This is a genomic window from Micromonospora sp. NPDC049203 (assembly GCF_043197215.1).
In the GTDB taxonomy this organism is placed as follows: domain Bacteria; phylum Actinomycetota; class Actinomycetes; order Mycobacteriales; family Micromonosporaceae; genus Micromonospora.
On the sequence record NZ_JBICSV010000010.1, the window covers coordinates 57092 to 171146 of the forward strand.

The 114055-nt window shown below is 72.3% G+C and carries 102 protein-coding genes (2 of these 102 cut by a window edge); 54 read left to right on the forward strand and 48 right to left on the reverse strand.

Going from position 1 to position 114055, the window contains the following annotated elements:
- A protein-coding gene (locus tag ACGFIA_RS23845) for an FUSC family protein (protein ID WP_357472741.1) crosses the window boundary here: on the reverse strand, positions 1-487 show its 5' portion. 326 nt of this gene lie to the left of the window's left edge; 487 of the gene's 813 nt are visible here — the first part of the coding sequence; its start codon is at positions 485-487; its stop codon lies beyond the left edge, outside the window.
- 116 nt (positions 488-603) lie between these two features.
- Between ACGFIA_RS23845 and ACGFIA_RS23850 the strand changes: the two genes are divergently transcribed.
- From ACGFIA_RS23850 to ACGFIA_RS23890, 9 genes are all read left to right on the forward strand, one after another.
- On the forward strand, positions 604-984 hold the full coding sequence (locus tag ACGFIA_RS23850; protein ID WP_357384592.1) for a YccF domain-containing protein: 381 nt from the start codon (positions 604-606) through the stop codon (positions 982-984).
- Between the two features lie 342 nt (positions 985-1326).
- The gene (locus tag ACGFIA_RS23855) at positions 1327-2049 is read left to right on the forward strand and encodes an FkbM family methyltransferase (RefSeq protein ID WP_357472835.1); all 723 of its coding nucleotides are present in this window, start codon (positions 1327-1329) and stop codon (positions 2047-2049) included.
- Positions 2050-2277: 228 nt separating this feature from the next.
- Positions 2278-3348 carry a LacI family DNA-binding transcriptional regulator gene (locus ACGFIA_RS23860; protein WP_357384591.1) on the forward strand — a complete coding sequence of 357 codons (1071 nt, stop codon included), beginning with the start codon at positions 2278-2280 and terminating at the stop codon, positions 3346-3348.
- Between the two features lie 116 nt (positions 3349-3464).
- Complete coding sequence (locus ACGFIA_RS23865) at positions 3465-5141, forward strand: ABC transporter substrate-binding protein (RefSeq protein WP_357384590.1); 1677 nt, start codon at positions 3465-3467, stop codon at positions 5139-5141.
- Between the two features lie 87 nt (positions 5142-5228).
- The gene (locus ACGFIA_RS23870; RefSeq protein ID WP_357384588.1) at positions 5229-6335 is read left to right on the forward strand and encodes an ABC transporter ATP-binding protein; all 1107 of its coding nucleotides are present in this window, start codon (positions 5229-5231) and stop codon (positions 6333-6335) included.
- Positions 6332-7309 (forward strand): ABC transporter permease, encoded by a 978-nt coding sequence (locus tag ACGFIA_RS23875; RefSeq protein WP_357384586.1) that lies wholly within the window; start codon positions 6332-6334, stop codon positions 7307-7309. Before ACGFIA_RS23870 ends, ACGFIA_RS23875 begins: the two co-directional genes overlap by 4 nt.
- 3 nt (positions 7310-7312) lie before the next feature.
- Complete coding sequence (locus tag ACGFIA_RS23880) at positions 7313-8377, forward strand: ABC transporter permease (RefSeq protein WP_357384584.1); 1065 nt, start codon at positions 7313-7315, stop codon at positions 8375-8377.
- Complete coding sequence (locus ACGFIA_RS23885; RefSeq protein WP_357472744.1) at positions 8374-9381, forward strand: ABC transporter ATP-binding protein; 1008 nt, start codon at positions 8374-8376, stop codon at positions 9379-9381. Before ACGFIA_RS23880 ends, ACGFIA_RS23885 begins: the two co-directional genes overlap by 4 nt.
- A gap of 39 nt (positions 9382-9420) precedes the next feature.
- Positions 9421-10833 carry a GH1 family beta-glucosidase gene (locus ACGFIA_RS23890; RefSeq protein WP_357384580.1) on the forward strand — a complete coding sequence of 471 codons (1413 nt, stop codon included), beginning with the start codon at positions 9421-9423 and terminating at the stop codon, positions 10831-10833.
- Positions 10834-10865: 32 nt separating this feature from the next.
- Here the strand turns inward: ACGFIA_RS23890 and ACGFIA_RS23895 are convergent, their stop codons facing one another.
- Positions 10866-12110 carry an ROK family transcriptional regulator gene (locus ACGFIA_RS23895; protein WP_357384578.1) on the reverse strand — a complete coding sequence of 415 codons (1245 nt, stop codon included), beginning with the start codon at positions 12108-12110 and terminating at the stop codon, positions 10866-10868.
- A 142-nt stretch (positions 12111-12252) separates the two neighbouring features.
- Here ACGFIA_RS23895 and ACGFIA_RS23900 point away from each other — a divergent pair, with 142 nt between their 5' ends.
- Positions 12253-13626: a glycosyl hydrolase family 18 protein gene (locus tag ACGFIA_RS23900; RefSeq protein WP_357479192.1), complete on the forward strand. Its 1374-nt coding sequence runs from the start codon at positions 12253-12255 to the stop codon at positions 13624-13626.
- Between the two features lie 45 nt (positions 13627-13671).
- On the opposite strand, the gene ACGFIA_RS23905 is transcribed toward ACGFIA_RS23900, so the two are convergent.
- The gene (locus tag ACGFIA_RS23905; protein ID WP_357472753.1) at positions 13672-15150 is read right to left on the reverse strand and encodes a M1 family metallopeptidase; all 1479 of its coding nucleotides are present in this window, start codon (positions 15148-15150) and stop codon (positions 13672-13674) included.
- 82 nt (positions 15151-15232) lie between these two features.
- On the opposite strand from ACGFIA_RS23905, the gene sthA reads away from it, so the two are divergent.
- Positions 15233-16636 (forward strand): Si-specific NAD(P)(+) transhydrogenase, encoded by a 1404-nt coding sequence (gene sthA, locus ACGFIA_RS23910; protein ID WP_357384572.1) that lies wholly within the window; start codon positions 15233-15235, stop codon positions 16634-16636.
- A 9-nt stretch (positions 16637-16645) separates the two neighbouring features.
- Here the strand turns inward: sthA and ACGFIA_RS23915 are convergent, their stop codons facing one another.
- From ACGFIA_RS23915 to ACGFIA_RS23940, 6 genes are read right to left on the reverse strand one after another with little or no spacing between them, the layout of a single operon-like run.
- Complete coding sequence (locus ACGFIA_RS23915; protein WP_393262141.1) at positions 16646-18433, reverse strand: gamma-glutamyltransferase family protein; 1788 nt, start codon at positions 18431-18433, stop codon at positions 16646-16648.
- 10 nt (positions 18434-18443) lie between these two features.
- Positions 18444-19478: an oligopeptide/dipeptide ABC transporter ATP-binding protein gene (locus ACGFIA_RS23920; protein ID WP_357479198.1), complete on the reverse strand. Its 1035-nt coding sequence runs from the start codon at positions 19476-19478 to the stop codon at positions 18444-18446.
- Complete coding sequence (locus ACGFIA_RS23925) at positions 19475-20452, reverse strand: ABC transporter ATP-binding protein (protein ID WP_357384656.1); 978 nt, start codon at positions 20450-20452, stop codon at positions 19475-19477. Before ACGFIA_RS23925 ends, ACGFIA_RS23920 begins: the two co-directional genes overlap by 4 nt.
- 35 nt (positions 20453-20487) lie before the next feature.
- The gene (locus ACGFIA_RS23930) at positions 20488-21369 is read right to left on the reverse strand and encodes an ABC transporter permease (protein WP_357384566.1); all 882 of its coding nucleotides are present in this window, start codon (positions 21367-21369) and stop codon (positions 20488-20490) included.
- The gene (locus ACGFIA_RS23935; RefSeq protein WP_357384564.1) at positions 21366-22310 is read right to left on the reverse strand and encodes an ABC transporter permease; all 945 of its coding nucleotides are present in this window, start codon (positions 22308-22310) and stop codon (positions 21366-21368) included. The genes ACGFIA_RS23930 and ACGFIA_RS23935 overlap by 4 nt, the downstream gene beginning before the upstream one ends.
- On the reverse strand, positions 22310-23848 hold the full coding sequence (locus ACGFIA_RS23940; RefSeq protein ID WP_357384562.1) for an ABC transporter substrate-binding protein: 1539 nt from the start codon (positions 23846-23848) through the stop codon (positions 22310-22312). The genes ACGFIA_RS23935 and ACGFIA_RS23940 overlap by 1 nt, the downstream gene beginning before the upstream one ends.
- Positions 23849-24026: 178 nt before the next feature.
- On the opposite strand from ACGFIA_RS23940, the gene ACGFIA_RS23945 reads away from it, so the two are divergent.
- Positions 24027-25655 carry an acyl-CoA dehydrogenase family protein gene (locus ACGFIA_RS23945; protein WP_357384560.1) on the forward strand — a complete coding sequence of 543 codons (1629 nt, stop codon included), beginning with the start codon at positions 24027-24029 and terminating at the stop codon, positions 25653-25655.
- 66 nt (positions 25656-25721) lie between these two features.
- Here the strand turns inward: ACGFIA_RS23945 and ACGFIA_RS23950 are convergent, their stop codons facing one another.
- Positions 25722-26276 (reverse strand): GNAT family protein, encoded by a 555-nt coding sequence (locus ACGFIA_RS23950; protein WP_357384558.1) that lies wholly within the window; start codon positions 26274-26276, stop codon positions 25722-25724.
- A 34-nt stretch (positions 26277-26310) separates the two neighbouring features.
- Here ACGFIA_RS23950 and ACGFIA_RS23955 point away from each other — a divergent pair, with 34 nt between their 5' ends.
- Complete coding sequence (locus ACGFIA_RS23955; protein WP_357479201.1) at positions 26311-27519, forward strand: MalY/PatB family protein; 1209 nt, start codon at positions 26311-26313, stop codon at positions 27517-27519.
- A 30-nt stretch (positions 27520-27549) separates the two neighbouring features.
- Here the strand turns inward: ACGFIA_RS23955 and ACGFIA_RS23960 are convergent, their stop codons facing one another.
- Positions 27550-28128, reverse strand: a complete 579-nt coding sequence (locus ACGFIA_RS23960; protein WP_357384554.1) for a DinB family protein — start codon at positions 28126-28128, stop codon at positions 27550-27552.
- Between the two features lie 87 nt (positions 28129-28215).
- Here ACGFIA_RS23960 and ACGFIA_RS23965 point away from each other — a divergent pair, with 87 nt between their 5' ends.
- Positions 28216-29223, forward strand: coding sequence for a helix-turn-helix transcriptional regulator (locus ACGFIA_RS23965; RefSeq protein ID WP_393262147.1), 1008 nt, complete (start codon positions 28216-28218; stop codon positions 29221-29223).
- A gap of 16 nt (positions 29224-29239) precedes the next feature.
- Here ACGFIA_RS23965 and ACGFIA_RS23970 read toward each other — a convergent pair whose 3' ends face one another.
- Entirely contained in the window at positions 29240-29551 is a 312-nt protein-coding gene (locus ACGFIA_RS23970; RefSeq protein ID WP_357384550.1) for an NIPSNAP family protein, read from the reverse strand.
- Between the two features lie 44 nt (positions 29552-29595).
- Positions 29596-30387: a TetR/AcrR family transcriptional regulator gene (locus ACGFIA_RS23975; RefSeq protein ID WP_357384548.1), complete on the reverse strand. Its 792-nt coding sequence runs from the start codon at positions 30385-30387 to the stop codon at positions 29596-29598.
- Positions 30388-30611: 224 nt separating this feature from the next.
- Here ACGFIA_RS23975 and helR point away from each other — a divergent pair, with 224 nt between their 5' ends.
- Entirely contained in the window at positions 30612-32783 is a 2172-nt protein-coding gene (gene helR, locus ACGFIA_RS23980; RefSeq protein WP_393262151.1) for an RNA polymerase recycling motor ATPase HelR, read from the forward strand.
- A 40-nt stretch (positions 32784-32823) separates the two neighbouring features.
- On the opposite strand, the gene ACGFIA_RS23985 is transcribed toward helR, so the two are convergent.
- The 4 genes from ACGFIA_RS23985 to ACGFIA_RS24000 all read right to left on the reverse strand — a co-directional run bounded on the left by ACGFIA_RS23985 (position 32824) and on the right by ACGFIA_RS24000 (position 36430).
- Positions 32824-33633 (reverse strand): ABC transporter permease, encoded by an 810-nt coding sequence (locus ACGFIA_RS23985; protein WP_357384544.1) that lies wholly within the window; start codon positions 33631-33633, stop codon positions 32824-32826.
- Positions 33630-34598 (reverse strand): ATP-binding cassette domain-containing protein, encoded by a 969-nt coding sequence (locus ACGFIA_RS23990; protein WP_393262155.1) that lies wholly within the window; start codon positions 34596-34598, stop codon positions 33630-33632. Before ACGFIA_RS23990 ends, ACGFIA_RS23985 begins: the two co-directional genes overlap by 4 nt.
- 66 nt (positions 34599-34664) lie before the next feature.
- Positions 34665-35312, reverse strand: coding sequence for a response regulator (locus tag ACGFIA_RS23995; RefSeq protein WP_393262159.1), 648 nt, complete (start codon positions 35310-35312; stop codon positions 34665-34667).
- The gene (locus ACGFIA_RS24000; RefSeq protein ID WP_357500403.1) at positions 35312-36430 is read right to left on the reverse strand and encodes a histidine kinase; all 1119 of its coding nucleotides are present in this window, start codon (positions 36428-36430) and stop codon (positions 35312-35314) included. The genes ACGFIA_RS23995 and ACGFIA_RS24000 overlap by 1 nt, the downstream gene beginning before the upstream one ends.
- Before the next feature lie 118 nt (positions 36431-36548).
- On the opposite strand from ACGFIA_RS24000, the gene ACGFIA_RS24005 reads away from it, so the two are divergent.
- A complete protein-coding gene (locus ACGFIA_RS24005) occupies positions 36549-37379 on the forward strand; it encodes an ABC transporter ATP-binding protein (protein ID WP_357479214.1) in 831 nt (276 codons plus the stop codon).
- Positions 37376-38347 carry an ABC transporter permease subunit gene (locus ACGFIA_RS24010; RefSeq protein WP_393262162.1) on the forward strand — a complete coding sequence of 324 codons (972 nt, stop codon included), beginning with the start codon at positions 37376-37378 and terminating at the stop codon, positions 38345-38347. The genes ACGFIA_RS24005 and ACGFIA_RS24010 overlap by 4 nt, the downstream gene beginning before the upstream one ends.
- 58 nt (positions 38348-38405) lie before the next feature.
- Here the strand turns inward: ACGFIA_RS24010 and ACGFIA_RS24015 are convergent, their stop codons facing one another.
- The gene (locus ACGFIA_RS24015) at positions 38406-39278 is read right to left on the reverse strand and encodes an alpha/beta fold hydrolase (protein WP_393262165.1); all 873 of its coding nucleotides are present in this window, start codon (positions 39276-39278) and stop codon (positions 38406-38408) included.
- 93 nt (positions 39279-39371) lie between these two features.
- On the opposite strand from ACGFIA_RS24015, the gene ACGFIA_RS24020 reads away from it, so the two are divergent.
- Positions 39372-41321 carry a BTAD domain-containing putative transcriptional regulator gene (locus ACGFIA_RS24020; protein WP_393262167.1) on the forward strand — a complete coding sequence of 650 codons (1950 nt, stop codon included), beginning with the start codon at positions 39372-39374 and terminating at the stop codon, positions 41319-41321.
- 9 nt (positions 41322-41330) lie between these two features.
- Here ACGFIA_RS24020 and ACGFIA_RS24025 read toward each other — a convergent pair whose 3' ends face one another.
- A complete protein-coding gene (locus ACGFIA_RS24025) occupies positions 41331-41603 on the reverse strand; it encodes a hypothetical protein (RefSeq protein ID WP_393262170.1) in 273 nt (90 codons plus the stop codon).
- 74 nt (positions 41604-41677) lie between these two features.
- Complete coding sequence (locus ACGFIA_RS24030) at positions 41678-42601, reverse strand: hypothetical protein (protein ID WP_393262173.1); 924 nt, start codon at positions 42599-42601, stop codon at positions 41678-41680.
- A 177-nt stretch (positions 42602-42778) separates the two neighbouring features.
- Between ACGFIA_RS24030 and ACGFIA_RS24035 the strand changes: the two genes are divergently transcribed.
- The 6 genes from ACGFIA_RS24035 (at position 42779) to ACGFIA_RS24060 (ending at position 47113) form a co-directional block, all read left to right on the forward strand.
- Complete coding sequence (locus tag ACGFIA_RS24035) at positions 42779-44170, forward strand: pyridoxal phosphate-dependent decarboxylase family protein (protein WP_393262176.1); 1392 nt, start codon at positions 42779-42781, stop codon at positions 44168-44170.
- A 5-nt stretch (positions 44171-44175) separates the two neighbouring features.
- On the forward strand, positions 44176-44811 hold the full coding sequence (locus ACGFIA_RS24040; RefSeq protein ID WP_393262179.1) for a hypothetical protein: 636 nt from the start codon (positions 44176-44178) through the stop codon (positions 44809-44811).
- 83 nt (positions 44812-44894) lie between these two features.
- Positions 44895-45293, forward strand: coding sequence for a YbaB/EbfC family nucleoid-associated protein (locus ACGFIA_RS24045; RefSeq protein WP_393262182.1), 399 nt, complete (start codon positions 44895-44897; stop codon positions 45291-45293).
- Positions 45280-45600 carry a type VII secretion target gene (locus ACGFIA_RS24050; protein ID WP_393262185.1) on the forward strand — a complete coding sequence of 107 codons (321 nt, stop codon included), beginning with the start codon at positions 45280-45282 and terminating at the stop codon, positions 45598-45600. Before ACGFIA_RS24045 ends, ACGFIA_RS24050 begins: the two co-directional genes overlap by 14 nt.
- Positions 45597-46793, forward strand: a complete 1197-nt coding sequence (locus ACGFIA_RS24055) for a WXG100 family type VII secretion target (protein WP_393262188.1) — start codon at positions 45597-45599, stop codon at positions 46791-46793. The genes ACGFIA_RS24050 and ACGFIA_RS24055 overlap by 4 nt, the downstream gene beginning before the upstream one ends.
- On the forward strand, positions 46793-47113 hold the full coding sequence (locus ACGFIA_RS24060) for a hypothetical protein (protein ID WP_393262191.1): 321 nt from the start codon (positions 46793-46795) through the stop codon (positions 47111-47113). The genes ACGFIA_RS24055 and ACGFIA_RS24060 overlap by 1 nt, the downstream gene beginning before the upstream one ends.
- 64 nt (positions 47114-47177) lie before the next feature.
- Here ACGFIA_RS24060 and ACGFIA_RS24065 read toward each other — a convergent pair whose 3' ends face one another.
- A complete protein-coding gene (locus tag ACGFIA_RS24065; protein ID WP_393262194.1) occupies positions 47178-47492 on the reverse strand; it encodes a hypothetical protein in 315 nt (104 codons plus the stop codon).
- Positions 47493-47696: 204 nt separating this feature from the next.
- On the opposite strand from ACGFIA_RS24065, the gene ACGFIA_RS24070 reads away from it, so the two are divergent.
- Genes ACGFIA_RS24070 through ACGFIA_RS24080 form a run of 3 tightly spaced genes read left to right on the forward strand, consistent with a single transcriptional unit; the run spans position 47697 to position 50343 of the window.
- The gene (locus tag ACGFIA_RS24070; protein ID WP_393262197.1) at positions 47697-48533 is read left to right on the forward strand and encodes a CPBP family intramembrane glutamic endopeptidase; all 837 of its coding nucleotides are present in this window, start codon (positions 47697-47699) and stop codon (positions 48531-48533) included.
- Positions 48533-49687, forward strand: a complete 1155-nt coding sequence (locus ACGFIA_RS24075) for a sensor histidine kinase (RefSeq protein WP_393262200.1) — start codon at positions 48533-48535, stop codon at positions 49685-49687. The genes ACGFIA_RS24070 and ACGFIA_RS24075 overlap by 1 nt, the downstream gene beginning before the upstream one ends.
- Positions 49684-50343, forward strand: a complete 660-nt coding sequence (locus ACGFIA_RS24080) for a response regulator (RefSeq protein ID WP_393262203.1) — start codon at positions 49684-49686, stop codon at positions 50341-50343. Before ACGFIA_RS24075 ends, ACGFIA_RS24080 begins: the two co-directional genes overlap by 4 nt.
- 30 nt (positions 50344-50373) lie before the next feature.
- Here the strand turns inward: ACGFIA_RS24080 and ACGFIA_RS24085 are convergent, their stop codons facing one another.
- The 4 genes from ACGFIA_RS24085 to ACGFIA_RS24100 all read right to left on the reverse strand — a co-directional run bounded on the left by ACGFIA_RS24085 (position 50374) and on the right by ACGFIA_RS24100 (position 62480).
- Positions 50374-51597 carry a protein kinase gene (locus ACGFIA_RS24085; protein WP_393262205.1) on the reverse strand — a complete coding sequence of 408 codons (1224 nt, stop codon included), beginning with the start codon at positions 51595-51597 and terminating at the stop codon, positions 50374-50376.
- 53 nt (positions 51598-51650) lie between these two features.
- The gene (locus ACGFIA_RS24090) at positions 51651-53819 is read right to left on the reverse strand and encodes a UvrD-helicase domain-containing protein (RefSeq protein WP_393262208.1); all 2169 of its coding nucleotides are present in this window, start codon (positions 53817-53819) and stop codon (positions 51651-51653) included.
- A complete protein-coding gene (locus ACGFIA_RS24095) occupies positions 53819-60244 on the reverse strand; it encodes a DEAD/DEAH box helicase (protein WP_393262211.1) in 6426 nt (2141 codons plus the stop codon). The genes ACGFIA_RS24090 and ACGFIA_RS24095 overlap by 1 nt, the downstream gene beginning before the upstream one ends.
- A 163-nt stretch (positions 60245-60407) precedes the next feature.
- Positions 60408-62480: a DUF262 domain-containing protein gene (locus ACGFIA_RS24100; RefSeq protein ID WP_393262214.1), complete on the reverse strand. Its 2073-nt coding sequence runs from the start codon at positions 62478-62480 to the stop codon at positions 60408-60410.
- A gap of 377 nt (positions 62481-62857) precedes the next feature.
- On the opposite strand from ACGFIA_RS24100, the gene ACGFIA_RS24105 reads away from it, so the two are divergent.
- The 4 genes from ACGFIA_RS24105 (at position 62858) to ACGFIA_RS24120 (ending at position 66444) form a co-directional block, all read left to right on the forward strand.
- The gene (locus ACGFIA_RS24105) at positions 62858-64270 is read left to right on the forward strand and encodes a hypothetical protein (protein WP_281577916.1); all 1413 of its coding nucleotides are present in this window, start codon (positions 62858-62860) and stop codon (positions 64268-64270) included.
- Between the two features lie 322 nt (positions 64271-64592).
- Positions 64593-65495, forward strand: a complete 903-nt coding sequence (locus ACGFIA_RS24110; RefSeq protein WP_393262218.1) for a hypothetical protein — start codon at positions 64593-64595, stop codon at positions 65493-65495.
- A gap of 263 nt (positions 65496-65758) precedes the next feature.
- Entirely contained in the window at positions 65759-65920 is a 162-nt protein-coding gene (locus ACGFIA_RS24115) for a hypothetical protein (protein ID WP_281577918.1), read from the forward strand.
- Positions 65917-66444 carry a hypothetical protein gene (locus tag ACGFIA_RS24120; protein WP_393262221.1) on the forward strand — a complete coding sequence of 176 codons (528 nt, stop codon included), beginning with the start codon at positions 65917-65919 and terminating at the stop codon, positions 66442-66444. The genes ACGFIA_RS24115 and ACGFIA_RS24120 overlap by 4 nt, the downstream gene beginning before the upstream one ends.
- 18 nt (positions 66445-66462) lie before the next feature.
- Here the strand turns inward: ACGFIA_RS24120 and ACGFIA_RS24125 are convergent, their stop codons facing one another.
- The 3 genes from ACGFIA_RS24125 to ACGFIA_RS24135 all read right to left on the reverse strand — a co-directional run bounded on the left by ACGFIA_RS24125 (position 66463) and on the right by ACGFIA_RS24135 (position 68044).
- Positions 66463-67053, reverse strand: a complete 591-nt coding sequence (locus tag ACGFIA_RS24125) for a hypothetical protein (RefSeq protein WP_281577920.1) — start codon at positions 67051-67053, stop codon at positions 66463-66465.
- Positions 67054-67508: 455 nt separating this feature from the next.
- A complete protein-coding gene (locus ACGFIA_RS24130; RefSeq protein ID WP_281577921.1) occupies positions 67509-67760 on the reverse strand; it encodes a hypothetical protein in 252 nt (83 codons plus the stop codon).
- Positions 67757-68044, reverse strand: coding sequence for a DivIVA domain-containing protein (locus tag ACGFIA_RS24135; protein WP_281577922.1), 288 nt, complete (start codon positions 68042-68044; stop codon positions 67757-67759). The genes ACGFIA_RS24130 and ACGFIA_RS24135 overlap by 4 nt, the downstream gene beginning before the upstream one ends.
- Before the next feature lie 482 nt (positions 68045-68526).
- Here ACGFIA_RS24135 and ACGFIA_RS24140 point away from each other — a divergent pair, with 482 nt between their 5' ends.
- Both ACGFIA_RS24140 and ACGFIA_RS24145 read left to right on the forward strand, forming a co-directional pair.
- Positions 68527-69408 (forward strand): helix-turn-helix transcriptional regulator, encoded by an 882-nt coding sequence (locus tag ACGFIA_RS24140; RefSeq protein ID WP_281577923.1) that lies wholly within the window; start codon positions 68527-68529, stop codon positions 69406-69408.
- Positions 69401-69595, forward strand: a complete 195-nt coding sequence (locus tag ACGFIA_RS24145) for a DUF397 domain-containing protein (protein ID WP_281577924.1) — start codon at positions 69401-69403, stop codon at positions 69593-69595. Before ACGFIA_RS24140 ends, ACGFIA_RS24145 begins: the two co-directional genes overlap by 8 nt.
- 291 nt (positions 69596-69886) lie before the next feature.
- Here the strand turns inward: ACGFIA_RS24145 and ACGFIA_RS24150 are convergent, their stop codons facing one another.
- The 5 genes from ACGFIA_RS24150 to ACGFIA_RS24170 form a co-directional block, all read right to left on the reverse strand.
- Entirely contained in the window at positions 69887-70099 is a 213-nt protein-coding gene (locus ACGFIA_RS24150) for a hypothetical protein (protein WP_281577925.1), read from the reverse strand.
- Positions 70100-70128: 29 nt separating this feature from the next.
- A complete protein-coding gene (locus tag ACGFIA_RS24155; protein WP_393262226.1) occupies positions 70129-75036 on the reverse strand; it encodes a class I SAM-dependent DNA methyltransferase in 4908 nt (1635 codons plus the stop codon).
- Positions 75033-77834 (reverse strand): helicase-related protein, encoded by a 2802-nt coding sequence (locus ACGFIA_RS24160; protein ID WP_393262229.1) that lies wholly within the window; start codon positions 77832-77834, stop codon positions 75033-75035. The genes ACGFIA_RS24155 and ACGFIA_RS24160 overlap by 4 nt, the downstream gene beginning before the upstream one ends.
- Positions 77835-77847: 13 nt before the next feature.
- Entirely contained in the window at positions 77848-78915 is a 1068-nt protein-coding gene (locus ACGFIA_RS24165) for a serine/threonine-protein kinase (RefSeq protein ID WP_393262231.1), read from the reverse strand.
- A 93-nt stretch (positions 78916-79008) separates the two neighbouring features.
- On the reverse strand, positions 79009-80940 hold the full coding sequence (locus tag ACGFIA_RS24170; RefSeq protein ID WP_393262233.1) for an N-6 DNA methylase: 1932 nt from the start codon (positions 80938-80940) through the stop codon (positions 79009-79011).
- 99 nt (positions 80941-81039) lie between these two features.
- On the opposite strand from ACGFIA_RS24170, the gene ACGFIA_RS24175 reads away from it, so the two are divergent.
- The 3 genes from ACGFIA_RS24175 (at position 81040) to ACGFIA_RS24185 (ending at position 83362) form a co-directional block, all read left to right on the forward strand.
- Positions 81040-81612, forward strand: coding sequence for a DUF4352 domain-containing protein (locus ACGFIA_RS24175; protein WP_393262236.1), 573 nt, complete (start codon positions 81040-81042; stop codon positions 81610-81612).
- 62 nt (positions 81613-81674) lie between these two features.
- Positions 81675-82511, forward strand: coding sequence for a hypothetical protein (locus tag ACGFIA_RS24180; protein WP_357384499.1), 837 nt, complete (start codon positions 81675-81677; stop codon positions 82509-82511).
- Positions 82512-82543: 32 nt separating this feature from the next.
- The gene (locus ACGFIA_RS24185; RefSeq protein ID WP_357384497.1) at positions 82544-83362 is read left to right on the forward strand and encodes an RNase H family protein; all 819 of its coding nucleotides are present in this window, start codon (positions 82544-82546) and stop codon (positions 83360-83362) included.
- A 17-nt stretch (positions 83363-83379) separates the two neighbouring features.
- Here the strand turns inward: ACGFIA_RS24185 and ACGFIA_RS24190 are convergent, their stop codons facing one another.
- Positions 83380-83847 carry a hypothetical protein gene (locus ACGFIA_RS24190; RefSeq protein ID WP_393262239.1) on the reverse strand — a complete coding sequence of 156 codons (468 nt, stop codon included), beginning with the start codon at positions 83845-83847 and terminating at the stop codon, positions 83380-83382.
- A gap of 79 nt (positions 83848-83926) precedes the next feature.
- Here ACGFIA_RS24190 and ACGFIA_RS24195 point away from each other — a divergent pair, with 79 nt between their 5' ends.
- Together ACGFIA_RS24195 and ACGFIA_RS24200 are read left to right on the forward strand one after the other, a co-directional pair.
- Positions 83927-84658: a methyltransferase domain-containing protein gene (locus ACGFIA_RS24195; RefSeq protein WP_357479248.1), complete on the forward strand. Its 732-nt coding sequence runs from the start codon at positions 83927-83929 to the stop codon at positions 84656-84658.
- Between the two features lie 39 nt (positions 84659-84697).
- On the forward strand, positions 84698-85588 hold the full coding sequence (locus tag ACGFIA_RS24200) for an arginase family protein (RefSeq protein WP_357479250.1): 891 nt from the start codon (positions 84698-84700) through the stop codon (positions 85586-85588).
- Positions 85589-85660: 72 nt separating this feature from the next.
- On the opposite strand, the gene ACGFIA_RS24205 is transcribed toward ACGFIA_RS24200, so the two are convergent.
- Together ACGFIA_RS24205 and ACGFIA_RS24210 are read right to left on the reverse strand one after the other, a co-directional pair.
- Positions 85661-86170 carry a pyridoxamine 5'-phosphate oxidase family protein gene (locus tag ACGFIA_RS24205; RefSeq protein ID WP_357479253.1) on the reverse strand — a complete coding sequence of 170 codons (510 nt, stop codon included), beginning with the start codon at positions 86168-86170 and terminating at the stop codon, positions 85661-85663.
- Between the two features lie 39 nt (positions 86171-86209).
- Positions 86210-87229 carry a LacI family DNA-binding transcriptional regulator gene (locus tag ACGFIA_RS24210; RefSeq protein ID WP_393262243.1) on the reverse strand — a complete coding sequence of 340 codons (1020 nt, stop codon included), beginning with the start codon at positions 87227-87229 and terminating at the stop codon, positions 86210-86212.
- Between the two features lie 102 nt (positions 87230-87331).
- Here ACGFIA_RS24210 and ACGFIA_RS24215 point away from each other — a divergent pair, with 102 nt between their 5' ends.
- The 9 genes from ACGFIA_RS24215 (at position 87332) to ACGFIA_RS24255 (ending at position 96008) form a co-directional block, all read left to right on the forward strand.
- Positions 87332-88483, forward strand: a complete 1152-nt coding sequence (locus ACGFIA_RS24215) for a Gfo/Idh/MocA family oxidoreductase (protein ID WP_357473525.1) — start codon at positions 87332-87334, stop codon at positions 88481-88483.
- Positions 88480-89643 (forward strand): dihydrodipicolinate synthase family protein, encoded by a 1164-nt coding sequence (locus tag ACGFIA_RS24220; protein ID WP_393262246.1) that lies wholly within the window; start codon positions 88480-88482, stop codon positions 89641-89643. The genes ACGFIA_RS24215 and ACGFIA_RS24220 overlap by 4 nt, the downstream gene beginning before the upstream one ends.
- Positions 89640-90479, forward strand: a complete 840-nt coding sequence (locus ACGFIA_RS24225) for a sugar phosphate isomerase/epimerase family protein (protein ID WP_357384481.1) — start codon at positions 89640-89642, stop codon at positions 90477-90479. Before ACGFIA_RS24220 ends, ACGFIA_RS24225 begins: the two co-directional genes overlap by 4 nt.
- A 73-nt stretch (positions 90480-90552) precedes the next feature.
- Positions 90553-91719: an SGNH/GDSL hydrolase family protein gene (locus tag ACGFIA_RS24230; RefSeq protein ID WP_357384479.1), complete on the forward strand. Its 1167-nt coding sequence runs from the start codon at positions 90553-90555 to the stop codon at positions 91717-91719.
- Between the two features lie 82 nt (positions 91720-91801).
- Positions 91802-92368 (forward strand): RNA polymerase sigma factor, encoded by a 567-nt coding sequence (locus tag ACGFIA_RS24235; protein ID WP_357384477.1) that lies wholly within the window; start codon positions 91802-91804, stop codon positions 92366-92368.
- On the forward strand, positions 92365-93171 hold the full coding sequence (locus ACGFIA_RS24240; RefSeq protein WP_357384475.1) for a zf-HC2 domain-containing protein: 807 nt from the start codon (positions 92365-92367) through the stop codon (positions 93169-93171). Before ACGFIA_RS24235 ends, ACGFIA_RS24240 begins: the two co-directional genes overlap by 4 nt.
- A gap of 79 nt (positions 93172-93250) precedes the next feature.
- Positions 93251-94048: an ABC transporter ATP-binding protein gene (locus ACGFIA_RS24245; RefSeq protein ID WP_357384473.1), complete on the forward strand. Its 798-nt coding sequence runs from the start codon at positions 93251-93253 to the stop codon at positions 94046-94048.
- Complete coding sequence (locus ACGFIA_RS24250; protein ID WP_357384471.1) at positions 94045-95397, forward strand: hypothetical protein; 1353 nt, start codon at positions 94045-94047, stop codon at positions 95395-95397. The genes ACGFIA_RS24245 and ACGFIA_RS24250 overlap by 4 nt, the downstream gene beginning before the upstream one ends.
- On the forward strand, positions 95394-96008 hold the full coding sequence (locus tag ACGFIA_RS24255) for a hypothetical protein (RefSeq protein WP_357384469.1): 615 nt from the start codon (positions 95394-95396) through the stop codon (positions 96006-96008). Before ACGFIA_RS24250 ends, ACGFIA_RS24255 begins: the two co-directional genes overlap by 4 nt.
- Positions 96009-96062: 54 nt before the next feature.
- Here ACGFIA_RS24255 and ACGFIA_RS24260 read toward each other — a convergent pair whose 3' ends face one another.
- The 3 genes from ACGFIA_RS24260 to ACGFIA_RS24270 are packed head-to-tail and all read right to left on the reverse strand — an operon-like array spanning position 96063 to position 99478.
- On the reverse strand, positions 96063-98024 hold the full coding sequence (locus tag ACGFIA_RS24260) for a beta-propeller domain-containing protein (protein WP_357473512.1): 1962 nt from the start codon (positions 98022-98024) through the stop codon (positions 96063-96065).
- 45 nt (positions 98025-98069) lie between these two features.
- Entirely contained in the window at positions 98070-98366 is a 297-nt protein-coding gene (locus ACGFIA_RS24265; RefSeq protein ID WP_357384465.1) for a MoaD/ThiS family protein, read from the reverse strand.
- On the reverse strand, positions 98363-99478 hold the full coding sequence (locus ACGFIA_RS24270) for an exo-alpha-sialidase (protein WP_357384463.1): 1116 nt from the start codon (positions 99476-99478) through the stop codon (positions 98363-98365). Before ACGFIA_RS24270 ends, ACGFIA_RS24265 begins: the two co-directional genes overlap by 4 nt.
- 166 nt (positions 99479-99644) lie before the next feature.
- On the opposite strand from ACGFIA_RS24270, the gene ACGFIA_RS24275 reads away from it, so the two are divergent.
- A complete protein-coding gene (locus ACGFIA_RS24275) occupies positions 99645-100055 on the forward strand; it encodes an MmcQ/YjbR family DNA-binding protein (protein ID WP_357384461.1) in 411 nt (136 codons plus the stop codon).
- 1 nt (position 100056) lies between these two features.
- Here the strand turns inward: ACGFIA_RS24275 and ACGFIA_RS24280 are convergent, their stop codons facing one another.
- Positions 100057-100593, reverse strand: coding sequence for a GNAT family N-acetyltransferase (locus ACGFIA_RS24280; RefSeq protein WP_357384459.1), 537 nt, complete (start codon positions 100591-100593; stop codon positions 100057-100059).
- A 108-nt stretch (positions 100594-100701) separates the two neighbouring features.
- On the opposite strand from ACGFIA_RS24280, the gene ACGFIA_RS24285 reads away from it, so the two are divergent.
- Together ACGFIA_RS24285 and ACGFIA_RS24290 are read left to right on the forward strand one after the other, a co-directional pair.
- On the forward strand, positions 100702-101580 hold the full coding sequence (locus ACGFIA_RS24285) for an alpha/beta hydrolase (RefSeq protein ID WP_357384457.1): 879 nt from the start codon (positions 100702-100704) through the stop codon (positions 101578-101580).
- Positions 101581-101679: 99 nt separating this feature from the next.
- Complete coding sequence (locus ACGFIA_RS24290; protein ID WP_357384455.1) at positions 101680-102096, forward strand: ASCH domain-containing protein; 417 nt, start codon at positions 101680-101682, stop codon at positions 102094-102096.
- 22 nt (positions 102097-102118) lie between these two features.
- Here ACGFIA_RS24290 and ACGFIA_RS24295 read toward each other — a convergent pair whose 3' ends face one another.
- Positions 102119-103246 (reverse strand): CoA transferase, encoded by a 1128-nt coding sequence (locus tag ACGFIA_RS24295; RefSeq protein WP_357479259.1) that lies wholly within the window; start codon positions 103244-103246, stop codon positions 102119-102121.
- Positions 103247-103362: 116 nt separating this feature from the next.
- Between ACGFIA_RS24295 and ACGFIA_RS24300 the strand changes: the two genes are divergently transcribed.
- Together ACGFIA_RS24300 and ACGFIA_RS24305 are read left to right on the forward strand one after the other, a co-directional pair.
- Positions 103363-104769: an acyl-CoA synthetase gene (locus ACGFIA_RS24300; RefSeq protein ID WP_393262255.1), complete on the forward strand. Its 1407-nt coding sequence runs from the start codon at positions 103363-103365 to the stop codon at positions 104767-104769.
- 49 nt (positions 104770-104818) lie between these two features.
- Positions 104819-105556 carry a zf-HC2 domain-containing protein gene (locus ACGFIA_RS24305; protein ID WP_357384449.1) on the forward strand — a complete coding sequence of 246 codons (738 nt, stop codon included), beginning with the start codon at positions 104819-104821 and terminating at the stop codon, positions 105554-105556.
- A 61-nt stretch (positions 105557-105617) separates the two neighbouring features.
- On the opposite strand, the gene ACGFIA_RS24310 is transcribed toward ACGFIA_RS24305, so the two are convergent.
- A complete protein-coding gene (locus ACGFIA_RS24310) occupies positions 105618-106184 on the reverse strand; it encodes a sigma-70 family RNA polymerase sigma factor (RefSeq protein ID WP_357384447.1) in 567 nt (188 codons plus the stop codon).
- Positions 106185-106337: 153 nt separating this feature from the next.
- A complete protein-coding gene (locus ACGFIA_RS24315; protein WP_357384445.1) occupies positions 106338-106811 on the reverse strand; it encodes a molybdenum cofactor biosysynthesis protein in 474 nt (157 codons plus the stop codon).
- Positions 106812-106901: 90 nt separating this feature from the next.
- Here ACGFIA_RS24315 and ACGFIA_RS24320 point away from each other — a divergent pair, with 90 nt between their 5' ends.
- Complete coding sequence (locus ACGFIA_RS24320; RefSeq protein WP_393262259.1) at positions 106902-108101, forward strand: hypothetical protein; 1200 nt, start codon at positions 106902-106904, stop codon at positions 108099-108101.
- A gap of 204 nt (positions 108102-108305) precedes the next feature.
- Here the strand turns inward: ACGFIA_RS24320 and ACGFIA_RS24325 are convergent, their stop codons facing one another.
- The 5 genes from ACGFIA_RS24325 to ACGFIA_RS24345 form a co-directional block, all read right to left on the reverse strand.
- Complete coding sequence (locus ACGFIA_RS24325; RefSeq protein ID WP_357384441.1) at positions 108306-109379, reverse strand: PIN domain-containing protein; 1074 nt, start codon at positions 109377-109379, stop codon at positions 108306-108308.
- A gap of 35 nt (positions 109380-109414) precedes the next feature.
- Positions 109415-109639 carry a hypothetical protein gene (locus tag ACGFIA_RS24330; RefSeq protein ID WP_357384439.1) on the reverse strand — a complete coding sequence of 75 codons (225 nt, stop codon included), beginning with the start codon at positions 109637-109639 and terminating at the stop codon, positions 109415-109417.
- A 122-nt stretch (positions 109640-109761) separates the two neighbouring features.
- Positions 109762-111351: a DHA2 family efflux MFS transporter permease subunit gene (locus ACGFIA_RS24335; protein ID WP_357384437.1), complete on the reverse strand. Its 1590-nt coding sequence runs from the start codon at positions 111349-111351 to the stop codon at positions 109762-109764.
- Positions 111352-111657: 306 nt separating this feature from the next.
- Complete coding sequence (locus ACGFIA_RS24340; RefSeq protein ID WP_393262263.1) at positions 111658-112299, reverse strand: DUF305 domain-containing protein; 642 nt, start codon at positions 112297-112299, stop codon at positions 111658-111660.
- A complete protein-coding gene (locus ACGFIA_RS24345; RefSeq protein WP_357384433.1) occupies positions 112284-113033 on the reverse strand; it encodes a lytic polysaccharide monooxygenase in 750 nt (249 codons plus the stop codon). The genes ACGFIA_RS24340 and ACGFIA_RS24345 overlap by 16 nt, the downstream gene beginning before the upstream one ends.
- Positions 113034-113276: 243 nt before the next feature.
- On the opposite strand from ACGFIA_RS24345, the gene ACGFIA_RS24350 reads away from it, so the two are divergent.
- Positions 113277-114055 carry the 5' portion of a cellulose binding domain-containing protein gene (locus ACGFIA_RS24350; protein ID WP_393262266.1) on the forward strand. The gene runs 1279 nt beyond the window's last position, so 779 of the gene's 2058 nt are visible here — the first part of the coding sequence; it begins with the start codon at positions 113277-113279; its stop codon lies off the right edge, out of view.

Below are 114055 nucleotides of genomic sequence, written 5' to 3' on the forward strand. Positions count from 1 at the left end.
ACAGCAGCAGCGCCACCACCACCGCCACCCCGCCGCCCACCAGCGCGTTCGCCGTACGCGGCACGGCCAGGTCGGGTGCGTTGGGCTCCACGGTGCCGAGCAGCACAGCGGTGCTGCCGGCCTGCACCATCACGGCGCCACTGCCCCTGATCACCACCGCGAGCGAGATGGCGAGGGCGACCACCAGGCCGGTCTGCACCGGACCCGCACCGATCAGCTTGATGATCAGGTCGCCGACCAGCACACCGACGATCACCCCGCCGAGCAGCTCGGCGGGGCGGCGGATCCGGTTGCCGATCGCCGCGGCGATGGTGCCCACAGCTGCCGCCGGTGCGAACAGCGGCTGCGGGTTCTTCAGCAGCGTGCTTGCCACGTACCAGGCCAAGCCGGCGGCCAGGCCGGCCTGCAGCGCCACGATGAAGTACCGGCGCAGCCGCTCGTACGCCTCCCGGAACTCCCGCCGTGCCGCTGGAGCGACGGGGGTCACGGCACCGCCCGCCCGGGCGCCACGGGCACGCCGACTCGGGCTCGATCACGTCCTCCTCTACCCGGCGCTCGCGCCGGTATTCCCGGGCCCTTGCGGACGCGAGGGATCATGGAGTGGTGATCCGCTTTCTGCTGAACCTGCTGTGGCTCGTCTTCGGTGGCGGTTTCGTCCTGGCCCTGGGCTACGGCGTGGCCGCGCTGATCTGCTTCCTCCTGGTCGTCACCATCCCGTTCGGCGTCGCCTCGCTGCGGCTCGCCCTGTACTCGCTGTGGCCGTTCGGCCGCACGATCGTGCCCAAGCCCGGCGCCGGCCTCCCCTCCGGCCTGGCCAACGTGCTCTGGGTGGTGCTGGCCGGCTGGTGGCTGGCCCTGTCGCACATCCTCGCGGGCATCGCGCTCTGCGTGACGATCATCGGCATCCCGTTCGGGGTGGCGAACTTCAAGCTGGTTCCGGCGGCGCTGTGGCCGCTCGGCCAGGAGGTCGTCGAAACCCCGTAACGGCTTCCCGGCGCCAGCGAACGAGGGCGGCTCCTAATGGGCGGGATCCGCGTTCCGGTCACCGTGATCGCAGGAGATCTTGGTACGAGAGGGCCCCCATGCGGGCAGCCCCCATGCGGGCAGCCCCCATGCGGGCCGCTTCGTACCAAGATCTCCCAGGCATTGTCATCGCGGGCTCGCATGACGCGCTCAGCGGGCGTGGCACGCCACAACTTCTACTGCATCCTAGGAGGATGGGGTGCTTGCCTCAAGGATACGAATGACGCTCGCGGGGCGGGCTCGCTGGCTAGCGTCGGAGGGGTGCGGGACGGGGTGGTCGAGGCGCTCAGGGCGGACCCGGCGATGGCCGGCCTGCGCCGGTCGCTGGACTTCTACCACGGGGATCCGAAACGCGACGCCGCCCTGGACGCGTTCTACGCCCCGCTGGTCCGCGCCGGTGACCTGGCCTTCGACGTCGGCGCGCACGTGGGCGACCGGCTGGGCAGCTTCCGCCGCCTCGGCGCGACGGTGGTGGCGGTCGAGCCGCAGCCGCTGTGCGCCCGGGCGCTGCGCGAGATCTACGCGGGCGACGGTGCGGTGACAGTGGTGGAGGCGGCCTGCGGGCGTACCGCCGATGCGGTGCGGCTGCACGTGAACTCGGCAAACCCGACCGTCTCCACCGCCTCCCCCGGGTTCGTGCGTGCCGCCGTCGGGGCACCCGGGTGGGCGGACGAGACCTGGGACGCGCAGATCGAGGTGCCGGGGACGACCCTGGACACGCTCGTGGCCGCGTACGGCGTGCCGGCGTTCGTCAAGATCGACGTGGAGGGCTTCGAGGACGCCGTGCTGGCCGGACTGAGCCGGCCGGTCCCGGCGTTGTCGTTCGAGTTCACCACCATCGCCCGCGAGTTGGCCGCGCGCTGCCTGGACCGGCTCACCGCGCTCGGCTTCACCGGTTTCACAGTGGCGCTCGGGGACGAGATGCGGTTCGCGCTGCCGGGCTGGCGCCCCGCGGCCGAGGTGGCCGCGTACCTGCGCGCGCTGCCGGACGAGGCCAACTCCGGCGACGTGTACGCGCGCGCCTGAGCATCCATTTCGGACGACGGCGCGCCCGACGACGAGGCATCGACCCTGCTCATCACCGTGATCGGCAGACCCCCAGCCCGGGCGCTTTTTTCAAGGCTCGAACTTAGTAATACATCGTTATCCATCTGTGATTGACGTGACCGACGCCACTTGGGTTGACTGCCACGGAACCGCTTCCGCAACCGGTTCCGAAACACCCCGCACATCCCTGCGACCCAGGAGCGTCACGTGCCGATCACCATCGCCGACGTGGCCACCCGCGCCGGGGTGAGCAAGACGACGGTCTCCCGGGTCCTCAACGGCAAGGGTGAGGTCCACGTGCGCACCGCCGACCGGGTCCGCGCCGTGATCAGCGACCTCGGGTACGTGCCCAGCGCCCGCGCGGTCGGGCTGGCCCGGGGGCGTACCCGGGTGGTCGGCATGCTGGTGCCGGCGCTGACCTGGCCCTGGATGAGCGAGGTGCTCCAGGGCGCGGCCGACGTGGTCGAGGCGGCCGGCTACGGCATGCTGCTGTTCACCTGCACCCACGGCGACGAGTCGATGCGCCGGTTCGCCTCCCAGGTGTCGGCCAAGTCGTTCGACGGCCTGCTCGTGGTCGAGCCCGAGGGCACGCTGGACTACATCACCGGACTGCACCGCCGCGGCCTGCCGGTGATCCTCATCGACGACCGGGGCCACCAGCCGGGCTTCCCGTCGGTGCGGACCACGAACGAGGCAGGGGCGCGGGCCGCCGCGACGCACCTGTTGGCGCTCGGGCGACGACGGCCGCTCGTCGTCACCGGCCTGCGCCGGTTCGGCTGCACCCGGGAGCGGCTCGCCGGGTTCGCCGGCGCGTACGCCGAAGCCGGCCTGGAGATCGAGCCGGAACGGGTGGTGGAGGGCGACTTCACCGTCGAGTGCGGGCGCGCGGCGGTGCGGCGGCTGCTCGCCGACGGCGTACCGTTCGACGCCGTCTTCGCCCACAACGACCTGTCGGCCGCCGGGGCGTTGCAGGCGCTGCGCAACGCCGGACGGCGCGTCCCGCAGGACGTGGCGGTGGTCGGCTTCGACGACCTCCCGCTGGCCGGGCACACCCACCCGCCGCTGAGCTCCGTGCGCCAACCCCTGCGGGAGATGGGTACGGCCGCCGCCCGGCTGCTCATCGGCCACCTCGCCGGCACCCCGCTACCTGACACCCCGACCGTCATCCCCACCGGCTTCACCGCCCGCGACTCCACCGGCGTGAGCGGGAACGCGAGCGACCCGACCACACAGGACCCGGCGGACACACGGGAGCCGACGGGCGCCCGCGTCACCTGACCCACCCCGCGTACCCGGCGACCGTGCCGGCGGGTCCGCCCGCCGGTGGCACCACCGCACACCCTCCATCCACCACATCCCGCCCGAGGAATGCGGGATTACCGAGGGAGACCTCCATGAGAAGACGGCAACTCCTCGCCCTCGCGCTGGCCGGCGCGATGGTCACCGGCGCCGCCGCCTGCGGCGACAGCCCGAACGCGAACAAGAAGAACGGCCAGGCCGCGACGGTGCTGAACGTCGGCATGCCCAACGGCCCGCAGGCGGAGAACAACAACCCGTTCCTCACCACCTCGGCCGCCGCGTCGCTGGGCTACCGGTGGCAGATCTACGAGCCGCTGATGATGTGGAACCCGGTCAAGCCGGCCGAGCCGTTCAAGCCGTGGCTGGCCACCAAGGCCGAGTGGTCGTCGGACTACAAGACGGTCAAGGTGACCATCCGGGAGAACGCCACCTGGTCGGACGGGCAGAAGGTCACCGCCGAGGACGTCGCGTTCACCTACAACCTGGTGAAGAAGTTCCCGGCCCTCAACGACCAGGGTGTGCCGTACACCGACGCCGTGGCCAGCGGCAACGAGGTCACCATCTCGATGTCCAGCCCGCAGTTCGTCAACCAGCAGAAGGTGCTGTGGCGGGTGCCGATCGTGCCCAAGCACCTGTGGGAGAAGATCGCCGACCCGGCCACCGACCCGGTGAAGCAGCCGGTCGGCAGCGGCCCGTACACGCTGAAGTCGTTCACCCCGGCGACCACGACGCTCTCCGTACGCGACAGCGGCTACTGGCAGGACCCGCCGAAGGTCAAGGAGCTGCGGTACACGTCCTACACGGACAACAGCGCGCAGACCACCGCGCTGGCGAACGGCGAGTCGGAGTGGAGCTTCGTCTTCATCCCGAACTACCAGACCGTGTTCGTGGCCAAGGACCAGAAGAACCACAAGATGTGGGCGCCGCCGGTGCTGGGCATCCACGGCCTCTACCTGAACACCACGAAGAAGCCGTTCGACGACCCGACGCTGCGCAAGGCGATGAACATGGTCGTCGACCGGGCGGACATCTTCACCACCGCCGAGGCCGGCTACTTCCACCCCGAGGTCAAGAGCGTGACCGGTCTGCCCAGCCCGGCCGGTGACTCGTTCATCGCGCCCGAGTACAAGGGCCAGGAGCACAAGGTCGACGTCGAGGGTGCCAAGGCGCTGCTCACCGGCGCGGGCTACAAGCTGGACGGCAACACGCTCAAGGACAAGAGCGGCAAGGCCGTCACGATCCGGCTGACCGACCCGGCCGGCTGGTCCGACTACCAGACCAGCCTGGAGATCGTGAAGGGCAACCTGGCGAAGATCGGCATCGCGGCGACGATCGACAAGGCCAACCAGGACGCCTGGTTCCGCAACGTCGAGCAGGGCAACTTCGAGGCCACGTTCCGGTGGACCGAGTCCGGCGCCACGCCGTACGACATCTACCGGACCGTCATGGACGGCCGTGTGCTCAAGCCGGTCGGCACCGCCTCCCCGGCGGGCAACTTCGGCCGGTTCCAGAGCAAGGATGCCACCGACGCGCTGGTGTCGTACGCCAACGCCACCGACGACGCCACCCGTACCACCGCGCTGGCGACCCTGCAGAAGATCTTCGTCGAGCAGGTGCCGATGATCCCGGTCGGCGCGGACAACATCGGCGGCGCGTACAGCACGAAGAACTGGACCGGCTGGCCGGACGACTCGAACCCGTACGGCGCGCTCCAGCCCACCCAGCCCAACGCGGTCGACGTGGTGCTGCACCTCAAGCCGGCCGCCGGCTGACCCGGTGCCGCCGGTCCGGCCACGATCGCGCGGCCGGGCCGGCGGCGCCCACCCCTCGCTACCGGCAACCCCAGACAGGAATGCGGCATGACGTTGACCGAGAGCGCACCGGCGCCGACCGACGAGGTGGTGCTGGAGGCCGTCGGCCTGACCAAGCACTTCCCCGTCCGCCGGCGGCTGCGTGACCTCCTCTCCCGCACCCCGGCGGTGGTGCACGCCGTCGACGACGTATCGATCGCGTTGCGCCGGGGACGGGTGACAGCGCTGGTCGGCGAGTCCGGCTCCGGCAAGTCCACTGTCGCCCGGCTGCTGGCCCAGCTCTATCCGCGCACCGGCGGCGACATCCGGCTGCACGGCGAATCGACCCGGGTACGCGGCGGGCGACGGTTCCGGGCGTACGTACGCCGGGTGCAGCTGATCCTCCAGGACCCGTTCGCCTCGCTGAACCCGGTGCACACGGTCCGCTACCACCTGACCCGGTCGCTGCGCGTCCACGGCAACGCCGGTACCGGGCCGGACGGGCTGGAGAAGGCGCTGGCCGACCTGCTGACCCGGGTCGCGCTCACCCCGCCGGAGCGCTACCTCGACGCGTTCCCGCACGAGCTGTCCGGCGGGCAGCGCCAGCGCGTCGCGATCGCGCGGGCGCTCGGCGCCGACCCCGAGGTGCTGCTCGCCGACGAGCCGGTGTCCATGCTCGACGTGTCGATCCGCCTCGGCGTGCTCAACCTCCTCCAGGACCTCAAGGACCGGCTCGACCTGGCCATCCTCTACATCACCCACGACATCGCCTCGGCCCGCTACTTCGCCGACGAGACGATCGTCATGTACGCCGGGCGGATGGTCGAGGGCGGCGACAGCGAGACTGTCACCCAGCGGCCGGCCCACCCGTACACCCGGTTGCTCATCGAATCGGCGCCGGACCCGGAGCGGATCACCGGCGCGGGCGGCGACGGCGCGGCGGCGGGCGAGCGGGGCCACGGCGAGCCGCCCAGCCTGATCCGCCCGCCGGCCGGCTGCCGTTTCCACCCGCGCTGCCCGGCGGCGATGCCGCGCTGCGCCACCGACCTGCCATCGCCGATCCCGGTCGACGACGCGCCCGGCCACTGGGCCGCCTGCTGGCTGTACGACGCGGACACGGTGGCGGCCGCGCGGGCCAACGGCGTGACGGCGGCGGGAACGGAGGCGGCCCGGTGAGGTTCCTGCTGCAACGGGTGGCCTTCTACCTGTTCACCGCCTGGGCGGCGATCACGCTCAACTTCTTCATCCCGCGGATGGTCCCGGGCGACCCGGTGCAGTCGCTGATCTCCCGCAACCAGGGCCGGATCAGCGCCGACGCGGTCGCGTCGCTGCGGGTGCTGTTCGGGCTGGACTCCGACAGTTCGCTGTGGGAGCAGTACGTCGCCTACTGGGGGCAGCTCCTGCGCGGCGACCTCGGGCTGTCGTTCACGTTCTTCCCCGCCCCGGTGTCGCAGGTGATCGGCGACAGCCTGCCGTGGACGGTCGGCCTGGTCGGCGTCACCACGATCGTCAGCTTCCTGCTCGGCACCGCGCTCGGCGTCGGCGCCGGCTGGCGGCGCGGCTCGTGGATCGACGGGCTGCTGCCGGCCACCACGTTCCTGTCCTCGATCCCGTACTTCTGGCTCGGACTGGTCGCGATCGCCCTGTTCGCCGGTCCGGGTAGCTTCTTCCCCTCCTCGGGCGGCTACGAGCCGGGGCTGGTGCCCGCGTTCGACGCGTACTTCGTGCCGAGCGCGATCCAGCACAGCATCCTGCCGGCGGCGACCATCCTGGTGTCGTCGATGAGCGGCTGGATCCTCAGCATGCGCAACATGATGGTGACCGTCGCCAGCGAGGACTACATCACCGTGGCGCACGCCAAGGGGCTGTCCGAGCGCCGGGTGGCGCTCAGCTACGCCGCCCGCAACGCGCTGCTGCCGAACGTGTCCGGGTTCGCGCTGTCGCTCGGTTTCATCGTCGGCGGCACGCTGCTCGTGGAGATCGTCTTCTCGTACCCCGGCCTGGGGTTCCAGCTCTTCCAGGCCGTCGGCGCGAAGGACTACCCGCTCATGCAGGGCATCTTCCTGATCATCACGATCTCGGTGCTGGTGGCGAACCTGCTCGCCGACGTGGCGTACCTGCTCCTCGACCCACGGACCCGAAAGAGCTGAACGATGACACTCTCCCCGTCCAGCATCGAGCAGGTCATCCCCGGCCAGGGCGCGATGGCGCAGCCCGCGGCCCGGGCCCGCCGCCGCCGGTTCCGCTTCGTCGCCAACGGCAAGGCCGCGACCGGCCTCGCCGTCCTCGGGGTGTACGTGCTCCTGGCGGTGATCGGGCCGTGGATAGCGCCGTACGACCCGGACGCGCGCAGCGCCGACGTGCTCCAGGCGCCCTCGGCCCGGCACTGGTTCGGCACCACCCACCTCGGGCAGGACATCTTCAGTCAGATCCTGGTCGGCGCGCGCAGCGTGATGGTGGTGGGCCTGACCGCCGGCGTGCTCGCCACGATCCTGTCGATCCTGATCGGCGTGACCGCCGGCTACCTGGGCGGCGCCGCCGACGAGGGCCTGTCGGCGGTGTCGAACGTGTTCCTGGTGATCCCGGCGCTGCCGCTGATCATCATCGTCACGTCCCTCGTCGACCAGGCGAGCGACATGCTCGTGGCGCTCATCATCGGCCTCACGTCGTGGGCGTGGGGCGCCCGGGTGCTGCGCGCCCAGACGCTGTCGTTGCGCCGCCGTGACTACGTGGAGGCCGCGCGCGCCACCGGCGAACGGACCTGGCGGATCATCGGGTTCGAGATCCTGCCCAACCTGACCGCGATCATCGCCTCCGGCTTCGTCGGCACCGTCATCTTCGCGGTGATGTCGGAGATCACCCTGGCGTTCATCGGCGTCTCGTCGATGACGTCGTGGAACTGGGGCACGATCCTGTTCTGGGCCCAGGGACAGCAGGCCCTGGCGCAGGGCGCCTGGTGGTGGTTCGTGCCGGCCGGGCTGGCCATCGCGCTGCTCGGCACCGCCCTCGCGCTGATCAACTTCGGCATCGACGAGTTCGTCAGCCCGCGGCTGCGCACCGGCGGCCGCACCCGGATCCGTACCGCCGACGGTCGGGCCGTCCGCATGCGGGTCGGGTTCACCCCGGTGCTCGCGCCGGTCACCGCCACGGTGCCGATGCGGGCGCGGGGCACCGACGGGCCGCCCGCCGACGCCGACGAGAGAGGGACGCGCGCATGAGCGACCAGGTGCTGGAGATCCGCAGGCTGTGCGTCGACTACGGCGTCGGCGCGGAAGCGGTCCGCGCGGTCCGCGACGTCGACCTGACGCTGCACCGCGGCGAGGTGCTCGGCCTGGCCGGAGAGAGCGGCAGCGGCAAGTCCACGCTCGCCTACGGGCTGACCCGGCTGCTGCCCCCGCCCGGCGTGGTCAGCGGCGGTCAGGTGATCTACCACCCGGCGGACGGCCCGCCCGTCGACGTGCTCACGCTCAGCCCGGCGCAGCTGCGCGAGTTCCGCTGGGCGGAGGCGTCGATCGTGTTCCAGGGCGCGATGAACTCGCTGAACCCGGTGCACAAGGTCTCCACCCAGCTGCTCGACGTGATCCGGGCGCACGACCCCAAGAGCACGGCGACGGGCCGGCTCGCCCGGGCGAAGGAGCTGCTGCGCCTGGTCGGCATCTCCGCCGACCGGCTGGACAGCTACCCGCACCAGCTCTCCGGCGGCATGCGGCAACGCGTCATGATCGCGATGGCGCTGGCGCTGGAGCCGCAGGTGGTCATCATGGACGAGCCGACCACCGCGCTGGACGTGGTGATGCAGCGGCAGATCCTCGGCCAGCTCGCCGAGCTGCGCGACCGCCTCGGCTTCGCGGTGCTGTTCATCACCCACGACCTGTCGCTGCTGGTCGAGTTCTCCGACCGGATCGCGATCATGTACGGCGGCCGGATCGTCGAGGAGGCGCCCGCCGCACGGCTGTACCGGGAGCCGCTGCATCCGTACACCGAGGGGTTGCTGCACTCGTTCCCGGCGCTGCACGGGCCGCGCCGCGAGCTGACCGGCATCCCCGGCTCCCCGCCGGACCTGCGCGCCATGCCGTCCGGCTGCGCGTTCCACCCCCGCTGCCCGAAGGCGTTCGACGGGTGCGACGAGCAGGTGCCGGTGCTCGGCGCGCCGCGCGTCGACGACCCGGCGCGGGCCGTCGCGTGCCGGCTGCACCCGGCAGTCGCGCCCGTGTCCCGCTGACCCGCCCGACACCACCACCCGCTACCCGCGAGGAGAACCATGGACACCGACCTCACCCGCCCGTCGCCGGCCGCCGGTACGGACCCGATCGACACGCTGCCGCCGACCTTCCGGTGGGGGGTGGCGACGTCGTCGTACCAGATCGAGGGCGCGGTGGCCGAAGACGGCCGGACGCCGTCCATCTGGGACACCTTCTGCCGGGTGCCCGGCGCGGTGGCGAACGGCGACCACGGCGACGTGGCCTGCGACCACTACCACCGGATGCCGCAGGACGTCGCGCTCATCGCCGACCTGGGGCTGGACACGTACCGGTTCTCGGTGGCCTGGCCCCGGGTGCAGCCGGGCGGGCGCGGTCCGGCCAACGTGGCCGGGCTCGCCTTCTACGACCGGCTGGTGGACGAGCTGCTCGGCCGCGACGTCGAGCCGTGGGTGACGCTCTACCACTGGGACCTGCCGCAGGAGCTGGAGGACGCGGGCGGCTGGCCGAACCGGGACACCGCCCACCGGTTCGCCGACTACGCGGAGCTGGTCTTCGCCGCGCTCGGCGACCGGGTCCGCACCTGGACCACGCTGAACGAGCCGTGGTGCTCGGCCATGCTCGGGTACGCCTACGGCGACCACGCCCCGGGCCGGCGGAACCTGGGCGACGGTATCGCCGCGGCGCACCACCTGCTGCTCGGGCACGGGCTGGCGACGCGGCGGCTGCGCGAGGCGGCCCGGTCCCCGATCGAGCTGGGCCTGACGCTCAACCTGGCCACCGCCGACCCGGCCACCGACAGCGCCGCCGACCGGGACGCGGCGCGGGCCGCCGACGGGCTGGGCAACCGGCTCTACCTCGACCCGGTGCTGCGCGGGGCGTACCCGCAGGACGTGATCGCCGACCTGGCCGCCGAGGGGGTGGAGATTCCGGTCCAGGACGGCGACCTGGACGTCATCGCCACCCCGATCGACGTGCTGGGGGTCAACTACTACTTCGGGCAGCTGCACTCCGGCGTGGACGAGCGGGGCCGGGACCGCGACGACGACGGCAGGCCGGTACGCCGGGTGGTCCGCCGTGACCTGCCGCGTACCGCGATGGACTGGGAGATCGTGCCGGAGTCCTTCACCGACCTGCTGGTGCGGCTGCACCGCGACTACCCGGGCGTGCCCATGGTGATCACCGAGAACGGCGCCGCGTTCGACGACGAGCCGGACGCTGACGGGTTCGTCGCCGACGACGACCGGGTCGGCTACCTCACCGAGCACCTGCGGGCGGTGGCCCGGGCCCGGGCGGCCGGCGCCGACGTGCGCGGCTACTTCGCCTGGTCGCTGCTGGACAACTTCGAATGGGCGTACGGCTACGACAAGCGGTTCGGCATCGTCCGGGTCGACTACGACACCCAGCGCCGCACCCCCAAGCGCAGCGCGCTCTGGTACCGCGACACCGTCCGGCGGGTACGCGGGCAGCGCTGACGTCGTCCGGCGTGGGGGCAGGGCCGGTCAGGTCAGTGACGGCGGCCCGGCCCCCACGCCGGGCCCGGGCGGGCGGCCGGGTCGCGGGGCACGCCGCCGTCGCGCAGCAGCCGGGTCATCGGCAGGGTGGCCGCGCCCATCGCGACCGCGTCCGGGCCGAGCCGGCACAGCTCGATCGAGGTCTGCGCGTACGGCTGGCGCAGCGCGTGCCGCGCGGTGGCCTCGCGGATGGCGGGCAGGTGCCGCTCGCCCAGGGCCAGTCCGGCCCAGCCGCCGAGCACCACCCGCTCCGGGTTGAACAGGTTCACCAGGTTCGCCACCCCCGCGCCCAGGTAGCCGACCGTCTCGTCGATCACCGTCGCGGCGGTGCGGCCGGTGGAGCGCAGCAGCTCGCCGAAGGCGGTCTCCTCGTCCGCGCCCGGCGCCGGGCGGCCCCGGTTGGCCTGGCGGAACCGGTCCAGCACCGCCTCCGCCCCGACGTACGCCTCCAGGCAGCCGAGGTTGCCGCAGCGGCAGCGGCGGCCCCCGTACACGATGGTGGTGTGGCCCCACTCCCCGGCGCTGCTGTGCGCGCCGCGGTAGCCGACGCCGTCGGCGACCACGCTCGCGCCGACGCCGGAGCCGACCAGGGCGACCACCGCGTGCCGGACGCCGCGGCCTGCGCCGAACCACATCTCGGCCTGGCCGAGCGTCTTCGCGCCGTTGTCCACGTGCACCGGCACGTCGGTGCCGGCGCGCAGCATCGCGCCGAGCGGCACGCCGTCCCAGCCGAGCGTCTGGGCGTGCACCACGGCGTCGGCGGCGCGCTCGACGGTGCCGGCGACGGCGACGCCGAAGCCGAGCACCGCGGCCGGGTCGACGCCGGCCTGCTCGGTGACGGCCGCGAGGCCGTGCCGCAGGTGCCCGGCGACCCGCTCGGGGTCCGGGTCGGCGGCGTCGATCGGGTACTCGGCCTTGGCCAGCGCGGTCATGCTCAGGTCGAACAGCTCCACCTGGACGCGGGTCTCGCCGACGTCGGCGCCGACCAGGTAGCCGTAGCCGGGCGCGACGCGCAGCAGGACGCGGGGACGGCCGCCGTCGGACTCGACCGAGCCGGCCTCCTCGACCAGGCCCTCGTTGATCATCTCGCCGACCAGGTTGCTGACGCTGGCCAGGCTGAGCGCTGTGGACTGGCCCAGCTCGTGCCGGCTGAGCGGGCCGTCCAGCCAGATCCGGGTGAGCAGGACCGAGCGGTTGGCCCGGCGCATGTCGCGCACCGTGGTGCGTCTGGCGTCCACGTCCGCCGCCGTCCTTCCCGGCCGCCCGAGGGCGGCTTTCGTTCCTGCTTCACGCCCTGAGCGGGGTGGTGACAGGGTACGCCGCATTTACACTTAACAAAGTTAACTGATAACCTCCGGCGCATCGATGAGGAGGTATGTCATGCGACTTCGACGTGGGATGACCGCTCTGCTCGGTGGCGTCGCGCTGCTCGCCGCCACCGCCGCCGCCCTGCCCGCCACCGCCGCCACACCGACCGGCGCCGTGGGCGCGCTCGTCGCGTGTGACGCGCCGGTCTGGGCCGAGGGCGTCACCTGGACCGCCGGCAGCCGGGCCACCTATGCCGGCCGGCTCTACCAGGCGCTCGTCACGCACACCCCGCCGGCCGGCGCGGGCTGGACCCCGGCCGCCGTACCGGCGCTCTGGACCGACCTCGGCGCCTGCACCGGTGGCACGCCGTCGCCGAGCCCCACCACCCGGCCGCCATCGCCCACGCCCTCCGCCTCTCCGTCCGCCTCCCCCACCCGGCCGCCATCGCCCACGCCGACCGTGTCGTCCAGCCCGACCACGCCCGGCGGGGACACCTGTGCGTTGCGGTCCCGGCCGTCCGGGAAGGTGCTCCAGGGCTACTGGGAGAACTGGGACGGTGCCGCCAACGGCGTACACCCCGGGCTCGGGTGGATCCCGGTCACCGACTCCCGGATCACCGGGCACGGCTACAACGTGGTGACCGCCGCGTTCCCGGTCATCCGCGCCGACGGCACCGTGCTCTGGGAGGACGGCATGGACGCCGGCGTCAAGGTGCCCACCCCGGCGCAGGTGTGCCAGGCCAAGGCCGCCGGGCTCACCGTGCTGCTGTCCATCGGCGGCGCCACCGCCGGCATCGACCTCAGCTCCAGCGCTGTCGCCGACCGGTTCGTCGCCACAGTCGTGCCGATCCTCAAACGGCACAACTTCGACGGCATCGACATCGACATCGAGACCGGCCTGACCGGCAGCGGCAACATCAACCAGCTCTCCCCCTCGCAGGCCAACCTGATCCGGATCATCGACGGGGTGCTGGCCCAGATGCCGGCCGGCTTCGGGCTCACCATGGCGCCGGAGACCGCGTACGTCACCGGCGGCAGCGTCACCTACGGCTCGATCTGGGGCGCGTACCTGCCGATCGTCAAGAAGTACGCCGACAACGGGCGGCTGTGGTGGCTGAACATGCAGTACTACAACGGCTCGATGTACGGCTGCGCCGGTGACTCGTACCCGGCCGGCACGGTGGCCGGTTTCGTCGCGCAGACCAACTGCCTCGACGCCGGCCTGGTCATCCAGGGCACCACCGTCCGCGTCCCGCTGGACCGGCAGGTCCCCGGGCTGCCCGCGCAGGTCGGCGCCGGCGGCGGCTACATGAGCCCGGCGCTGGTGGCCCAGGCGTGGAACACCTACCAGGGGCGGCTGAAGGGCCTGATGACCTGGTCGGTCAACTGGGACGGGTCGAAGGGCTGGACGTTCGGCGACAACGTCCGCGCGTTGCAGGGCCGCTGAGACGCGGCGCGGGGCCCCGCCGGACGGGTGGGGCCCCGCGATGCGTCAGCCGATCTTCTTCGGGGTCATCTTCTTCGGGGTGGTCGGGGAGTCCAGCCAGGCGTTGATCAGCGCGGTGAAGTCCCGGCCGGTCTGCTTGTTGACGAAGGCGATGAACGAGGCCCGGTCCTGCGGCGTGTTGCGCTGCTCCTGGACCCAGGCGCGGGCCAGCGCGAAGAACGCCTTGTCGCCGAGCGTCCGGTGGATCTCGCGCAGCATCGCCGCCGGGCACAGGTAGACGTTCCCCTCGGCGAACCGCTTCGGGTCGGGCCGGCCGGGCGGGCCCAGCTTCTTGCGCAGGGCGGCGTCACCCTCGCGCAGGTACCGGTCCAGGCTGGCCTCGCTGAGCTTCATCCTCTCCTTGGTGTGCAGGTCCTGGATGTACGTCGCCCAGCCCTCGTTCAGCCACAGGTCCCGCCAGGTGGTGGGCGTGACCGAGTTGCCGAACCACTGGTGGGCGTACTCGTGCATCAGGTCGCTGCCCCAGCGGTCCCGGCGGGCCGCGGTGTTCTCGATCTTCCGGCCCATCGTGATCATCTGCTGGGTCTCCATGCCCGACGCCGAGTCCACCACCACGACGCCGCCGGAGGGGAACGGGTACGGGCCGAACTTCTTCTCCAGCCAGGTCAGGTACTGCGGGGACTTCTTCAGGTACGGCAGCAGCTTGTCGTCGGTGCCCTTGCGGTACCAGTAGGTCAGCGGCACTCCGCGCGGCCCCGCCACGGTCAGCTTCTGGTACCTCCCCACCGCGAGCGTGGTCAGGTAGGTCGCGACCGGGTCGGTGCTGCGGTAGCTGAACGTGGTGCCGGACTGACCGGCGGGCGTGCCGCCGGCGATCGCGGACCAGCCCGCCGGCACTGTCACCCGGATGTCGTAGAGGGCCTCGTCAGAGGGCTGGTCGTTCGCCGGGTACCAGGTGAACGCCCCGAACGGCTCCTGCATGGTCCAGAGGCCGCCCTCTTTGCTGACGGTGAGACCCAGGGCTTCGGTGTCCTTGCGGTGCGACGGCATCGGGGTCGTCTTCGGCCGGCCGTGGTAGGTGACCACCAGGGTCACCGGCTTGTCCGCCGCCACCGGGGCGGAGACGGTCAGCTTCTCCTTGGCCACCGCGCCGGGAACCGTCGCGCCGTCCAGCGTGACGCTGTCGAGCTGGTAGGGCATGAAGTCGAGGACCAGGTCCGGCGCGTCCTTCACCGGCCGGATCCGCAGCGTGGCGGTGCCGGTGAGGGTGGTGGTCGACGGCGCCCACTCCAGCGCGAGGTCGTAGTGCAGGACGTCCAGCGCGTCGGTGCCCCGGGCCGGATAGACCGGGTCGGCGACCGGCGTCGACCGCCCCGCCTGCCAGGCGGCGTAGTCGACGGCGGGCGCGGTCGGGCTCGGCGGGGTGGAGGCGGAGGGGGTCGCGGCCGGGGCGGCGGGAGCGGTGGTGCACCCGGCGACGAGCAGCGGTCCGAGGATCATGATCAGGGTTATGGGGCGGCGCACCAGCGCACCCTACGGCAGTAATCGATCTTCGTGGGGGCGTCCCGGCTGGCACAGGTTGCGAGACCCTGCGAGGCTGGCGCTCGTGTATGACTACGACCTGCTGGTGCTGGGCTCCGGACCGAGTGGACAGAAGGCGGCGATCGCCGCGGCGAAGCTGGGCCGCCGGGTGGCGATCGTGGACCGCCGCGACATGCTCGGCGGAGTGTGCATAAACACCGGCACCGTGCCCTCCAAGACGTTGCGTGAGGCGGTCCTCTACCTGACCGGGCTGAGCCAGCGCGACCTCTACGGCAGCAGCTACCGGGTCAAGGAGGAGATCACCGTCGCCGACCTGGCCGCCCGCACCCAGCACGTGATCACCCGGCAGACCGACGTCATCCGCAACCAGCTGGCCCGCAACAAGATCTCGCTGATCACCGGCACCGGCCGGTTCGCCGACGCCCACTCCGTCTGGGTGGACGCCGGCTCCGGCCGGGAGACCCGGGTCAGCTTCGACAAGGCCGTCATCGCCGCCGGCACCCGCCCGGCCCGCCCGGACAGCGTCGACTTCGACGACCGCACGATCGTCGACTCCGACGGCGTCATCAACCTTCAGGCCGTCCCGGGCAGCATGGTCGTGGTCGGGGCCGGGGTGATCGGCATGGAGTACGCGTCCCTGTTCGCCGCGCTCGGCACCAAGGTGACGGTGGTCGAGCGACGCCCCCGGATGCTCGACTTCTGCGACGAGGAGATCGTCGAGTCCCTGAAGTACCACCTGCGGGACCTGTCGGTGACCTTCCGCTTCGGTGAGGAGGTGGCCTCCGTGGAGAAGCACCGCAGCGCCGCGCTCTGCGTCCTGCGCAGCGGCAAGAAGATCGTCGCGGACACGGTGATGTACTCGGCCGGGCGGCAGGGGCAGACCGACGACCTCGCGCTGGAGGCGGCCGGGCTCACCGCCGACCACCGGGGCCGGATCACCGTGGACGCCGACTACCGCACCGCCGTCGACAACATCTACGCCGTCGGCGACGTGATCGGCTTCCCCGCGCTGGCGTCCACCTCGATGGAACAGGGCCGGCTGGCCGCCCAGCACGCCTGCGGCGAACCGGCGCGCGGCATGTCGGACCTGCAACCGATCGGCATCTACACGATTCCGGAGATCAGCTTCGTCGGGAAGACCGAGGAGGAACTGACCGAGGCGTCAGTACCGTTCGAGGTGGGCATCGCCCGCTACCGGGAACTGGCCCGGGGGCAGATCGTCGGCGACTCCTACGGGATGCTGAAGCTGCTCGTCTCACCCGAGGACGGGCGGCTGCTCGGGGTGCACGTCTTCGGCACCGGTGCCACCGAGATCGTCCACATCGGGCAGGCCGTGATGGGCTGCGGCGGCACCGTCGACTACCTGCTGGACGCCGTCTTCAACTACCCGACGCTGGCCGAGGCGTACAAGGTGGCCGCCCTGGACGCCGCCAACAAGATCCGCAACATCACCCGCATCGACACCTGACCGGGAGGGTCAGCGGCCTGCGGCGTAGCCCTGGGCGCCTCGGGGGTTCGCCGCGGCGGAGAGCACTCCGGTGCGCGGGTCGCGTGTCACGGCGCACATGCGGCCCAGGCTCCACGGGCCGGACAGGCGCACGGTGTGGCCCCTGGCGCGCAGGCCCGCCAGCACATCCGCGTCGATCCGGTCCTCCAGCACCAGCACGCCCGGCTCGACCTCGCGCGGATAGAACGACGCGGGCAGGCTCGTGGTGTGCCACATCGGGGCGTCGATCGCCTCCTGCAACTCCTGCCCGCCGGCCAGGTGCCGCAGCAGGAACAGCAGCTGCCACTGGTCCTGCTGGTCGCCACCGGGCGTCCCGCACGCCATCACCGGCTCGCCGTCGCGGAGCACGAGCGTCGGGCTGAGCGTGGTACGCGGACGCCGGCCCGGCCGCAGCGTCGAGGCGAGCCCCTCCTCCAGCCAGCACATCTGCAACCGGCTGCCGAGCGGGAACCCCAGCTCCGGGATGGCGGGTGAGCTCTGCAGCCAGCCGCCGCTGGGCGTCGCGGAGATGATGTTGCCCCACCGGTCCACCACGTCGACGTGGCAGGTGTCGCCGCGGGTCACGCCGTCCGCCCGTACCGTGGGTTCGCCGGTGCTCGGATCCCGCGGGACGGCCCCGCGACCCGCGTCGGTGCGCAGGTGGGACGGGAGCCGGGGCGGCTCACCCGCCGGGCTGCCGGGACGCAGCGTCGTGTCCGCGCTGTCGCCGATCAGCGCGGCCCGCGAGCGGGCGTAGTCGGCCGACAGCAGCGCGGAACCCGGCACGGCGGTGTCGCCGTACCACGCCTCCCGGTCGGCGAACGCGAGCTTCAGCGCCTCGGCCTGCGCGTGGATGCCCTCCAGGCTCGACGGGTCGTGGACGGCCGGGTCGTCGAGCGCGTCCAGAATGGAGAGCGTCTGGAGCAGCACCGGACCCTGGCCCCAGAAGCCGGTCTTGGCGATCGTGTGCCCGTGCCAGTCCAGCGTGACCGGCGCCTCCCAGGTGGCCGACCATCCGGCCAGGTCGTCGCCGGTGACCAGCCCGGCGTGCGCGCGCCCGCTGGAGTCGCGAAACGGCAGCCGGCTGAACGCGTCGATCGCCTCGGCGACGAAACCCTCCCGCCAGGCGCGCCGGGCCGCCTCGATCTGCGCCTCCCGGTCCGCACCGGCGGCCCGTCCCGCGTCGACGAGGCGGCGCAGCGTGTCCGCGTACGCCGGGTTGGTGACCATCTCCCCCGGCGCGGGCGGGCGGCCGTCGCGGAGCCAGAGACGCGCGGAGGTCGGCCAGTGGCCGGTGAACAGCGACCGGACCCGCGCGACGGTCTGCCCGGCCGCGCCGACGAGCGGGTGGCCGGCGGCGGCGTAGCCGATCGCCGGTTCCAGCACCTCGGCGAGCGTGCGGGTGCCGTGGTCACGCAGCAGCAACAGCCAGGCGTCGACGGCGCCCGGCACCACGGCGGCGAGCGGTCCGGCACCGGGGACGAGGTCCAGGCCGAGCGACCGGAAGTGCGCGCCGGTGGCGGCGGCCGGAGCCGGGCCCTGGCCGCACAGCACCCGCGGTGTGGGGTCGGTCGCGGTGGCGAGGATCGCCGGCACCTCACCGGCCGGGCCGTTGAGGTGCGGCTCCACGACGTGCAGCACGAAACCGGCGGCCACCGCGGCGTCGAAGGCGTTGCCGCCGCGTTCCAGCACACCCATCGCCGACTGGCTGGCCAGCCAGTGCGTGGAGGAGACCATGCCGAACGTGCCGCGCAGCGTCGGCCGGGTGGTGAACGCCATGGGCGCGAGCCTACGACGTGCCGGCGTCGGCGCGCGTCGTCGCGCCGTCCTCCCCCAGGCCGCCGTCGCGCTCGCCGTCGAGCGGGAACAGGCACGCCGCGTGGTGACCCGGGCCCACCTCGGCCGGCACCGGGTCGGTCTCGGCGCACGCGGGGCGGGCCTGCGGGCAGCGGGTACGGAAGCGGCAACCGCTGGGCGGGTCCACCGGGCTGGGGATGTCGCCGGTGAGCACGATGCGGCGGCGCTCCCGCTCGACGCGGGGGTCGGCCACCGGCACCGCCGACAGCAGCGCCGCCGTGTAGGGGTGCGCCGGGTGCTGGTAGATCCGCTCGGGCGGGCCGGTCTCGACGATGCGGCCCAGGTACATCACCGCGATCCGGTCGCTCATGTGCTCGACGGCGGCCAGGTCGTGCGCGATGAACAGGTAGGTCAGCCCGAGGTCGCGTTGCAGGTGCCGGAGCAGGTTCATGATCTGCGCCTGGACGCTCAGGTCGAGCGAGGCGATCGGCTCGTCCAGGACGATCAGGTCCGGTTCCCCGGCCAGCGCGCGGGCCACGCCGACCCGCTGGCGCTGGCCGCCGGACAGCTCGTGCGGGTACCGGCCGGCGGTGTCGGCGCGCAGGCCGACCAGGTCCAGCAGCTCCGCGACCCGGGCCTTGCGGGCGGCGGCGGACCTGGCGAGCCGGTGCACGAACAGCGGCTCGGCGATGCTGTCGCCGACCGTGCGGCGCGGGTCCAGCGACGCCTGCGGGTCCTGGAAGACCATCGCCACGTGGCGGCGCGTCGCGCGCAGGCGCCGGCGGGACCAGCGGGTCACGTCCTCGCCCGCCACCCGGACCCGGCCGGCGGTCGGGTCGACCAGCCGCAGCAGCGCCAGACCTGCAGTGGACTTGCCGCTTCCCGACTCGCCGACCAGCCCGAGCGTCTCCCCTCGGCGTACGGCGAGGCTGACGCCGTCCACCGCGCGGACCGTTCCCGCCGGGGTCGGGAAGTGCACCTTCAGGTCGTCCAGCTCGGCCACCACGTCCGGGGTGTCGGCGTTCATCCGGTCTCTCCACTGTAGAAGGTGCGGACCGTGTGCCCCTCGCCGACCGGGGTCAGCGGGGGAAGTTCGTGCTCGCAGCGGGGATCGGCACGGACCGGGCAGCGCGGCCAGAACGCGCAGCCGGGCGGCAGGTCCAGCGGGCTCGGCGGCGAACCGGGGATGGCGACCAGGTCCTCGCCGCGCCGCGACGGGTCCGGCCGGGCCGCCAGCAGCGCCCGGGTGTACGGGTGGGTGGGCGTGTCGAACACCGCGTCGACGGGGCCCTGCTCGACGATCCGTCCCCCGTACATGACCGCCACGGTGTCGGCGATGCCCGCCACCACGCCCAGGTCGTGGGTGACCCAGACGACCGCGGTGCCGAGCCGGGCCTGGAGGTCGGCGACCAGTTCGATGATCTGCGCCTGCGTGGTGACGTCCAGCGCCGTGGTCGGCTCGTCGGCGATCAGCAGATCCGGCTCGCAGGCCAGCGCCATGGCGATGGCGACGCGCTGGCGCATGCCGCCGGAGAACTGGTGCGGGTACGCGTCGACGCGCCGCGCCGCCGACGGGATGCCCACCAGCTCCAGCAACTCCACCGCCCGGTCGCGGGCGGCGCGGCGGGTCAGCCCGAGGTGCTCCTCGGCCGCCTCGGTGACCTGCCGGCCCACCGGCAGCACCGGGTTGAGCGAGGTCATCGGGTCCTGGAAGACGAACCCGACGTGCCGGCCGCGTACCTTGCGCCGACGCTCGTCGGGCAGCGCGGTCAGCTCGGTGTCGAGCAGCCGGACCCGGCCGGTGACGGTGGCGGCGCGCGGGGCGAGACCGGTGGCGGCGAGCAGGGTCATGCTCTTGCCGCTGCCCGACTCGCCGACCAGCGCGAACGTCTCCCCCTGCCGCACCTGCCAGGACACCCCGGCCACCGCACGGGCCGGGCCGCGGCGGGTGCCGATCGTCACGGTGAGGTCGTCCACTGACAGCACTGTCGAGTCGGTCATGCGCTCGTGGCTCTCGGTTCGCTCGGTGCGCTCGCTCATGGGGTGCTCCTGCGGGCCTCGCCGAGGGTGAGCTGGCGCGGGTCGAGCACGTCCCGCAGCGCGTCGCCGACCAGGTTGAACGCCAGCACGGTGAGGAAGATCGCCGCGCCCGGGAACACGCCCAGCCACCACGCGTCGGTGACGAAGCCACGCCCGTCGAACAGCATCCGGCCCCAGGCCGGTGCGGGCGGCTGGATGCCCAGGCCGAGGAAGGACAGCGCGGCCTCGGAGAGGATCGCGAACGCCAGCGACAGAGACGTCTGCACGATCAGCGGCGCGGCGATGTTCGGCAGCACGTGCCGGCGCATGATGCGCAGGTCGGACGCGCCGATGGAGACGGCGGCCCGGACGAACACCTGCTCGCGTACGGAGAGCACACCGGCGCGGGTGATCCGGGCGAAGATGGGCGTGTAGACCACGCCGATGGCGACCATGGCGGTGAGCAGGCCGGGGCCGAGCACCGCCACGATGGCCACCGCCAGCAGCAGCACCGGGAACGCGAACAGCACGTCCATACAGCGCATGAGCACGCTGTCCAGCCAGCCCCGGTAGTAGCCGGCGAACAGCCCGAGCGTCACGCCCGCGACCAGCGCGATGCCGACGCTGACGGCGCCGACCTGAAGCGACACCCGGGCGGCGACGAGCACCCGGCTGAGCACGTCGCGGCCCAGCTCGTCGGTGCCGAAGGGGTGCGCGCCGCTGGGCGGGCGCAGCATCTGGTCCACGTCGACGTCGTTGACGCCGGCCGGTGCCAGCCACGGGCCGGCGATCCCCACCACCACCAGCAGCACGAGCACGATCGTCCCGCCGACGGCGAGCGGGTCGCGCCGCAGCGCGTCCAGGACGCGGCGTCCGGTGCTCTCGGTCGTGGTGCTCACTTGACCGTGATCCTCGGGTCGAGGCGGGCGTAGAGGATGTCCACCAGGAGGTTCACCAGCAGGAACAGGGCCGCCACAAGGAGCACCGCGCCCTGCAGGACGGGGTAGTCGCGGGCCTGCACGGCGTCGAAGGTGAGCCGGCCGATGCCCGGCCAGGCGAACAGCACCTCGATCACGATGACGCCGCCGAGCAGGCTGGCGAGCTGCACCGCGACCACGGTGACCACCGGGATCAGCGCGTTGCGCAGCACGTGCCGCAGGATCACCACGCGGTTGCGCAGCCCTTTCGCCTCGGCGGTGCGCACGTAGTCGGCGGAGAGCACCTCCAGCACCGAGGAGCGGATGAACCGGGTGAGGATCGACGCGGTGACCAGGCCGACGGTGACCGCCGGCAGCGCCACGTGGGTGGCCCACCGGCCGGGGTCGTCGGTCAGCGCCACGTAGCCCGACGGGGGCAGCCAGCCGAGCACCCCGGCGAACAGCAGGATGCCCATGATGCCCATCCAGAAGTCCGGCACGGAGACGCCGAACTGGCTGAACACGCGGGCGGCGTGGTCGATCGCGGAGCCGCTGCGTACCGCCGCGACGATGCCCAGCGGGAACGCGACGAGCAACGCGAACACCACGGCGGTGACTGCCAGCGACAGCGTGGCGGGCAGCCGCTCCAGCACGATGTGGCTCACCGGCTGGCCGGTGCGGAAGCTGACCCCCAGGTCACCGGTGAGCGCGTGGCCGAGGTAGCTCACGTACTGCACCGGCAGCGGCTGGTCGAGCCCGGCGCGCTCCCGCAGCGCCTCGTAGGTCTGCGGGTCGAACCGGGTGCCGAGCGCCACCCGGACCGGGTCGCCCGGCACCAGTTGCAGCAGCAGGAACACCACAAGCGTGACGCCGACCAGCACGATCGCCGACTGGAGGACCCGCCGCAGGACGAAGCGGGCCATCACTTGGCCAGGGCGACCGACCGGAACCGGATCGCCCGATCGGTGCGCACGTCGTAGCCGGAGACCTTCTTCGACCAGCCCTGCACCACGTCCGGGTTGTAGAGGTAGAGGTAGCTGGCGTCGTCGACGATCTGCTTCGCCGCCTGCTCGTACGCCTGCTTGCGGGCGCCCTGGTCGGTCTGGGTACGGGCGTCGTCCAACAGCTTGTCCACCGCCGGGTTCTTGTACTTGTGGAAGTTGAACGTGCCGCCGCTGTGGTGCTGGGCGTAGTAGAACTCGTCCGGGTCGATGTTGCCGAGCCAGCCGAGCATGAACCCGTCGAAGTTGCCCTTCGCCTGCTCGTCGAGCCACTGGGCGAAGTCCAGCGTACGGATCTTGACGGTGATTCCGACGTCCTTGAGCTGCGCGGCGATGACCTGGGCGGCGGTGACCGTCTCCGGGTACTCGCTGGTGACCATCAGGTCCATGGTCAGGTTGCTCACGCCGGCCTGGCCGAGCATCTGCTTCGCCTTGGCCGGGTCGTGGTTGTAGGGCGCGTAGTCGAAGTAGAAACCGCTGGCCTTCGGGATAGCGGTCTGGTTGACGGTCGCCAGGCCGAACTTCGCGGCCTTGGTGATCGCCTCGCGGTCCAGCGCGTAGCCGATCGCGCGCCGCACCTCGGGGTTGTCGAACGGCTTGCGGGCCTCGTTGAGCGCCACGTACCAGTAGTCGGTGGAGGCCGCCGACTTCACCACCGGGTCGTCGCCGTCCTGCAACGACTTCACCTGCTGCGGCGGCAGGTTGTCGGTCCACTGCACCTGGCCGCTGCGCAGGTTCTGCAACGCCACCGTCGGGTCCTTGACGAAGGTGAACGTGACGCCGTCCAGCTTCGGCTTGTCCCCCCAGTAGGCGTCGTTGCGGACCAGCTTGACGCTGTCGCCGGAGGTGTAGCCGGCCACCTTGAACGGCCCGCTGCCCACCGGTGCGGTCTTCACCGCGCCCGACTCCACGTTGGCCTTCTGCACGATCGCCACACCCTTGAACCCGCCGAGGTTCGCCAGCAGGTTCGGTGTGGGCGCGGTCAGCGTCACCACCACTGTGGCCGGATCGGGGCCGGTGACCGACTTGACGGTGGCGAACTTGTACGCGTTGTTCAGCTTCTCCTTGATGATCCGCTCATAGGAGTAGACGACGTCGGCCGAGGTCAGCGGCGAGCCGTCGGAGAACTTCACGCCCTCGCGCAGCGTGAACGTCCAGGTGAGCTGGTCGGCGCTGGTGGTCCACTTCGTCGCCAGCGACGGCACCATCTTCAGGTCGGCGTCCGGCTCGACGAGCGTGTCGTAGACGTTCTCCAGCACCTGGAAGCTGTAGTACGCCGAGGTCTTGTGCGGGTCGAGCTGATCCGGCTCGCCGCCGATCGCGGCGTTGAGGACACCACCGGCGCCGCCGGCGTTCCCCCCGCCGCCGACGTCGACCGCCTCGCCGCCGGTGCATCCGGACAGGACGCCGACTGTCAGTGTGAGTGCGGCGCCGAGCACGCCGAGCTTCTTCCTGGACACAGGCCCCCCTAGCCACTTCCCGGACAAAAGAAAGTTTCGGCGAGTCTTATCTCCGAGCCGGATGATGTCAAACGAAACCAGTCAAATTGACAGGTCGGCGGGTGCTTGCCGGTGCGGACTGAACGATGGTTCAATCCGGGCCCCGACCTGATCCGCCACCGCGCTGGGAGTTGCCGCCGTGACCACACACGAGGTCGTCAACCAGGTCCCCCCGATGGTCGGCCACGACACCGCCGACGACCCGGCGCTGTGCGACGGCGTGACCCGGGAGGGCGCCGGCTGGGCGCTGCCCGGGCTGCGCGAGCTGGGCCGGCTCGCCGGTGGCGAGGAGGCCGCCGAACACGGGCGGCTCGCCAACGAGCACCCGCCGGTGCTGCGCACCCACGACCGGTACGGCCACCGGATCGACGAGGTGGAGTTCCACCCGTCCTGGCACGAGCTGATGCGTACCGCGGTCGGCCACGGCCTGCACGCCGCGCCGTGGGCCGACGACCGGCCGGGCGCGCACGTGGCCCGCGCGGCCGGCTTCTACCTGTGGCGGCCCGACGCCGGGCACGGCTGCCCGATCTCGATGACCTACGCGGCGGTGCCCGCGCTGCGGCACAGCCCGGACCTGGCGGCACGCTACGAGCCGCTGCTCACCACCCGCGAGTACGACTTCGGGCTGCGCCCGCCGCAGACCAAGCGCGGCCTGCTCGCCGGCATGTCGATGACGGAGAAGCAGGGCGGCTCGGACGTCCGCGCCAACACCACGACGGCCCGGCCGGAGCCGGACGGCGGCTACCGGCTGGTCGGGCACAAGTGGTTCACCTCGGCGCCGATGTGCGACCTGTTCCTCACCCTCGCCCAGGCGCCCGGTGGCCTCACCTGTTTCCTGGTCCCCCGGGTGCTGCCCGACGGCACCCGTAACCCGATGCGGCTGATGCGGCTCAAGGACAAGCTCGGCAACCGCTCCAACGCCTCCGCCGAGGTCGAGTACGAGCACGCGGTGGCGTGGCGCGTCGGCGACGAGGGCCGGGGCGTGCGCACCATCATCGACATGGTCAACCTGACCCGCCTCGACTGCGTGATCGGCGCGGCGGCCGGGATGCGCCACGGCGTCACCACCGCCGTGCACCACGCCACCCACCGGCGGGCGTTCGGCGGCTACCTGGCCGACCAGCCGCTGATGCGCAACGTGCTCGCCGACCTGGCGGTGGAGTCGGAGGCGGCCACCGTCCTGATGGTCCGGCTGGCCGGCGCGACCGACAGGTCGGCGCGCGGCGACGACGGCGAGACCGCGTTCAAGCGCCTCGCCCTGGCCGTCGGCAAGTACTGGGTCTGCAAGCGCTGGCCGGGGCACGCCGCCGAGGCGCTGGAGTGCCTGGGCGGCAACGGCTACGTGGAGGAGTCCGGCATGCCGCGGCTGTTCCGCGAGTCGCCGCTGAACTCGATCTGGGAGGGCTCCGGCAACGTCGCCGCGCTGGACGTGCTGCGCGCCCTGACCCGGGAACCGCAGGTGCTCGCCGCGTACGAGGCGGAGGTGGCCGCCGCGGCCGGCGCGGACGCCCGGCTGGACGCCGCGGTGCGCCGGGTCCGCGACGAACTGGCCGACCACAGCGACCTGGAGCTGCGCGCCCGGCGGGTGGTGGAGCGGCTGGCGCTGGTCCTCCAGGGCGCGTTGCTGGTGCGTCACGGCCACCCGGCGGTCGCCGACGCGTTCTGCGCGTCCCGGCTCGACGGAGACCACGGGCAGGCGTACGGGACGCTGCCGGGCGGGCTGGACCTCGCCGCGATCATCGACCGCGCCACCCCCAAGATCGGCTAGGGTGCGGTGATGCGGCTCACCGGCGAGATCCACGTCGGCGATCCGGTCGCCGTCTCCTGACCCGGCTCAGCGGGACCGCCACTCGTCGGCCAGGATCGCGTAGACGAGCTGGTCGGCCCAGCCGCCCCGGAACCGGTAGCTGCGCACGTGCCGCGCCTCCCGCCGCATGCCGAGCCGGGCCATCAGACGTGCCGAGGGCTCGTTGTCCGCGTGGCAGCGGGCGATGACCCGGTGCAGCCCGAACTCGCCGAAACCCCAGTCCAGCAGTGCGCCGGCCGCCTCGGTGGCCAGGCCACGGCCGCCGTGGTCGGGGTGGAACACGTACCCCAGCTCGGCGGTGCGGTCGGCGCGGCTGCGCCAGACCAGCTCCACCGCGCCGACGACCCGCTCGCCGCCGACCACGGCGAGCGTCAGGCAGTCGCCCTCCGCGCGCAGCGCGTCCTCGCCGGCCATCGCGGTCACCGACGACCTCGACCCCGCTCGGGTACGCGGCGCGGCGCCGGCCATCCAGCGGACCACGTCCGGCCGGCGCTGCCAGGCGTGCACGTCGTCGAGGTCGCCGAGCGTCACCGGGCGCAGCAGCAGCCGGGACGTGCGCAGCGGGTACGCCGGGTGGGCCATCGGCCGATGGTAGGTGCCACCTAGGGTGGGCCGCATGACGGTTTCCGCCGACGAGGGCAACCCGCTCACCCAGCTCACGCTCGACCAGCTGCGGCAGCGCACGAGCGTGAAGTGGCGGCTCTACCCGCCGGACGTGCTGCCGCTGTGGGTGGCCGAGCAGGACGTGCCGCTGGCGCCGCCGGTGGCCGAGGCGCTGCGCCGGGCGGTCGAGCTGGGCGACACCGGCTACGCGTTCGGCACCGGGTACGCCGAGGCGGTCGGCGGGTTCGCCGCGCAGCGCTGGGGCTGGGCCGACTTCCCGGTCGGCCGCACCTCGCTGGTGCCGGACGTGATGATGGGTACGGTCGAGGTGTTGCGCCTGGTCACCGGCCCGGGCGACGCCGTGGTGGTCACTCCCCCGGTCTACCCGCCGTTCTACGCGTTCCTCACGAACGCCGGGCGCCGGGTGGTCGAGGCGCCGCTCGGGGCAGACCTGCGGCTCGACCCGGCCGCGCTGGACGAGGCGTTCCGCCGGGCCCGCGCGCTCGGCGACCGGCCGGCGTTCCTGCTCTGCAACCCGCACAACCCGACCGGTGTGGTGCACCGCCCCGACGAGCTGGCCACCGTCGCCGAGCTGGCCGCCCGGCACGGCGTACGGGTGGTGGCCGACGAGATCCACTCGCCGCTGGCGCTGCCCGGCGCGCGGTTCACCCCGTACCTGACGGTGCCCGGCGCGGAGAACGCGTTCGCGCTGCTGTCCGCGTCCAAGGCGTGGAACCTGGCCGGGCTCAAGGCGGCGCTGGCGGTCGCCGGGCCGGACGCGGCGGACGACCTGGCCCGGATGCCGGAGGAGGTCAGCCACGGCCCCAGCCACCTCGGGGTGCTCGCGCACACCGCCGCGTTCCGGGCCGGCGGGCCGTGGCTGGACCGGCTGCTCGACGCCCTGGACGCGAACCGGGCGCTGCTCGGGTCGCTGCTGAGCCAACACCTGCCCGCTGTGTCGTGGCGGCCGCCCGAGGGCACGTACCTGGCCTGGCTGGACTGCCGCGCCCTCGGCGTACCCACCGAGGCGGGCGACGGGCCGGGAGTGGCCAGCGACCTGGCCGGTCCGGCGCGGATGTTCCTCGACCGGGCCCGGGTGGCGCTCAGCTCCGGGCACGTCTTCGGATCCGGCGGCGCCGGTTTCGTGCGGCTCAACTTCGCCACCTCCCCGGCGGTGCTCACCGAGGCGGTGACCCGGATGGGCCGGGCGGCGGTCGCCTGACCGCCGCCCGGCACGGGTCTGCGGGGCGGCTCAGGTGGTGGTCTGCCCGTCGATGCTCTCGCGCAGGATGTCCGCGTGCCCGGCGTGCTGGGTGGTCTCGGCGATGACGTGGATCAGCACGCGCCGGATGCTGCGGACCGAGCCGGGCTCGTTCCACGGCGCGTCCGGCACCGGCCACGTCGCCGACAGGTCCTCGACGCCGGCGACGACCTCCTCGGTACGGGCGGCGACGCGGGCGTACCGGTCCAGGATGGCCGGCAGCGTGTCCTCGGGCAGCATCTGGAAGTCCCGCCCCCGCTCGATCGCCCACTCCGGCAGCTCTCGCGCCTTGCCCGACATGAAGTCCTCCCAGGTCACGCCCTCGGGCAGGGCGAAGGACATCACCGACGGGCCCTCGACCACGAACCGCAGCCACGCCTCCTCGGTGGACGCGACGTGTTTGATCACTCCGCCCAGGCAGAGCGCGCTGGCGGTCGGCCGCAGCCCGGCCTGCTCGTCGGTGAGGCCGCGCACCGTGTTGATCAGCATGTTCCGGGCGTCGGCGAGCTCGGCGAGCAGGTCGGCCCGCTCGGCGTCGAGGGTGGTGGAGGTCGTGGTCGTGCCGGTCATCGTCATCTGTTCCTTCCGGTCCTGATCGGGTACGGAGACCACACTCGCAGGCGTAGCGGTCAGTTTCTGTCCTCTTCTCGCGGCAGAATGCGTGTCGTGCCGACGACCTCCGCGCGACTGCTCTCCCTGCTGTCCCTGCTCCAGGCCCGGCGGGACTGGCCGGGCGCGCTGCTGGCCGAACGGCTGCGGGTCAGCCCGCGTACGGTGCGGCGCGACGTCGACCGGCTGCGCGAGCTGGGCTACCCGATCGAGAGCGCCAAGGGCCCGGACGGCGGCTACCGGCTCGGCGCCGGCTCCGCGCTGCCGCCGCTGCTCTTCGACGACGAGCAGGCGGTCGCGCTCACCGTGGCGTTGCAGACCGCCGCCACCGGTGTCACCGGCATCGAGGAGGCCGCCGCCCGGGCGCTGACCACTGTGCGGCAGGTGATGCCGGCGCGGCTGCGGCACCGGGTGGACGCGCTGCGGGTGATCGCCGTGGAACGGACCGCCACGCCCGCCGCGTCCCGGGTGGACGCGGGTCTGCTGATGACGTTGAGCGCCGTCGTGCACGCCCGCGAGGAGCTGCGCTTCGACTACGAGTCGGTGTCGACGTCCGCCGCCCGCACACCGGATGCGCCGCCGCGCCGGGTGCAGCCGCACCACCTGGTCACCTGGGGCGGACGCTGGTACCTCGTCGCCTGGGACCTCGACCGGGCCGACTGGCGCACGTTCCGGGTCGACCGGATCAGTCCGCGTACGCCCACCGGCCCCCGGTTCACGCCGCGCGAGCTACCCGGCGGGGACGTCGCCGCGTACGTCACCGGGCGGTTCAAGGGCGCCACCGGGCCCGGTGACTGGCCCTGCCGGGGCGAGGTGACCCTCGACCTGCCCGCCCGGACGGTGTCCGCGTGGACCCGCGACGGCATCGTCGAGGAGCTGGGACCGGACCGCTGCCGCCTGGTCCTGGGCGGCTGGTCGTGGGCCGGGCTGGCCGCCGTGCTCGGCCGCTACGACGCCGACATCGAGGTGGTCGGGCCGCCCGAGCTGCGGGCGGCGTTCGCCCACCTGGCCCGCCGGTACGCCGCCGCGGCCGAGAGCCCGCACCCGGCTCGGTAGCCGCCCGGCCGGAGGATCAGTCGCCGGGCAGGAGCGGGCGCATGAACGTGCGCTCGTACCGCAGGACGCAGCCCGACTCGTCGCGGATCCGGTCGGCGGCGACGAACTCGGGGTCCACTCCGAACCGGGCCCGGTACCGCTCGTACGCCGCCAGGCTCTCGAAGCTGAAAAGCGCCTCGGCCCGGTCGCTGGCGCCCTCGGCGGGCAGGAAGTAGCCGTGGTGCACACCGCCGTGCCGTGCCACCAGCCGCATCCAGGCACGGGCGAAGCGCTCGAACGCCTCGATCTGTGCGGGGTCGATCGTGTAGTGCACGACGCAGGTGATCACGCGGCCACCATAGCGACGGCGATTTTCCGACGTGAACAGCCGGACTACGAGGTCGTCCCGGGCGCCGTCCCGTCACCGGCACGCTCGGCGACCACCACCGAGATGCCGTCGAGCACCCGCTGGAGACCGAACTCGAAGGCGTGGTCCGGCCCGTACGCGGCGCCGTGCGCCATGCCGGCGGCGGTGCCGACCCGCGCGGCGAGCGGGAAGCTGCCGGCGGTCATGAACTTCTCCAGCCACGGCCCGTGCGTCTGCCACCACTGGTCGTCGGTCATCCCGGTCTCACGTTCCAGCTCGGCCACGTCCAGGGCGGCCCGGGCCGCGCTCTTGACGTGCCCCAGCACGAGCGTGAGCACCGCGTCCATCTCCACGTCGTCGAGCCCGATGTCCGCGACGGCGTGCAGCTCGTAGTCGTACTTGGCGAGCACGTTCGGGCCGAGCACCGGCCGGGTGGTCTCGGCGCGCAGCAGCCACGGATGGGCCCGGTAGAGCGCCAGGTTGTCCCGGGCGATGCGTTCCAGCCGGCCGCGCCACCCACCCGGCACGTCGGCCGGGCGCGGGAGGTCACCGAGGACGGTGTCCACCATGACGTCGAGCAGTTCCGCCTTACCGGGCACGTACGTGTAGACGGACATGGTGCCGACGCCGAGCGCCTCACTGACCCGGCGCATGGTGAGCGCGTCGATGCCCTCGGCGTCGGCGATCTCGACGGCCGTGCGCACGATCCGGTCGACGCTGAGGGAGGGACCGGCGCCCCGGCTGGCCGGCTCCCGGGTGCGCCAGAGAAGGGCCAGGCTGCGGGCGGGATCGGCCTTGCGCCGGCGCTCCTTCGACATGGTGCCGTCATCCTACCGACCACGCCGGTCACCGGCGGGCGGCGGGACACCCGGAATGGGTACGAGAATTGTTCGCGCAAAAAGAATGGCGGGTTCTCCCGCCACTACCAACATATAGCGCACCCCCGGTCTTGCCGCAAGGCCCGGGTAGTGGCGCAGAATTGCCGCCCGTAACCCCATTGCCGAGGTATTCGGCCGGAGCCGCGAAGAGCGGAGGCCCGGCCGTGCCCGTGATCGGAGACGAGTTGAACCTGCCTGCCACCAGCGTTTTCGATCTTCCCGAACGTCTGTCGGCCAAGGCCGACCCGAACCTGATCGCCGCCGACGAACGGCACTTCGCCGCCATCGCGGACAGCCTGCGCCGCTCGATCGCCGACCTGACCGACCGGCTCGACGAGACACGCCGGGCCGCGGGCGGCCGGGGCCGGCAGGCGGTGGACCGGGACCAGGAGGTCCGGCGGCTGAGCGCGCGCCTGCGTACGCTGCGCCGTTACGGCCTGGACCTGTGCCTGGGCCGGATGGTCGGCGCGGACGGTGCCGAACCGGTGTACGTGGGCCGGCTCGGCCTGACCGACAGCGCGGGCGGCCGGCTGCTGCTGGACTGGCGCTCCCCCGCCGCCGAGCCGTTCTTCGGCGCCACCCACGCCGATCCGATGGGCCTGGCCAGCCGCCGCCGCTACCGGTGGAGCGCGGGCCGGATCACCGACTACTGGGACGAGGTGTTCACCGCCGACGCCCTGGCCGGGCACGCCGCGCTGGACGACCAGTCGGCGTTCATCGCCAGCCTGGGCGCGACCCGGTCGGCCCGGATGCGCGACGTGCTCGGCACCATCCAGGCCGACCAGGACGCGATCATCCGGGCCGGGTCGCGGGGCGCGCTTGTGGTCGACGGCGGTCCCGGCACCGGCAAGACGGTGGTGGCGCTGCACCGCACCGCGTACCTGCTGCACGCCGACCCGAGGCTGGGCGAGCGCCGGGGCGGGGTGCTCGTCGTCGGGCCGCACCAGCCGTACCTGAACTACGTGTCCGACGTGCTGCCCAGCCTCGGTGAGGAGGACGTGCAGATCTGCACCCTGGCCGACCTGGTGCCCGAGGGCGCGGCGGCGAGGCCGGAGATCGAACCCGAGGTGGCCCGGCTGAAGGCGTCGGCGGATCCGGTGCGGACGGTCGACGCCGCGGTCCGGTTCTACGAGGAGCCGCCCGCCACCGGGATGACTGTCGGTGTCGGGGACGACGAGCTGCGGCTTACCGCCGACGACTGGGTGACGGCGTTCGAGGCGGCCGGACCGGGCGTCCCGCACAACGAGGCCCGCGACGACGTGTGGGAGGAACTGCTCACGATCCTGGTGGAGAAGTACCGCGGCGACGAGCCGGAGGAGACGGTCCGCCGGTCGCTGGCGCGCGACCGGGAGCTGGTCACCGCGTTCGGCCGGGCGTGGCCGCTGCTCGACCCGCTCGACGTGGTGGCCGACCTGTGGTCGGTGCCGGCCTACCTGCGCCGGTGCGCCCCCGGGCTGGGCGTGGAGGAGATCCGTACCCTGCGGCGGGCCGACCCCCGGGCCTGGACTGTGGCGGACCTGCCGTGGCTGGACGCGGCCCGGCGCCGCGTCGGCGACCCGGAGGCGTCCCTGCGGCGGCGGCGCGACGAGGCGGTGCTGGCCGCGCAGCGCGCGCAGATGGACACGGTGGTCGACGCGCTGATCGCGTCGCACGCCTACGACGACGGCGAGGGTCTGATGACCATGCTGTACGGCGAGGACATGCGCACCAGCCTGGTCGACTCCAGCGCGCTGAGCGCTGCCGACCCGGACCTGCTCGCCGGGCCGTTCGCGCACGTCGTGGTGGACGAGGCGCAGGAGCTGACCGACGCGCAGTGGCAGATGCTGCTGGCCCGCTGCCCGTCGCGCAGCTTCACGGTGGTCGGCGACCGGGCGCAGGCCCGGCACGGGTTCACCGAGTCGTGGCAGCGGCGGCTGGCGCGGGCCGGGTTCGACCACGTCGCGGTGGCGACGCTGTCAGTCAACTACCGCACGCCGGCGCAGGTGATGGCGGCCGCCGAGCCGGTGATCCGGGCCGTGCTGCCGGACGCCAACGTGCCCACGTCCATCCGCGACGGCGCACCGGTGCGGTACGGCGACCGCGCGGAGTTGCGCGCGGTGGTGGACGGCTGGCTCGACGCCCACAGCGAGGGCGTCGCGTGCGTCATCGGCGACCCGGCGTTCCCGGCCTCGGACCGGGTCCGCTCGCTGAGCCCGGTGCTGGCCAAGGGGCTGGAGTTCGACCTGGTGGTGCTTGTCGCCCCGGAGTCGTTCGGCGACGGGGTCTCCGGCGCGGTGGACAGGTACGTCGCGATGACCCGGGCCACCGGCGAGCTGGTCGTGCTGACCGGGCCGTGACCCGTGCCCGGGGGCGGCGCACACCGCCCCCGGGTTCGGCTCAGCGGCTCAGCGCCCGGTAGCGGCGCAGCGACAGCGGCAGGAACACCGCGACCAGCGCCAGCGGCCAGAGCACCGCCAGCAGCGGGTGGTGCGCGGCCACCCACGAGTCGCCGCCCCACCCGGGGTTGCCGAACAGCTCCCGGGTGGCCCCCACTGTCGCGGACAGCGGGTTCCACTCGGCTACCGCGCCCAGCCACGCGGGCATCGTGGACGGCGCCACGAACGCGCTGGACAGGAAGCCCAGCGGGAACTCCAGCGTCTGCACGGCGGTGACGGCGCTCTGCCCCTTCACCGTCAGGCCGAGGAAGACGCCCACCCAGACCAGCGCGAACCGCAGCAGCAGGATCAGCCCGAGCGCGGCGAACGTGTCGCCGGCGTCGCCGCGCGCCCGCCACCCGACGGCCAGGCCGGCGAGCAGCATGACGGCGAGCGTCACCACCGCGAACATCAGGTCGGCGACCGCGCGGCCGAGCAGCGGCGCCAGCCGGGACACCGGCATGGACCGCAGCCGGTCGGTGACGCCGCGCTCCAGGTCCGCCGAGACCGCCATGGTGGTCATGCTGATGCCGAAGACCATCGTCATGGCGAACATGCCGGGCATCAGGAACTCCCGGTAGTCGCCGCCGCCGGGCACCTGGAGCGCGCCGCCGAACAGGTAGGCGAACATCAGCACCATCAGGATGTCGAAGCCCAGCGAGCCGATCAGCGGGCCGGGCTCGCGCCGCCAGTGCGCCAGCGCGCGCCCGGTCAGCGTCAGGCCGTCACCGGCCAGCGACGCGCGCCGGGCCGGGGTCACTGTGGCGGTCACGCGGTCACCTCCACGCCGGTCCGGCCGGCGGCCGGCCCGTCGGTGAGCTGGAGGAACACCTCGTCCAGTGTGGGCCGGCGCAACGCAATGTCGGCCACGCCCACGCCGTCGGTGTCGAGCGCGCGCAGCACCTCGGTCAGCGCGCCCGCCCGGTCGCCGACCTGGGCGCTCACCGCCCGCCGGTCCCTGTCGACTGCCGGTTCGGCGACGGCGACGGCGCGCAGCCGCCCGGCGGCGGCGGCCAGGTCGGCGGCGTCGCGGACGACCAGCTCGATCCGGTCGCCGCCGAGGCGGGACTTGAGCGCGTCAGGGGTACCCTCGGCGATCACCCGCCCGGCGTCCAGCACGCAGACGCGGTCGGCGAGCTGGTCGGCCTCGTCCAGGTACTGCGTGGTCAGCAGCACCGTGGTGCCGTCGCGGACCAGGTCGCGTACCGCCTCCCACACCTCGTTGCGCCCGCGCGGGTCGAGCGCCGTGGTCGGCTCGTCGAGGAACAGCACCGAGGGCGCGAGGATCATCCCGGCGGCCAGGTCGAGGCGGCGGCGCATGCCACCGGAGTACGTGCGCACCGGCCGGTCACCGGCGTCGGCGAGCCCGAACCGGTCGAGCAGTTCGCCGGCGCGTCGCCTCGCCCCGGCCCGGTCCAGGTGGAACAGGCGGCCGAAGAGGACAAGGTTCTCCCGCCCGCTCAGCGCCTCGTCCACCGCCGGGTGCTGGCCGACCAGGCCGATGCGGTGGCGTACCCGATCGGCCTGGCCGGCCACGTCGTAGCCGGCGACCTCGGCCCGCCCGGCGTCGAAGCGCAGCAGCGTGGCCAGGATGCGTACGGCTGTGGTCTTGCCGGCGCCGTTCGGGCCGAGCAGCCCGCACACGGTGCCCGGTGGCACCCGCAGGTCGAAGCCGTCCAGCGCGTCCGTGTCCCCGTACCGCTTGCGCAGGCCCTCCGCGAGGATCGCGTGTTCCACGTCTGTGTCCCCTCCGTCGACGAGGGCACTAACGTACAACGTACGGTAGGGCGTCCGCCAACGTTTTCAGTCGACCACGCGGTGCTCCCACGCCCAGACCGCGATCTCGGTGCGGTTGCGCAGGCCGAGCTTGGTCTGCACCGCGGAGACGTGGCTCTTGACGGTGCTCAGCGAGATGAACAGCTCCGCGCCGATCTCCAGGTTGGTCCGGCCCCGGGCGATCTGGCGAACCACCTCGACCTCCCGCTCCGACAGCGCCGGGCGGCGCTCGTCACGCGGCGGCGCGGGCGGGGCCAGGTGCCGCAGCAACCGGACCGTCACCGACGGGGACACGAGCGCGTCGCCCTGGTACGTTGCCCGCACCGCCTCCACCAGCAGGGCCGGTCCGGCGTCCTTGAGCAGGAACCCGGCCGCTCCCCCGCGCAACGCGCCGTAGACGTACTCGTCCAGGTCGAACGTGGTGACCACGACGACCCGCAGCGGGTCGGCCACCTCGGGCCCGGCGAGCGCCCGCGTCACCTGGAGACCGTCGAGCCGCGGCATCCGGATGTCCACCAGGCAGACGTCGGGACGCAGCCGGCGGGCCTGGGCGACCGCGTCGACGCCGTCGGACGCCTCGGCGACCACCGAGATGTCGGGCTGGTCCTCCAGGATCAGCCGCAGCCCGCCGCGGACCATCGCCTGGTCGTCGGCGAGCAGCACGCGGATCGTCATCACGCCCTCCCTTTCGGCACTACCGCCCGCACCGACCACCCGGCCTCGGGGCGGGGACCGGCGTGCAGCGTGCCGCCCAGGGCCTCGACCCGCTCGCGCAGGCCGACCAGGCCGTACCCGCCCCGGGACTCGGCGGGCGCGCCGGACGCGTCGTCGGTCACCTCGACCACCACCGCGTCCGGCTCCTGCGCCACGTCCACGGTGACCTGGGCGGCGTGCGGGGCGTGGCGGGCCACGTTCGTCAGCGCCTCCCGGACGACCCGGTGCACGGTGCTGGTGACCTCCGGCGGCCAGGCCGTCTGTTCCGGCAGCCGCAGCCGCACCGGCGGGCCCTGCCGGCGGAACCGCTCGACCAGCTCCTCGACCTGCTCCGGACCGGCCGAGGCCGGCGGCGCGTCACCGGTGTCCCGCAGCAGCCCGACCAGGCGGCGCATGGCCCGCATCGCCTCGCCGCCGGCCGCCTCGATGCCGGCCAGCGACTCCGTGGCGCGCGCCGGATCCCGGCGCCCTACCAGGTGGGCGGCCTGCGCCTGCACCACCATGCCGGTGACGTGGTGGGCCACCACGTCGTGCAGTTCCCGGGCCAGCTCCAGCCGCTCGTCGCGGCGCACCCGCTCAGCGGTGGCCTTCGCCCGCTCGTCGAGCAGCCGCAACGTGAGCCCGGCGGCGACCCCGCCGAACCAGCACAGGCTGTTGAGCGCCACCACCCCGGGCCCGCCCGCCCCCGGCCGGGCGGCCGGCCACGCCCCGGCCGCCACCACGAGCCCACCGGCGGCGATCAGGCCGGCGGGCAGCGGCGGCAGCGCGCGTACCGCCGATCCGACCAGGACGGCCGACGCCAGCGCCAGCGCGGGCCCCGGCTCGGTGGGCAGGTCGAACAGGCGGGCGGCGACGACGGCCGACGCCGCGACGACGAGTCCGGCGGTGGCCGTGGCGACGCGCTGCCTGTCGCGTACCAGAGCGAGCGCGCCGACCACGACGGCGGCCGCGCCGCCGGCAAGCCAGTACCGCAGTCCCCAGCTCGCGGCGATCGCGACCGCCTGGACGCCGATCGCGGCGAGCAGCACCACGGCGAGCCCCGCCGTCGCCGCCACCCGGGTGAGCCGTTCGGTAGCCATGCCCAGCACGCTAGGAGATCGGCGGCCGGGCCGAACCGGCCGAAAGGAGGGTCCGCCGCGCGCCGGACCCTGCTCCGGACCGATGCCCGCCGGTTCCGCCGTGCCCAGGATGAGCCGCATGCATCCACCACTCGCCCTGCACGCCGAGCGGCTGACCAAACGGTACGGCCGCCGCACCGCGCTTGCCGACTGCGACCTGAGCGTCCCGCGCGGGCACGTGGTCGGCCTGGTCGGCCCCAACGGCGCCGGAAAGTCCACGCTGCTGCAACTGGCCTGCGGGCTGATCGCGCCCACCTCGGGTTCGTTGACGGTGCTCGGCTCGCCGCCGGCCGCCGACGCCGCGCACCTGGCCCGGGTCGGTTTCGTCGCCCAGGACACGCCGGTCTACGCCTCCCTCACCGTCGCCGAGCACCTGCGGATGGGCGCCTGGCTCAACCCGTCCTGGGACGCGGCGCTGGCCCGGCGGCGCGTCGACGAGGTCGGCCTGGATCCGGCGCAGAAGGCGGGCCGGCTCTCCGGCGGCCAGCGCGCGCAACTGGCCCTCGCGCTGGCCGCCGCGAAGCGCCCCGAGCTGCTGATCCTCGACGAGCCGGCCGCCGCGCTGGACCCGCTGGCCCGCCGCGAGTTCATGCACGGGCTGGCCGGCTTCGTGCGGGAACTCGGCGCCGGCGCGGTGCTCTCCTCGCACCTGCTCGGCGACGTGGCGCAGGTCTGCGACCACCTGGTCGTGCTCTGCGCCGCCCGGGTCCAGGTGGCCGGCCCGGTCCCGGACCTGCTCGCCACGCACCACCGGGCCGCCGCCGCGCCCGCCGGGGCCGACGTGGTCTGGGCCGAGCCCGGCCGCGTCGTGGTCCGGGGCCCGGCGGTACGCGACGGCGCGCCGGTCACGCTGGAGGAGCTGGTCCTGGCGTACCTGGCCCGGGCCGCCCACCCGGCGGTGACCCGATGATCAGGATGACGGTGCGGCAGTTCCGCCTTCCGGCGCTCGCCGGCGCCGTCCTGCTGGCACTGGCCGGCGCCTACCTGCTGCGCCTCGGCGCGGACATCCGGGCCGAGCCCGACCCGGCCCGGCTGCCCGACCGGTACGCGCAGACGATGCTGTTCCTCGCCGGTGGGTTCGCGCTGGTGCCCGCGCTGATCGGCGCGTTCTGGGGCGCGCCGCTGGTGGCCCGGGAGCTGGAGCAGGGCACGCACCGGCTGGTGTGGAACCAGAGCGTGCCGCGCCGCCGCTGGCTGGCGGTCAAGCTCGCGGTGCTGTCGGCCGCCGCCGCGCTCGTCGCCGGTGTGCTCGGCGCGCTGCTCACCTGGGCGGCCGCGCCCGTCGACCGGGTCGCCGGCGACCGGTTCAGCACCGTGCTGTTCGGCGCGCGCGGCATCGCGCCGGCCGGGTACGCCGTGTTCGCCCTCGTCCTCGGCGTGGTCGCCGGGCTGGTGCTGCGCCGCACCCTGCCGGCGATGGCAGTGGTGTTCCTGGCTGTGGTCGTGGTGCAGCTCGTGGTGCCGAACCTCTTGCGCCCGCACTACCTGCCGCCGGAGCGGGTCACCGTGCCGATGACCGCCGACACAGTCAACCGGGCCCGCAACCTGGGCAGCATCACCGGCTCGCCGGTCGTCGGCGGGCTGGACGTGCCGGGCGCCTGGGTCACCGACATCAGCCCGCTGCGGACCGCCGACGGGCGGCAGCTCTCCGACGCCGCGTTCGGCACCTGTTTCCGTGACCCGCCGCGCACCGGCGCCACCGGCACGTTCGGTGACACGGCGATCTGCCTCGGCGGGCTCGACCTGCACGTGGACCTGGCCTACCAGCCGAACCGCCGGTTCTGGGCGTTCCAGTGGATCGAACTGGCGCTCCACCTCGGCGCGGCCGGTCTGCTGGCGGCGTTCGGCCTGTGGCACGTCCGGAGACGGGCCGGCTGAGCGGACGGGGGCGGACGGTCCGGGCGCCACGCGCGCCCGGACCGCCGTACCTATCGCTTCAGCAGCGCGCGCAGCGCCTCGGCGATCTCGCCGGGGGCCTCCTCGGCCATGAAGTGCCCGGCCGTGGTGGTGCGGTGCTCCAGGTCCGGGCCCAGGCCCGCCACACCGCCGCCGCGTCGTAGCCGAGCGCGGCGCCCCAGTCCTGCTGGATGACGGTGACCGGCATGGCCAGCCGCCGCCCGGCGTCCCGGTCCGCCCGGTCGTGCGCCACGTCGATCCCGGCCGACGCCCGGTAGTCGGCGACGATCGAGTCGACCGCCTCCCGGGAGGCCCGCAGGTACTCGGCGCGCACCTCGGCCGGCATGGCCGCCGGGTCGCCGGCCCAGGCGTCGAGGAAGTGCCCGAAGAACGCGTCGGCGCTGCCCGCGATCATCTTCTCGGGCAGGCCGGGCGGCTGGGCCATCAGGTAGAGGTGGAACGCCACCGAAGCGGACACGCCGTGCAGCACGTCCCACATGTCGAGGGTTGGCAGCACGTCCAGCGACGCCAGGTGGGTGACCGTATCCGGGTGGTCCAGGCCGGCCCGGACCGCGACCAGGGCGCCCCGGTCGTGCCCGGCCAGCGCGAACCGCTCGTGCCCGAGCGCGCGGGCCGCCGCCACCACGTCGACGGCCATGGTCCGCTTGCTGTACGTGTCCTCGGTGTCGGCGGCCGGTTTGTCGCTGGCGCCGTAGCCGCGCAGGTCCGGGCAGATCACCGTGTGCTCGCCGGCCAGGTCGGCGGCGACGTGCCGCCACATCAGGTGGGTCTGCGGGAAGCCGTGCAGCAGCACGACCGGGCTGCCGGAGCCGCCCACCGCCACGTTCAGCGTCACGCCCTCGGCGACCGGAACGCGCTGGTAGTCGAATCCCGCGATGGTGGTGCTCATCATGATCCCTCTTTCGTCTCGTTACCTGACCAGCGTGGCGGCGCCGGATGAGCAACCGATGAGCGCGATACGGTGACCCCTGGCGAGGAGGGGTCGGTGCCTGTCGGTTTCGGTGTGCTGGGTCCGGTGACGGCCTGGGACGACGCGGGTGTGCCGGTCGACCTGAAGGGGCCCCGGCACCGGGCCGTGCTGGCGCGGCTGGTCGCCGCCCGGGGCCGGACCGTGCCGGTCGGGCAGATCGTCGACGACCTGTGGGACGACCCGCCGGCCGGCGCGGTGGGCGCGGTCCGCACGTTCGTCGCGGCGCTACGCCGCCGCCTGGAACCGCACCGTCCGCCCCGCGAGCCCGCCCGGCTGCTGGTCACCGAGGGACCGGGGTACGCGCTGCGCGCCGAACCGGAGAGCGTCGACGCCTGGCGGTTCGAGGACACAGTCACCGCTGTCGCGGACGCGCTGCCCCGGGCCGCCCTGGACCGGCTCGACGAGGCGCTGGGCTGGTGGCGCGGGCCTGCGTACGCCGACTTCGACCAGCCGTGGGCGCACGCCGAACGGACCCGGCTCGACCAGATCCGGCTCACCGCCGTCGAGCGGCGGGCCGAGGCGCTGCTGGCGCTGGACCGGGCCGCCGACGCCGTACCCGATCTGGACGCCCACGTCGCCGCGCACCCGTGGCGGGAGGACGGGTGGGCGCTGCTGGCGTCGGCGCTCTACCGGGCCGGGCGGCAGGCCGACGCGCTCGCCGTGCTGCGCCGCGCCCGGGAGCTGCTGCGCGACCAGCTCGGCCTGGACCCCGGACCGCGACTGCGGCGCCTGGAGACGGACCTGCTGCGCCAGGCCGAACCCGAACCGACCGGCCCGGCGCGCGTCTGGGCCGAGACGGCGGCGGCGTACGAGCGCAGTGTGGTGCCCGGCGCGCGGGCCCGGCTGGAGTCGACAGTCGGAATGCTGCGCAGCCTCGCGGTGACCGGGCCGGGCGGCTTGGAGGCGGCCCGGGACCAGCGCGAGGCGGCTATCAGCGCGGCCGAGCAACTCGGCGACCCGGAGTTCACCGCGCGGGTGATCGGCGGGTACGACGTACCGGCGATCTGGACCCGCTCGGACGACCCGGCGCAGGCGACCCGGGTCGTCGCGGCGGCGGAGCGGGCCCTGGCCGGGCTGGTTCCGGACGCGCCGGAGGCGACGCGCGCCCGGCTGCTGGCCACCGTCGCGATCGAGTCGCGCGGTACGGCGTCGCCGCGCCCCGCCGAGGCCGCGCGGGAGGCGGAGGCGATCGCGCGGCGGGTGGCCGACCCGGCGCTGCTGGCCCAGGCCCTCAACGGCGTGTGGATGCAGACGTTCCAGCGGGCCGGGCTGGCCGCGCGGCGGGACTCGATCGGCGCGGAACTGGTCACGCTCGCCGCCCGGCAAGGCCTGGCCACGGTGGAGATCCTCGGACACCTGATCCGGGTGCAGGCGCGGAGCGCGCTCACCGACTTCACCGCCGCCGACGCACACGCCGAGGCGGCGGACCGGCTCGCCGCCCGGCACGAGAGCCCGCTGGTCGGCGTGTTCACCGGCGGCTACCGAGCCATGCGGACCGCTGCCACCGGCGCGTCGTACCCGGACGCGGAGGCGGCGTACCGGTCGTGGGCTGCCAGCCTGGCCGGCTGCGGGATGCCCGGTGTCGAGCGCGGTCTGGTGCCGCTGGCGCTGCTCTGCCTGCGGGTGTGGCACGACCTGCCGGCCGACTTTCCCGCCGACACGGACTGGGGGCCGTACGCGCCCTGGGCGCGCCCGCTGGAGCTGCTCGCCGGCGGCCGCCGCGACGAGGCCGCCGCGGCGCTGCGCCGCACCCCGGCACCGCCGCGTGACCTGCTCATGGAGGCGCTGTGGTGCCTGACCGCGCGGGCCGCCGTCGCGCTGGACGACCGGGACGCGATGCTCCGGGCGCGGTCCTCGCTCGCCCCGGCGGCGGGCGAGGTAGCCGGGGCGGGCAGCGGGCTGCTCACCGCCGGGCCGGTGGCCGCACACCTGGACCGGCTCGACGCCGCCCTCGGCGGCGGCTGACCGGGCTGCTCACCGGCCGCAGTCGATGAGGAGCACCGGCGCGTGGGCCTGGTCCCGGGGACACTGCCACACCACCGAATCGCCCCGCCGGACCAGCCGGCGGGGATGACCGTGACCCGGGCACGGCGGGACCGCCTCGTCCCAATCGTCCATGCTCATCTCGTCGGCCAGAACGGTCGCGAGCTCACCGGTGATCACGCGGAGGCTCTCCCCCGCGTCGACGAGACAGGCCGGACGTCCGCACAGGACGGTCAGGGCGGCGGCGACCGTCTCGGCTGCCACCCCTGACCGCGGCGGTCTCGTAGACCGGCATCTGGAGAGATGATCGGGTCGATCCGCCGGATTCCCGGGTCGGATCACCGCCGTCCGGCCGGGGAATCCGGGCTGATGTCGTGCTCGGGCTCGGTCGTAGCACCGGCGGATGCCGAACCCGGGCGCCGGCGGGTCGGCGGCTCGGGCCACCGCCACCAGATGCCGTACGCGCATTCGCGGTCCGGACGCTGAAAGGTCATCTCATAGACCACCTTCCCCGCCAGGTGGTTACCGCTCGGCTGGCAGCGGGTACGGGCGATCTCCTGGCGGCTCGATCCCGACCGCGTCCTCCGCCACACGACCTGCCACGCCTCGGCTGGCGAATCCGCCCGATCGAACTGGACACGTACCGACAGTTTTCCCACCCGCCGTTCCTCGCAGCTCTCGCGGTAATAGGGCTTCATAGGGGCGTAGACATCCTCAAACACCTGTCTGATTCCGACGTTGACGCGACGACCGCGGGCAAGCGGACCGAGCAGATACAACCACCGGTAGACGCGCCCGTCCTCCTCGGCCACTGCGCCGTCGAGAAGCCGATGTTCGGGAAACAGCGACGTCGCCCCCTCGATCACCCGAGTCTGTCCGCTCCAGTGGGAACGGATGCCTACGAGACGGATCTGCCGGGTGGCCCGGACACGTTGCTGTCGCGTGTAGGCGTATCGGTGATGATGGCCGCCATCCTCACCCTCGACCCTGGTGACGACCAACGATCCGTTGAGTTCCTCGATGACGAAGTCAGCCGGGTGGTGAACACACCGGACGTAGTAAACGACCATGGCTGCAACGGCCAGCAGCACCAGCGGGGTGGCGAGCGTCCACGACGGGAGGTGCAGCGCCACCATCCACGCACGTCCGATGCCGAACATCGCCACGAGCGCCGTACCCGTCAGGACGACGAGCTGAAGCAGATCGGAACTCTGGCGGGCGAGACGGGCGGATGCGCTGTCAAGCAGTCTTCTCAGAATCATCGGTCCTCCGGGTTCCACCTCTCAGTGGGAAAGCCACAAACGGTTTTCTGCAATCCACACAAGCGCAGGAACGATGGGTGAGCCAGCGGTCACGGACGTCACTCAGCACTCACTCCACGTGCGCCCGGACAGCCCGCACAGGCCCCACCTCCGGGTGGCTGCGGCTAGGGTGCGGCGATGGACGAGCTGAGGCACCTGTTCCGGCGCGCCGCCGACCACGCGGCCGACTACCGGCTGTCGCTGCCGGACCGGCCGGTCGGCGTACCCGTCGACCAGGCCGCGCTGAACGAGGCGTTCGCCGGGCCGCTGCCGGACGCGCCCACCCCGCCCGGACGGGTCCTCGCCGACCTGGTGGCCGCCGCCGAACCGGGGCTCGTGGCCACCGCCGGGCCGCGCTACTTCGGCTTCGTCGTCGGCGGCGCCTCCCCGGCCGCCACCGCCGCCGACATGCTGGCCGCCGGGTGGGACCAGGTCGCGTTCAACGCGGTCACCTCCCCCGCCGCGGTGGCCGCCGAAGCGGCCGCCGGGACCTGGCTCAAGGACCTGCTCGGCATCCCGGCCACCGCGTCGGTCGGGTTCGTCACCGGCGGGCAGGCCGCCAACACCGCCGGGCTCGCCGCCGCCCGCCACCAGGTGCTCGCCGACGCCGGCTGGGACGTGGAACGACGCGGCCTGTCCGGCGCGCCCGAGGTACGCGTGTTCGCGGGCGCGGAGCGGCACGCCACCATCGACAGGTCACTGCGCCTGCTCGGTCTCGGCACCGACGCGCTGCGGGCGGTACCGGCCGGCCCGCAGGGCGCTGTCGACCCGGACGCGCTCGCGGCGGCGCTGCGCGACGCCGGTCCCGGACCGACGATCGTCTGTCTTCAGGCGGGCAACGTGAACACCGGCGCGTGCGACGAGCTGCGCCGCGCCTGCGACCTGGTCCACCGGCACGGCGGCTGGGCGCACGTGGACGGCGCGTTCGGGCTGTGGGCGGCGGCGAGCCCGTCGACCCGGCACCTGGTGGACGGGCTGGAAAACGCCGACTCGTGGGCCTGCGACGGCCACAAGTGGCTCAACCTGCCGTACGACACGGCGTTCGCGTTCTGCGCCCGGCCCGACGCGCACGCGGCGGCCATGTCGTACGCGGCCGCGTACCTCGTGGGTTCCGGTGGTGTGCCGGCGGGCGCGGACCTGACCGCGGAGTCCTCCCGCCGCGCCCGTGGCTTCGCGGTCTGGGCCGGCCTCCGGGAGCTGGGCCGCGACGGCGTCGCCGCGCTCGTGGAGCGATGCTGCGCGCTGGCCCGGCGGTTCGCCGACGGGCTCACCGCAGCCGGGTTCGAGGTGGTCAACGACGTGGTGCTCAACCAGGTGCTCGTCGGGTTCGGCGACGACGCGCGCACCGACCGGGTGGTGGCCGCGGCGCAGGCCGACGGGACGTGCTGGGTGGGCGGGACGACCTGGCGGGGACGGCGGCTGATGCGGATCTCGGTGTCGAACGCGACCACGACGGAGGCGGACGTGGACCGGTCGGTGGCGGCCATGATCCGGCTGGCCCGCACGGGCACCGGCGAGGTGGTTCACTGAGGACCGTGACGTGGCGGCGGGCGGCTTCGACGGTGGCGGTGCTGGTCCTGGCCGTGGCAGCCGCCGGTGGCTGGCGCTGGTGGCACCAGCACCCGCCGTACGGGCCGGAGGCGCTGCATCTGCGCTCCTCGCTGGAGTTCGTCACCCATGACGAGGCCCAAGTCGCGCTGGGGTCGGCATACCAGGCGCCGGTGACGTACGACGGCGACCAGCTCGTGCTGGGCCGCGTGTCGTGGCAGGAGCCACCGGCGCCCCTGGACGGCGGGTACTTCGCGTTGTTCCTCGTCGACAAGCGCACCGACCTCAAGCCGTCGGTGTTCGCGGTGGCAGCGCCGCAGGAGAGCGTCGGCATGGGCAGCGCCGGTGTGGAGAACAGGATCCCCGACCGCTACCCCTGGTTGCGCGGCGCGGGCGACATCCGGGTCGGCGAGAACGAGTGGCTCAGCGCCGGCAGCAGGCTGTCGATCATCGACACGCTCGCCTCACCCCTGACATTCGTCGTCCTGTTCCCACATCTGGAGCGGCACGAGCGGGCGCACCCGATCGCCACCGCGCCGGTGACGTTGCCGGACCTGCTGCTGGCGCTCGTCCACATGGGACCGGACGGTCAGGTGTACTGGGCGCAGCGGCTGCAGGGCTGACCCGCTCCGGAGCCTCACGGGCATACACGCACCGCGATCGGTTGGTAGCGTGGCGCTGTCGCAGTCCCCTGGGGAGGGTCGTCATGTGGACGGACGAGGCCGCGCTGGACGCGGCGGCGTGCCGGCTCGACGAGTGGGAGTCGTCGCTGGGCGACCGGGCCGCACGCGCCCGCGCCCTGTCCGCCCGCACACAGGCGTTGACCGGCACCGCCCGCAGCGCCGACGGGCTGGTCGAGGTCACCGTCGACGCGTCCGGGCTGCCCACCGGCCTACGACTGGACGAACGCGTCCGGCAACACTCCGCCGCACACACCGCCCGGCAGATCCTGGCGGTAGCCCGGGCCGCCCGGGTGGACCTGTTGCGGCGGCTCACCGAGGCGACCACCGACACCCTCGGGGCGGACGACCCGGCCGCCACGGCGATAGTCGAGTCGCACCGGCGACGGCTCGACCCCGGGGGCGCACCGGATGCCGGGCGGTGACGGCTTTCAGGTCGACCCGGACGGCCTGACCGCACACGCCACCCACCTCGGCCGCCGCGCCGACAGCATCGACACCGCCCGGCAGGCCGGCGAGCACGTCCGGCTGAGCGCCGACGCGTACGGGCAACTCTGCGCGATCATGCCGGTCCTGCTCGACGGCCTCCAACGGACCCTGACCGACGGCATCGGAACCGCCGCAGCCTCTGTCCGGGACACCGCGGACAGGGTGCGGTCGAGCGCCGAGCGCTACCGCGACTCCGACGCCCGCGCGGCCCACCAACTCGACCGGGTCCGGCAACGGCGGTGAGCACGAACCCGCTGGTCGCCGCCCCGGCGGGCACCGCACCGAGCCCGTGGGCCGGGGTGTGGATCTGCGAGGACATCGAGCTCATCGCCCAGGGCGTGCGCACCGGCAGCTGGATCGACGGCGGCCTCGGCGTGGTCAGCGCCGGCCTCGACGCGCTCGCCCTGGTCTCCGACCCGGCCGGAGCCCTCCTCCAGTACGGCATCGCCTGGCTCATCGAACACGTCAAGCCACTCAGCGAGGCCCTGGACTGGCTGGCCGGCGACCCCGCCGAGATCACCGCGCACGCCCAGACCTGGCGCAACGTCGCCGCGTCACTGCGCGCGGACGCCGCCGAGCTGACCCACGCCGTACGCGCCGAGGTGGCCGGCTGGACCGGGGCCGCCGCCACCGGCTACCGCCGCTGGGTGGGCGAGCAGCAGCAGGCCATCACCGGGCTGGCGCAGGGCGCAGAGGCGATGGCCGCGATCACCGAAGGCGCCGCCGGCCTGGTCGCGGCCGTGCGGCTGCTGGTCCGCGACGCCATCGCCGCCTGCGTGTCCCGCCTGATCGTGTACGCGACCGAACTGGTCGCCACGGCCGGGCTGGCGACGCCGCTGGTGGTGGAGCAGGTGACGACGACTGTGGCGTCGTGGGCAGCGCGGATCGGGCGCTTGTTGCGGGGATTGCTGGCGAGTCTGCGACGGCTGATGCCGGAGATGCGGCGGCTCGGCGACCTGATCGGCAAGCTCGGGGAGACGCTGCGCCGACTGACACACCGTTCACCGGAACCGACGCCCCGCCCGTCGAAACCCGGCGGGGATACGGACCCTCCCCAGATTCCGAAAGTGGATGAGGAACAGCGGGTTCGCGATCTGGGCATGGATCCTGCGACTGGCAGGCTCCGGCCGGCCGAGGCCCAGACGGCCGTCCGAATCGAGCAGCAGCTTGGGGTACGGCTACGGCGGGCGCCGTCGGACTCCTCGGCGGACTGGGTGGACGACGCGGCACGCACCTATGATGCGGTGGGCAACTTCCCCGGCCAGTATTTCGACCGGCAGTGGCCACAACTGCAGTACCAGATCGAAAGGCACCTGGAGAAGGCCGATCTCGTTCCGGTCGACGTCTCCAGGTTCTCGCCGCAGCAGACAGCCATGGTCGAACAGTTCATAGCCGATCGCGGGCTCGGCCCGCGCGTCTTCATCGTGGGGAAGTAATGGCCGGTCTCATCGTCCTCCGGCCCGGGATCGACTGGACAGCGACCGGGGGCCTGTTCGACTGGACACTGGAATTTCTCGTGTCCCGCCTGTCGGACAGACGCGCCGCCGAGCATCTTCAGGAGATCATCGACAACAATCTCGGCTCGTTCTGGCTGGACGACCTGTCGCCGGAGGCCCAGCGCGAAGTCGTCAGCTATTGGCGTGCCGCTCTGGTCGCGGAGGGCGAACGGGACCTGCCGAACACGGACCAGAAACCCGACGTGATGGCCCACCTTCGAGAACTCGTCGCCGCGACCTACAGGCTGCCGGTGGAGTAAGGCTGGTTGGCCGTCGTGCACGCGCGCCACCGCACGAACTCGCGTAAGAGGTGGAGTCCACCGGTCAAGACGGCCGATTCTGCGGCACGGCCCCCACGCCTGAGGGGATCGAGCGTGTCAGCGCCGACGACGTAGACCCGTCCTGGCCGCTTTCATGCGGCCGTGGCCGGGCTGCCTCGAACAGGGTGTCGCGGTCTATGAAGTGAACGGCCACGGCGACCGTCCACGCGCCGACAGCCCGTCCGCCGAGCAGCCGGGACAACGCGGGCACATCGCCGTCACCGCCGAGCACCCACATGGCGTTGGCTGTGCCCTTGTCGAGGGCAGCGCGCCGGGCGATCGCCAGCATGTCCGCCTCGGGGTCCACGCCCGTCGCCATGCCGGCAGCCTGCCCGCCGCGACCGGCTCAGAGCCAGCCGTTCTGCTCAGGGCACGCCCTCCAGAACGCCTCGACCGTCGCGCCTGTCCCCCGTGCGAGCTACCCGCAAGTGTCCACCGCACGGTGACGATTCCCGGCCTGCGAATCCATAGCGTTCCAGGTGAACCGCGGCGCCCCGGCCGCGTACCTCTCAAAGGAATCGTCATGCGTGTGGTGAAGCAGCTCCTGGCCGTCGTCGCGGTCAGTCTCGTCGGCAGCCGGGCGGTCCTCGCGGCACAGGGCAACCCCTGGCTCAGCCTGATCCTCGGCGTCGCGACCGCCGCAGCCGCGATCATGGTGTACGGGTGGGTGGTGCGCCGTACCGAACGTCGTGAGGTCACCGAGCTGGCCCGGGACGGCGCGGCCGCGAGGCTCAATCGCGGGATGCTGATCGGATTCGCCATGTTCTCGGCAGTGATCGTCAACATCGCCCTCATGGGCGGTTACCACGTACACGGCATCGGCTCGGTGTCCGGCGCGGTGGGCATCTTCGGGCTCATGGCCGCCGCGGCGGTGACCGAGGAGCTGATGTTCCGCGGCCTGCTGTTCCGCCTGGTCGAGGAACGGCTGGGTACGTGGCTCTCGCTGCTGCTGACCGGCGTACTGTTCGGCCTGATGCACCTGCTGAACCCGGACGCCAGCATGTGGGGTGCGACAGCCATCGCGATCGAGGCTGGGTTCATGCTGGCCGCCTGCTACGCCGCGACTCGAAACCTGTGGGTGCCGATCGGCCTGCACTTCGGCTGGAACGTCGCCGCCGGCGGCGTCTTCGGCGTGGTCGTCTCCGGCAACGGCGAGTCGGCAGGGCTGCTGGACGCCAGCACTTCGGGTCCGGCGCTGCTCAGCGGCGGCGACTTCGGGCCGGAGGGCAGCCTCTACACGGTGGCAGCCGGGGTGGCGCTGACAGTGGTCTTCCTCTGGCTGGCGCACCGCCGCGGCCACATCGTGCGACGGCGCCGGCGGGTGGTCGTGGCCCCGGCAGGCAGCGTTACGGTCTCCTGATGATCACCCGACGGATGCTCCCGGACTCGTGGCGGCACTGGCCCGTCCCGGTCCGGGATCTCCCGCTCGCGCTGGTGATCGCGCTCGCGGCCGTGACACCGGCGCTGCGCGGCCTGGGTACGCACCTCGGCGACCTGCCCGCCCGGCCGCACGACGCGCTGACAGTGCTGGTGATCGCCCTGGAGTGCCTTCCGCTGGCGTTGCGCCGCAGCCGGCCGGCGCTGTCGCTCGCTCTGGTGTCGATCGGCTTCGCGCTCGACCAGGTACGCGCCTACCACACCGTCGCGGGCACCGCGCTCGCCGTCGCCCTGGTGAGCGCGGGCGCCCACCTGGACCGTGGCCGCCGCACCGCAGTGCTCGCCGGCTCCCTCGCGTACGCCGGCCTGGCCGTCATTCTGGACCGGCAGGGGTCAACCGAAGGGGCGGTCGGCTTCACCACCTTCTACCTGCTGCTGGCGCTCGCCTGGGGCGCCGGATCGTGGCTGCGGCAGAGCCGCCTCGCCGAGGCCGAGCGCCGCCGGCACGTCGCCGAGTCCGCCCGCGCCGCCGAGCGCGCCCGCATTGCCGGGGAGCTGCACGACGTGGTGACCCACCACGTGACGGCGATGGTGGTGCAGGCCGAGGCGGCCCGCTACCTGACCGCCGCGCCCGAGCGCCTCGACACCACCCTGACCGCCATCACCGACACCGGTCGCCGCGCCATCGGCGACCTGCGGCTGCTGCTCGACGTGCTCAACCCCGACCACGGTACGGAGCCGCACACCCCGTCGGTCGGCGAGCTGCACGCCCTGGTGGAGCAGACCCGCCAGGCCGGGCAGCCGGTGGAGTTCACGCAGCACGGCACCCCGGCGGAGGTGACCGGCGGTGCCGAGCTGGCCGCGTACCGGGTGGTGCAGGAGGCGCTGACGAACGCCCTCAAGCACGCCCACGGCCGACCCACCGCCGTGCGCGTACACCATGGCAACCGGGAGATCACTGTGGAGATCAGCACGGACGGGCCCGGCACGCGCGCCGCGGGTCCGGGCGGAAGCGGACGCGGCCTGGCCGGGCTGCGCGAGCGCGTCACGGTGCTCGGCGGCGAGTTCGACGCGGGGCATCGAGCCGGCGACGGCTTCGTCGTCCGGGCGCGCATCCCCACCGGCAGCGCGTCGTGACCGCCCCGATCCGGGTGCTGGTCTGCGACGACCAGGCCCTCATCCGTACCGGATTCACCACCATCATCGACGCGCAGCCGGACATGGCGGCAGTGGGTGAGTGCGGCGACGGCCGCGCCGCTGTCGACCTCGCGGCCCGGCTGCGGCCCGACGTGGTGGTGATGGACGTACGCATGCCGGTGCTCGACGGCATCGAGGCGACCCGCCTGCTGGCCGGCGCGGGCGTCGCCCACCCGGTCAAGGTGCTGGTGGTGACGACGTTCAACCTCGACGGGTACGTCTACGAGGCGCTGCGCGCCGGCGCGAGCGGGTTCCTGCTCAAGGACGCCCCGCCGGCGCAGCTGCTGCACGGCATCCGCACCGTCGCCTCCGGCGCCGCGCTGCTCGCGCCGGAGGTGACGCGGCAGCTCGTCGGCCGGTACGCGGCGCGGATCCGCCCGGCCGAGGGCACGCTGGCGGACGTGGGGCTGACGCCGCGTGAGTTGGAGGTGCTGCGGTTGATCGCCGACGGGCTGTCGAACAGCGAGATCGCGGCACGGTTGGTGATCAGTCAGGAGACGGTGAAGACGTACGTGTCACGGATTCTCACGAAGCTGGACCTGCGGGACCGGGTGCAGGCGGTGGTGTACGCGTACCGCACCGGCCTGGTCACCTGAACTCTGTGGTGGAAGTCCCAGGCATCCGGGTCAACCTGAGCTGGACTCGCCCAGCTCAGCCCGGCATACGGCCGCGTTGTTCCGGCAGTTCTCAAGGAGCTCGGGGTACCCGCCCATGCGGGTCAGGTCCTTTGCGAGATCCTCGAATGCCTGCCGCGCCTGCCCGTAGTCGCCGGCCAGCAGGTGCAGGTTGGCGAGGTCGTACCGCAACGAAACCTGCTCCTCAACGGCCGTCCCGGCGACGAGAACCCCCTTGATGAGTTCTGCCGCCTGCACGAACCGCTCCTGCTCGGCCAGTTCCCCGATCTGCGACCGCACATCCGCGAGCGTCCTCGTGGATGGCTGCGCCACCACGGATCCCGCGGAAGCAGCGGCGACCGGCTCGATGCCGCAGGCGTCCAGCAAAGCGACTCGGCCCTCGCCTGCGAAGGGAGCAAGGAGTTGCCCGACTTCCTCGGCCGAGGCCGGCCGGTCTGATGGGTCCTTGGCCAGGAGGCAGAACAGGAGATGAGCCAGGTCGTCCGGGACGTCCGCCCGGTACTCGGTGACGATCGGGATCGGCGATCGCATGTGCCTGTGCAGCATCTCCAACGAGCTGCCGGCCTCGAACGGCGGCACGCCGGTGAGCATCTCGAACACGATGCACCCGAGCGCGTAGAGGTCTGCTGCCGGGCCGACCGGCCCACCCGCGGCTTGCTCAGGTGCGATGTAGGCGGGAGTGCCGAGGGTCTGACCGGTGGCGGTCAACCGGGACTGCTCAGCCGGCCCGAGTAGCGCGGCGACCCCGAAGTCCAGGACCTTGACCACCCCCGAGGGCGTGATCATGAGATTCTGCGGCTTCAGGTCGCGGTGTACGAGTGACGCGGCATGAGCGGTCTCCAGCACAGAGGTGACCTGCACGGCGATCGATGCGGCCTCTGCCACCGGCAGCCGGTCGCGCTCCGCCACGAGATCCGCCAGCTGGCAACCACGGACGAGCTGCATGGCGATGTAAAGGTCGTCGTGGTGTCGGCCGAGGTCATGGATGACCGGCACGCCGGGATGGTCGAGACGGGCGGTCACCCGTGCCTCCCGCCTGAACCGCTTGACCGCGACCTCGCGCTCGTCCTCGGGCACTTCGCTCGTCCAAAGGAACTTGACCGCGACCGGCCGGTCGAGACGCTCGTCGTAGCCGGCCCAGACCTGGCCCATTCCCCCACGACCGATCGGATACGTCAGCTCGTAGCGATCAGCGATACGGTCCCCCGCCTGCACGTGCCGCCTCTCTCTAGTCCTACGTCGGCCCCGGCCTCACCACCGGCAGACTCTCACGTCGCCTCTCGTTGCACGAGACGAGAGGTGAGGAACGGGCTCGGAGTGCCGTGCCAGAACACCGCCAACTCGTCGCGGGGTCGGGTGGCGGCGACGAAGAGAAGGGACCGGTCGCGCTGGCGTTCCCGCTGGTACCGCTTCGGATCGCTGTCCCGGTACCGGCTGATCACCTGCCGGGGCACCAGACCGTCACTGACCCCTGCGATGATCATGCGCTGGTATTCGAGTCCCTTGAACCTATGCATGGTGCCGACGTGGATGCCGTCCGGCTGCTTCGGGCCATCCGGGCCGATCTCGACAGCGGGCAGGCCTTCGGCTTCCATCCGGCTCAGCACGTCGGCCGCCAGTTCCCGGGTGGGGACGCAGATGGCCAGCGATCCGTCGACCGGGTTGCCCCAGGATCGTAGGTGCGTGACGATCAAGTCCTGCTCCTGCGTCCAGGTCGCGGCACCGTGGAACACCGGCCGGGCACCCCGCAGAAGGGAACGGTAGCCCGCCAGGTCCTCCTCGCCTCCGTCCAGGTCGTCGTACACCTCCCCGGTCATGATCTGGAGCGCGTCGGCGAGGATCTGCCTGGTGGTGCGATAGCTCAGCGTGAGACGGGACGACCGGCCGCGAATGTTGATGCCGAGGCTGCCGAGCGTGACATGGTTGTCGTAGATGCGCTGATGGGTGTCACCCGTGAGGAAGAGATCGTCGGGACCCGGAGGCACCATGGCACGCAGCATCTTCCAGTGCGCCGCGCTGAGGTCCTGAGCCTCGTCCACCACGACATGGCGGTAGCGAGGGCGGCGGAACCCACTGGACGACTCGCCGGACTCCGCGGCCCGGTCCATCTCCAGGCGCGCCGCCCGCTGAGCCACCTGGCGCCAGGTCCAGACGCCGCGGGCCTCCAGCCAGGAGGTGAACCGCTCGGTCAGCTGCCAGATCTGATCCCGTTCCATCCGGGTGAGGCTGCGGCCCCGATTGGGCCGGCGCGCCTTGAAGTACTCGGCGCGCGAATTCAGCACCTGGCCGAGAATCACCTGTGTCCACTCGGCGGCGAGGAAGTCCCCGTCCCAGCCGGAGGCGCCGGTCTCGAGCAGGAACTCACCCCAGAGGTCGGGTACCTGGTTGTCGCTGACGACATTACGGTTCGCTCCCGCCTTCGCCTCGGTCACGACGCGGCTGGCAAGCCGATCGATGTTGATGATGTCCACCCGGGCCACCAGGTCCTGCCCGCCGAGGGCCAGCAGACGGGTCCGGAGATCGGCGGCGAGGTTGCGGTTGAAGGTGGTCAGCAGAATCGGTTTGTCGGTGCCCGGCGGCAGGTGCCGGGCAAGGTGGGCCACCCGGTGCAGAGCGACGATGGTTTTGCCGGTGCCCGGGCCCCCACCGACGCGGGCCGGGCCGTTGTACTTGCGTTCGACCAGCTTCCGCTGCGTCGGGTGCAGGAAGATCTGCCAGCGCTCGAACGCCTCTCCGATGATCGCCTGTAGAGCCTCGTCGTCTGACGTCACCTGCGTCGCGGGGCGCTGCACGGCCGCCTCGAAGTCCTCCGGGTCCACCGGCTCGTCCGCGCGTACCGGCTCGGTGACCTGTTGGAGCACCTCCTCGTAGGGCTTGCCGTCGAAGAGCGCGAAGAGGACGTCTGTGGTGAGCTGCGGCGCACGATCAAGCAGTTCGAGCAACTCGGCCTCGGTGGTGAGCTCCCGGATCTGCGGCAGCAGCGGCTCGGACACGCCCAGTTCCAGGAGCTGGGCGTCGCTGTAGGCGTCGAAGAGCGGCTTCTGCGTCGGCGTCGGTTCGGCTTCCGGCGGGACGACCCGACCGACGATGCTGTCTCCCACCGGTGCCAGGTCGACGACCTCGATGCCACCGGTCACCCGGTTGATCCGGTATGCGTAGCGCGACAGGTCGTCGTACACCTCGCCCCGGTGCTTGACCGCGACGAGCAGGTAGTCCCGGTCGGCGATGTGCAGCAGGAGCGCCCGGTAGTCACGGCTGACCCGAGCGGACATCAGTCGCGAGTCACCGTTGAGCGACTTCAGTTTGAGCCCGGGATTGTCCGGGTTGTTGCGGAACTTGTGCATGAACTCGTACACCGCGCCGATGTCGGCGCGGGTCAACTTCATGACCTCCTTGTCCGCGCGGTCCAGGATGCGCAGCATCGCTCCGGTGCTCATCAGTCCTCTCCCCCACTCGTTGCCGCGAGCTGCGCCGCCAGTTCCTCGGCCGACCATTCCCGTGCGGTACGCGCATGCCACCCCGCTTCCGTGTACGCCCGGTCGCGGTCCTCCGTCTCCGGGTCGCCGGGCGCGCCGGTCAGCACGATGGCGATCCGCCGCTCCGGCCAGGCCAGCTCGGCCGGCCATGCCTGATCACCCAGCTCGTAGCCGACCACCGGGGCGGGCAGGTTCTGCCGCGCCAACTGCTGCACCAGCAATTCCAGCGTGCTCTCCTCGCGGTCCATGTAGCGCAGGACGTCGTGCCACGGCGACTCGTCCTCGACCGGTTCCGTCCCGCTGGCCGGCGACTGCGGCGCGGTACCGAGCCAGGTGGCGGTCTCCTCGTCCAGTGGCAGAGCCCGCTGCGCCGACACGAGCCCGGTGCCCTCGGTGACGGCCAGCGACATCGGGTCGAACGAATCCAGGGCGGAAACCGCGAGCTGCCCCGCGTCACCTCCGCCGTGCGTGAGGAACTGGATGACGTTTCCCCAGGTGAGCCACGCCACCCAGCGGGCCTTGTGTCCACCGTCGGCCATCGCGCCCGGCAGATCGTTGACCAGGGCGAGCGCCGACCACGTGGGCAGCGGCTTGGTGCGGGCATCCATGACGACGGTCATCAGGCAGCCGGTGTTGTCCTGCGCACGGGCCACCATGATGTGCCGTGCCGCAGCGGCACCGGGCAGCGGCTCGTCCCGGAGGGAAGCGACCACTCGTTGCGCGACACCACTGGAGTCGGTGGTGGAGTTGTCCCGAGCCTGCTTCAGCAGGCCCGCCAGGACGGCCTCCGCACGCCGCTGCCACCGGGTGAGGTCAGGCTCGGCGAGGAACCGCATCAGCTGCTCGATCGGGTTGGTCCAGACGGCCTGTTCCAACTCGTCCGGGTCGGCGCCGGGCAGGAACTGCCGGTACCGCTCGCGGGCGGTCTGCCTGGAGACACCACCGTACGGCGTCCACCGGCCCGACCCGTCACCGCTTCCCCACGCCTTGACGTCGTCCCAGGTGGCGGCGAAGACGAGATAGCCGTGGGCACGCAGGCGCGCGCGTTTGTCGGCGTCGTCGGCCAGCCTGTTGTACTGCGGCGAGGCGTGGTACTTGAACCCGTCGAGGTAGACCGCCACTTCCGGGGACGGCGCGTCGAGGCGCGTGAAGTGCACGTCCGGCCGAGTACCGCGGACGGTGTTCTGCAGCTTCATCTGCCAGTGTGTGACGTTCTGCCCGCCGTCGCTGACGAATCGCAGGTCAGCGATCCGGGCGCCGTCGTGATCCCGCCGCCGGTCGATGCGCAGCCCCGAGCCCGGCGTCTCGCCGAGGGCCAGCAGCTTGGTGAGGAACTGCAACTCCAGCTCGCTCTCCACCTGGTGAATCAGCGAGATCTCGTCAGTACGGGTGCCCTCCTCGACACCCCAGTTGTCGAGCAGCTTGTCGAGCATGCCCAGCGCCTCGTCGCGGCTCATCAGCGCGAAGTGCTCGTTGCGGGCGTAGCGCAGCAGGCACCTGTGACATACCGGCTTCGCCTCGTTGCGGCACTCGCAGTCGGCGATCTGCCGGCGGGCCAGACGCAGGACGGCCCGGAACTCTTCGGGCTCGGCAAGGCGGTGCAGGTAGCCGGTGCCCTGCGGCTGGGTGTCGTAGACCACGACGAAGTTGCGGGTGCCGTCGCTCTGGCCGTCCGGCATGGTGGCCGAGACGGTCTGCAGGTGGGCGGGCTCGCCGCCGTACTGGGCTGCGATACCGAGCCGGACCGCCGCCGCGAAGGACAGCAACCGCTCCTGCACCATCGCGGTCGCTGCCGGGATCAGGATGCGCAGCGCCTCGGTCTCCAGTTCGTGCGCCAGGACCAGGTCGACGTGCGTGTCCGGCCCGGCGGCGGACCGCCGGTACGGGCACCAGGGTCGGTGGTGTTCAGCCCCTTGGATGACCGTGGCACCCGAGGCCTGCGCGGCGAGCTGCTGGCCGGTCACCGGAGCTCCGTCAACGGTGGTGCCGCCACAGGACGTGCAGGTGTGGAACCTGTTGATCCGCACCTCCTCGCCGGTGAATAGTTCGGCAGCCCGGTCGTAGCGCTGGGCCCCGAGGTTGAAGTGGCGGATCACCGCGTGGCGGCTGTAGTCGACGCCGAAGGTGTCGTGCGCGTGCCGCCAGGACGATCCCACCTTGGCCGGGTCGATGTCGACGGCGACGGTGGTGGCGTAGAAGCGGCGGTCCCGGTCGTCGCTGTCGTCCCGGATGCGGGCGTCGTCGCGCTTGTCCCGGCTGTAGACCCGTTTCGGCTGCAGCACCTGGAACAACCGGCCGTGATCGGCGATGCCCCGGTCCGCGCAGCGCGGGCATGCGCTGGTGTCCTCCTTGGCCAGGTGGGTACGCACGTACCCGCACTGCGCGCAGATCCGCCACTGTTCGTATGTCGGCCGGTCGGGCGGGCCGACGTCGAGCCCGGAGATCTCGTGCTTGTAGCCCCGGACGTAGTAGCTGTTGCCGGGGGCGATCTCGACGAGGGCCGGACGGGCCGGGCGTGCGTACTCGCGCAGCTCGCTGTGGAACCGGCGGTCACCGTCGACCTGCTCCTCCCAGGTCAGTGTCGCTTCGAGATCGGTACGGCTGTCGATGAGCGCGTAGTTCGGGAGCAGCCCGAACTCGACCAGCGTGCCGTGGGCGGCAGCGGCGCTCACATCGCGCAGCCGACGGCGGACAGCGGCTTCCTCCGCCTTCAGCATCCGGATCTCGCGGGCGTGATCGGGATCGCTGGGTACGAGCGTGGCACGGGCCTTGGCGATCTCCCGGAGCCGACGTCGCAGGTCCGCCAACCGGAGCTCCCAGGTCTCGTCCGCCTCCTTGACCCGGTGGACGATCCCGTCGACGGCGAACTCCCGCAACTCCTCGACAGCGGAGGTCAGGACCTTGTTGCCGAAGAGCGCCAGGAAGCCCGTCACCAGGTCGACGCCGTCGCGCCGGGCCGCCTCCGCGAGGTTGGCGAGCCAACCGCTCGGGCCGAAGAGTACGTGCGCGCGGCGCGGCATGGGCAGCACCCCGGGGAGCCGGCCGCGCGCCGCCAGGTCGATCAGGTGCGCGAGGTACTGCCGGCGCAGGATCTCCACGGCGGACAGGAAACAGCCGGGCGGCACGATCTGCCCGGCGATCATGTCTCTCGGCTCGGTCAGGTAGTAGCGGTCCCGCTCACTGCGGCCGACGAGTGTGAGCACGAGAGCATTGCCGCTCTTACGGCCGGCCCGGCCGGCCCGCTGTACGTAGTTCGCCGGGCCGTGCGGCAGCGACGCGAGCACCACCGCGGACAGCGCGCCGATGTCGATGCCCATCTCCAGGGTGGGCGTGCAGGACAGGACGTTCGGGTCGGTGTACCGCCGGCCGTCGCGGAACTGCTTCTCCACGTTCTCCCGCTGGGCGCGGGTGAGCATGCCGGTGTGTTCGCCGGTGACGACCCGGAAGACCGAGCTCTCCAGGTAGAGCCGCCGGTAGTAGTCGTCCGGCGCGGTGTCGTCGTGGGCGGCCCGCAGCAGGCCGCGGCAGCGGTACTGCCGGCAGGGCTGGCCGACCCATCCGGCCACCCGGTCCGGGTGTTCCGTCTGCTGCCAGTGGCAGGTGTCGCAGGCAACCCCCGCTCGTTTGGCGGCGTCGTCGTCGAGCCGGGTGACGCGCAGGTGGCCGGGCGTCAGGCCGTACACCTGGTTGCCGTCCTCGGTGTCGCCGACCGCGACGATGCCGGCGGCGGCCAACGCCGGCATCAGGCTGGACAAGTAGGCAGCGGCCGCAGCGAGATCCACGCCAAGGCAGCGCGAGGTCCAGTCCTGATACCAGTTGCCCCGCGCGGTGATGGCGTCGAACTCGGACTTCGACTTCGGCGTCGCGAGCAGGAAGGCAGGTGCGGAAACGCCGCGCGGGAAGGCGGGCATGCCGGCGGGCCGGCCGCCCCACACCTGCCACCGGGTGCCGCCCCGCTTGAGGTATGGCACCAGCCACTCGTGGTAGATCGCGCCGCGGGTGCGCAGCCGCTCCAGCAGGCCGCGGAGGAAGGCGAGGTAGCGAGCGTCGTCCGGAGGCGTGCCACCGAGTTGGCCCGGCGCGGTCCTCTGCACGTCGCGACAGATCGCGGCGGCCTTCGCGGGATCGTCGAGGGCCACCTCGACCGCGACGCTGCGCGTCAGCTCCAGGGTGCGTCCCTGGCGGGAACGCAGACCGGTCTCCATCACGGTGGCGAAGACGAGCCGCTCGCTGATCAGCGACCAGGTCTCCCGGGTGCCGTTGTGCTCACCGGCGAGCAGGCTGTCGACGTCCGGCCGATCGTGCAGGTCGGGTGGGACGACAGTGGAGAGGATCTCCGGTTCGGCGGCCTTCTCGATCATCTCGACGAAGAGGTCGTCCAGCCCCACCGACTGTCCGGGCCGCAGGCGGCTGGCGAGCAGCGAGCGCAGGGAGAAGGCGTACGACCGGTTGGCGACGAACCCGGCCCGGTGCGCGGCGTCTTGCACCGAGTCGTTGAACAGCAGCGTCTTCTTCTCGTGCTCGTCGAGCTCGCCGCCGGTGAACAGCTGGGTGATCGCCACCGAGGCGAGCGTGGCCAGCCCGGCGCCGAGGAAGCGGATGCCGTGGTCCATCGAGCAGGACGGACAACGATCCTTCTCAGCCGCGTCGATCGCACCGAGGTCGCCGAGCACGACCAGCGCGTCGTCGGACCGCACCCGGTCGCGCTGCTCGTCGAACGGGCGGACCCGCCGGCCGTACTCCAGCACCAGCAGCCCTCCGGTGCGCTGCTGGATCTCGTCGTCGGTGGCGGCGATCAGCGCGCGGACCCGGCGCTTGTCCCGTCCGACACTGGCTCGGTAAATCTTGTCCGGATCGGTCTCCAGTTCCTGCGGGTCCTTCTCCGGCGACAGCGCCATCCAGCCGGACCGTCCGCAGTGCCGGCAGTAGACGGCGGGCAGGCGCGGGTAGCGGTTGTCGGCGATCACGACGTCGGCGTCCGGCACGTACGGGTCGATCTCCCGGGGCGGCTCGCCGTACCAGCCGAAGGCAGGCTGACGGGACGTGCCGCGCAGCAGACGCGAGACGGACCGCACCCACAGGTGCGTCTCGATGTTGAGCAGCGGACGACCCGGCACCTCCGGGTTCTCGGCGAGCGCCAGCAGGCCCACGAACCGGGCGAGCGCCTTGGCGGTCACCTCTGGCCGTGTCTTCATGGCGCTGCCCCAGCCGGTGGCGTTCTTGCGGGGCAGCACGTCGATGATCTCTTCGAGCGTGCAGGGCCGGGCCTGGAGCGAGTCGAGCACCGCCTTGGTGAGCGGATGCCGGCGCAGCAGCTCCCCCAGGCGCGCCGGATCGTCGGCGCAGCGCTGGCCGACCACAAGCTCGGCGACCTCGGCCATGAACCCCGGGTTCCGGTCGTCGACGGCGGCGAGCTGTTCCGGGGTGGGCAGGGGCAGCCCGAAGTCCTGGTGGTCCATGAACTCGCCGGGCTCGTAGCGGTCCTCACCGACGAGTGAATCGGCGTCGAAGGCCACGCCGAACACCTGCTCGGCGACCTCCCGGATGGCCGTACGGCCGTCCCGGCCCCCGCCCTCACCCAGGGTGGCGGAGGTGGCAACCGGGCAGATGCCACCCAGCGGACGGTCCGCCTCGGCCAGCCCGAGCGCGGCACCGAGCCGGCGCAACAGCATCGCCACGTCCGTACCCTGGGCGCCGTCGTAGGTGTGGAACTCGTCCAGCACCACGTATGCCGGTTCCGCGCCCTCCCACAGCGGCAGGTCGTCACCGCGCTGGAGCAGCAGGTCCAGCATCTTGTAGTTAGTGATCAGAATGTCCGGCGGGGTCCGCCGCATCTCCGACCGCTTCGTCATCACGTGGCGGTACTCGATGGCCGCGACGTCCCCGATGTAGAGGCCGGCCGTGATCCCCGCCAGCGCCGGATCGGTCAGCAGATCGTTGATGCGCTGCGTCTGGTCGGTCGCCAGGGCGTTCATCGGGTAGAGCAGGATCGCCTTGACACCGACCCGCCCCTGCTGGCGCTGCCGACGACAGTGGTCGAGCACCGGGATCAGGAACGACTCCGTCTTGCCGGAGCCGGTGCCGGTGGTGATCAGGGTCGGCTCGGCCGCCTTGCCCCGAGTCGAGAGCCGGGCGAACGCCTTCGCCTGGTGCAGGTAGGGGGTGAAGTCGGCCGGCGCCCAGTCGAGGCACGCGCGCCAGTCACCCGCCGCCGGGCGGAAGGGCGTGCGGATTCGCAGGTACGGCCCGCGAAAGATGCCCTGCTGCTGGTGAGAAAAGAAGCCTTCCAGGCCTTGGCGTACCCCGTCCTCGGTCAGACCGAAGGTCGTGGTCAGGTACTGGGTGAGGGTCTGGCGCAGGGTGTCGGCGGCGATCGTCGGTCTCATGAGCGGATCACCGACGCATGCTACTTCACCCCTTACCGGGCTCTGACCTGCCGGATGGGCTGAACCACGCATAAGTCAGATTCGCGACAGGCAGTAGTCGGGAGCGCATCTTCGCATTCCTGCCCGCCAGCATCGATCACCTCGACGCCGGCGGGCAGGCTCGTTATGCGGCTGCCGGCTCCTCGCCTTCCCCGTCTTCGCTGGTGTCGAGACCAACCTCGCGCGCTAGTTCGGTGGCGGTCATCCGCTGGTCAGCTGCCGCCCGACCCGCATGGTCGAAGCGCACACCCTCGGCCTCCAACACGGTCCGTGGGTCGTCTCGGCGTTGAAGGTCGGGCCAGCGGAAGTCTGCCGAGATGGCGCCGTCGATCTTCAAGACTCGATGGGCGTTCGGAACCTGGACACTGGCGAGGCGTCCGGCAACCGCGCGGTGGAATACGCCGATCACCTCCGCGATGTCCGAGTAGCTGGTCCAGCGGCCGGCAGGAATGCTGGCAAGCGCCTGGTTCATCAGGGACCAGCGTGGGCTTGGTGGGGTCACCGCGGCCGATTCGTCGGGGCCCGGCCAAATGAGCAGGACTCGGTCAGCGAGGGCTCGGCCACGCGCGAGGATCTCCGTTCGACCCCACCGGGGCGAGTCAGCGATTTCACGATTCATCGCGAGTCCGCTGTCGCGGAGGATCTTCTTCTTGGCCTCGAATCCGTCGTTGGCCAGCTTGGGGTTGTACGCGGTCAGGCTGAGATTCCCGAGAGTGTGCACCAGGGAGCTGTGTAGTTCCTCGACCGTCTCGTCGGCCTCCAGGTCGGGAGCCAGCATCTCCCGCCACTCGTCCGTCAGGGACTGCGGCAACACGTGCTCGATGGTGACCTTCGCGGTGTCGAAGTTGATGGGCTCCTTGTGCTCGAAGTCCTCCTCGATACAGCGCAGCACGTAGCTGCGCTGCGGACCGCGCCCCAGCCAGTAGAAGCTGTTCACCAGCACGGCTTCGCGGATGTACTGGTCGGTGGGGAACTTCTTTCGGACCCCTGAAAGCGCCCGCGTGATCGCTTTGGCCGAGGGGACCTGTTCTCCCAGGTCCTTGACCAGCGACATCAAGATTCGATTGGTGTTGGCACTGGCGATGCCCGCGATCATGCGACGGACCAGGTAGCTCTCGACGACCCGTAGTGCATCAGCGGCTTCGGCCGAGCTGAGGCGGCGCGCCTCGTGCGCCAGCAGGACATAGAGAGCGATGGGGTGGACCACTGCCGCACCCCAGCGGTCGAGCCGGTCCAACGCCCGCCGCAGGATCGGATCTGCGACTTCGCCCGGCTTCAGAATCTTGCGGAACAGGCGCGCTTTGTGGTGGAGATCGATGATCCACTCCTCGATCGCGGCCTCACCGGACAATTGGCCGAGGCGCAGCTGCTGCGACTGGTAAATCGCCTCCTGGGTGGCGCGGTCGTCCCCACGGAGCACCAGGTCCAGCCAGACCAGGTCCTCAAGCTGCTTATCCGTGAGCAACTCCTGAAGCGGCAGCCAATGCCGTTCGTAGACGTGGTCACCCCGAGCGGGCAGGCGCATGAAGAGGTAGTTTCGCAGCAGGTCCGCCTGGGTGAGCGGCTGGCCGGTGTAGTTGAGTGACTCGAAGATGCGGTGGACGTTGTCATCCGGGTGCGCGGCGATTTCCACGAGGCTCAACCTCGCCGCTACCGCCTGCTCGATCCGAATCAGATCATGGTCATCGTCCGGGTCGTCGGCTTGGACGAGCGCGGCCCGAAAAAAGCGATAGGCCTCGCCGATCCGATCCTCACCACCAGCACCAGGGTCCCTTTCCACGAGCGCCAACCACGCCGCTCGGTCGGCCTTCGTGGGTAGAAGCGTGTATCGCTCCATCCCCGACGCATACTTGTTGAACAGGTACATGTCGTCGATCTTGGCCGCTAGCTGCGCGTCGGACTCTTGAACGTGATCCCGAATCGCACACAGCAGGATACTCAGTGTCGTCAACCGTTGTTGCCCGTCCACGACGAGCCAGCTCTGCACGCCGGTCGGCGTGTTAGCCGGACTCGGCGCGAGGACCACCGAACCGAGGAAGTGTGTGGCGTTGTCACTCACCTCCGTCACCCGCATCACGTCAGCCCAAACCTGTGCGAGATCTTTGCGCTTCCAGCTGTAGCGGCGCTGGTAGAGCGGTACGACATACTGCTTCTCGCCTTGCAGCAGGTTTCGGACGGTCGTCTCGTTCGCCTTCAAGTAATCTCCCCGGGGACGATGCAGCTCAGCCGCGCGGGCGCGGAAGCCGTGCCCAATACTGCTACCGGTCCATTCCGGATGGTGTCAATGAGACTGTAGGAATATCGGCTGTTCGACCTCGTCGCCGAAATCGCCACGAGCGCCCATGCGGGGTAGCCGCTTCCACCTCCGTAGCATCCTGACGCCCGCCTCGCCTGCGGCTTGGCGCCTTCGCCCCTGGGACCGCGCCATTGCTCCTGACGCCGGCTGCCATCGCCCAGGACTGCCCAGACCAACCGGAACTTTGCGCGCGGCACTCCGACCGCATTGACAGTGAGCATTTGATCGGCAACCCTGGGTGTCCGAGACGAACGCTGTGCCTCACCCTGGGGGTAAGCGTGAAGATCGAATCACTGGTGCGCTCTCTCGGTGCCGAGTCGACACTCGCGGCCGAGTCCTCCGAGCAACTCGTCAGCGACGTGCTCGCGTACGCCAAGGAACGCGCCCGGGACAACGACGCCTACCGCTACGGCAAGCCGCCGACGTGGATCCGCATCGGTGCCGCGATTCGCACCAGTCCGGCACAGGTGCTGCACGAACTGGGCGTGGCCACCACGTTCCTGACCGCGTCGCCGCTGGCGCAGGTGGCCCGACACTGGGCCCATGTCCGCTACTGCGCGACGCTGGACGTACGCGATGGTCATCTCGCGTTGTCCCAGCATGCTGGCAACGTCGTTCATCACCACAAGGTGGCCCAGTCGGAGCAGTTGGGCATCGGCTTGGCCCTGGTAGTGGCGAAGGAGGTGCTGCGACGGCAGTATCCGCGCTGGGACTTCCACGCCGTCGACGCGGAGGTGGCGTTGAAGGCCGGCTTCCTCGACGGCGTGGGCGAGGTCGCCACCACGCCGAGGACCACGAAACGACCGGACTACATCCTGCTGGGCCACCACCGCTCCGGCCGGCGCAACGGCATGAAGATCGTCGTCCTGGAGTGCAAGGGCACCCACCAGTCCCCGGGCTTCGCTCATGGACAGCTTGCCCGCGCGGCCGTCCAGGTGGACGCGCTGCGGGTGGGCGGGCGCAGCCAGCCGTCGCTCATGGTGGCCTCCTACCTGTCCCGGACACGGATCACCTCGTACGTGCTTGACCCGCCGGGGGACGACGAGCTGTGGTCGGGCGCGGACGACGAGCTGGACGAGCTGCTGGGTGGTGCACCCGGCGACCAGGACTGGCGGCCGCAACCCGCACCGCCCGACGAGGCCCGCACCTGGGAGGTGCCGGCCGACGCCGATCTCCGGGCCGAGGCTTCGGACGTCTCCCCTGCCGAGGATCTGCCCCCCGGTCGCCCCGACGTGTTCGACATTCCCGCTGAGCGGCGTGGCTGGTTCACCCAGATCCTGACCCGCGCCGCAGCGGCGACGGCACTTCTCTTTGCGGGGGACAACGGCACCGCGCGTGCGTACGCGACACCTCGCCAGCGTGACGAACAGCCCGATCTCGGCCAGCAGACGTTGTTCGAGATCGACCTGCCGTGGGCGTCGAGCACTGCGCGTACGCTCCGGCTGCCCAACGGTCTGCGAGCGGAGGGCACCCGCTACCGAGCGCCCCTGCCGGACGGCGAGATTCTGGAGGTCTTCCGCGGTGTGGAGAGCAGCCTCTACCGGCAGCTCGCGGACGGTCAGCTCGGCGCGTATTTCCGCGCAGCACCGCAAACCTTTCGCCAGTGGGCGCGAACCCCGCTGAACGGCGGGGTGCTGTCGGTCGGCCGCGATGGCACGGTCCTCGCCGTGCGACGCGCAGAGAGGCACTGATCAGGGCGACCGCCCTCGACGAACCGGTTTCGTGCTAGACCGCGGGTAGGTCATTTCGCGATGTCCGTCCCGGCCGCCCGACGCCATACACCTTCTACCCACATCTCGTTGAGACCACTTCACCGGCGCGCAAAGCCAGCATCCGAGATGCAGAACAACCTACAACCGTACGCAAAAGGTTGACGCCCGTTGATCGTGATCGACCAATCATGCGGATCAGTCAGATCGCCGTACGAACGAAGGAGCCGTTCGTCATCCGGCCAGAACGTTCGGTGAATTCCCGCCGCAGCACGTCCGCCATAGTGTCGACAGCCTCACATACGTGGTCACGCACCCGACGACATCGGAGGCCACCATGGTCATGCGGCGCACCATCGGCGACTGGTATGCCAACGCGGAGGGCCGCGATTCGGCCGACTTCCGGCGCGACTGGGACAACGACGACCGGCCTGACCGCACTCCCGACTCCTGGCTCGACCGGTTGAAGCCGTCGGAGCGGCCGGCTGCTGTCCGCCCTTCGCGCCGTTCCGCATCCACCTCGCCGGGCAGCCTTCGTGGCACAGTGCCCACCCAACGCGGTTTGGCGGATGCCGCCCGCGAGCTCCAGCGCCGGATGCCCGGCATCAAGGACAAGACGCTCGTCCGGCACCTCCGGCAAAGCGGCTGGCTCGACGTCTCCGAAGAGCAGATACGCAAGGCGCTGCGTGCGAACCCGGCCCGGCTGAGCTCGCAGTCACGAGGAACCACGACGGCGACCACGCCGCCGAGCGCGAACCCGAAGCCGGCGAAGACGAGAACGAAGGACGGCGGGACCATCACGATGATCTACCCGCCCACCGACCCTCCCCCGCCGAAGTCGAAGGCCCGAGGAACCATCGAGGTGGTCTCGCCCTCTCCCGCCACCCGAAAGCCGGCGAAGACCGGCACACCCAGCCGCGAGCGACCCACCTTGGCGGACGTGGTCCGCGAAGTCCAGGCGAGCCGCCCCGGGCTCGGCACAAAGAGGTTGACCCAGGAGGTCAGAGCGCGCGGCTGGCAGGGGGCCACCGAAAAGCAGGTCAAGGCCGCCCGGAAGTCCCTCCCCCCGAGCCCACCCGCGCCCACGCCACCGCCCCGAAGGATCCAGGTTCCGCCCCCGCTTCGGACCGTGCGGACTCCGCGCCCCGACGCCTGCTTTGCGTGTGGCGTCGTGCCTTCACCACTCGGGTCGTGCCGTTGTTCCTGACAACGCCAACCGTTCAGATCAGCCGCCGAACCGTTGCGCCGAGCCGATACAGCGGCCCGGCGCGACGACCGATGGTGTCAAGGTGACATCGGTGGGAGCGGATGAACATGACGTGGTCGCCGAGTGGCCTTTTGTACCGAGTGGACGGACGCTTCTGATCTATCGGCGGCCAGGTGCGCCCGCGTAGCCTGACCCACTGCGGCCGAGCGCGACGTGGCTCAGACCGCCCACCCCACGCGCCTCGACCCCAAGGAGTTCCCGGCATGACCTCGGATGCCCTCGACGGATCGGTTTCGGAAGCAGCCGTACCCGGGCAGCGGGTCCTCGACCTTTTGGACAAGGCCATCGCCGTTCAAAGCCCGCTGGTACGCAAGAACATCGCCCGGGCCGCCAGCGAAACCCGGAGGCGACACCTGAGGAGGTGATCCGCAACCTGGAGCGGATGTACGTCAGCGCCTTGACCGGTACGGGCGCCGCGGTCGGCGGGGCTGCTGCCGCGCCCGGCGTCGGAACGGGCATCGCCCTGGCGCTGTCGGCCGGCGAGGTGCTCTCCTCCCTCGAACTGAGCGCCCTCTTCGCGCTCTCGATCGCCGAAGTCCATGGAGTCGGCATCGACGAAATCGAACGCCGCCGCACCATCGTCATGGGCATCATGCTCGGCGGATCCGGCTCCGCCACCATCACCAAGGTCGCTGAGCGCACGGGGCAACACTGGGGCCGCCAGGTCGTCGCGAAGGTGCCGCTGGAAACGTTGCGGCAGATCAACAAGATCCTGGGCAAGAACTTCATCACGAAGTACGGAACCAAGCAGGGAATCATCGTTCTCGGGCGGGTGGCGCCGTTCGGGATCGGCGCGTTGATCGGTGGCGGTGCCAACGCCGCTATGGACACCCTCGCGGTAAAGGCCAGCCGCCGCGCGTTCGGCCCGCCCCCGCCGTCGTGGCCATAACGGGGGTACGCGCTGCCGTCAGCCACCGGCCGTCCCGTACGCGCCGCGCTCGACAACGGAGGGCTTGGCCGGAAACTGCGCCAGGTCGGTCCAGTCCTCCAGCGCGGCGACGAGGATCTTCTTGACCTGAGTCTTGGTCTCCTCAAGCGCAAGGTCGATGAAGCACTGGCATCTCGTCAGGTCGTCCCCGTTGATCACGCACAAGAGCACGCCAGCCACCTGTAGTCCCCGGGCCGTCGCGACCATCTTGGCGTCCGATGGCAGCGGGATGCGGGACGCGAGTTCGCGGGCGAACGACTGCACGACCCGATTTCCGCCCAGGAGTGAGGCAAGCCAGGCGGCGACCGCTCCGACCAGGTCGTGCAGCTTCTTCTTGCCCGCCAGGATCGCCCCGGCCAGGCGTGCCAGCAGCTTGCACCGCCTCCGCCGCCGGCGGCTGAAGAGTCGCTTCCAGGTCTCCTCGGTCACGTACTCCGTGGCGCGGTCCGACACGACCTCGACCCACCCGTCGGTGAGGACGGTGGCGCAGAATTCGGCGGCCTTCTGGACCCGCTCCTGATCGCGACGGTCCCTGGCACCACCGCCTACGCCTCGGGGCGCGGCGCTCATGCCGGTGACCCGCCGCCTCGGGTGTGACGCGCGGGCACTCCCCCGCGTCTTCCTCTCCTTGGGATGCCGTGGGCCCGCCTCCGGCATCCCGGGGTGCTTGTGGCAACGAATCCCCGCGATCCGTACAGGGTTCTTGCAGAGGGTGTTGTCCTGGCACCGCGCGCGGCACTTCGGCATCTGACAATCATCACCACGCCCGGCCGGAATGACTGTCAGAAGATATACGGGTGCGCATTCGCGGTTTTCGGAAGTACGTCGTCTTCACGGCCCCGGCATGGGAATTGCATGAGCGTGAATAGCGCGTCGTGGTCTTGTAGAGTTAGGTGTCGTAATTGTTTTGCGGTCACGGTTCCGAAGAATAGTCATGCCAGCGGATAGGCGTTGCGGCGGCGGCTTGGCTTCTCGTGCCTTCATGACCGCTCACTTTTCAGGCCACAGTCGCGTTACCTTGCAGGTCAGCGGCGCAGGCGGCGGGAGCACTCGCCGTCGTGGCCGTCGCGGAGCACGCAGCGCCGACCGCCCGGCATCCGCAGATCGCAGAAGACGCGGTGCCGCAGGGACTGCTTGTCCTCCTCGGAGACGGTCATCTCCCCCGGGTCCATCATCGGCAGCACGGTGATCCACCGGCCGACGACCCGGGCCAGCCGCTGCGCGGCCGGCAGGTCGGCGGCGACGACCGGGAGGTGAATCACGTACCGTCCGCTCACCGCCGACCGCCCTCGGCCTGCTCGGACTGCCACCGGCGCAGCGCGACCTTGATCCGCAAGGTCTCCCGCCGGCTCTGCGCCAGCGCGTCGTAGACGGCAGCCATGTCAACGGCGACCCGGTCGAGGAAGGCGTACACCTCATCGGGGTTGAGGCCGCGGCGCCCGAGCCGGGCGGGCGGGAAGCGGCGCTCACGCACCTGCCACGGCAGCAGACTGGGGTACGCGCGGGAGCGGTACGTCGTCCCGGCGCCCTCGGCGAACGGCCTCTGGTTGCGGACGGTCATAGGTGCCTGCCTTCCTGGTCGTGGATGGGGTGGGTCCACCCGCCCTCCCCGCACGGGCCGACCCACCCCGCCCGAACACCGCAGCTTCGCTCAGCGGTACGGCATCCGGGCTGGTCGGTGAGGGGTTGCTTGGGGAGCGCGGCGGCCGATTCGGGGGCACCTCGGCCGCCGCACTGGCCATCCTGGGACAGTTCCCGGTGAATGAGCAACATTTGCGGCCACGATTTCCGCGGTCTGCGCCGATTTTCTTTTCCGGAGCCGCGAGACGTTCCACGGGAAGGCCCGGCAGTGTTGCGCAACGGAAGAGGCAGCCGCTCATGGGAATTGCGTGATGATGACTGGTGTCGGGGGTGTCTTGTATGGTCAGACACGTGAGTCGCTTCGTCAGCACGAAGCGCAAGGCAAGCGCTTTTCAGATAACCGTTCCGCGTTTCACCGATGGCGTCCGGATGTAACAAAACGCAACAAGAAAGGGGTGGCCGATGGCCGACGACATGGGCTCGACAGTCCCCAGGAGACAGCTCGGGCGAGCGCTACGCGACCTGCGCACCGAAGCCCGCATGACCCTCGACGGCGCGGCCGAGGCCATGCAGTGCAGCCGGCAGAAGATGTGGCGCATCGAGACCGGCCTCGGCCCCACCCGCGCCGTCGACGTCAAGGCCATGTGCGAGCTGTACGCCGCCACCCCCGAGCTGACCACCGCCCTCGTCGCCCTGGCCAACGAGACCAAGGCCAAGGGCTGGTGGCACTCCTACGGCGACGCCATCCCCGACTGGTTCGAGCTGTACGTCGGCCTGGAATCCGCCGCCTCCCGCCTACGCGGGTATGACGAGTCGCTGATCCCCGGTCTCCTTCAGACCGAGGCGTACGCCCGAGGCGTCTTCCAGAACCGCACGGACATGAGCGATGACGACTTGGAGCAGTTCATCAGTGTGCGACTTCAGCGACAGGGTCTCCTGCGGCGACGCCTGCCAAAGGCACCCACGCTCAGCTCCGTGCTCGCCGAGTCGCTGCTGATCAAGCAAGTTGGCGACCGAGCGGTGATGGCCGATCAACTACGACACCTGCTCGACCTCTCCGAGTCGCCGAACATCTCCGTCCGCATCCTGCCCCTGTCCGCAGGAGCGCACTACGGAGCCCTCGCCGGGACCTTCATGATGCTCGACTTCCCGCTGACCAACCGGACCACCCCGGAGCCGTCTGTCGTCTACAGCGAATCCCTCACCGGCGCCCTCTACCTCGACCGTCCCGATGAGATCGCCGCCTACGAAAAAGTGTGGGCCAGCCTCGATCTGCTTGCCCTCGATGAGCAACAATCGAGGCATCTGATCAACAAGATCATCGGAGAGGTTCACCATGGCTAACCTGACCGGCGCCCACTGGCGCAAGAGCACCCGCAGCGGCGACAACGGCGGCGCGTGTGTCGAGGTCGCCGACAACCTCCCCGGCCTCGTCGCCGTACGCGACAGCAAGGACCCGGCCGGGCCGGCTCTCACCTTCTCCCCTACCACTTGGATGAGCTTCGTCCGGGCCACCAAGACCGGCCGCTGAACCACGTCGCCATCGGGAGCGCAGCCAGCAGAGATGCCGGAGGCGCTCCCGTCGTACTGTCGCTCAGGGGCTTGTGTCGCCCTCAGGCTTCGCTGCCCGGTCGAACAGCGACCAACAGCTCCGCCACGCCACCACCTGGGCTGGGTAGATAGCAGTGTGGCGACTATCGGGGTTACGCGGGCGCACGCCTCCGACTCTCGACATGAACTCCTGGTGCCGCTCATCGATTCCCGCTGCGCAGGTCGGCTCCGGGCACGACGTAGAAGTCCCGCCGCCCGTCGGTGACATCCACTAGGACGTGAAGTCAATCGAGGCAGCCGTGGCCTTGTACACGTCTGCAATCATCCATGCGCCCTGGGCGGCGGCCTGAACCGCTGCCCGCCTGCCGTTGATCTTCACAAACGTCTGCGGACCCTCGCGGCTCGCCGAATAGCCCTGCAACAGCGCCTCGGCCACTGCAAGGTGCCGCCCAGCCTGGTGCTTCTGATGGTTGCTCGGAGCCATCTGTTCTCAAAGGGTGAGAAGGGGAAGGACTACGACCGCCAGCCCGCGTCAATCGCATCCTGAAGCCGCTTACTGAATACGGCATGCGCCTGCCGATACTCGTTCTCCCGATCAGCTTTGTAGAACGGCGCAGCATACCCCTCGGGCGGCCGGTTCCGCTCGGGATCGTCCAAGTACGCCATCAACTGTTCGTGATGCTCCTTTGTCTGACCGAAGCCGAAGGTGCTGTGGCTGGCAGCTATTTTTCGGCTTTTTGAATCGAACCACGCCCCGCGATCATAATCTGCTAAAACGGGGTAGCGCGAGCGATAGATTGCAACGAGTTGATTGGCGGTTACGCCAAGCCACACCGAAACTAGGGCATCGATCTCCACCAAGGCAGCACGCCTAGCGCGTTCGGTTCGCAAAGCAGTTTCCCGAGTCCACTCTGCTCTAGCGGTAGCGAGCGGACTTAGGCCAGGCCAGTCCAGTGCCCACGATTCGCGCGACAGCCGATCAAAGTCACACAGTTCCTCCCAGAGCTTTGCGTAAGCTTCAGTCAGGCAACTTAGGCGCAAAACGCGAAGCAGCAGAGCGTTCGCCAACGGGTGATCAACCAGGGCGCCCGGCATGTTTGCTGCGTCAGCTCCACGAAGATCCGCACGGCCGGTTACTCGGAGGATGTAATCCAAGGGCAACGCCGCCCAGAAACCCGCGTTCATGACTGTCTCGCGGTTCGTCGGAAGGGCCAGCGAGTGCACGGAGTCGACGTGCGCGGGTCCAGGGGGAATAAGCGCGGCAAAAAGGGACCTTTCGCCGTCGAAGGATATCCGCCGGCGCCATGCAATGCGGTAGTAGTCCGTGTATCGGCGACCGTCCCACTGATCTTGAAGCCCATGGTATCGGCTCAGATTACAAGCGCGGACATAGTTGGTTGAAGGAACTGCTGATGAAGACAGCTTCGCTGGATCAACCAAATGCCAGTCCTGGATACTGTTACAGGGAACCTTGGGCACCTTGTAGAAGGGCAGCGCAACGGAGAAGTGCGGTCCTTGCAGTATGACATCCGAGAAGTGCACAGGGCTCGCGCTCTCCTCACGAATAACACCCGCCTCCCTAGAACCTCGCTCATGATATCCGCCGCTTATGCGCGGGCCAAGCCAGCCCAGCCGCTGGCCAACGGCAGCAAGAGCAGAGATGGCCCCCTGCTCGTCTAATGTCACGGGATATAGCAGCGGACTTCGAACTACAGGGAGACTATCGTCTCCGAGAAGCCGACTCCACTCGCGAAGCACCCTCTCATCAACAGTGGTCAACCTAGATCGATGCGGCCGGAGCTCCCACGCCCCGTTGTGTTTGATGCCGGGACGATCACCGGAGCCATCATGCGAAAGCGATTCCACCAAGGTCATCGGATGGAACAGCCAACTGGCGTGAACGAAGTTGATGTCTTGTTGACATCCATAGACATTCACGCCATATTGGCGCGTTCCTTGAATCTCTGGAAATAGCTGTTTGCGGTTTGAGAAGTGAGCATGGAACCGGAGATGGCGGTACGTTGCCTCACGTAAAACCCCTTCGTTTGCACCACTGAAATGACTATCAGGATGGATTAGCGCCGCCATCCCTCTCGGAGCCTGGTTACCCCACACCCGCACCATAAAGGCTCGGTAGAGATCCGGCTGTGTGCCGACCAAGAGCTGATACATTCCAGGCGATCCGAAGGCCCGCGCACCGCCGACATTCGTGGTTAGTTCCCGAAGCAGGAACCGCCATCGGCGAGTTTGGAGGGTCTGCTTCTTCCGCTCACGCCACTGCTGCGTCGACTGTCTTCCGGAGAGCACAAACCAGGGATCCAACTCCGCCAACACAAGCGTCTCATCCCAGATTGGACGTACCCACGGCGGGTTGCCGACCTGGAGGTCGAAGCCGCCCTTGGCGAACGCCTGCGCGAACGTCAGCTCCCAGTGGAAGAAGCCCTGCTGCTCCGCGATCCGCTCGGCCGCCAGCAGCCACGGGAACCGGTCGGCCAGCATCCACGGCGAGTCCACACCGATCACCCCGTCGAGCTTCTGCTCAAGCTCACTCATCTCGGCCAGGCTGTCGAGCTTGCGGCCGTAGAAGCGTTCGGTGTTCTCGTCCACGTCGCTGCGCCCGACCAGCGCCTCCGCGAACGTCAGCCAGTCGTCCAGGTTGGTCAGCGGCACCTGCTTGCGGAGCTGTTCGGCCACGGTCATCCGGCGGGTGCCGGTCGCCTTGGTCGGCAGGGTCATCTGCCGTGGCTCCACGTTGCCGAAGATGTCCGGCGTCTCGTATACCACCTGCTCCTCGTACGCCGGAATGTCCTTGACGTGCGACACCTGGACGGGCGCGGCCGGGTATGCCGCCAGGTCCGAGCCGTCGAGCAGGCCGACCTTGTCCAGCGGCCAGAACCACAGCGCGCACCAGACGTCCATCAGGGTCTTGAGCCGCCAGTACGGCGTGCCCGGCGCGGTCAGGTCGGCGAGGATCTTGTCCCGGGCTACCGCCTCGGTCACCCGCGGCAGGCCCTCGGCACCCCAGACCTTGATGTCCCGGCGGATCTCCCGCTCCGAGATGGCAAGCCGCTGCTGCACCAGCCCCCACAGAAATTCCACCCGCCGGGCCAGCGCCTGCAGCCGCTTGACCTGCGAGTTTTTCCCCTTGGCGGATGGGACGCGCTTCATCGCCGTACGCCATGCCTTGAGCTTCGCGGTCTCGGCAGGCGCCAGCTCGCGGGCCTCCTTCTCCCCCGCGACCGCGCCCCACCCGTCGGCGGGGAGCAGGAAGTGGTGGACGGTGCCCTCGTCGATCGGACCGTCCCGGAACGGCTTCTCCGCCGGGGCGGCGGTGAGCCAGGACTTGTCGGCGAGCTGCTTCGGTTCATAGGTCTTGCGTCCGCAGCCGATGAGCGAGTTGCCGCGCTGCAGGTGCAGACCGAACCAGGGCGCCTGCAGGCCGGCGTGCATGACGTTGAGCCAGAGCGACACCTCGGCCAGCTCGACGGCGGTGCGGTTGAGGTCGACGCCGTAGCTGTTGTGCAGCGCGATGTACGCCTTCACCCGCTGGAGTTCGAGGTGGTACTGCTCCGGGTCCAGGTCCACCTTCAGCTCGCGGGCGCGGCGGCGCAGGTACTCGGCGGCGACCTGGTTGATCGCCTCGTTGAGGAACGCGCCGGAGCCGAGCGCCGGCTCGCAGATCGTCCAGTTGAGCAGCTCCCGCGCCGGGGTGGTGCCGTCCTGGTCGAGGCGGTACTTCAGGGCGAGCTGGACGGTGACCTCGGTCAGCGACTGTGGGGTGTAGTACGAGGCGCTGGTTTGCCGGTCCCGGCCGGCGAGGCGGTAGACGAACGCGCCGGGGGCATAGCTGACCCGGCTGCGCACACCGGTGTACGGGTCCTCCTTGTAGACGAAGACGTTGTCGTCGTACTCGTCGGCCTTGGAGGCCGGGATCATCCACGAGCCGTCCTTCGGGTCGCCGTTCTTGGCGACCTCGTAGAGCTGCTCGGTGGCGACGAAACCGGTGTAGGACATCAGGCCCTCGTACACGGCACCGAGCTGGTTGATGCCGAGCTGGGCGTACGAGATGAAGCCACCCCGGCGCCTCTTCGCGCCCTTGGTCAGCATCAGCCGACGCAGCACCTGGTAGAGGACCTTGTTGCGCAGCCGCGTGTCGATGGTCGCCGCGTCCGGGTCGTCCTCGTCGTCGCTGTCCGGCGCAGGGAGTCGGCCGATGAGCTTGGTCTTCTCCGGCAGGAACAGGTCCGACTTCATCGGCTCGAAGCGCAGGCCCTCGCCCTCGCTGGCCTTGTCGTCGACCTCTGCACCGGCACGCGGCCGGTGGCCGTCGTTGACCATACGGAACAGCAGGTCGAGCGACTCGTACAGGTGGAAGCCGCCCTCGGCCGAGGGGGCGAGCTTGCGGGAGACGAGGTCGCCAATGCGGGCCAGGCTGTAGCCCTCGACGTACTCGCGGTCGTTGACCGGCAGGACGCCCAGTTCGGGCCGGGCTTCGGCGTAGAGCAGGAACAGGATCCGGTAGAGGTAGCGCAACGCCTCCCGCCCGAGTGCCCTGGCCAGTTCGTCGAGCTCCATCACGTCCTGCGGCTGGTAGCCCGCCTGCCGGATGCGGTCGAGCACCTCGTTGGCGATGAGTTCGACGGAGACCTTGAGACCTTCGCGGAGTTCACCGGAGACGCCGACAGCGTGCTGGCGGGAGCCGGCGACCAGGTCGGCGAGGGGTTCGGTGCCGCCCTCGGCGGGCGGGCGCAGCGAGTCGGCGCCGAACAGCGCGGCGACGACGTCGTACTCCCGGTCGTCGTTGCGGGCGTAGGCGGTGTCCAGGCTGACGGCCAGGTAGCGGCCCTCGCCCCAGGCGGTGCGGTCGGCGAGGGTCACCACGCCGCCGCTGAGGATCAGGACGTACCGGGGTTTCGGGTCGTCGGCGGCGAAGAGCCACGACGCGAGCTTGGCACCGGTGTCAATCGTCTCGGTGCCGTTCAGGGTGACCGGGGCGAGCAGGCGGCCGGCGTCGTCCGGGTCCTGCGCGGCCTCGGCGTCGACGGCCCAGCCGCAGTCGAGTGCGACGATGCCGTGCGCGGAGGTGAGTTCCGCGTGCGCGACCGTGATCTGGTGCTCCTGGCCGGCGCGCTCGACGGTGATGGTCTGCGGCTGCGGCTCGAAGCCGAGGGCCCGCAGCACGTCCTGGTGCAGCTTGCGCAGCCGCTCCGGGTCGAAGAACTCGTCGTCGGCCAGCTCCGTCTTCGCGTCGAAGTAGGGGCGGCGCATGCCCCGCAGGCCGGTGCGCGGTGTCTGGTCGCCCGCCTTCTCCCGCTCGGCCCACTGCTTGAGCAGGCCACCCTTCAGGGTGGTGGGCAGGATCTCGGCGAGGTAGTGGGCGGAAAGGTACTCGCCGCGGTTGGTCAGCGCTTCGAAGCTCATGCGGCACTCTCCGGGGACGGGACGAGGACGGCGAGGACCCGCAGCAGCGGATCCCCCGCGGTTTCCAGACGGTCGAGCAGATCGTGCTGCTCGGCGACGGTGTTCCGCGCCCGTTCACGGCGCTTCGCACGGTGCGAGGCGGGCAGCTCGTCGAAGATGCTGGCCTGCTCGAAGGTTTGCAGCCGCCGCCGGTAGTGCTCCAACGGTTCGGCGTTCGCCGCGTCCCACTCGGCGCGTTCGGCCTCAAGGTGCCGGCGGGCTGCCGCGACGGCCTGCGGCAGGAGCTGGCGGAACGGGTCGAGCGCCAGTGCCTCTGCGCGGTTGACCATGGACGGGCCGACGTTGGCCTCGCGCAGCACCTCGTCCATCGGCCGGATCTCCGGCGCAGCAGGCAGGCCGGAGACGGCCATCCACTGCACCACTGTGGGCTGGCCGAGGCGGTTGGCGTAGACGCCCTGGATCAGGTAGGTCGGCGCGGTCACGTCGGCGGTGAGCACCGGAGCCTGCTGGCGGCCGAGCCGGATGAGCACCTTGTCGACGAGCCAGTCGACCATCGGGTGGACGTCGCTGAGGAAGGCGATCTCCGGCCACATCGGGGTCTTGCTCTGCCGGGCCTGGTCGAGCTTGCGCTGGGCGAGTGTGCGGTCGAAGGTGACCTTCAGCCGCAGGTCCTCGCCCTCACGGTGGGCGCGCAGGTAGGAGCGGGGCAGGTCAGTGAGCCGGTGCACCAGGTCGTCGGGGGCGAGGAACGTGAGCAACTCGTCCTCCCGGCGCAGGTCGATGTGGTCCTCGGGCCGGTCCTCGTAGATCTCCCGCAGCGCCGCGTCAACGAAGTCCTCGGTGGAGTCGAAGAGCTTCGGCACCCGGGCCACGGCAACGTCCGTCATAACGGGGGCGGTGCCGACATCTCCGAAGAGGTCGGCCATCACGTCGATCTCGGCGTGGGCAGCCTCGTAGGACTCGTCGACGCTCTTGCCGGCCAGCAGGTCGCGGACCAGCCGGTCTTCCTCGGCCTTGGCGTCGTAGAGACCAGTTGCGGCTTCGACGCTGCCCAGGCTGCGATGGGCCACCGCTTCCCGGTCGAGCAGCTTCTCGGAGACCGTCCGGTCGTCCTTGGCGTCGTCCCGCTCCGAGGTGAGGATGAGCGCCCGGAACTGCGGCTGGTGCTTCTGCCCGTACCTGTCGATGCGGCCGTTGCGCTGCTCGATCCGGATCAGGCTCCACGGGATGTCGTAGTGGATCAGGTGATGGCACTGCTGATGCAGGTTGACGCCCTCGGAGGCGACGTCGCCGGTGAACAGCAGCCGCACCTCGCTGCCGGCCAGCTCGAACTCCTGGAGGATGCGCTGCTCGTCCTGGTCGGCGACGCCGCCGTGCAGCACCCGCACGGCGTTCGGCTTGAGGCCGAGCATGCCCGGGACCGTCTCGGCCAGCCACTTGATGGTGGGAACGCGCTCGGAGAACACCACCGCCCTGGTGTCGCTGCCCCTGCCCACGCCGATCTTCTTCAACTCCTCGACAAGCTTTACGAGCTTGCTGGAGTCGTGGTCGGTCAACGCCGAAGTCAGCTCCGCGAGCCGGTCCAGCGCCGCGCGCTCGGCGCCGGTGGCCTTCTTGCGCCGGTTGGTCACCGTCTCGTGCAGCGCCCGGTGCGAGGAGAGGAAAGACTTCAACAACGTGTATGGGAAGAGCCGGTGCTGCCCGGTGACTGCCTCGTCGCTCCACTTGCCGGCCAGCCACACGTCGGTCAGCTCGTCGAAGATCTGCTCCTCGATCGCGCCGGCCGTGCAGTACACCGCCTGGGAGGGGCCCCGGTCGGCCCAGCGGTCGCCGATCTGGTCCCGCACCTCCGGGCTGACCTTCGTACGGCGCAGGTAGAGGTGGGCGATGTCCTTCGCCTCGTACTGCTTCTCGTTCGCGATCGCGGCCGGGTCGAGCAGCGAGATGAGCTGCGCGAACGACTCCTTGTCACCGTTGTGCGGAGTGGCGCTGGCGAGCAGCAGCGCGTCGGTCTTCGCGGCGAGCCGGCGGGCCAGCTCATTGCGCTTGGTGCCCTTGTTGATGAGGTTGTGCGACTCGTCGATGACCACGACGTCCCAGGTGGTGGCGTCGAGGTGGTGGCCGAACTGGCCGGCGTCCTTGAGGGTGTCGACGGAGATGATGGCGCGCTTGAAGTAGGTGAACGGATTCCGCCCGGCCGGAATCTCCTGCTGGATGCGTTGGATTCCGGTCGAGTCGAGTCGCACCAGGGGAATCGCGAAGCGGGTCCAGAGTTCGCGCTGGAACTGCTCCAGCACCTGCTGCGGGGACACCACCAGGATCCGGTCACCTCGGCCCCGGCGGATCAGCTCGGCGAGGATCAGCCCGATCTCCAGGGTCTTGCCGAGGCCGACCACGTCGGCGAGCAGGATGCGCGGTCGCAGGCCGGACAGCGCCAGTTCTACCGGGCGCTGCTGGTACGTGAGCGGGTCGAGCAGGAATCGGTCGGCGAGGGCGAGGCCGCGTTCGGTGCGCGGCAGTGGCGTACGCCGCAGCACCGCTTCCAGGAACAGCCGGCTCTGCCGGAACCGCGACGAGGTGTCCACGACGAGTTCCGTCTGTTCGGGAACCAGCGGTGTGATGTCCTCGAGGCCGGTGAAAAATGTCGCCTCGACGTCCTGGACGAATTCCGACACCCCGACAGCCTTGATCATGGTGCCGTCGGCGGTGCCGGTCTTGACGCCTCGGACAAGCCACTCCTCGTCCCGGACGACGATGCGGGAGCCCGGGGCGAAGGTGGCGTCCTGGGAGGTGGTCATCGGTGGAGCCTTCCTACAGGGTCGAGCGTCGGGCGTACTGGCGGCGGATCTTCTCGACCAGCCATGTGACGTCGGGGCCGGAATCCTTCTGGCGCTCCGGGTCGACCACGGTGGGCTTCGGGTCCGGCACCGGCACTGTGTCGTCCTCGGGCTCGACCGAGGTGTCCTCCGGGTCCCGCTGGGGATCCTGCAGATCCGCTGGGACGAGCAGCTCGGTGTCCCCGTCATAGGTCAGGCCGGCGACCTCTTGGCGCAGGCCGGAGGCCGTCTTGCCGCTGCTCGCTGTGGCGACGGCGAGCAGGCGGGCGCCGACGTCGTCCAACCCGGGCCGGGCGTCGGGGTCGTGGGCCAGCATCGCGCCGAGCAACGGCGCCAGCTCCGCGGGCACACCGGACAGGTCTGGCAGGTCGCTGGGTTCGGTGATGCGTAGCAGCAGGTTCCACGAATTGGTCGGCGGGTAGAGGCCGTGGCCGGTCAGAGCGAAGACCAGCGTCGCCGCCAGCCCGTAAACGTCCACCGCCGCGGTCAGCTCCCGCTCACCGCGTACCTGCTCCGGCGACATGTAGGCGGGCGTGCCCACCAGGGCGCCCGGCTCGGTCAGGTAGTCGCTGCGATCGATCAGGATCGCCAGCCCGAAGTCGATGAGCTTCGGGCCGTCGGGCCCGAGGATGATGTTCTGCGGCTTGAGGTCGCGGTGCAGCAGACCGGCCTGGTGCACCTTGCCCAGCCCGTCGGCGAGCATCGCGCCGACCATGGCGGCAAGCGGCAACGGAAGAGGTCCGCGGGCGTCGACGTGCTGCCGCAACGTCGCACCGGGCACGTACTCCACGGCCAGCCACGCCGGGTCACCGTAGGGGTCGGCGTCCTCCAGGCGGGCGATCCGCGAGCCGAACACCAGCTTGAGACTGTCGACCTCGGCGGCGAATCGGTCCCGGATCGTCGGCTCCTCGATCAGGTGCTTCCGGATCACCTTGAGCGCGACGCGGTCGGCGGTCGGAGACACGGCGAAGAACACCTCACCCATCCCGCCCGAGCCCAGCGGCTTGACCAACTCGAAGCCGCCGATGGTGCCCAGCGTCATCCCGCCCCCTCACGATGACACCCAACCGAACTGCCACCCGTCGGGTCGGAGCCCGGCGGACGCACGACCGTACAACGTTGTTCGATCAAGGAGCTAGTGCCCCTTCGGCGATTTGCGCTGGTACTGACGTCGGGCCGCAGGTGCGATTGCGCCCTGGGCCAGTCCGTCCGCGGTCAACTGGGCGAGTTCCGCGCCCAGTGAGGCGGCCTGTCGGATTGCCGACTCGAACTCGTGCAGCCGCCGGAACGCCTCCCCGTAAGCCTCTTGTTCATCCCGCGACACCCGCCGCACCTGAGCCCGCCGCACGTCGAACCGCAGCGTCCCCGACAAGCTCGACGCCTGCCGCTCATTCGCCGACGTCCGCAACTGCCCGGCAAGGAACCACGAATCCAGCGCCGCCGGATTCGGCCGCAGCAGATACAGGTTGCGCCCCAACAGCGCACCCTCCGCCGTCACCACCCGCGCGGTGAGCTGCCGCGCGATCATCGGCACCACCACGTCCCCGGCGGCCAGCGCGATCTCCTGCCCGAGCCGCCCGTCGTCGCGGCCCGAGGGTTCGCCACCGCTGAGCACGTCCGGCACGGTCAGCACCGGCCTACCGTCGCCGGCCGGTTCACCGTCGTCGCCGGAGGCAGCGCCCCGGATCGGTCCGAGAAGCTGCAAAGCGCCGGCCCGGACCAACTCGCCGACCGTGAGGAACTCCCCCTGGCCCCCGTCGGCTGCGGGCGTCACCTGTGGCATCAGTGTGGGCAGGTCGGCGACGACGGCGGCGAGGCGCTCGCGTGTGCGTACCAGATGTTCGCCTGTCGCCTCGCCCGCGACGGCGGGCTGGCGACGCGCGGGGGTGAGGTCGACGTCGTCGTCGAGCAGTTCGATGACGTCGGCGGCGCGGGCGTAGCCGGGCTCGTCCACCTCGGCGTCGGCGGTGAAGGCCCGCCAGGTCTCCAGGATGCGGGAGTGGTCGCCGGTGGCGGCGTCGACGAACAGCGTCCGCGCCGGCAGCGGCGCGTCGGCGGGCGGGCGGCGCAGCACCCACAGGTGCAGGGGTACGCCGTGCGGTGCCGCCGCCCCCGGTGGCAGCGCGACGACGGCGCGCAGCGCGCCGCGGCGCAGCAGTTCCTTGCGGATGCGGCGGCCGGCGCGGCGGCCGGCCACGGCGGGGGGCATGAGGAGTACGGCGTGGCCGCCGGGGCGCAGGTGGGATAGCGCGTGCTGGACCCAGGCGAGTTCCGGCTCGGTACGTGGGGTGGTGCCGACGATCCAGCGGGGGTCGTGGCCGAGTTCCTCGTCGCCCCAGTTGCTGGCGCCGAAGGGCGGGTGGCAGACGACCGCGTCGAACGTGCGCCCCTGGTAGTCGTCGGCGCGCAGTGAGTCGCCGGTGCTCACCTCGCCTGGTACGTCGCGCAGCGCCAGCCACAGTCCGGCGAGCCGGGCGAGGTCGGGGTCGAGTTCCTGCCCGTACGCGGAGGTGCAGCCGGCGCGGACGGCGGCGCGCAGTGTGGCGCCGGTGCCGGCGGCGGGGTCGAACACGGAGCCGCCGGCGACGGCGGCGAGCCCGGCCATCAGGTCGGCGATGTCGTCGGGGGTGGCGAAGGGGCGGCCCGGTCCGGGGGCGGAGAAGCGTTGCCAGAGCGCGTCGAAGGCGCCCTGTGGGCCGAGTTCGTCGGCGAGCGCGTCGACGTCCGGCAGCAGCGCCTTGAGCTGCGGGTCCGCGGGACGGGCAGGTCGTTGGCCGCGTTGCCGGGCGAGCAGCCGGGCCCCGACGGCGGCGAGCCCGGCGGCCGGTGAGGCGCCGGCCGGGGCGAGGTGGCGCCAGAGCCGGTCGGCGGTGGCGAGTTCCGGGAGCTTGCCCTGGGCGTGCAGCCAGCGTTCGACCTGGGCGAGGTCGAACTCCGGGCTGGTGGCGCTGCCGCCGACCGGGTCGGGGAAGTCGCCGTGCCGTTTGCGCCAGTTGCTGACGGCGGCCCGGCCGACACCGGCGAGCCGGGCGATCTCCGCTGCGGTGATTGTCGGTGTCTCCTGCACGTTCGGAGTGTGTCACATCTGTCAAGCATGATGCTTGTTGACACCGTTCACAGATGATGCTCTTATTGACGCCGCCACGTTCACAGCAGGAGGAAAACGATGCGCAAGACCACCACGCTCGCCCTGATCGCCGGCGCCCTCATGGCCCTGGGCTGCGGCGCCGGCACCACCGACGACACCACCGGAAGCAAGGCCGATTCCGGCACCGAGGCGGCCGCCGGCAAGACCGACGGCGGCAAGACGGACGCCGGCAAGAGCGACGACAAGCCGAAGACCGCGAAGATCGGCCAGCCGGCCCGCGACGGCAAGTTCGAGTTCACCGTCAAGTCCGCCAAGTGCGGCGTCGGCAAGGTCGGCTCGTCGGCGTTCGGCGCCACGGCGCAGGGCCAGTTCTGCCTGGTCACGCTCAACGTGAAGAACATCGGCAAGGAGTCGCAGATGTTCGACGGCAGCAGCCAGAAGGCGTACGCGGCCAACGGCACCGAGTACTCCGCCGACGGCTCGGCCGGCCTCTACGCCAACAAGAACGCCGAGACGTTCCTCAACGACATCAACCCCGGCAACCAGGTCACCGGCGTGGTCGTCTTCGACATCCCCAAGGGCGTCAAGCTCGCCCGCCTGGAGCTGCACGACTCGCCGTTCTCCGGCGGCGTGACCGTCTCGCTGAACTGACCAGCCACCGCTGCGGGGCGGGCCGCACCCGCCCCGCACCCCCGACCCCGAGAGGAACCGCAATGTCCGACCCGACCCAGCCCGCGCCGCCCGACCGGACCGGCGACGCGACGATGCCGAACCCGCCCGCCGCAGCGAACCGCCCCGCAGACGCGCGTCCCCTCGTCGCCGGCGGCGTCGTGCTCGCTCTCGCGATCAGCGGCGTCATCCTGGCCGGCGCGCTCACCGAGGACGACGAGCCGCAGCCGGTCACCGCTGCTCAGCGCAGCACCGTCCCCGCCTCGGCGTCCCCGTCCGCCGCGCCGACCACGGCGGCCCCGACCACCGCCGCGCCCACCCCGGCCGCGCCGGCCACCACCGAGCCGCCGGCGCCGTCGCCCACTCCAAAGCCGAAGGTCGTGAAGGGACGCGGCGACGACGTGGTGCGCATCCCCGACCTGACCGACCTCGCGGTCGTCAAGTTCACCTGCCGGTGCAACAGCAACACGGTGCTCAAGAGCGACGGCGACGGGCTGCTCGTCAACGAGATCGGGTCGTACACCGGCAAGCGGTGGATCAACGTGGAGGACGGCTCGCTGACGACGCAGTTCGAGATCGAGGCCAGCGGCTCGTGGACGCTCACCATCGGCACTGTCGCGCAACTGGCCACCACGTCGGAGACCGGAAAGGCGTCCGGCAAGGGTGACGACGTGCTGCTGCTCGGCGGCGACGCCACCGCCGTGCGGATCACCCACCGGCGCGGCTCGTCCAACTTCGTCGTCCATGCGTACTCCCTGGACGACGGCGAGGGGGGCCTGCTCGTCAACGAGATCGGCGCGTACTCCGGCGTCCGCCCGCTCACCACGCCCGCGCTCGTGCAGATCACCGCCGACGGCAACTGGACCATCGCGCCGGCCTGACCCCCGCCCTCCCATACCCGTCAGGAGCAAGTATGCGACCCGATGAGTTCCGCCACGCCCTGAGCCTCCTGCCCGCGCCCCTGTACGCCCGCGCGCTCCCGCTGCGCCGCTACGTCTTCCGCACCACCTGCCCGCAGTGCCAGCGCATCGGCGACGCGGTCACCCTCGCCCTGACCGCGGCGCACTACGACCAGCTCGCCTCGGCCGGGCAGCTCCTGGACAACGCCACCCGGCTGGCCGAGGAGCACGGCGCCGACTGCCGGTCACAACCGGAGCCGGAACGGGGACGTGGGCAGGTCCAGCGGTGGGCGACAGCTTCCGCGCCGGTCGTCGCCGCGACCGACGCGAGCTGGAAGGGCCGTGCCGGCGGCATCGGGTACGTGGCGAGCGACGGCCGGTACGGCTTGCGCAGCCGGGGCACCGGCCGCCTGGACCCGACCGGCGCGTCCCGAGTGCTGATCAACGAGCTGCGGGCGGTGGACTTCCTGCTCACCGCGTACGACGACCCGCCACCGGCGATGACCGTGCTGGTGGACAGCCTCTCCGCGCTGCGGTGGTTGCACCGCTGGCAGTCCGGCTCGGTGGCGGACATGCCGGCCGGTTACAGCCTGCGCCGGCGCCGCTGGGCCGACCGGCCGACGCTGGTGCGCCTCGCCGAGCAGGTGAGCCGTCGACCGGACCTGTCCTTCCGGCACGTCAAGGCGCACAGCGGGCACGCGCTCAACGAGGCCGCTGACGGGCTGTCACACATGGCCCGCCGCCGGGTCGGGGAGAGCTTCGACGTTCGCCCCCGGGCTCGCGCGCTGGCGGAGGCGTTTCTGCGGGACTGGCACGCGAGCCTCATCCACTGATCCCGGGCCCGGCCGGGTCACCAGTCGCGGGCCCAGTCCGGCGGCGGTACGACGGCGAGCTGCGGCTCCCCACTGATCGGCTCCAGCGCGTGCACGATCCGCAGGTCCCCGTCGGCGGCGGCGTCGGCGTCGGTCAGCACCCGGCCGCTGCTGCCGTCGGCGCTGACCAGCACCCACCGGTCGGGGTGGACGCCGCCGTCGTCGACCAGCGCCCGTACGCCGAACGCCCGGGCGAGGGCAACCGCGAGGTCATGTTCGCGCAGACCGGTGGCGTCGGCCAGTTCGGTGTCGCCGGTGAGGATCCAGCCGAATCCCTCGTCCTCGTCAGGCGGCGTGAGCATCACCACCGGCCGAGGATCGTCGATGGCCCGGTCCTCGATCCGCCCGACGTACACGGTCTCCGGTGCGACGCCGTACTCCGTCAGCAGGAACGCGCGAAGGTCCGCCGCCGGCAGTCCGGCGGCGAAGTGGATCCGATACCGCACTCCCCACCCCTCTCCCAGACCGGCGTGTGACCCGCCACAGTGCTTGCCTCGCCGGCTTGCCGGGAGTTGGCTGTGGCGTATGGCCCGCATCGCGTACCACGACGCGGACGCCGAGGCGTTCGCCGCGACCCGGCACCTCACCGACGACGGTCTCACGGCCTGGCGGGCCGCCGTCGCCCGGCACCTCGGCCCGCGCCGAGGCATGCGGCTGCTGGACCTGGGCGCCGGGACCGGTAGCTGGGCACGCGCCTTCAGCGGCTGGTTCCCCGGCGTCGAGGTCGTCGCCGTCGAGCCGTCGGCGGCGATGCGCGCACGGTGCGCGTTCGCGCCGCTGGTCGCGGGCGACGCCGGGCACCTCCCGCTCGCCGACGGCAGCGTCGACGGGGCGTGGTTGTCCACTGTCATCCACCACGTGCCGGACCTGGCCGCCGCGGCGCGCGAGCTGCGCCGGGTGCTGCGGCCCGGCGCGCCGGTGCTCATCCGGTCGGCGTTCGCCGGACGCCACGAGGCGATCACGCTGTTCGACTACTTCCCCGAGGCGGTCCGCGTGCTGGACACGTATCCCGCCGTCGCCGACGTCGCGGCCGCCTTCGCCGGCGCCGGCTTCGCCGCCGCGGTGGTCGAGGCGGTCCCGCAGGTCACCGCGCCGTCGCTGCGGGAGGCGGCGGCCGGCCTGCGCCGGGAGGCGCACACGCCGCTTCAGCTGATCACCGATGCGGAGTACGCCGCCGGCGTCCAGCGGTTACGCGAGGCGGCACGTGCCGACAGCGGCCCGGTGATCGACGCGCTGGACCTGCTGGTGCTGCGCTGATCCCCGGTGACCTGCCCCGGCGGTGGTTAGGGTGGGGCGATGGACACTCGTCAGTGGACGGTCGTCGGGGCACCGTCGAGCGCGGGCGCCCACACCCCGGGCGTCGAACGCGCACCAGCCGCCCTGCGCGCCGCCGGCCTGCTCGACCTGCTGGGCGCCGACGTCGAGGACGCCGGTGACGTGCCGGGCTTCCGGTGGCGGCCGGATCCGGCGTACCCCAGGGGTCAGAACGCGGGCGCGGTGGCCGCCGTCGCCTCGGCGGTGGCCGACCGGGTCGCAGCGGCGCTGGGCCGGGGGCGCGCGCCGCTGGTGCTCGGCGGCGACTGCACGGTGACGCTCGGCCTGGTCGCCGGCTGCGCGCGGGCCGGGCTGCCGTCCGCGCTGGTGTACGTGGACGGCGGCCCGGATCTCTACACCCCGGAGACCCGCGCCAACGGCAACCTGGACGCGATGGGGTTGGCGCACATGCTCGGCCTGCCGGGGACGCTGCCCGAGGTGGCGGGTGTCGGGCCGGCGGTGCCGCTGCTGTCGCCGGAGCGGGTGGTGGTGTACGGGGACTCGCTGCCCCGGGGTGACCACGAGCGGGAGCTGGTGGCGGAGCTGGGGCTGGCGTACGTGCCGGCCGACGAGGTGCACGCCGACGCGCGGGCGGCGGCACGCCGGGCACGGTCGGTGGCCGAGGGCGCGGCCGACCGGTTCGTGGTGCACTTCGACGTGGACGTGCTGAGCTTCGTGGACGCGCCGCTGGCGGACGTGCCGGAGCCGTTCGGGCTCAGCCTCGGCGAGGCGGCGGCGACGCTGGCGGAGCTGGTGGCGAGCCCTCGGTTCGCCGGGCTGTCGGTCACCGAGATCAACCCGGCTCACCTGCCGGACGACGAGGTGCTCCCCCGGTTCGTCGACACGTTGGCCGGGGCGCTGACCGGGCGTTAGGCGGTTTCCGCGAGGTGTAGAGGTCATGGGTGGCACACGCGGTGCTCCACCCACCGCCGGCCGGCGGACGGGTCAGCGACGCCAGTGCTGGCGCGGGGCGTAGCCCTCGCGGCGCAACCAGTGTTCGGTGTAGACGATCCGGTCGGCCTCGATCACCACGAGCGGGTCCTCGGGCGGCTCGGACAGCGACCGGCCGCGCTCGGCGTGTTCGTTCTCCCAGCGGAACGCGGCCCAGTGGTGCGCCCGGTCGGGGTGGTCCGGGCCGAGCACCCGGGCGGTGCCGAACACCTGGGCGCCACGGCTGCTGGCCAGCCCGACCAGCGGCGCGAAGACGCCGATTGACACCCGGGGGTCGGCGGCGATGTTGCGCATCTTCGGTGAGCGCGGCGCGGCGGTGAACATCAGCGTGAAGTCGAGCGGGTAGTAACGCACCGGCGTGGCGAGCGGCCCGTCCGGCCCGGTCGTGGCGAGCACGCACATGTTCTGCGACGACAGCAGGTTGAGGATGCGTTCGGCCAGGCGTTCCCGGTCCAGCTTTCTCGTCGGCGTCGGCCCGGTCAGCCAGGGGTTCGTCAACGGCACGGCGCGTCCTCGATCATGACGGCACCCTACCGGCCCGGCTCAGGCGACCGGCGCGGTGCTGTCCCGCAACACCACAGCGCCGGGCAGGCGTACGACCCGGCGGCGGCGAGCGGTGTTCTCGGTCAGGGCCAGTCTCATCGCCTCCTCGCCGAGCCGGTGCAGCGGCAGCGCCACAGTAGTGAGCGGCGGGGCGAGGTCGCGTACGACAGGGATGTCGTCGAAGCCGGCGACCGAGACGTCGCCGGGCACCGACAGCCCCCTGTCGCGCAGCGCCGCGTACGCGCCGACGGCCATCACGTCGGTGCACGCGAACACGCAGGTGGCGTCGAGCCCTCGGTCGAGCAGCTCGGTCATCGCCCGGTAGCCGCCGTCGCGGGTGAACGCCGCCTCGGCCACCGCGCCCGGGTCGAGCGCCACACCGGCGGCGGTCAGCTCGTCGCGGAACCCGCCGAGCCGGTCGGCGACAGTGGTCAGCTCGGGCGGGCCGGAGAGCACAGCGAAGCGGCGGTGGCCCAGGCCCAGCAGCGCGCGGGCCAGCTCGGCGGCACCGGACCGGTTCTCCGGCAGGACACTGTCGACCTTCAGGGTGCGGTGCCGGCTGACCACCGCGACCCGGCCGCCGCCGTCGAGGTAGGGCGCCAGCTCGGCAGCCATGGCCCGCTCCCAGCGGGGGTCCTCGAATCCGGAGCCGATGAGCAGGATCGCCGGGGCGCGTTCGGCGCGCAGCATCGACACGTACGCGATCTCGCGTTCCGGGTCGCGGAACGTGCTGGCCAGCATGACCAGCAGGTCATTGTCGGCGGCGACGCGCATGACGCCACCGGCGACCGCCGCGAAGTAGGGGTCGGTGACGTCGTGGCAGACGACGCCGACGCTGCGCCGGGACGCGCCGGCCAGCGCGCGGGCGTGGGCGTTCGGGGTGTACGCGAGCCGCGCGGCGGCGGCCAGGACGCGCTCGTGCAGGTGGGGGGTGACCCGCCGGCCGTTGAGTGCCCGGGAGGCGGTGGCCAGGGAGACGTCGGCGGCCTTGGCCACGTCTTCCAGCGTCACGTGCGACATCGATGCGTCTCCCTGCGGAACGTCTTGACCCGGTGTTCCGGCGTGGCTACGGTAGCACCCTGAAAGCGCTTACTGAAAGCGCATTCAGGGCGGGGAGGCACAGTGGAACGCACGTCCGTCGGCATCATCCTCAACGGCGTCACCGGCAGGATGGGTTACCGGCAGCACCTCGTCCGGTCCCTGCTCGCCATCCGCGAACAGGGCGGCGTGCCGGCCCGCGACGGCAGCCGCATCTGGCCCGAGCTGACCCTCGTCGGCCGGGACGAGAACCGGCTCGGCGAGATCGCCGGGCGGCACGGGCTGTCGGCGTACACGACGGACCTGGACGCGGCACTCGCCGACGACGCCAACCGGATCTACTTCGACGCGCAGGTGACCGCGCAGCGGGAGAAGGCGATCCGGGCGGCGATCGAGGCCGGCAAGCACGTCTACACCGAGAAGCCGCTCGCCGAGGGGTTCCTCGCCTCGCTGGAGCTGGCCCGGCTCGCCGCCGCCGCCGGCGTCCGCAACGGCGTCGTGCAGGACAAGCTGTTCCTGCCCGGCCTGCGCAAACTCAAGCGGCTGGTGGACGGCGGCTTCTTCGGCCGGATCCTGTCCGTGCGCGGCGAGTTCGGCTACTGGGTGTTCGAGGGCGACTGGCAGGCCGCGCAGCGTCCGAGCTGGAACTACCGCGCCGAGGACGGCGGCGGCATCACGCTGGACATGTTCCCGCACTGGCACTACGTGCTGGAGCAGATCATCGCCCCGGTCACCGCCGTCACCGCCGTCACCGCCACGCACGTCCCCGAGCGCGTCGACGAGGCCGGGAACAGCTACCGGGCCACCGCCGACGACGCCGCGTACGGCATCTTCGAGCTGGCCGGCGGCATCGTCGCGCAGATCAACTCCTCCTGGGCGGTCCGCGTGCACCGGGACGAGCTGGTCGAGTTCCAGGTCGACGGCACGCACGGCAGCGCGGTGGCCGGGCTGCGCGACTGCCGCATCCAGCACCGGGGCACCACCCCGATGCCCGTGTGGAACCCCGACCTGCCGGTCACCGAGCCGTTCCGCGCGCAGTGGCAGAAGGTGCCGGACAACGGCGAGCACGACAACGCGTTCAAGGTGCAGTGGGAGGCGTTCCTGCGCCACGTCGTCGACGGCGAGCCGTTCCCGTGGGACTTCCTGGCCGGCGCCCGGGGCGTGCAGCTGGCCGAGGCCGGGCTGCGCTCGGCCCGCGAGGGGCGGCGGGTGACGATCGAGGAGATCCCCCGGTGAGCACACGCATCACGCTGCCGGTTCCAGGCGGCGGCACCGAGAAGCTGACGTTGCGCGAACCGCCCGCCTGGCGCCGGCCGTTCGCGCCGCCGGCCAGCCGGATCGCGTACGCGGCGGCGCACGTCGTCGCCGACCCGTACGCCGACAACTCCCCCGGCCGCCCGGCGCGGCTGGACTGGGACGCGACGCTCGCGGTGCGGCGCGACCTGTGGTCGTGGGGCCTCGGCGTGGCCGAGGCGATGGACACGGCGCAGCGCGGGATGGGGCTGGACTGGGCGGCCACCCGGGAGCTGATCCGGCGCAGCGCCGCAGAGGCCGCCGCGTGCGGCGGGCGCATCGTCGCCGGGGCCGGCACCGACCAGCTCACCGGCGTGCCCGGCACGCTGGACGAGGTCGTCGCCGCGTACGCCGAGCAGGTCACCGTCGTCCAGGAGTGCGGCGCCACGCCGGTGCTGATGGCCAGCCGGCACCTCGCCGCGCTCGCCACCGGGCCGGAGGACTACCTGCGCGTCTACGAGCGGGTGCTGCGCGAGGCCGGCGTGCCGGTGGTGCTGCACTGGCTCGGCGACATGTTCGACCCGGCGCTGGCCGGCTACTGGGGCTCGGCCGACCTGGACGAGGCCACCGCCACGTTCGCCGCGCTGGTGCACGCCCACGCCGAGGCGGTCGACGGGGTGAAGGTGTCGCTGCTGGACGCCGCCCGGGAGGTCCGGCTGCGGGAGCTGCTGCCACCGGCGGTGAAGGTCTACACCGGCGACGACTACCACTACCCGGAGCTGATCGAGGGCGACGGGAAGCGGTTCAGCCACGCGCTGCTCGGCGCGTTCGCGGCGATCGCCCCGGCCGCGTCCGCCGCGCTGGGGCGCCTCGACGCGGACGACAGGGCCGGGTTCCGGGCGGTCCTCGATCCGACGGTGCCGCTGTCCCGGCACCTGTTCGCCCCGCCCACGCCGTACTACAAGACCGGCGTCGCGTTCCTGTCCTGGCTCAACGGGCGGCAGCCGGGCTTCACCATGGTCGGCGGCCTGCACGGCGGGCGCGGCGTCCCGCACCTGGTCCAGGCGTTCCGGCTGGCCGACGCCGCCGGGCTGTTGCGCGACCCGGAGCTCGCGGCCCGGCGGATGCGCGCGTACCTGGACGTCGCGGGCGTGCCCGGATGACCACCGATGCGCGGCTGGCGAGGCTGTCGCTCAACCAGCGCACCACGCAGCGCTGGTCCGTGGCCGAGGCGGTCGGCGGCTGTGTGCGCGCCGGCATCCCGGCGATCGGGCTGTGGCGTGAGCCGGTGGCCGAGATCGGCGTACCGGCCGCGGCGCGGCTCGTCGCGGACGCCGGGCTGCGGGTGTCGTCGCTGTGCCGGGGCGGGTTCCTCACCGCCGCCGACGAGGCCGGACGGGCCGCGGCGCTGGCGGACAACCGGCGCGCGATCGACGAGGCCGCCGAGCTGCGTGCCGCCTGCCTGGTGCTCGTCGTCGGCGGCCTGCCGCCCGGCTCACGCGACCTGGCGGGCGCGCGGCTGCGGGTCGCCGACGCGCTGGCCGAGCTGGCGCCGTACGCGGGCGAGCGCGGGGTACGCCTGGCGCTGGAGCCGCTGCACCCGATGTACTGCGCCGACCGGGCGGTGCTGTCCACGCTCGGGCAGGCGCTCAACCTGGCCGAGGCGTTCCCGGCCGACCAGGTCGGCGTGGTGGTGGACACGTTCCACGTCTGGTGGGATCCGGACGTGTGGCGGCAGATCGCCCGCGCCGGGGCGCGGATCGCGAGCTTCCAGGTCTGCGACTTCCTCACCCCGCTGCCGGCCGACGTGCTGCTGGGGCGCGGCATGATGGGCGACGGGCACATCGACTTCCCGCCGCTGCGCCGCGCGGTGGAGGCCGCCGGATACTCCGGTGACGTCGAGGTGGAGATCTTCAACGCCGAGGTGTGGGCCACCGATCCGGACCTGGTGCTCGCCACCATGACGGCTCGGTACGTGGATCGCGTGCTGACCGGCTGACCCAGCGTGACGAGTCCGGCCTGTCGGACAAATCAGGTGGCCGCCCGCCGGATCCGGCGGCAGGATCGGAACCATGTCATCCCCTCACCTCACCACTCCGATCACCCCGGACCTGCTGCGCGGCGCACTCGACCTGGAACGGACCGCGCAGGGGGTGCTGCCGCACCGGCTGCCCGCGTGGGCCCGGGCGCAGAACACCGACCCGCAGGTGATGATGGCGGAGGCGATGCCCTCTGGCGTACGGCTGGCGTTCCGCACCCGGGCCACCACTGTGGAGCTGGACGTGCTGCCCACGAAGATGGTCTACCGGGGCACCGGGCCGCGTCCCGACGGCCGCTACGACCTGGTCGTCGACGGCCGTCTCGCCGGTCAGGCCACCGCCGGTGGCGGCAGGGTGCTCACCATCGACCTGACCACCGGCACGTCCGGCGTCGAGCCCGGCCCGGTCGGCACGGTGCGCTTCACCGACCTGCCCGCCACCGACAAGGAGGTGGTGATCTGGCTGCCGCAGCGGGAGATCACCGAACTGGTGGCACTGCGCACCGACGCGCCGGTCGAGCCGGCCGGCACGGACGGCCGCCGGGTGTGGCTGCACCACGGCAGCTCGATCAGCCACGGCTCGGACGCGGAGAGCCCCACCGGCACCTGGCCGGCCGTGGCCGCCGCGCTGGCCGACGTGGAAGTGGTCAACCTCGGGTTCAGTGGCAGCGCGCTGCTCGACCCGTTCACCGCGCGGGCCATGCGCGACACCCCGGCCGACCTGATCAGCGTCAAGATCGGCATCAACCTGGTGAACAGCGACGCGATGCGGCTGCGGGCGTTCGGCCCGGCGGTGCACGGATTCCTGGACACCATCCGGGAGGGGCATCCGCGGACGCCGCTGCTCGTCGTGTCGTCGATCCTGTGCCCGATCCAGGAGGACACGCCGGGCCCCGGCGCGGCCGGGTTCGCCGACGGGAAGGTGCGGTTCCGGGCCACCGGCGACCCGGCCGAGGTGGCCGCCGGGCGGCTCACGCTGCGCGTCATCCGCGCCGAACTGGCCCGGATCGTGGCGTCCCGGGCCGGCGCCGATGCGAACCTGCACTACCTCGACGGGCTGGAGCTGTACGGCGAGGCCGACTACGCGCAGCTGCCGCTCCCCGACGAGCTGCACCCCGATCCCGCCGCCGACCGGCGCATCGGCGAGCGGTTCGCGGCACTGGCGTTCGGCCCGGCGGGACCGTTCGCCGCGTCGGAGTGACGGACAGCCCCGCACGGCCGGGAGTGACCCAGGTCACTCCGGGCCGTGATCCGTCGAGGGCGCCGGGAACGACCATCTAGGCGTGGAAGGAAGCAGACAGGACGAGGAGCGGCTGCTGCGGCGGGTCGCACGCGCCGACCTGGACGCGTTCGACGAGCTGTACCGGCGTACGTCGCCGTGGCTCGCGATCCGGCTGCGGCGGCGGTGCGCCGACGACGGCCTCGTCGCCGAGGTCCTCCAGGACACGTACCTGACGGTGTGGCGCGCCGCCGGCTCGTTCAGTGGGCTCCGGCCCTCCGGTGGCGCGGACGCGCCGGGCGGCTCGGCCGCCGGCTGGATCTGGACCATCGCGGCCCGCCGCCTGGTCGACGCGATGCGCCGCCGCGCCCGGGTGCGGGAGGTGCCGACCGACGTGCTTCCGGTACGCAGCGCGCCCGCCGCCGAGGACGAGGCGCTCGCCGGGTCGCTCGGCTCCGAGGTGGGCGCCGCGCTGGACGCGCTCGCCCCGGAGCTGCGGGCGGTGCTGGCCGCCATGGTCCTGGACGGGCTCACCGTCCGGGAGACCTCGGTCCTGCTGGGGGTGCCGGAGGGCACCGTGAAGAGCCGGGCGCGGCGTGCCCGCACCGCACTCCGGGAGGCACTGACATGACCGCTCACGTTCCCCCGCCGGCCCTGGCCGCGTACGCGGCGGGCAGCCCCGACGACGCCGCCACCTGGACCATCGAGGTGCACCTGGAGGGCTGCGCCGAGTGCCGCGACCGGCTCGGCGAGCTGGCCGCGCCGCCGCTGCGGGCCCTGCTCGGCGACGCCCGGGAGGCGATCCTGGAACAGGCCCGCACCGGCCCGCAGCCGGTGCCCCGGCGGCCGCTGCGCCGGTGGTGGCTGCGCTGGACCGACTGGTCGATGCCGGCCTGGGCGGCCATGACGTGCACGGCGATCCTCGCCGCGGTGCTGCTGGACCGCAACTTCCCGGATCGCCCCTCGGCGGTGCTGCTGCTCGCGCCGGTGGCGCCGCTGGCCGGGCTCGCGGTGGCCTGGTCCCGCCGCGCCAACCCGAACTGGGAGGTGGTCGCCGGCACCGCCCGCGCCGGGCTGGAACTGCTGCTGCGCCGTACCCTCGCGGTTCTGCTCCTGGTCGCGCCGGTGCTCGCGGTGGCCGGGCTCGCGGTCGGCCGCAACCCGGCGCTGTGGCTGCTGCCCTGCCTGACGTTCACCGCGGCGACGCTGCTGCTCGGCAGCCGCGTCGGCGTGCCGGTGGCCGCCGCGCTCCTCGGCGGCGGCTGGCTCGCGGCGGTCGCGGCCGGGTCGTTCACCGCCGACGCGAACCGCGCCGCCGCCGTCACCGAGACCCTGCTCCGGCCCGCGACCATGCCCGCCTGGGCGACGGCCGCCGTCGTGCTCACGGTGCTGACCGCGCTACGCGCCGAACACCTGCGGCGGCCCACCGGCTGACGCCGGCCCCGCGACCCCCACCACCACACGGCGCCCGTCCGGCGCCGCTGTCCACCCTGCCCGGAAAAAGGAGACGACATTGGTACGCGCAGTGAGCGCCGACGAGGTGGCGCCGACCCGGCACGCCTGGCGGATCGAGGCGGTGGGACTGTCGGTGAAGGCCGGCCGGCACCTCGCCGTCGACAACCTCGGCCTGACCCTCGGCGCCGGCGTGCACGGGCTGCTCGGCCCCAACGGCGCCGGCAAGAGCACGCTGATGCGCGCGCTCGCCACTGTGGTCAAGCCGCACGCCGGAGTGCTGCGGCTGCTCGGCGCGGACGCCACCACGACCCGCGAGCTGCGGCCGGTGCGCCGCCGGCTCGGCTACCTGCCGCAGCAGTTCGGCTACTACCCCCGGTTCACGGTGCGGGAGTACGTCGAGTACGTGGCCTGGCTGCGGGAGATGCCGGCCTCGGCGGTGCCGGGCGCGGCCCAGCGGGCCATCGAACGGGTACGCCTCACCGACCGGGCCGACGCCAAACTCAAGTCGCTGTCCGGCGGCATGCTGCGCCGGGCCGGCATCGCCCAGGCGATCGTGAACGAACCGGACCTGCTGCTGCTCGACGAACCGACAGTCGGCCTCGACCCGGAACAGCGGGTCGAGTTCCGGGAGCTGATCCGCGAACTCGGCGCGGACGCCTGCGTGCTGGTCTCCACCCACCTGGTGGAGGACGTGGTGGCGGCCTGCTCGGACGTCATCCTGATGGATCACGGCGCCCGCGTGTTCCAGGGCCTGCCCGCCGACCTGGTCCGCCACGGCGAGACCGGCGGCATCGGCGACAGCGCCGCCGAGCGCGGCTACTCGTACCTGCTCCAGCAGCACCGGAGCGCCCGATGATCCGACAGATCCGCGTCGAACTGCGCCGCTCCAACGCGCCGGTCGTGGCGGTGCTGCTGATCGCCGTCGGCGTCCTCGGCACCGCCAGCATGTACGACTTCTGGCAGGGACAGTGGCTGCGGCTGGGCTACGTGCACGCCTCCAACGTCTTCCTGCTGATGCCGCTCGCGCTCGCCGGTGGCGCGGTGCTCGGCCGCCGGGACCGCCGTACCCGCGCCGACGAGCTGATGAACAGCACCGGCCGGCCCCGCTGGCAGCGCGCGCTGCCGGCGATGACGGCGCTCGGCGTCGCCGCCGCCGCCGCGCACCTGCTCGTGGTCGCCGCCAGCGCGGCGGTGATCGCCACCGGCGGCACCTACCTCGGCGTACGCGGACTCGCCGGGCCGCTGATCGACGTGCTGGTGCTGGTGGGCGCGGCCTGGGTCGGTGTGGCAGCGGGCCGGCTGTGGTCCTCACCGCTGCTGCCGCCGCTGCTGGCCGCCGCCGGCCTGGTGGCGCAGGAGGGCACCGCCATGCTCGGCGGTCCGGCCGGTAGCCGGCTGACGAACGCGTCCCTCATGATCTCCTGGCCGCCGGACACGCCGTGGGAGACGCTGTCCGACCGGCTGCTGCTCAGCCGCCTCACGCTCGGGGTCGGGCTGGTCCTCGCCGGCCTGCTGCTGGCGGCGGGCCGGTCGTGGCCGCTCCGGGCCGGCGCGGCGGCGAGCCTGGCCGCCGGTGTCGCGGGACTCCTGCTGATCAGCGCACCGGGCCCCGCCGGCATCTGGCAGCTCGACCAGTCGGCACGCCGCTACGTCTGCGCCGACGGCACGCCGCAGGTGTGCGTCACCGCGATCAACGCGCACCTGCTGCCCCAGATCACTCCCGAGGCCCGCCGGGGACTGCGCGCGCTGGCGAAGCTGCCGGACGCGCCGACCCGCGCGGTGGAACTGCGGCTGGACACCATCGGCAGCAACGACAGCGAGCAGTGGCACCGGCCCAAACCCGAACCCGGCACCGTGCAGTTCCTCCTGGAAGTCGACCCGGACACCGGCCGGGCCGCCGACGTGGCCGAACGCATCGCCCTGGGCGGCGGCACCAAGTGGTACGGCTGCGGGCGCAGCGGCGACGACATCGCCCCGGCGGTCGCCGCCGCCTGGCTGCTCGATGCCGAAACGGTGCGGCTGTGGGACTCCTGGACCGGATACCGGTACGCCGACGAGCAGCAGGAGGAGATCCGGACCGGCGTGCGACAGCTGCGCGCGCTGCCCGAGCCGGAGCAGTTGCGGCGGGTGACCGCGCTGCGGGACGCGGCCGCGCGGTGCGAGCCGGACCTGATGCCGGCGCTCACCGGACGGGCCGCGCCGTGACCCGCTGGCTGCCGCTCTACGTGCGGTCCCGCCGGCTACCCGCCGCGCTGGCCGGATCGGCGGTCGCCGTCGCCGTGATGGCTCTTTCCTGGTCCGCCTTCACCGACCGTCCCGAGGTGCCCGCTCGCCTCGCCGTGCTCACCACCGCGCTGGCGGTGGCGCCGCTCGGGCCGACGCTCGCCGGCACCGACCCGGCGCTGGAGCGGACCGCCGCCTGGCAGTGGGCGCCGCGCCGGGCCGGGCACCTGCTCGGGTACGGCGCACTGGTGGTCGGGCTGCTGGCCGCCGCCCGCGTACTCGGCGCCGACTTCGGGCCGCTGTCCGTACTGGCCCGCGACACGGCCGGGCTGACCGGGCTGGTCGGGCTCGGCGCCGCGCTCGCCGGCGCCCGGGCCGCCTGGCAGGTGCCGACCGCCTGGGCCGCGCTGGGCGCGCTCCTGGCCGCGCCGGGCGGGCCGGAATGGCGGCAGGTCGCGCTGTGGATGGCACAGGAGCCGGACAACCGGATCGCCGCCGTCACCGCCACGACGTTCCTCCTCGGCGGCGTCGTCGCGTACGCGCTGCGGACGGGACCGCAGGTATCGGCCGCCGAGGCGGCGCTGGAACAGTGAGCGGACCGGACCTCGCCGCGTGCCTGGCACGCGGCGGGGTCCGGCCGTCCACGGTCAGGTCAGCGGCACCCAGGCCAGGGTGTTCATGCCGGACAGGGCGGTCGCCTTGAGCCCGGCGTCGGAGACGGTCCAGAGCACACCGTCGACCATCAGCGAGCGGCGGATCGGCGTCCACTCGCCGCCGTCGGCCAGGTCGGCGGGGTGGTCGACGGCGCCGGCCACAGTGAAGCCCTTGTCGCCGACCCGCAGCGCCAGCACACCGCCGGACGGCGTGCCCTTGACGCTCTCGGCCTGGTCGGTGACCACGCCCGGACGGGTCACCGGGAGCACGACCAGCCGCTCCGGCGCCCAGTAGAGGAAGGCGTGCGGGTCGCTCTCCGCCTCGGACCAGCCGCCCGGGACGTGGTGCTGGGCGAGCCGGGCCGGCCGGGCCGGGTCGGCCACGTCGAACAGCGACACCTGGGTGCCTGTCACCCGCCCCTGGTCGGTCGCGTCCTGTCCGACACCGATCAGGCGGCCGTCACCGGCCGGATGCAGGTACGACGAGTATCCGTTGATCTTCAACTCGCCGGTGACCCGTGGGGCGGCCGGGTCGCGCAGGTCCAGCCCGTACAGCGGGTCGGTCTGCCGGAACGTCACCACGTACCCGGTGCCGCCGAGGAACCGCACCGCGAAGATCCGCTCGCCCTTGCCCAGCCCGGTGACCGCGCCGACCCGGTTCAGCGTGGCGCCCTCGGCGCGTAGCACGTACACGCCGGACTGGGAGGACGTTCCGCGGTTCCACGTGTCGCCGGTGGTGGTGGCCACCCGCAGGTGACCGTCCCACTCGGACATCGCGTACTGGCCGATCGGCCAGCCGGGCACGGACCCGGCGGCGACGTAGCGCGGCGTGGCCGCCGCGGTGTCGAACTGGTAGATCTCCGTGCGGGAGCCGCCCGCCTCGGACGGCTCGCCCCGCCACGTCCGCCACCGCTGGTCGTTGGCGACGTAGAGCCGGGAGCCGGTGCCGTAGACGGTGTCGCCGTCGGCGAACACGGTGACCGGGTCACCGGCGCCGAGCGTGGACGCGCCCAGGTCGAAGCTGAGCACCGTCACCATCGAGGCGCCGGAGAACCCCGCCGGCCGGCTGACCCGGTCGCAGCCGACCCGGCCCGAGCCGACGGTCCGGGCGCCGTCGCGGATCTCGTAGCGCGGCAGCCAGTCGTCGAGCGTGGCCTTGTCGATCACGGCCTGGTTGGCGGCGACCCGCTGCGCGTCGGTGCGCTTCCCCGGCTGCGGGAAGTCGAGCCGGTGTCCGGAACTGATCACGACACGGGCGGTGGCGCCGACCTGCCGCGCGTCGACCAGCCGGCCGTCCATCCGGTACTCGCCGGCGACCCGCGGCGCTCCGGCGAGATCGACCAGGACCAGCCGGGCCTGCCCGGCCGCTCCCGGGGCCGGCGGCCGGCCCGGGACGGTGCCCCTGGTGACCCACCCGTCGCGCAGCAGCACCAGCGCCCGGTCGCCGTGCAGCAGCAGGCTCGCCTCGCCACCGGAGCGCCGATCGGTGGTGAGGTCCAGCGCCACCCGGCCGGTCACCCGGCGGGTCGCCGCGTCGACCACCGACAACACTCCCCGGACGACGGTGACGATCCGCCGCCCGTCGGACTTGACCAGGTCCGGTTCGTCCACGCCCGCCTCGTGCACGTTGGTGCCGGAGAAATCAGGCGTGGACGCCGAGGTGGCGTCCTCGACGCCGCCGACCGCCGCCCGCTTCGCGGCGAACTGCCGCAGCGGGTCGTCCGACCCGAGGCCCCACGGCCCGACCGCCGCCTTCGCGGCCGTACGGATCTGCCGCAGCGCCTCGTCACAGGAGTCGAAGGCGACCAGCCGCAGCCCGCCGGCCGGTACGGCAGTGCCGGCAGGTGGCGGGTCGGCGGGCGGCGGGGCGACGGCCGGCGGCGACGCGGTGCAGCCGGCGAGCGCCAGCGCGGCGACCGTCGTCCATCTGTGCGTCCGGGATCCGTGACGGGTCATGCCGGTCAGACGTGGCCGCGCCGGGCGCGGTTCCCGCCGGTCCCCTCAACCGCCGGCCATCGCGCCGAGCACGATGAACGGCTCCTTGCCGGCGACCACCTCCTCGGGCAGCGGCGCGTCCGGGGACTCGTTGGACAGGTCGAGCTCGCAGGCGTAGAAGCGCACGAACGGCCGCCGCTTCCCGCTGTGCCGGTCACGGATGGTGCCGAGCAGCATCGGGTACGCGGCCTCCAGCGCGTCCAGCACCTCCCGCTGGGTCGGCGGCCCGGCCACCTCGACACGTACCTCGCCGGTGACGTGGGCCAGAGTCTTCAGGTGTGCCGGCAGCACGACCCGGATCACGGCAGCACCTGGACCTCGACCGAGAGCACTGCTGGCAGGTCCCGCACGATCGGCGCCCAGGTGTCGCCGCCGTCGGCCGAGTGGTAGACCTGACCTCCGGTGGTGCCGAAGTAGACGCCGCACGGGTCGAGCGTGTCCACTGCCATCGCGTCGCGCAGCACGTTGACGTAGCAGTGCGACTGCGGCAGCCCCTCGGTCAGCGGCTCCCACTGCTCCCCGCCGGTACGGCTGCGGTAGACGCGCAGCCTGCCCTCCGGCGGGTAGTGCAGCGAGTCGCTGGTGATCGGCACCACGTAGACCGTCTCCGGTTCGTGCGCGTGCACGGCGATCGGGAAGCCGAAATCCGTCGGCAGGTCGCCGCTGACCTCCCGCCAGTTCGCCCCGGCGTCGTCGGTGCGCATGACGTCCCAGTGCTTCTGCATGAACAGCGTGTCCGGCCGGGAGGGGTGCTGGGCGAGACGGTGCACGCAGTGCCCGACCTCGGAGTCCTCGTCGGGGATCTCCCCCGAGCGCAGGCCCTTGTTGATCGGCAGCCAGCTGGCACCGCCGTCGTCGCTGCGGAACGCGCCCGCCGCCGAGATCGCGACGTAGATGCGGTCCCGGTCGGCCGGGTCGAGCAGGATCGTGTGCAGGCACATCCCGCCCGCTCCGGGCTGCCAGGACGGGCCGGTGGGGTGCTGACGCAGGGCGGTCAGCTCGGACCACTTCTGGCCGCCGTCGGTGGACAGGTAGAGGGCGGCGTCCTCGCCGCCCGCGTACACCGTGTCGGGGTCGTGGCGGGACGGCTCCAGGTGCCAGATCCGCTTGAACTCCCACGGGCGTGGGGTTCCGTCGTACCAGAGGTGCTGCCCCACCTCGCCGCTGTAGGCGAAGTCGTTGCCCACAGTCGACCAGGTCCGGCCGCCGTCGTCCGAGCGCTGGATCAGCTGCCCGAACCAGCCGCCGGACTGGGACGCGTACAGCCGGTCCGGTTCGACGGGCGAACCGGTCAGATGGTAGATCTCCCAGCCGCCGAAGTGCGGCCCGTCGACGGTCCAGTCGTCGCGTTTGCCGTCCGACGTCAGAATGAACGCGCCCTTGCGCGTGCCGACAAGTACTCGTACGCCGCTCATGTCTCGTCCTCTCGTCCGAGGGGTTCTTCCGTCGCAATGACCCTGCGGCTCACCGGAACTCATCGCTGTCTACTCCCCGGCTGCGACATTTCCCGCATCGGGCGCGCGCGGACGGCCGACACGCCGGGGCGGCCGGATTGTCGGAGGCGGCGGCTAGCCTGCGCGCATGACCGGCCCCGGAGACGTCCCACCCGAGCACCTCGACCGCCTGCGCCCGGTCTGTCTCGGCCTGCCGGAGACCTACGAGGAACCGGCCTGGGTGGGCGTGCGGTGGCGCGTGCGCGGCCGCACGTTCGCCCACGTGCTCACCGTCGACCCCGGCCACCAGGCGGCGTACGCGCGGGCCGCGGCGACCGACGAGCCGGTCTGCGTGATGACGTTCCGCTCCCCCGGCGACGAGATCGCCGGGCTGCTCGCGGCCGGGCCGCACTTCTTCAAGCCGGACTGGGCCGCCGACGTGGTCGGCCTGCGGCTGGACGCGGAGACGGACTGGACCGAGGTCGCCGAGCTGCTCACCGAGAGCTACTGCGTGCTGGCCCCGAAGAAGCTGGTCGCGCTGGTGGACCGGCCGGGCTGAGTCAGCCCAGCTTCTTGCGCAGCGTCTCGAACGCCAGGTCCGGCCGCAGCGGCACGCCGAAGCGCTCGTCGCCGTACGGGAACGGGCTCAGTTCGCCGGTGCGGGCGTAGCCGCGCCGCTCGTACCAGGCGATGAGGTCGTCGCGCTGGACGATGACCGTCATCCGCATCTCACCGGCGTGCCACTGCTCGGCCGCGTAGCGCTCGGCCTCGGCCAGCAGCTCCCGGCCCAGGCCGCCGCCCTGCCGGCCGGGCGCCACAGCGAACATCCCGAAGTAGACGTGGTCGTCGCGGTGCTCCAGCTGGCAGCAGGCGAGCAGGTCGCCGCCCCGCTCGGCGACGAGCACCACACCGTCCGGGCCGGTGACCGCCGTGGTCACCATCTCCGGGTCGGTGCGCTGCCCGGCCAGCAGGTCCGCCTCGTGGGTCCAGCCCTGCCGGCTGCGCTCGCCCCGGTACGCCGACTCGATCAGGTCGACGAGGGCCGGCACGTCCTCGGGGCGGGCGACCCGGACGGTACGGGGTGCGGGGCTGGTCATGGCGGTTCTCCACGGTCGCTGCGACGTACCTGCTCAGCGTACGCACGCGGGTGTCCCGGACGGCGGCCGGGACCACCGGGCGGGACGGTTCGTGGTTCACTGCCGGGCATGGAGACGGCAGTCGGCGCGGCGGGCCTGCCCGCGATGCTCGACCTGCCGGCCGGGCCGGTCCGCGGCGGCCTGGTGGTGCTGCACGGCTCGCACGCCGGCGAGCGCTCGTACTTCCTCTACGAGCATCTGGCGCGGCTGCTGCCTCCGGCCGGGGTGGCGGTGCTGCGCTACGACCGTCGCCCACGGCCCGGTGGGCGCGACGTGCCACTGGCCGAGCAGGCCGAGGACGCGACGGCGGCGCTCACCGAGCTGCGCCGGCACGTCGGGGCGGTCCCGCTCGGGCTGTGGGGTTTCAGCCAGGGCGCGTGGGCGGCGGCCCTGACCGCGACCCGGCATCCGGTCGACTTCCTGGTCCTGGTCGGGTGCAGCGCGGTGAGCCCGGCGGTCCAGATGCGCTACGGCACGGCCGAGCAGTTGCGCCGGCACGGCTACGGCCCGGCCGATCTCACCGAGCTGGCCGAGCTGCGCCGGCTGGCAGAGGGCTTCCAGCGCGGCGAGGTGCCGCGGCCGGTGGCGCAGGCGGCACTGGACGCGGCGGCGCGACGCCGCTGGTTCCCGCTGGCGTTCCTGCCCGACGAGTTGCCCGCCACGCCGGGCACCTGGACCGACATGGACTACGACCCGGCGCCGGTGCTGGCGCGGCTGACCGGCCCGGTGCTGCTCTGCTACGGCGAGACGGACGCGTGGATCCCGATCGAGGAGAGCCTCGCGGTGTGGCGGCGGGCGGCGTGCGACGCGGAGCTGACGGTTGCCCGGCTGGCCGGCTGCGACCACGCCCCCACGCTCGGCGAGGGCGAGGATCTGGACAGCGTCAGCCCGCAGTACGAGCGGGTGCTGCTGGGCTGGCTGGACCGGCTGCTGCCGGCGGCCGGCTGAGCGGGCGGCCGGCTGAGCGGGCGGCCGGCTGAGCGGGCGGCCGGTTCCGGCTCCAATTGTCCGCGCGCCGCGCCGCCGCTGACCGCTAGCCTGCCGGGCATGGACGCCGACCTGCCCACGTTCGAGTTCGCCTTTCCCGGCCCGCTGCGCGACAAGCTCGTCGCCGCTGTGCTCGACGGGAGCAAGACCACCACCACCGGTCTGCTCCAGGACTACGAGATCGACGGTGAGCCGCTGCCGGCGGTCGGCGCCCGCTCGGCCGTGCTCGACTCCGACAACCGTCCGGTGGCGGTGATCGAGCTGGTGGAGGTCCGTGTCGCCCGCCTCGGCGACGTCGACCTCGACCACGCGCGCGACGAGGGCGAGGGCCACGAGTCGGTGGCCGCCTGGCGCGCCGGCCACGAGCGGTTCTGGCACGGCGACGACTACCGCGGCTGGCTCGGCGACCCCACGTTCACCGTCGACGACGACACCCCGGCGGTGCTGGAACGCTTCCGCCTGGTCGAGACGCTCTGACCGCGGGCCCGGCCGGCCGGGCTCAGGAGGCGGCGAGCCAGGCGCGCAGCTGGTCGCCGTGTTCGTCCAGCTCCGGTGGCGGCAGGTCGTAGCGGGGCGGGGTGCCGGACAGGCCGATCGGGTTGCGGATCCCCGGCACCCCACCGGCCGTCACCACCGGCTCCAGGCCCAGCCCCTCCGCCAGCGCCACTCCCTCGGCCACCGAGTTGATCGGGCTGCACGGCACACCGGCCGCCCGCAGCTCGGCGAACCAGTCCGCGCTGCCGCGCCGGGACAGCGCCGTCACCAGCAGCGGGCGCAGCTCGTCGCGGTGCGCGACGCGGTCGGCGTTGCGGCCGAACCGCGCGTCGTCGGCCAGCCCCGGCACGCCGAGCACCCGGCAGAGGGTACGGAACTGAGCGTCGTTCCCGGCGATCACCACCAGCTCGCCGTCGGCGGTGGGCAGCGGCTCGTACGGCACGATGCTCGGGTGCGCGTTGCCCATCCGGTGCGGCGCCGCTCCCCCCGCGACGTGCGCGCTGGTGTGGTTGACCAGCCCGGACAGCGCCGAGGAGAGCAGGTCCACAGTGACGTGCTGACCGCGCCCGGTCTCCTCCCGGTGCCGCAGCGCGGCGAGGATGCCGACCGCCGCGTGCAGTCCGGCGATCACGTCGAAGACGGCCACCCCCGCCTTGTACGGTGGGCCGTCGGCGTCACCGGTGAGACTCATCAGCCCGGCGGCGGCCTGCACCATCAGGTCGTACCCGGGCAGGTCGGCGCCCCCGGCGTCGCCGAAGCCGCTGATCGAGGCGTACACCAGGCGGGCGTTGCGGGCGGTGACGGTGTCGTGGTCAAGGCCGAAGCGGCGCAGCGCGCCCGGGCGGAAGTTCTGGATCAGCACGTCGGCGCGGTCGGCCAGCCGGTGCGCAAGCGTCAGGTCGCCCGGGTCGGTCAGGTCCAGCGCCAGTGACCGCTTGTTGCGGTTGACCGCCAGGTAGTAGGTGGAGACGTCGTCGCGGACCGGGGGCCGCCAGTCGCGGGTGTCGTCGCCGCCCGGGGGCTCCACCTTGACCACGTCCGCACCCAGATCGGCCAGGAGCATCGTCGCGTACGGCCCGGCGAGGATCCGGGAGAAGTCGGCGACCAGCACCCCGCGCAACGGACCCGACATGCGGCACCTCCCTCGCCGCCGCCCACGATGACACATACCCGACGGCGTGCCCGGCGGGGGTGGCCCGGCCGGTTAGGGTCGCGGTACATCGGCGGACATACCGGGAAGGGGTGCCCGTGTCGCTGCTCAGCCGGCTCGCCGAGACCACCGACGAGCGACCCGGGGCGGTCCGGGTCGGCGACCGTTCGCTGTCCCGGGTGGAGCTGCGCCGCGCGGCCACCGCCGTCGCCGACGACCTGCGCGGCGCGACCCGGGTGGCGGTGCCCGCCACGGCGAGCCTGGAGACCGTGGTCGGCGTGGTCGGTGGGCTGCTCGCCGGCGCGGCGGTGGTACCGGTGCCGCCGGACGCCGGCCCGATGGAACGCGATCACATCCTGCGCGACTCCGGCGCGGAACTGCTGCTCGCGCCGCCGGACGCACCGGACACCGACGCCGCTACGCCGCCGGTCGTACCGCTGGACCTGGCGCGTCGCTCGGACACCACACTCCCCGAGCCCGATCCGGCGACCACCGCGCTGATCCTCTACACCTCCGGCACCACCGGCGCGCCGAAGGGCGCGGTGCTGTCCCGCCGCGCGGTCGCCGCCTGCCTGGACGGGCTCGCCGACGCCTGGGCCTGGGCCCCGGACGACGTGCTGGCACACGGCCTGCCGCTGTTCCACGTGCACGGGCTGGTGCTCGGCGTGCTCGGCCCGCTGCGCGTCGGCAGCCGGCTGCACCACGTCGGCCGGCCCCACCCCGAGCGGTACGCGGCGGCAGGCGCCTCGCTGTACTTCGGCGTACCCACGATCTGGTCCCGGATCGCGGCGCGCCCCGCGGCGGCGCGGGCGCTGCGCGGTGCCCGGCTGCTCGTGTCCGGCAGCGCCGCTCTGCCCGAACCTGTCTTCGCGGCGCTGGCCGGGCTGACCGGGCACCGGCCGCTGGAGCGGTACGGCATGACCGAGACCCTCGTCACGGTGAGCGCCCGCGCCGACGGTCCCCGGCGGCCCGGCACCGTGGGCGTGCCGCTGCCCGGCGTGCGGACGCGGGTGGTGGACGAGCACGGCGGCCCGCTGCCGGCCGACGGCGCCGCGATGGGTGAGCTTCAGGTGCGCGGCGGCACGCTCTTCGACGGCTACCTGAACCGGCCGGACGCCGACGCGGCCAGCCGCACGGCGGACGGCTGGTTCCGCACCGGCGACGTCGCGCTCGTCGGCCGGGACGGCGTCCACCGGATCGTCGGGCGGGCCGCCACCGACCTGATCAAGAGCGGCGGGTACCGGATCGGAGCCGGTGAGGTGGAGGACGCGCTGCTGGCGCATCCGGGGGTACGGGAGGCGGCGGTGGTCGGCACGCCCCACCCCGACCTGGGGCAACAGGTCACCGCGTACGTGGTGGGCGACGGCGTGGCCGAGGCGGAGCTGATCGACTTCGTGGCGCGGCACCTGTCCGCGCACAAACGCCCCCGGCAGGTACGGCTGGTAAGCGCGCTGCCCCGCAACGCGATGGGCAAGGTGCAGAAGTCCCGGCTGACCGGGGCGTGACCCGCACCCCGCCGGGAACCAGCGCGGCGCTCCCGACGACTATCCCTACATGGCGTGTGAGCAGTGGCGGGAGATCCTGTCGGCACAGTTGGACGGTGAGGCGTCCGCGTCGGAGATCGAGGCGGCCGAGGCCCACCTGACCGGCTGCGCCGGCTGCCGTGGCTGGTTCGACTCCGCGGCGTCGGTGATCCGGCGGGTCCGTACGCAGCTCGCCCCGCGGGTGCCCGACCTGGTCGACGCGGTGCTGGCCGCCGCGCCGCCGCCCCGGCCCAGCCGCCGCCACCGGATCACGCTGGGGCTGCGCGGGGCGCTCGGCCTGCTCGGCGCGGTGCAGCTCGTGCTCGGCCTGACCCAGATCGGCCGGGAGGCGGTCGTCACCCACGCGCACGCCTCCGGCCAGCACCTGTGGCACGAGTCGGCGGCGTGGAACGTGGCGGTCGGCGCCGGATTCCTCTACGTGGCGACGCGCCGGTCCACCCCGTCCGGCCTGTTGCCGATGCTCAGCGCGTTCGTCGCCACGCTGGTGCTGCTGTCGGTGAACGACCTGATCATCGGACAGGTGGAGATGACCCGGCTGGTCAGCCACGGCTTCCTGCTGGTCGGCTGGGCCGTGATGCTGGTGCTGTCCCGGCTCGGCCGCCGTCCCGGCGACACGCCACCCGGGCAGCGCCGGTCGGACGGCTCGCGGTGGGCGCTGCGAATCGAGGAACCGCCCGCGCCCGCGCCGCTGCGGCTGGTGCCGCCCGGCCCGTACCCCGCACAGGCCCGCGACCGGCGCGCCGCCTGACGACCCGCCGCGCGAGCCTGCCGGCGGGCTGTGCCAGCGGTCGAGGCGGCGGGTCGCGGTCTCAGCGGGCCCGGCGGTCGCGGGCGTCGCCGGACCAGGCGGCGACCAGGTCCTCGCGGGCGCGGGCCACGCGGGAGCGGATGGTGCCCACCGGGCAGCCGCACACCTCGGCCGCCTCGGCGTAGGACAGGCCGAGCACCTGGGTGGCCACGAACGCCTCCCGCCGGTCCGGCGCCAGCGCGGCGATGAGACCACGCAACACCACCCCGTCGTCCCCGCCGCCGGTCACCGCGCCGGCCGCCTCGGCGGCGGTCTGCCAGTCCGGCAGCGCCGCCAGCCGGGGCCGGGTGGTCGCCGTCCGCACGTGGTCCACCGCGACCCGGCGGGCGATGGTGAAGATCCAGGTACGCGCCGACGACCGGCCCGCGAAGCCCGGCAGGCTGCGCAGCGCCCGCAGGAACGTCTCCTGGGCGAGGTCGTCGGCCTCGGCCGGCCCGGCCAGGTGGGCGAGGAAACGCCACACCGGCACCTGGAGGGCCCGGACGAAGGCGGCGGCGGCCAGCCGGTCACCCCGGGCGGCGCGCCGCGCCCAGCCGGTGACCTGCTCGTCGTCGGCGTCCGGTCTCATCCGCGGCCGGTCCGCCGGTCCGGCATGCTCATGCCGGACGGTACGGATAAGAGCCCCGCTCGGTTCATCAGTGGCGTCCCTCCTGCCGGCGCGGCGGTACCGGCCGCCCCTCGGTTGGTCGGCCGTCGCAGGGACAAAGTTCCCGGGACATCGTCAGTCTTCGACGGACACTGTGACCGGCCCGACCCGCAGCACGCCGTCGGTGAGCGGGGCGCACCGGATGCCGGCGCGGCGGCGCATCGCCTTCCACGTACCGGGCTCGACCACCACGTCCAGCCAGGCGCAGGGCGGCGCGGCCCGATGCGCCCGCAGCCGGACCGGACCGTCGCCGGAGTCGAGCGTGAGCACCCGGCCCACCAGGTCGTCCACCGGAATGCCCTCGGTCAGCACGTTGCGCCGCAGCTGGGTGAGGTCTGTGCCGGGCGGCAGTGACTCCCGCGCGATCAGCGTGACGCTCGCCTCCCGGTGCGCGGGACGGCCGAAGTAGCGGTCACCGACGATGCCGAGTCCGGCGCGTACCCGCACCTGGTCGACCAGTTCGCCGGGTGGCGCCGGGGCGGGTCCGTCCGCCGGACGGCCCACGTACCGGTGCACCGGCGAGGCCAGCAACTGGACGATCCTCGGCATGCCCGAAGTGTAGTAGCGGGCATAACATCGCCAAAGCGGACGATAGCCACGTTCACGTATCCGCCCTGGTCACGGCCCGTTGTACCGGGTGTGACGGCGAGGCGACCAGAAGCGATCGGAGCTCATCCGCGACGGCGGCTGGCCTGGGCGCGGCGCGAGAACGAGCGCCGGCGTCAGGCGTACGAGACGGCGGCCCGGACCTGGCGCCGCCGCGCGGAGCACCTCGACCGGCTGGCGATCGAGGCGGCCGGCTTCCGGGGCTGCGCGCTGCCGGGCACCGCACTGCCGGTGCCGCTGGACGAAGGTGAGGTCGTCTACCGCATCCTGTCCGCCGTCGACCTGGTCGAGGCCACCGCCCGGCACGTGCCCGGACTACCCGCGCCCGGCCGCACCCTCACCGGCCGTCTCGGCCCGGCCGACGGCCCGCCACCGGCCGGGCTGCGCGTGGTCGACAGCGGTGCCGCCGTGGTGACCGACCGGCGGGTGACCTTCGCCGGGCGCGACGTCCGGCGGGACTGGCCCCTGCGGGACCTGCACGGCCTCGGGCACCACAGCGACCGCCCGGTCACCCTGCTCCACGGCACCGACGGCGGCGCACCGGCGGGACTGCGCGTACCGGCGCCGGGCGCGGCGAACGCCCGGTTCTACCTCACCCTGGCCCACGCCGACGCCACCGGCACACGGCAAGCGGTCGTCGAGGACATCGACACGCTGCGGTCCGCCCACCGGGCCGCCCGTCCCCGGCCACCCCGTCCGCTCGGTCCGTGGGACGCCCCGGCCGAACCGGCACTCCCCCGGCGGCTGGTGGCGGCGGGCGTCGCGGCGGTGGCCGTGCTGCTCGGCGTCACGTCCGCCGGCACCTGGAGCGCCACCGCCGGGCAGACCGACCCGGCGCGCCGGCCCGCGTCCCACCCGGCGGGCACGTCCACCACGGCAGCCGCGCCGCCGGCACAGCCCACGGCCACTCCGGCCGGTCCGGCGTCGCCCTCGACACCCCCGCCGACCCGGCCCGCACCGCGACCGGAGCCCTTCCCGAATCCCGCGACGTGGTCGGATCCGGCAGCGCGGCCGGGTACGCGAGTCCTCACCACCGCGCCACCTGTAGCCGGACCGCCACCGTCGCACCCCGGCAACCGCCCGCCGGCACGCGCCGATCCGTCCACCCCGCCGGCCGCCCAGGCGACCTCGGCGCCGACCGCGAGCCCCACGGGTGATCCGGGCACGACCGGAGCGCCAAGCCCGACAGCAGAGCCGAGCCCCACCCCCTCACCCGAGCCGCCCCGACCCTGATGTCCCCGCCGATCACCCCGGCCGCCGCCCCGGCCTCAGATCCCCGGTGAACCCGACCCCTTCCCGACCTGCTCCCCCGTCCCCCGTCCCCCGTCCCCCGTCCCCCGTCGATCTTGCACTTTCGGCCCCCAGGACGCCGGATTCGCCCCATATGGGGGGGCCGAAAGTGCAAGATCGCGAGGAGAGGGACGGGCGGGGTAAGGGTCAGGAGGGCTGGGGGGTCAGCAGGTAGTCGCCGTCTTCGGGGCTCCAGCGCAGCTCCACCGCGCCGCCGGTGGCGGCGGCCTTGCAGAACTGGAGGAAGCTGCGGTAGCCGAGCTTCTTCTCGCTGAAGTCCGGCCGGGCCCGCCGGAGCTGGTCCTTCAGGCCGGACAGCGCCACCGCGCCACCGTCCGCGGCGAGGTCCACCACCACGGAGCGGAGCAGCCCGAACGCGACCTCCCGGTCCCCCTGTTCGGGAAGCGACACCTCCGGATCGCCCTTCGCCGGCCCGGCGGCCAGCTCCACCACGTTGTGCGCCGCGAGATGACGCAGCAGTTCGCCGAAGGTACGGAAGCCGTAGTCGGACTCGCTGAACGTCGGGTCCTTGCGGAGCAGCGCACGTTTGAGCGCGGACGCGGTCACGTCGCCGCTGGAGCTGCCCTGCATGCCGGCCACCGTCTGCACGAGCTGCACGGCGAGCGTGTCGACGTCCCGCGCCGACTCGTCCTCGGCCGGGACGGTCTCCACCGCCGGCTCGGGCGCCGGCTCCGCCGGTGAGGGCCGGGCCGGGCGCGACCGGCGGGCGGCCGGGGGCGGCACGTCCACACCTTCCAGGCGGTCGTAGTAGAGGAACTCGTCGCAGGCCGGGGGCAGCAGCGCGGAGGTGGACTTCTCCACCCCGACGCCGATCACCCGCTTGTTGAGTTCGCGCAGCTTGTGCACGAGCGGGGTGAAGTCGCTGTCGCCGGTGCAGATCACGAACGTGGAGATGTAGCCGCGCTCGAACGCCAGCTCGACCGCGTCCACCGCCATCTTGATGTCCGCGGCGTTCTTGCGCGAGGCGCCCATCCGCTGCGGGATCTCGATCAGCTCGACGTGTGAGCGGGTGAGCATCCGGCGGTCCTCGTCGAAGTACGACCAGTCGGCGTACGCCCGGCGCACCACCACGCGCCCCCGCTCGGCGAGCGCGTCGGCGATCGGCCGGAAGTCGAACGGCCGGCCGCCGTGATGGTCCCGTACGCCGAGGGCCAGGTTTTCGTAGTCGAGGAACAGCGCGATCCGGTCTTCGTGATCCACACTGGCAGCCTAGCCCGGCCGGAGCGCCGGACCGGTCAGCGCCGCTCGTCCCGGTAGACGGTCTCGCGGCGGGCCACGCGCTGGATCGCGTAGCTGGCGACCAGCAGCAACAGCGCGAGCGCCACCTCGACACCGGCGATGGTGCCGTTGGCGACGGTGAGACCGAGCAACAGCAGGATCAGCCCGACGACGGCGAGCAGTCCCGCCAGCAACAGCCGGTTGCGCCGTCGCGCCGACCGCTGCGTGTCGTGTCCGCTCACGCCGTCCGCCTCTCCCCGGCTCCGTTTTTCCGATCCTAGGCGCTGGTCACCGCCGGGGCAGCGGATCACGACGGCCGGGGGCCGGACACTGACGCGTCCGGCCCCCGGTGTCACGGCGGCGGTCAGTGGATCGGGATCGGCGCGGGGCGCTTGTCCTCCCCCGTCTCGCCGTCGAGCAGGTGCGAGGGCTCCCGGCGGCGGGGCAGGAACGCAGCCGGGACGAACGTCAGCAGCACCAGGCCGAAGGCGACCCAGAACGTGGTGGAGAAGGAGCTCGCCGCGTAGTCGAGCCCGCGTTCGATCAGCGACGGCGGAACCGGGAACTGCTGGAGCAACTCGGGCCGCTGCTGGGTGGCGATGGCGAGCTGCGCCTCGGTCAGCGTGGCGCCGGTGCCCGGGTCGACGGCGCCGGGGATCGGCCGCGAGCCGTTCAGCTCGCTGGTGAGGATGACCGACATGACCGCGGCGCCCACCGAACCGCCGATCTGCTGGAGGATGTTGACGAGCGTGGAACCGCGCGCCACCTCCGCCGCGCTGAGCGTCTTCAGCGCCGAGGTCATGATCGGCATCATCGTGCCGCCCATGCCGAGGCCCATCACGAACAGCGAGCCGCAGAGCAGCCAGTACGACGTGTCGGTGCCGAGCTGGGTGAAGGTGAAGAACCCGGCCGCGATGAGCACGAGCGCGAACGGCACCGTACGGCCGACCGGCACGCGATCGGCGAGCATGCCGGCGATCGGCATGGTCAGCATCGCGCCGATGCCCTGCGGTGCGATCAGCAGGCCCGCCGTCAGCGTCGTCTCGCCGCGCACCTGGAGGAAGTAGCTCGGGAACAGCAGGCCGGCACCCATGAACGCGATGATGAAGACGAACATGGTGACGGCGGCGATGGTCAGGTTGCGGTTGCGGAAGAGCCGCAGGTCGAGCAGCGGGTGCCGGGGCCGGAACGAGTAGAGCACGAAGGCGACCACGAGCGCGCCACCGACGAGCATCGGCAGCCAGACCTTGGTGTCGGCGACGGTGCCGGTCTCGGGCAGCGTGGAGATGCCGTAGAGGAACAGCGCGAGACCGGGCGAGAGCATGAGCATGCCGAGGAAGTCGAACGACTCGGACGGCTCGGCGTTGTCCCTGGGCAGCGCCAGCTGGGCGTAGACCAGGGCAACCAGGCCGATCGGCAGGTTGATCAGGAAGATCCAGTGCCAGCTCGCGACGTCGATCAGCCAGCCGCCGAGGATCGGGCCGGTGATCGGGCCGAGCAGCATCGGGATGCCGAGCACCGCCATCAGGCGGCCGATGCGGTGCGGGCCGGCGGCCCGGGTCATGATCGTCATGCCGAGCGGCATGAGCATGCCGCCGCCGAGGCCCTGGACGACCCGCCAGGCGATCAGCTCGCCGATCGAGTCGGCAGTGGCGCAGAGCCCGGAGCCGATGGTGAACAGCGCCAGCGCCACCATGTAGAGGCGTTTCGTGCCGAACCGGTCGGCGGCCCAGCCGCTGAGCGGGATGACGGTGGCCAGCGCGAGCGTGTAGCCGGTCATGGTCCACGCGACGCGGGCGTACGAGGCGTCGAACTCGCTCTGGAACGTCGGCAGCGCCACGCTGACGACTGTCACGTCGAGGATCGACATGATCGCACCGAGCACGACGACGCCGGCCACCTTGAGTACGGCGGCGTCGAGCTTCGTCGACGTCGCGACGGGTTGGTGTGTCACTGACGGTCTCCTGGGGATCCGGTCCGGCACTTCGAGGCGGTGGCGGCGCCGCGCGCCGTGGGCGGAGCGCGGGCGGAACGCGCGGCGGGGCGACGTCCGGGCGACAGCGTAGCGATGACCTGGGACAGCACGCGGCCGGTTTTGCCCAGAGGCGAACCGCGGTGCTGCGGCAGGCGGCCGCCCCGGCGGCCCCGGGCGCTCCGGCGGCTCGCGGAAAGGGCTGGTGCGCGCCGGTTCGTGAACCTTGTCGGGACGGGGCCGGCGGCGGCGACCGTGACGAAGGTCATGCCCCACGCGGACCGCCGCTCAGCCCAGCCCGGCCATCAGTTCGACCTCGGCCGTACGGGAGCGGTCGATGCGGCGAGCTAGGTCGCGTACCCGTTCGCTGGTCCCGGCGGTGACCTGGGCGCGGGCCAGGTCGGCGGCGGTGCGCTGGTGCCGGCTCAGCACGTCGCGCAGCACCCGGTCGGCGTCGGCGGGCGCGGCGGCGCGCAGCCGGGCCAGTCCGGCGGCGGCGTCGCTGTGTCCGGAGTGGTCGTGCCGGGCGGCAGCGGCGGCTGACGGGTCGGCCTCGCGCAGCCATCGGCGCATGGTGGCCAGTTCGTCGGTCTCGGTGGCCCGGACGGCGGCGGCGAGCGTGCGCAGCCGCGGGTCACCGGCGCGGTCGAGGCCGAGCCGGACGATCTCCAGCGTCTGCTCGGTGTGCGCCACCATCATGGCCAGGAACAGCGCGTCGATCCCACTCACCGTGGCATCCGGGCCGGACGGGACCGAAGCCGTGGCGGACGGGGCCGGCGGGGACGGATCGGCGGCGGGCGGCCCGCCGCAACCGGTCAGGGCCAGCAGCGCCGCGAGCAGTGCCGTGGCCGGGCCGACGGCGGGCGCGCGGCGGAGCCGGGGAACGGCCGGCTCCGCCGCGCGGGTACGCGGGCTCAGATCTGCTGCCACAGCGCCGGAACGTTCGGCGGTTCCCAGCCGGCGATGGCGGTGTGCGCCTGGCGACAGCGGTAGCCGCGGCCGTCGTAGGTGACCGTGTCGCCGACCTGGTACGCCCGCCCAGCGGTCCACGTCCCGCCCGGCGCCGGGGTGCTGGTCCGGGTGGGTGTGGGCGACGGCGCGGGCGTGGTGGGCGCCGCGGTCGGGGTGGGCGACGGGGTGGGGTTGCCGCCTCCGCCGCCGATCTGGAGGTCGACGCAGGAGTAGAACGCGTTGGCGGTGTCGGAGATGTTCCATATCGCCAGCAGCTTCTGCCGGCCGGAGAAACCGCCCAGGCCGACCGTGTGGGACACGGTCGCGCCGGGTTGGCGGCCCCCGCCGTCGACGACCGCGACGCGGGTGCCGCCGATCCAGTACTCCCAGTTGGCGGTGGCGTGCCGGGCGGTGTTGACCCAGGTGAACGTGACGGTGCTGCCGACGGAGGTGGCCGGCCAGTTGCGGCTGTCGTCGTTGAGTACCGCGAACTGGGCGATGCCGGCGTGGCAGCTCCGCAGACCCTTGGGGCCCTCGACGCTCTGCGGTTCGTACTTGATCTGGCCGCAGTCGGGCACCCGGTTCTGCGCGCAGAGCGCCTGCCGGCTGGGTGGCGAGGAGACGTAGCCGTGGGCCTGCGCGGGTGCGGCGAGCGCGAGCGTGCCGGTGACGGCACCGGCGGTGAGCAGCGGGAGGGTGATTCTTCGACGCATGGTGGCAACTCCTTCGGGCGGAACGGAAGGTGCCCCGAACATAAATTAAACATTCTTAACAGTAAAGACTCCTATCTATAAATTAAGTCCTGCACGACCGGCGCCGGGCGTATGATCCTGATCGATGGCTCGCCGCGCGGAGCCGACCGTCGTTCCTGGGCATCCCGCCGCCGCAAGGCGTCCGGGAGGACGACGCAGACCGGGCATCGCCTCGTCGTCCCACTCCCCGGAGGACACCCCCACATGAGGAGATCCACCGCGTTCGCGGCCAGCCTGCTGCTTGTCGCCGCCGCGCTCAGCACCGTCGGCGGGCCGGTCGCCGCCGCCGACCCCGCCGACCCGGTCACCGTCACGGTGAACACCCGCGCCGGGCTGGCCACCGTCCCGGCCACCGCGCTCGGCGTCAACCACGCCATCTGGGACTCGCAGCTCGGCAGCGCCGAGACGTCCGACCTGCTCAAGGCCGCGGGCGTGAAGATGCTGCGCTACCCCGGCGGCTCGTACGCCGACATCTACCACTGGGAGACCCACACCGCGCCCGGCGGCTACGTCGCCCCGAACACCGACTTCGACACGTTCATGGCCGGTGCCCGCCGCATCGGCGCCCAGCCGATGATCATCGCGAACTACGGCACCGGCACGCCCGCCGAGGCGGCGGCGTGGGTCCGCTACGCCAACGTCACAAAAGGCTACGGCGCGAAGTGGTGGACAGTCGGCAACGAGAACTACGGCAACGGCCACTACGGCTCGGCCTGGGAGGCCGACGACCACCCGGACAAGAGCGCCACCCAGTACGCACGGCTGGTGGTCGAGTACGCCGACGCGATGAAGGCGGTCGACCCGAGCATCAAGGTCGGCGCGGTGCTCACCATGCCCGGCAACTGGCCGGACGGGATCACCGCCGGATCCGACCCGGGGCCGTGGAACCAGACGGTGCTCTCCCTCGCCGGTCCGAAGATCGACTTCGTGGACGTGCACTGGTACCCGGGCGGCAACGCCGCCGACTCGCTGGCCCGGACCAA

Bases quoted from the DNA above. Each gene is read 5' to 3' on its own strand.
- ACGFIA_RS23855 (WP_357472835.1), top strand. From the start codon at position 1,327: ATGGCCGGCCTGCGCCGGTCGCTGGACTTCTACCACGGGGATCCGAAA.
- ACGFIA_RS23865 (WP_357384590.1), top strand. From the start codon at position 3,465: ATGAGAAGACGGCAACTCCTCGCCCTCGCGCTGGCCGGCGCGATGGTC.
- ACGFIA_RS23870 (WP_357384588.1), top strand. From the start codon at position 5,229: ATGACGTTGACCGAGAGCGCACCGGCGCCGACCGACGAGGTGGTGCTG.
- ACGFIA_RS23880 (WP_357384584.1), top strand. From the start codon at position 7,313: ATGACACTCTCCCCGTCCAGCATCGAGCAGGTCATCCCCGGCCAGGGC.
- ACGFIA_RS23885 (WP_357472744.1), top strand. From the start codon at position 8,374: ATGAGCGACCAGGTGCTGGAGATCCGCAGGCTGTGCGTCGACTACGGC.
- ACGFIA_RS23890 (WP_357384580.1), top strand. From the start codon at position 9,421: ATGGACACCGACCTCACCCGCCCGTCGCCGGCCGCCGGTACGGACCCG.
- ACGFIA_RS23900 (WP_357479192.1), top strand. From the start codon at position 12,253: ATGCGACTTCGACGTGGGATGACCGCTCTGCTCGGTGGCGTCGCGCTG.
- ACGFIA_RS23915 (WP_393262141.1), bottom strand. From the start codon at position 18,433: ATGGCGTTCACCACCCGGCCGACGCTGCGCGGCACGTTCGGCATGGTC.
- ACGFIA_RS23920 (WP_357479198.1), bottom strand. From the start codon at position 19,478: ATGAACGCCGACACCCCGGACGTGGTGGCCGAGCTGGACGACCTGAAG.
- ACGFIA_RS23925 (WP_357384656.1), bottom strand. From the start codon at position 20,452: ATGACCGACTCGACAGTGCTGTCAGTGGACGACCTCACCGTGACGATC.
- ACGFIA_RS23935 (WP_357384564.1), bottom strand. From the start codon at position 22,310: ATGGCCCGCTTCGTCCTGCGGCGGGTCCTCCAGTCGGCGATCGTGCTG.
- ACGFIA_RS23950 (WP_357384558.1), bottom strand. From the start codon at position 26,276: ATGGCCCACCCGGCGTACCCGCTGCGCACGTCCCGGCTGCTGCTGCGC.
- ACGFIA_RS23955 (WP_357479201.1), top strand. From the start codon at position 26,311: ATGACGGTTTCCGCCGACGAGGGCAACCCGCTCACCCAGCTCACGCTC.
- ACGFIA_RS23960 (WP_357384554.1), bottom strand. From the start codon at position 28,128: ATGACCGGCACGACCACGACCTCCACCACCCTCGACGCCGAGCGGGCC.
- ACGFIA_RS23965 (WP_393262147.1), top strand. From the start codon at position 28,216: ATGCGTGTCGTGCCGACGACCTCCGCGCGACTGCTCTCCCTGCTGTCC.
- ACGFIA_RS23975 (WP_357384548.1), bottom strand. From the start codon at position 30,387: ATGTCGAAGGAGCGCCGGCGCAAGGCCGATCCCGCCCGCAGCCTGGCC.
- ACGFIA_RS23995 (WP_393262159.1), bottom strand. From the start codon at position 35,312: ATGACGATCCGCGTGCTGCTCGCCGACGACCAGGCGATGGTCCGCGGC.
- ACGFIA_RS24000 (WP_357500403.1), bottom strand. From the start codon at position 36,430: ATGGCTACCGAACGGCTCACCCGGGTGGCGGCGACGGCGGGGCTCGCC.
- ACGFIA_RS24005 (WP_357479214.1), top strand. From the start codon at position 36,549: ATGCATCCACCACTCGCCCTGCACGCCGAGCGGCTGACCAAACGGTAC.
- ACGFIA_RS24010 (WP_393262162.1), top strand. From the start codon at position 37,376: ATGATCAGGATGACGGTGCGGCAGTTCCGCCTTCCGGCGCTCGCCGGC.
- ACGFIA_RS24015 (WP_393262165.1), bottom strand. From the start codon at position 39,278: ATGATGAGCACCACCATCGCGGGATTCGACTACCAGCGCGTTCCGGTC.
- ACGFIA_RS24030 (WP_393262173.1), bottom strand. From the start codon at position 42,601: ATGATTCTGAGAAGACTGCTTGACAGCGCATCCGCCCGTCTCGCCCGC.
- ACGFIA_RS24035 (WP_393262176.1), top strand. From the start codon at position 42,779: ATGGACGAGCTGAGGCACCTGTTCCGGCGCGCCGCCGACCACGCGGCC.
- ACGFIA_RS24045 (WP_393262182.1), top strand. From the start codon at position 44,895: ATGTGGACGGACGAGGCCGCGCTGGACGCGGCGGCGTGCCGGCTCGAC.
- ACGFIA_RS24050 (WP_393262185.1), top strand. From the start codon at position 45,280: ATGCCGGGCGGTGACGGCTTTCAGGTCGACCCGGACGGCCTGACCGCA.
- ACGFIA_RS24060 (WP_393262191.1), top strand. From the start codon at position 46,793: ATGGCCGGTCTCATCGTCCTCCGGCCCGGGATCGACTGGACAGCGACC.
- ACGFIA_RS24065 (WP_393262194.1), bottom strand. From the start codon at position 47,492: ATGGCGACGGGCGTGGACCCCGAGGCGGACATGCTGGCGATCGCCCGG.
- ACGFIA_RS24070 (WP_393262197.1), top strand. From the start codon at position 47,697: ATGCGTGTGGTGAAGCAGCTCCTGGCCGTCGTCGCGGTCAGTCTCGTC.
- ACGFIA_RS24075 (WP_393262200.1), top strand. From the start codon at position 48,533: ATGATCACCCGACGGATGCTCCCGGACTCGTGGCGGCACTGGCCCGTC.
- ACGFIA_RS24090 (WP_393262208.1), bottom strand. From the start codon at position 53,819: ATGAGCACCGGAGCGATGCTGCGCATCCTGGACCGCGCGGACAAGGAG.
- ACGFIA_RS24095 (WP_393262211.1), bottom strand. From the start codon at position 60,244: ATGAGACCGACGATCGCCGCCGACACCCTGCGCCAGACCCTCACCCAG.
- ACGFIA_RS24115 (WP_281577918.1), top strand. From the start codon at position 65,759: ATGACCTCGGATGCCCTCGACGGATCGGTTTCGGAAGCAGCCGTACCC.
- ACGFIA_RS24125 (WP_281577920.1), bottom strand. From the start codon at position 67,053: ATGAGCGCCGCGCCCCGAGGCGTAGGCGGTGGTGCCAGGGACCGTCGC.
- ACGFIA_RS24135 (WP_281577922.1), bottom strand. From the start codon at position 68,044: ATGACCGTCCGCAACCAGAGGCCGTTCGCCGAGGGCGCCGGGACGACG.
- ACGFIA_RS24140 (WP_281577923.1), top strand. From the start codon at position 68,527: ATGGCCGACGACATGGGCTCGACAGTCCCCAGGAGACAGCTCGGGCGA.
- ACGFIA_RS24145 (WP_281577924.1), top strand. From the start codon at position 69,401: ATGGCTAACCTGACCGGCGCCCACTGGCGCAAGAGCACCCGCAGCGGC.
- ACGFIA_RS24150 (WP_281577925.1), bottom strand. From the start codon at position 70,099: ATGGCTCCGAGCAACCATCAGAAGCACCAGGCTGGGCGGCACCTTGCA.
- ACGFIA_RS24155 (WP_393262226.1), bottom strand. From the start codon at position 75,036: ATGAGCTTCGAAGCGCTGACCAACCGCGGCGAGTACCTTTCCGCCCAC.
- ACGFIA_RS24160 (WP_393262229.1), bottom strand. From the start codon at position 77,834: ATGACCACCTCCCAGGACGCCACCTTCGCCCCGGGCTCCCGCATCGTC.
- ACGFIA_RS24165 (WP_393262231.1), bottom strand. From the start codon at position 78,915: ATGACGCTGGGCACCATCGGCGGCTTCGAGTTGGTCAAGCCGCTGGGC.
- ACGFIA_RS24175 (WP_393262236.1), top strand. From the start codon at position 81,040: ATGCGCAAGACCACCACGCTCGCCCTGATCGCCGGCGCCCTCATGGCC.
- ACGFIA_RS24180 (WP_357384499.1), top strand. From the start codon at position 81,675: ATGTCCGACCCGACCCAGCCCGCGCCGCCCGACCGGACCGGCGACGCG.
- ACGFIA_RS24185 (WP_357384497.1), top strand. From the start codon at position 82,544: ATGCGACCCGATGAGTTCCGCCACGCCCTGAGCCTCCTGCCCGCGCCC.
- ACGFIA_RS24195 (WP_357479248.1), top strand. From the start codon at position 83,927: ATGGCCCGCATCGCGTACCACGACGCGGACGCCGAGGCGTTCGCCGCG.
- ACGFIA_RS24200 (WP_357479250.1), top strand. From the start codon at position 84,698: ATGGACACTCGTCAGTGGACGGTCGTCGGGGCACCGTCGAGCGCGGGC.
- ACGFIA_RS24210 (WP_393262243.1), bottom strand. From the start codon at position 87,229: ATGTCGCACGTGACGCTGGAAGACGTGGCCAAGGCCGCCGACGTCTCC.
- ACGFIA_RS24225 (WP_357384481.1), top strand. From the start codon at position 89,640: ATGACCACCGATGCGCGGCTGGCGAGGCTGTCGCTCAACCAGCGCACC.
- ACGFIA_RS24230 (WP_357384479.1), top strand. From the start codon at position 90,553: ATGTCATCCCCTCACCTCACCACTCCGATCACCCCGGACCTGCTGCGC.
- ACGFIA_RS24240 (WP_357384475.1), top strand. From the start codon at position 92,365: ATGACCGCTCACGTTCCCCCGCCGGCCCTGGCCGCGTACGCGGCGGGC.
- ACGFIA_RS24250 (WP_357384471.1), top strand. From the start codon at position 94,045: ATGATCCGACAGATCCGCGTCGAACTGCGCCGCTCCAACGCGCCGGTC.
- ACGFIA_RS24260 (WP_357473512.1), bottom strand. From the start codon at position 98,024: ATGACCCGTCACGGATCCCGGACGCACAGATGGACGACGGTCGCCGCG.
- ACGFIA_RS24270 (WP_357384463.1), bottom strand. From the start codon at position 99,478: ATGAGCGGCGTACGAGTACTTGTCGGCACGCGCAAGGGCGCGTTCATT.
- ACGFIA_RS24275 (WP_357384461.1), top strand. From the start codon at position 99,645: ATGACCGGCCCCGGAGACGTCCCACCCGAGCACCTCGACCGCCTGCGC.
- ACGFIA_RS24280 (WP_357384459.1), bottom strand. From the start codon at position 100,593: ATGACCAGCCCCGCACCCCGTACCGTCCGGGTCGCCCGCCCCGAGGAC.
- ACGFIA_RS24285 (WP_357384457.1), top strand. From the start codon at position 100,702: ATGGAGACGGCAGTCGGCGCGGCGGGCCTGCCCGCGATGCTCGACCTG.
- ACGFIA_RS24290 (WP_357384455.1), top strand. From the start codon at position 101,680: ATGGACGCCGACCTGCCCACGTTCGAGTTCGCCTTTCCCGGCCCGCTG.
- ACGFIA_RS24295 (WP_357479259.1), bottom strand. From the start codon at position 103,246: ATGTCGGGTCCGTTGCGCGGGGTGCTGGTCGCCGACTTCTCCCGGATC.
- ACGFIA_RS24305 (WP_357384449.1), top strand. From the start codon at position 104,819: ATGGCGTGTGAGCAGTGGCGGGAGATCCTGTCGGCACAGTTGGACGGT.
- ACGFIA_RS24310 (WP_357384447.1), bottom strand. From the start codon at position 106,184: ATGAGACCGGACGCCGACGACGAGCAGGTCACCGGCTGGGCGCGGCGC.
- ACGFIA_RS24315 (WP_357384445.1), bottom strand. From the start codon at position 106,811: ATGCCGAGGATCGTCCAGTTGCTGGCCTCGCCGGTGCACCGGTACGTG.
- ACGFIA_RS24345 (WP_357384433.1), bottom strand. From the start codon at position 113,033: ATGCGTCGAAGAATCACCCTCCCGCTGCTCACCGCCGGTGCCGTCACC.